The organism is Chryseobacterium sp. CFS15 (genome assembly GCF_031118795.1).
GTDB classification, from domain to species: domain Bacteria; phylum Bacteroidota; class Bacteroidia; order Flavobacteriales; family Weeksellaceae; genus Chryseobacterium; species Chryseobacterium indoltheticum.
Window position 1 is genome coordinate 230,686 of sequence record NZ_JAVHYL010000004.1, and the last position, 115,343, is coordinate 346,028.

The 115,343-nt window shown below is 34.3% G+C and carries 112 protein-coding genes and 1 riboswitch (2 of these 113 only partly in view); of the genes, 45 read left to right on the top strand and 67 right to left on the bottom strand.

What is annotated here, in order from left to right:
* Positions 1-365: the final stretch of an AAA family ATPase gene (locus OH814_RS08100; protein ID WP_308827827.1), read on the top strand. 2,674 nt of this gene lie to the left of the window's left edge; the window shows 365 of its 3,039 coding nt (coding positions 2,675-3,039); the start codon falls outside the window, past its left edge; it ends in the stop codon at positions 363-365.
* A 44-nt stretch (positions 366-409) separates the two neighbouring features.
* Complete coding sequence (locus tag OH814_RS08105) at positions 410-856, top strand: PH domain-containing protein (RefSeq protein WP_308827828.1); 447 nt, start codon at positions 410-412, stop codon at positions 854-856.
* 43 nt (positions 857-899) lie between these two features.
* Here OH814_RS08105 and OH814_RS08110 read toward each other — a convergent pair whose 3' ends face one another.
* A complete protein-coding gene (locus OH814_RS08110) occupies positions 900-1,919 on the bottom strand; it encodes an LLM class flavin-dependent oxidoreductase (protein ID WP_308827829.1) in 1,020 nt (339 codons plus the stop codon).
* A 101-nt stretch (positions 1,920-2,020) separates the two neighbouring features.
* Positions 2,021-2,596: a TetR/AcrR family transcriptional regulator gene (locus tag OH814_RS08115; RefSeq protein ID WP_308827830.1), complete on the bottom strand. Its 576-nt coding sequence runs from the start codon at positions 2,594-2,596 to the stop codon at positions 2,021-2,023.
* 396 nt (positions 2,597-2,992) lie between these two features.
* Here OH814_RS08115 and clpB point away from each other — a divergent pair, with 396 nt between their 5' ends.
* The 5 genes from clpB to OH814_RS08140 all read left to right on the top strand — a co-directional run bounded on the left by clpB (position 2,993) and on the right by OH814_RS08140 (position 8,304).
* Complete coding sequence (gene clpB / locus OH814_RS08120) at positions 2,993-5,584, top strand: ATP-dependent chaperone ClpB (RefSeq protein ID WP_308827831.1); 2,592 nt, start codon at positions 2,993-2,995, stop codon at positions 5,582-5,584.
* A 208-nt stretch (positions 5,585-5,792) separates the two neighbouring features.
* The gene (locus OH814_RS08125) at positions 5,793-6,242 is read left to right on the top strand and encodes a hypothetical protein (RefSeq protein WP_308827832.1); all 450 of its coding nucleotides are present in this window, start codon (positions 5,793-5,795) and stop codon (positions 6,240-6,242) included.
* 9 nt (positions 6,243-6,251) lie between these two features.
* Positions 6,252-6,902, top strand: a complete 651-nt coding sequence (locus OH814_RS08130) for a hypothetical protein (RefSeq protein WP_308827833.1) — start codon at positions 6,252-6,254, stop codon at positions 6,900-6,902.
* The gene (locus tag OH814_RS08135) at positions 6,878-7,663 is read left to right on the top strand and encodes an ATP-binding protein (RefSeq protein ID WP_308827834.1); all 786 of its coding nucleotides are present in this window, start codon (positions 6,878-6,880) and stop codon (positions 7,661-7,663) included. Before OH814_RS08130 ends, OH814_RS08135 begins: the two co-directional genes overlap by 25 nt.
* Positions 7,660-8,304 carry a response regulator transcription factor gene (locus OH814_RS08140; RefSeq protein ID WP_123886145.1) on the top strand — a complete coding sequence of 215 codons (645 nt, stop codon included), beginning with the start codon at positions 7,660-7,662 and terminating at the stop codon, positions 8,302-8,304. The genes OH814_RS08135 and OH814_RS08140 overlap by 4 nt, the downstream gene beginning before the upstream one ends.
* Before the next feature lie 101 nt (positions 8,305-8,405).
* Here OH814_RS08140 and OH814_RS08145 read toward each other — a convergent pair whose 3' ends face one another.
* Positions 8,406-9,110 carry an FKBP-type peptidyl-prolyl cis-trans isomerase gene (locus tag OH814_RS08145; RefSeq protein WP_076557649.1) on the bottom strand — a complete coding sequence of 235 codons (705 nt, stop codon included), beginning with the start codon at positions 9,108-9,110 and terminating at the stop codon, positions 8,406-8,408.
* A 377-nt stretch (positions 9,111-9,487) separates the two neighbouring features.
* On the opposite strand from OH814_RS08145, the gene OH814_RS08150 reads away from it, so the two are divergent.
* Positions 9,488-9,670, top strand: a complete 183-nt coding sequence (locus OH814_RS08150; RefSeq protein ID WP_115948704.1) for a hypothetical protein — start codon at positions 9,488-9,490, stop codon at positions 9,668-9,670.
* A 116-nt stretch (positions 9,671-9,786) separates the two neighbouring features.
* On the opposite strand, the gene OH814_RS08155 is transcribed toward OH814_RS08150, so the two are convergent.
* The gene (locus tag OH814_RS08155) at positions 9,787-12,159 is read right to left on the bottom strand and encodes an outer membrane beta-barrel family protein (protein WP_308827835.1); all 2,373 of its coding nucleotides are present in this window, start codon (positions 12,157-12,159) and stop codon (positions 9,787-9,789) included.
* A 138-nt stretch (positions 12,160-12,297) separates the two neighbouring features.
* Here OH814_RS08155 and OH814_RS08160 point away from each other — a divergent pair, with 138 nt between their 5' ends.
* Both OH814_RS08160 and OH814_RS08165 read left to right on the top strand, forming a co-directional pair.
* Entirely contained in the window at positions 12,298-13,617 is a 1,320-nt protein-coding gene (locus tag OH814_RS08160) for a HAMP domain-containing sensor histidine kinase (RefSeq protein WP_308827836.1), read from the top strand.
* Positions 13,607-14,293, top strand: coding sequence for a response regulator transcription factor (locus OH814_RS08165; RefSeq protein ID WP_308827837.1), 687 nt, complete (start codon positions 13,607-13,609; stop codon positions 14,291-14,293). Before OH814_RS08160 ends, OH814_RS08165 begins: the two co-directional genes overlap by 11 nt.
* A 4-nt stretch (positions 14,294-14,297) precedes the next feature.
* On the opposite strand, the gene OH814_RS08170 is transcribed toward OH814_RS08165, so the two are convergent.
* From OH814_RS08170 to OH814_RS08180, 3 genes are all read right to left on the bottom strand, one after another.
* Complete coding sequence (locus tag OH814_RS08170) at positions 14,298-15,125, bottom strand: endonuclease/exonuclease/phosphatase family protein (protein ID WP_308827838.1); 828 nt, start codon at positions 15,123-15,125, stop codon at positions 14,298-14,300.
* 146 nt (positions 15,126-15,271) lie between these two features.
* Positions 15,272-16,153, bottom strand: a complete 882-nt coding sequence (locus OH814_RS08175) for an SDR family oxidoreductase (RefSeq protein ID WP_279194492.1) — start codon at positions 16,151-16,153, stop codon at positions 15,272-15,274.
* A gap of 275 nt (positions 16,154-16,428) precedes the next feature.
* The gene (locus tag OH814_RS08180) at positions 16,429-16,839 is read right to left on the bottom strand and encodes a DUF1573 domain-containing protein (protein ID WP_076557635.1); all 411 of its coding nucleotides are present in this window, start codon (positions 16,837-16,839) and stop codon (positions 16,429-16,431) included.
* A gap of 166 nt (positions 16,840-17,005) precedes the next feature.
* On the opposite strand from OH814_RS08180, the gene OH814_RS08185 reads away from it, so the two are divergent.
* The 5 genes from OH814_RS08185 (at position 17,006) to OH814_RS08205 (ending at position 23,847) form a co-directional block, all read left to right on the top strand.
* Complete coding sequence (locus OH814_RS08185; RefSeq protein WP_308827839.1) at positions 17,006-18,253, top strand: HAMP domain-containing sensor histidine kinase; 1,248 nt, start codon at positions 17,006-17,008, stop codon at positions 18,251-18,253.
* A gap of 18 nt (positions 18,254-18,271) precedes the next feature.
* Positions 18,272-18,952, top strand: coding sequence for a response regulator transcription factor (locus OH814_RS08190; protein ID WP_308827840.1), 681 nt, complete (start codon positions 18,272-18,274; stop codon positions 18,950-18,952).
* A gap of 290 nt (positions 18,953-19,242) precedes the next feature.
* Positions 19,243-21,540, top strand: a complete 2,298-nt coding sequence (locus OH814_RS08195; RefSeq protein ID WP_308827841.1) for a GH92 family glycosyl hydrolase — start codon at positions 19,243-19,245, stop codon at positions 21,538-21,540.
* Positions 21,541-21,758: 218 nt separating this feature from the next.
* A complete protein-coding gene (locus tag OH814_RS08200) occupies positions 21,759-22,766 on the top strand; it encodes an aldo/keto reductase (protein WP_308827842.1) in 1,008 nt (335 codons plus the stop codon).
* A gap of 184 nt (positions 22,767-22,950) precedes the next feature.
* On the top strand, positions 22,951-23,847 hold the full coding sequence (locus tag OH814_RS08205) for a helix-turn-helix transcriptional regulator (RefSeq protein ID WP_308827843.1): 897 nt from the start codon (positions 22,951-22,953) through the stop codon (positions 23,845-23,847).
* Here OH814_RS08205 and OH814_RS08210 read toward each other — a convergent pair.
* On the bottom strand, positions 23,844-24,221 hold the full coding sequence (locus OH814_RS08210) for a helix-turn-helix domain-containing protein (RefSeq protein WP_076557619.1): 378 nt from the start codon (positions 24,219-24,221) through the stop codon (positions 23,844-23,846). The genes OH814_RS08205 and OH814_RS08210 overlap by 4 nt on opposite strands.
* Positions 24,222-24,327: 106 nt before the next feature.
* Here OH814_RS08210 and OH814_RS08215 point away from each other — a divergent pair, with 106 nt between their 5' ends.
* Positions 24,328-24,930, top strand: coding sequence for an NAD(P)H-dependent oxidoreductase (locus OH814_RS08215; protein ID WP_308827844.1), 603 nt, complete (start codon positions 24,328-24,330; stop codon positions 24,928-24,930).
* Positions 24,931-25,102: 172 nt separating this feature from the next.
* Here OH814_RS08215 and OH814_RS08220 read toward each other — a convergent pair whose 3' ends face one another.
* Positions 25,103-26,440, bottom strand: coding sequence for a dihydroorotase (locus OH814_RS08220; RefSeq protein WP_308827845.1), 1,338 nt, complete (start codon positions 26,438-26,440; stop codon positions 25,103-25,105).
* Between the two features lie 120 nt (positions 26,441-26,560).
* Between OH814_RS08220 and OH814_RS08225 the strand changes: the two genes are divergently transcribed.
* From OH814_RS08225 to ribA, 8 genes are all read left to right on the top strand, one after another.
* Positions 26,561-28,015, top strand: a complete 1,455-nt coding sequence (locus OH814_RS08225; protein WP_123886160.1) for a lipopolysaccharide biosynthesis protein — start codon at positions 26,561-26,563, stop codon at positions 28,013-28,015.
* A 33-nt stretch (positions 28,016-28,048) separates the two neighbouring features.
* Positions 28,049-29,065, top strand: a complete 1,017-nt coding sequence (locus OH814_RS08230; protein WP_076557611.1) for a sugar phosphate nucleotidyltransferase — start codon at positions 28,049-28,051, stop codon at positions 29,063-29,065.
* Between the two features lie 133 nt (positions 29,066-29,198).
* On the top strand, positions 29,199-30,041 hold the full coding sequence (locus OH814_RS08235) for a DUF4292 domain-containing protein (protein ID WP_308827846.1): 843 nt from the start codon (positions 29,199-29,201) through the stop codon (positions 30,039-30,041).
* On the top strand, positions 30,038-31,597 hold the full coding sequence (locus tag OH814_RS08240) for a peptidoglycan DD-metalloendopeptidase family protein (RefSeq protein WP_308827847.1): 1,560 nt from the start codon (positions 30,038-30,040) through the stop codon (positions 31,595-31,597). The genes OH814_RS08235 and OH814_RS08240 overlap by 4 nt, the downstream gene beginning before the upstream one ends.
* 31 nt (positions 31,598-31,628) lie before the next feature.
* Positions 31,629-31,847, top strand: coding sequence for a twin-arginine translocase TatA/TatE family subunit (locus OH814_RS08245; protein ID WP_076557605.1), 219 nt, complete (start codon positions 31,629-31,631; stop codon positions 31,845-31,847).
* A gap of 12 nt (positions 31,848-31,859) precedes the next feature.
* On the top strand, positions 31,860-32,471 hold the full coding sequence (locus OH814_RS08250; protein ID WP_308827848.1) for a DUF4254 domain-containing protein: 612 nt from the start codon (positions 31,860-31,862) through the stop codon (positions 32,469-32,471).
* Positions 32,468-32,923 (top strand): hypothetical protein, encoded by a 456-nt coding sequence (locus OH814_RS08255; RefSeq protein ID WP_076557601.1) that lies wholly within the window; start codon positions 32,468-32,470, stop codon positions 32,921-32,923. Before OH814_RS08250 ends, OH814_RS08255 begins: the two co-directional genes overlap by 4 nt.
* A 13-nt stretch (positions 32,924-32,936) precedes the next feature.
* Positions 32,937-33,530: a GTP cyclohydrolase II gene (gene ribA, locus OH814_RS08260; protein WP_076557598.1), complete on the top strand. Its 594-nt coding sequence runs from the start codon at positions 32,937-32,939 to the stop codon at positions 33,528-33,530.
* Positions 33,531-33,613: 83 nt separating this feature from the next.
* Here the strand turns inward: ribA and OH814_RS08265 are convergent, their stop codons facing one another.
* Entirely contained in the window at positions 33,614-34,126 is a 513-nt protein-coding gene (locus OH814_RS08265) for a hypothetical protein (RefSeq protein WP_308827849.1), read from the bottom strand.
* Positions 34,127-34,238: 112 nt separating this feature from the next.
* On the opposite strand from OH814_RS08265, the gene OH814_RS08270 reads away from it, so the two are divergent.
* Both OH814_RS08270 and bshA read left to right on the top strand, forming a co-directional pair.
* Complete coding sequence (locus OH814_RS08270; protein WP_308827850.1) at positions 34,239-35,969, top strand: glycoside hydrolase family 3 protein; 1,731 nt, start codon at positions 34,239-34,241, stop codon at positions 35,967-35,969.
* Between the two features lie 10 nt (positions 35,970-35,979).
* On the top strand, positions 35,980-37,128 hold the full coding sequence (gene bshA, locus OH814_RS08275) for an N-acetyl-alpha-D-glucosaminyl L-malate synthase BshA (protein WP_076557589.1): 1,149 nt from the start codon (positions 35,980-35,982) through the stop codon (positions 37,126-37,128).
* Positions 37,129-37,184: 56 nt separating this feature from the next.
* Here bshA and OH814_RS08280 read toward each other — a convergent pair whose 3' ends face one another.
* Positions 37,185-37,382, bottom strand: coding sequence for a hypothetical protein (locus tag OH814_RS08280; RefSeq protein ID WP_308827851.1), 198 nt, complete (start codon positions 37,380-37,382; stop codon positions 37,185-37,187).
* Between the two features lie 252 nt (positions 37,383-37,634).
* Between OH814_RS08280 and OH814_RS08285 the strand changes: the two genes are divergently transcribed.
* Genes OH814_RS08285 through OH814_RS08295 form a run of 3 tightly spaced genes read left to right on the top strand, consistent with a single transcriptional unit; the run spans position 37,635 to position 39,640 of the window.
* Positions 37,635-38,900 (top strand): DUF2851 family protein, encoded by a 1,266-nt coding sequence (locus OH814_RS08285; protein WP_308827852.1) that lies wholly within the window; start codon positions 37,635-37,637, stop codon positions 38,898-38,900.
* Between the two features lie 3 nt (positions 38,901-38,903).
* Entirely contained in the window at positions 38,904-39,125 is a 222-nt protein-coding gene (locus tag OH814_RS08290) for a PspC family transcriptional regulator (protein WP_034678114.1), read from the top strand.
* Positions 39,126-39,127: 2 nt separating this feature from the next.
* A complete protein-coding gene (locus OH814_RS08295; protein WP_308827853.1) occupies positions 39,128-39,640 on the top strand; it encodes a GNAT family N-acetyltransferase in 513 nt (170 codons plus the stop codon).
* 53 nt (positions 39,641-39,693) lie between these two features.
* Here OH814_RS08295 and OH814_RS08300 read toward each other — a convergent pair whose 3' ends face one another.
* From OH814_RS08300 to OH814_RS08315, 4 genes are all read right to left on the bottom strand, one after another.
* The gene (locus OH814_RS08300) at positions 39,694-40,428 is read right to left on the bottom strand and encodes an SIMPL domain-containing protein (RefSeq protein WP_076557582.1); all 735 of its coding nucleotides are present in this window, start codon (positions 40,426-40,428) and stop codon (positions 39,694-39,696) included.
* A 75-nt stretch (positions 40,429-40,503) separates the two neighbouring features.
* On the bottom strand, positions 40,504-41,310 hold the full coding sequence (locus OH814_RS08305) for a hypothetical protein (RefSeq protein WP_308827854.1): 807 nt from the start codon (positions 41,308-41,310) through the stop codon (positions 40,504-40,506).
* On the bottom strand, positions 41,307-42,092 hold the full coding sequence (locus OH814_RS08310) for a carboxypeptidase regulatory-like domain-containing protein (RefSeq protein WP_308827855.1): 786 nt from the start codon (positions 42,090-42,092) through the stop codon (positions 41,307-41,309). Before OH814_RS08310 ends, OH814_RS08305 begins: the two co-directional genes overlap by 4 nt.
* A 14-nt stretch (positions 42,093-42,106) precedes the next feature.
* On the bottom strand, positions 42,107-42,853 hold the full coding sequence (locus OH814_RS08315) for a hypothetical protein (RefSeq protein ID WP_308827856.1): 747 nt from the start codon (positions 42,851-42,853) through the stop codon (positions 42,107-42,109).
* Positions 42,854-43,034: 181 nt separating this feature from the next.
* Between OH814_RS08315 and OH814_RS08320 the strand changes: the two genes are divergently transcribed.
* Positions 43,035-46,187, top strand: coding sequence for a UvrD-helicase domain-containing protein (locus OH814_RS08320; RefSeq protein ID WP_308827857.1), 3,153 nt, complete (start codon positions 43,035-43,037; stop codon positions 46,185-46,187).
* Between the two features lie 3 nt (positions 46,188-46,190).
* On the opposite strand, the gene OH814_RS08325 is transcribed toward OH814_RS08320, so the two are convergent.
* From OH814_RS08325 to OH814_RS08350, 6 genes are all read right to left on the bottom strand, one after another.
* Positions 46,191-46,877 (bottom strand): hypothetical protein, encoded by a 687-nt coding sequence (locus OH814_RS08325; protein WP_308827858.1) that lies wholly within the window; start codon positions 46,875-46,877, stop codon positions 46,191-46,193.
* A gap of 24 nt (positions 46,878-46,901) precedes the next feature.
* Positions 46,902-47,957 (bottom strand): formylglycine-generating enzyme family protein, encoded by a 1,056-nt coding sequence (locus OH814_RS08330; protein ID WP_308827859.1) that lies wholly within the window; start codon positions 47,955-47,957, stop codon positions 46,902-46,904.
* Positions 47,958-47,988: 31 nt separating this feature from the next.
* Positions 47,989-48,438: a hypothetical protein gene (locus OH814_RS08335; protein WP_308827860.1), complete on the bottom strand. Its 450-nt coding sequence runs from the start codon at positions 48,436-48,438 to the stop codon at positions 47,989-47,991.
* Between the two features lie 54 nt (positions 48,439-48,492).
* The gene (locus OH814_RS08340) at positions 48,493-49,515 is read right to left on the bottom strand and encodes an HAD family hydrolase (protein WP_308827861.1); all 1,023 of its coding nucleotides are present in this window, start codon (positions 49,513-49,515) and stop codon (positions 48,493-48,495) included.
* A 52-nt stretch (positions 49,516-49,567) separates the two neighbouring features.
* Entirely contained in the window at positions 49,568-50,356 is a 789-nt protein-coding gene (locus tag OH814_RS08345; protein WP_308827862.1) for a hypothetical protein, read from the bottom strand.
* Positions 50,357-50,424: 68 nt separating this feature from the next.
* Positions 50,425-51,996 carry an arylsulfatase gene (locus OH814_RS08350; RefSeq protein WP_181898863.1) on the bottom strand — a complete coding sequence of 524 codons (1,572 nt, stop codon included), beginning with the start codon at positions 51,994-51,996 and terminating at the stop codon, positions 50,425-50,427.
* A gap of 846 nt (positions 51,997-52,842) precedes the next feature.
* Here OH814_RS08350 and OH814_RS08355 point away from each other — a divergent pair.
* A complete protein-coding gene (locus tag OH814_RS08355) occupies positions 52,843-53,037 on the top strand; it encodes a hypothetical protein (RefSeq protein WP_308827863.1) in 195 nt (64 codons plus the stop codon).
* A gap of 22 nt (positions 53,038-53,059) precedes the next feature.
* Here OH814_RS08355 and OH814_RS08360 read toward each other — a convergent pair whose 3' ends face one another.
* From OH814_RS08360 to folE, 7 genes are all read right to left on the bottom strand, one after another.
* On the bottom strand, positions 53,060-53,569 hold the full coding sequence (locus tag OH814_RS08360; protein ID WP_076557572.1) for a ferritin: 510 nt from the start codon (positions 53,567-53,569) through the stop codon (positions 53,060-53,062).
* A 146-nt stretch (positions 53,570-53,715) separates the two neighbouring features.
* Positions 53,716-54,171: a hypothetical protein gene (locus OH814_RS08365; RefSeq protein ID WP_308827864.1), complete on the bottom strand. Its 456-nt coding sequence runs from the start codon at positions 54,169-54,171 to the stop codon at positions 53,716-53,718.
* Positions 54,172-54,352: 181 nt separating this feature from the next.
* Complete coding sequence (locus OH814_RS08370; RefSeq protein ID WP_308827865.1) at positions 54,353-55,321, bottom strand: hypothetical protein; 969 nt, start codon at positions 55,319-55,321, stop codon at positions 54,353-54,355.
* Positions 55,322-55,462: 141 nt separating this feature from the next.
* Positions 55,463-58,111 carry a 4-alpha-glucanotransferase gene (locus OH814_RS08375; RefSeq protein WP_308827866.1) on the bottom strand — a complete coding sequence of 883 codons (2,649 nt, stop codon included), beginning with the start codon at positions 58,109-58,111 and terminating at the stop codon, positions 55,463-55,465.
* A gap of 128 nt (positions 58,112-58,239) precedes the next feature.
* On the bottom strand, positions 58,240-59,403 hold the full coding sequence (locus tag OH814_RS08380; protein ID WP_308827867.1) for a T9SS type A sorting domain-containing protein: 1,164 nt from the start codon (positions 59,401-59,403) through the stop codon (positions 58,240-58,242).
* 199 nt (positions 59,404-59,602) lie between these two features.
* Complete coding sequence (gene cysS, locus OH814_RS08385; RefSeq protein WP_308827868.1) at positions 59,603-61,069, bottom strand: cysteine--tRNA ligase; 1,467 nt, start codon at positions 61,067-61,069, stop codon at positions 59,603-59,605.
* Positions 61,070-61,225: 156 nt separating this feature from the next.
* Positions 61,226-61,894: a GTP cyclohydrolase I FolE gene (gene folE, locus OH814_RS08390; protein WP_076557562.1), complete on the bottom strand. Its 669-nt coding sequence runs from the start codon at positions 61,892-61,894 to the stop codon at positions 61,226-61,228.
* Positions 61,895-61,992: 98 nt separating this feature from the next.
* Between folE and OH814_RS08395 the strand changes: the two genes are divergently transcribed.
* The 3 genes from OH814_RS08395 to OH814_RS08405 all read left to right on the top strand — a co-directional run bounded on the left by OH814_RS08395 (position 61,993) and on the right by OH814_RS08405 (position 64,478).
* Entirely contained in the window at positions 61,993-63,144 is a 1,152-nt protein-coding gene (locus OH814_RS08395; RefSeq protein WP_308827869.1) for a hypothetical protein, read from the top strand.
* 16 nt (positions 63,145-63,160) lie between these two features.
* On the top strand, positions 63,161-63,646 hold the full coding sequence (locus tag OH814_RS08400) for a hypothetical protein (protein WP_308827870.1): 486 nt from the start codon (positions 63,161-63,163) through the stop codon (positions 63,644-63,646).
* Between the two features lie 145 nt (positions 63,647-63,791).
* Positions 63,792-64,478: a hypothetical protein gene (locus OH814_RS08405; RefSeq protein ID WP_308827871.1), complete on the top strand. Its 687-nt coding sequence runs from the start codon at positions 63,792-63,794 to the stop codon at positions 64,476-64,478.
* Positions 64,479-64,516: 38 nt separating this feature from the next.
* On the opposite strand, the gene metF is transcribed toward OH814_RS08405, so the two are convergent.
* The 7 genes from metF to OH814_RS20645 form a co-directional block, all read right to left on the bottom strand.
* On the bottom strand, positions 64,517-65,476 hold the full coding sequence (gene metF / locus OH814_RS08410) for a methylenetetrahydrofolate reductase [NAD(P)H] (RefSeq protein WP_076557556.1): 960 nt from the start codon (positions 65,474-65,476) through the stop codon (positions 64,517-64,519).
* A gap of 66 nt (positions 65,477-65,542) precedes the next feature.
* On the bottom strand, positions 65,543-68,209 hold the full coding sequence (gene metH / locus OH814_RS08415; RefSeq protein ID WP_308827872.1) for a methionine synthase: 2,667 nt from the start codon (positions 68,207-68,209) through the stop codon (positions 65,543-65,545).
* A gap of 4 nt (positions 68,210-68,213) precedes the next feature.
* A complete protein-coding gene (locus tag OH814_RS08420; RefSeq protein WP_308827873.1) occupies positions 68,214-69,305 on the bottom strand; it encodes a fatty acid desaturase in 1,092 nt (363 codons plus the stop codon).
* A 64-nt stretch (positions 69,306-69,369) separates the two neighbouring features.
* Positions 69,370-70,380, bottom strand: coding sequence for a homocysteine S-methyltransferase family protein (locus OH814_RS08425; RefSeq protein ID WP_308827874.1), 1,011 nt, complete (start codon positions 70,378-70,380; stop codon positions 69,370-69,372).
* Positions 70,381-70,610: 230 nt separating this feature from the next.
* The gene (locus OH814_RS08430; protein WP_308827875.1) at positions 70,611-71,813 is read right to left on the bottom strand and encodes an O-succinylhomoserine sulfhydrylase; all 1,203 of its coding nucleotides are present in this window, start codon (positions 71,811-71,813) and stop codon (positions 70,611-70,613) included.
* Between the two features lie 190 nt (positions 71,814-72,003).
* Complete coding sequence (locus OH814_RS20640) at positions 72,004-73,545, bottom strand: homoserine dehydrogenase (RefSeq protein ID WP_374990563.1); 1,542 nt, start codon at positions 73,543-73,545, stop codon at positions 72,004-72,006.
* Positions 73,546-73,599: 54 nt separating this feature from the next.
* Positions 73,600-74,538: an alpha/beta fold hydrolase gene (locus OH814_RS20645; protein WP_374990564.1), complete on the bottom strand. Its 939-nt coding sequence runs from the start codon at positions 74,536-74,538 to the stop codon at positions 73,600-73,602.
* A 62-nt stretch (positions 74,539-74,600) separates the two neighbouring features.
* Positions 74,601-74,710: riboswitch (SAM riboswitch) on the bottom strand.
* 186 nt (positions 74,711-74,896) lie between these two features.
* Between OH814_RS20645 and OH814_RS08440 the strand changes: the two genes are divergently transcribed.
* Entirely contained in the window at positions 74,897-77,509 is a 2,613-nt protein-coding gene (locus OH814_RS08440; protein WP_308827876.1) for a glucosidase, read from the top strand.
* A 95-nt stretch (positions 77,510-77,604) separates the two neighbouring features.
* Here the strand turns inward: OH814_RS08440 and OH814_RS08445 are convergent, their stop codons facing one another.
* From OH814_RS08445 to OH814_RS08485, 9 genes are all read right to left on the bottom strand, one after another.
* Positions 77,605-78,030, bottom strand: coding sequence for an OsmC family protein (locus OH814_RS08445; RefSeq protein WP_115620419.1), 426 nt, complete (start codon positions 78,028-78,030; stop codon positions 77,605-77,607).
* 116 nt (positions 78,031-78,146) lie between these two features.
* Positions 78,147-78,647 carry a DUF2314 domain-containing protein gene (locus OH814_RS08450; RefSeq protein ID WP_308827877.1) on the bottom strand — a complete coding sequence of 167 codons (501 nt, stop codon included), beginning with the start codon at positions 78,645-78,647 and terminating at the stop codon, positions 78,147-78,149.
* Between the two features lie 123 nt (positions 78,648-78,770).
* The gene (locus OH814_RS08455; protein WP_308827878.1) at positions 78,771-79,124 is read right to left on the bottom strand and encodes a hypothetical protein; all 354 of its coding nucleotides are present in this window, start codon (positions 79,122-79,124) and stop codon (positions 78,771-78,773) included.
* Positions 79,125-79,189: 65 nt separating this feature from the next.
* Complete coding sequence (locus tag OH814_RS08460) at positions 79,190-80,512, bottom strand: DUF58 domain-containing protein (protein ID WP_308827879.1); 1,323 nt, start codon at positions 80,510-80,512, stop codon at positions 79,190-79,192.
* Positions 80,513-80,699: 187 nt separating this feature from the next.
* Complete coding sequence (locus tag OH814_RS08465; RefSeq protein WP_308827880.1) at positions 80,700-81,740, bottom strand: MoxR family ATPase; 1,041 nt, start codon at positions 81,738-81,740, stop codon at positions 80,700-80,702.
* A 49-nt stretch (positions 81,741-81,789) separates the two neighbouring features.
* On the bottom strand, positions 81,790-82,947 hold the full coding sequence (locus OH814_RS08470; RefSeq protein ID WP_308827881.1) for a DUF4350 domain-containing protein: 1,158 nt from the start codon (positions 82,945-82,947) through the stop codon (positions 81,790-81,792).
* 15 nt (positions 82,948-82,962) lie between these two features.
* Positions 82,963-83,760: a DUF4129 domain-containing protein gene (locus OH814_RS08475; RefSeq protein WP_308827882.1), complete on the bottom strand. Its 798-nt coding sequence runs from the start codon at positions 83,758-83,760 to the stop codon at positions 82,963-82,965.
* Complete coding sequence (locus OH814_RS08480) at positions 83,753-84,715, bottom strand: DUF4013 domain-containing protein (RefSeq protein WP_308827883.1); 963 nt, start codon at positions 84,713-84,715, stop codon at positions 83,753-83,755. Before OH814_RS08480 ends, OH814_RS08475 begins: the two co-directional genes overlap by 8 nt.
* Entirely contained in the window at positions 84,699-85,682 is a 984-nt protein-coding gene (locus tag OH814_RS08485; protein WP_308827884.1) for a stage II sporulation protein M, read from the bottom strand. The genes OH814_RS08480 and OH814_RS08485 overlap by 17 nt, the downstream gene beginning before the upstream one ends.
* A gap of 27 nt (positions 85,683-85,709) precedes the next feature.
* Here OH814_RS08485 and OH814_RS08490 point away from each other — a divergent pair, with 27 nt between their 5' ends.
* Positions 85,710-86,459 carry an RDD family protein gene (locus tag OH814_RS08490; protein WP_201132534.1) on the top strand — a complete coding sequence of 250 codons (750 nt, stop codon included), beginning with the start codon at positions 85,710-85,712 and terminating at the stop codon, positions 86,457-86,459.
* 142 nt (positions 86,460-86,601) lie between these two features.
* Here the strand turns inward: OH814_RS08490 and OH814_RS08495 are convergent, their stop codons facing one another.
* Positions 86,602-87,078, bottom strand: a complete 477-nt coding sequence (locus OH814_RS08495) for a hypothetical protein (RefSeq protein WP_308827885.1) — start codon at positions 87,076-87,078, stop codon at positions 86,602-86,604.
* Positions 87,079-87,263: 185 nt separating this feature from the next.
* On the opposite strand from OH814_RS08495, the gene OH814_RS08500 reads away from it, so the two are divergent.
* Positions 87,264-87,554 carry a GNAT family N-acetyltransferase gene (locus OH814_RS08500; RefSeq protein ID WP_308827886.1) on the top strand — a complete coding sequence of 97 codons (291 nt, stop codon included), beginning with the start codon at positions 87,264-87,266 and terminating at the stop codon, positions 87,552-87,554.
* On the opposite strand, the gene OH814_RS08505 is transcribed toward OH814_RS08500, so the two are convergent.
* The 5 genes from OH814_RS08505 to smpB form a co-directional block, all read right to left on the bottom strand.
* The gene (locus OH814_RS08505) at positions 87,543-88,514 is read right to left on the bottom strand and encodes a glycosyltransferase family protein (protein WP_308827887.1); all 972 of its coding nucleotides are present in this window, start codon (positions 88,512-88,514) and stop codon (positions 87,543-87,545) included. The genes OH814_RS08500 and OH814_RS08505 overlap by 12 nt on opposite strands.
* A 1-nt stretch (position 88,515) precedes the next feature.
* On the bottom strand, positions 88,516-89,340 hold the full coding sequence (locus tag OH814_RS08510) for a UDP-2,3-diacylglucosamine diphosphatase (protein WP_076557515.1): 825 nt from the start codon (positions 89,338-89,340) through the stop codon (positions 88,516-88,518).
* 244 nt (positions 89,341-89,584) lie between these two features.
* Positions 89,585-90,325, bottom strand: a complete 741-nt coding sequence (locus OH814_RS08515; protein ID WP_076557513.1) for a YebC/PmpR family DNA-binding transcriptional regulator — start codon at positions 90,323-90,325, stop codon at positions 89,585-89,587.
* A gap of 93 nt (positions 90,326-90,418) precedes the next feature.
* Positions 90,419-91,894, bottom strand: a complete 1,476-nt coding sequence (locus tag OH814_RS08520; RefSeq protein WP_308827888.1) for an OmpA family protein — start codon at positions 91,892-91,894, stop codon at positions 90,419-90,421.
* A 77-nt stretch (positions 91,895-91,971) separates the two neighbouring features.
* Positions 91,972-92,430 carry an SsrA-binding protein SmpB gene (smpB, locus tag OH814_RS08525; RefSeq protein WP_076558031.1) on the bottom strand — a complete coding sequence of 153 codons (459 nt, stop codon included), beginning with the start codon at positions 92,428-92,430 and terminating at the stop codon, positions 91,972-91,974.
* Positions 92,431-92,548: 118 nt separating this feature from the next.
* On the opposite strand from smpB, the gene OH814_RS08530 reads away from it, so the two are divergent.
* Positions 92,549-94,171 (top strand): ABC-F family ATP-binding cassette domain-containing protein, encoded by a 1,623-nt coding sequence (locus OH814_RS08530; RefSeq protein WP_076557508.1) that lies wholly within the window; start codon positions 92,549-92,551, stop codon positions 94,169-94,171.
* Between the two features lie 79 nt (positions 94,172-94,250).
* Here the strand turns inward: OH814_RS08530 and OH814_RS08535 are convergent, their stop codons facing one another.
* The 3 genes from OH814_RS08535 to OH814_RS08545 form a co-directional block, all read right to left on the bottom strand.
* Positions 94,251-95,066 carry a M48 family metalloprotease gene (locus OH814_RS08535; protein WP_076557506.1) on the bottom strand — a complete coding sequence of 272 codons (816 nt, stop codon included), beginning with the start codon at positions 95,064-95,066 and terminating at the stop codon, positions 94,251-94,253.
* A gap of 101 nt (positions 95,067-95,167) precedes the next feature.
* Positions 95,168-95,983: a ferritin-like domain-containing protein gene (locus tag OH814_RS08540; protein WP_123886204.1), complete on the bottom strand. Its 816-nt coding sequence runs from the start codon at positions 95,981-95,983 to the stop codon at positions 95,168-95,170.
* 19 nt (positions 95,984-96,002) lie between these two features.
* Positions 96,003-96,713 (bottom strand): ferritin-like domain-containing protein, encoded by a 711-nt coding sequence (locus tag OH814_RS08545; RefSeq protein WP_123887512.1) that lies wholly within the window; start codon positions 96,711-96,713, stop codon positions 96,003-96,005.
* A gap of 215 nt (positions 96,714-96,928) precedes the next feature.
* Between OH814_RS08545 and recJ the strand changes: the two genes are divergently transcribed.
* From recJ to OH814_RS08575, 6 genes are all read left to right on the top strand, one after another.
* A complete protein-coding gene (gene recJ, locus OH814_RS08550) occupies positions 96,929-98,644 on the top strand; it encodes a single-stranded-DNA-specific exonuclease RecJ (RefSeq protein ID WP_201132543.1) in 1,716 nt (571 codons plus the stop codon).
* Positions 98,645-98,691: 47 nt separating this feature from the next.
* Positions 98,692-99,057: a four helix bundle protein gene (locus OH814_RS08555; protein ID WP_076557501.1), complete on the top strand. Its 366-nt coding sequence runs from the start codon at positions 98,692-98,694 to the stop codon at positions 99,055-99,057.
* Between the two features lie 27 nt (positions 99,058-99,084).
* Positions 99,085-99,669: a nicotinate (nicotinamide) nucleotide adenylyltransferase gene (nadD, locus tag OH814_RS08560; protein ID WP_308827889.1), complete on the top strand. Its 585-nt coding sequence runs from the start codon at positions 99,085-99,087 to the stop codon at positions 99,667-99,669.
* Positions 99,670-99,733: 64 nt separating this feature from the next.
* Complete coding sequence (locus tag OH814_RS08565; protein WP_076557497.1) at positions 99,734-100,072, top strand: DUF3817 domain-containing protein; 339 nt, start codon at positions 99,734-99,736, stop codon at positions 100,070-100,072.
* A 240-nt stretch (positions 100,073-100,312) separates the two neighbouring features.
* Positions 100,313-102,580 carry a TonB-dependent receptor domain-containing protein gene (locus tag OH814_RS08570; RefSeq protein WP_308827890.1) on the top strand — a complete coding sequence of 756 codons (2,268 nt, stop codon included), beginning with the start codon at positions 100,313-100,315 and terminating at the stop codon, positions 102,578-102,580.
* Positions 102,581-102,689: 109 nt separating this feature from the next.
* Positions 102,690-103,496 (top strand): alpha/beta hydrolase fold domain-containing protein, encoded by an 807-nt coding sequence (locus OH814_RS08575; protein WP_374990565.1) that lies wholly within the window; start codon positions 102,690-102,692, stop codon positions 103,494-103,496.
* A gap of 129 nt (positions 103,497-103,625) precedes the next feature.
* On the opposite strand, the gene OH814_RS08580 is transcribed toward OH814_RS08575, so the two are convergent.
* From OH814_RS08580 to eno, 6 genes are all read right to left on the bottom strand, one after another.
* Positions 103,626-105,383, bottom strand: coding sequence for a discoidin domain-containing protein (locus tag OH814_RS08580; protein WP_308827891.1), 1,758 nt, complete (start codon positions 105,381-105,383; stop codon positions 103,626-103,628).
* A gap of 121 nt (positions 105,384-105,504) precedes the next feature.
* Positions 105,505-106,428, bottom strand: coding sequence for a citrulline utilization hydrolase CtlX (gene ctlX / locus OH814_RS08585; protein ID WP_308827892.1), 924 nt, complete (start codon positions 106,426-106,428; stop codon positions 105,505-105,507).
* A 37-nt stretch (positions 106,429-106,465) separates the two neighbouring features.
* Entirely contained in the window at positions 106,466-106,834 is a 369-nt protein-coding gene (locus OH814_RS08590) for a hypothetical protein (protein ID WP_308827893.1), read from the bottom strand.
* 39 nt (positions 106,835-106,873) lie between these two features.
* A complete protein-coding gene (locus OH814_RS08595) occupies positions 106,874-107,788 on the bottom strand; it encodes an arginine deiminase family protein (protein ID WP_308827894.1) in 915 nt (304 codons plus the stop codon).
* A 275-nt stretch (positions 107,789-108,063) separates the two neighbouring features.
* Positions 108,064-109,350 (bottom strand): citrate synthase, encoded by a 1,287-nt coding sequence (locus OH814_RS08600; protein WP_076557482.1) that lies wholly within the window; start codon positions 109,348-109,350, stop codon positions 108,064-108,066.
* Positions 109,351-109,431: 81 nt separating this feature from the next.
* Entirely contained in the window at positions 109,432-110,724 is a 1,293-nt protein-coding gene (gene eno, locus OH814_RS08605; RefSeq protein ID WP_076557481.1) for a phosphopyruvate hydratase, read from the bottom strand.
* 148 nt (positions 110,725-110,872) lie between these two features.
* Between eno and OH814_RS08610 the strand changes: the two genes are divergently transcribed.
* The gene (locus OH814_RS08610; RefSeq protein WP_308827895.1) at positions 110,873-111,301 is read left to right on the top strand and encodes a hypothetical protein; all 429 of its coding nucleotides are present in this window, start codon (positions 110,873-110,875) and stop codon (positions 111,299-111,301) included.
* A 59-nt stretch (positions 111,302-111,360) separates the two neighbouring features.
* Here the strand turns inward: OH814_RS08610 and rplQ are convergent, their stop codons facing one another.
* The 8 genes from rplQ to secY form a co-directional block, all read right to left on the bottom strand.
* Positions 111,361-111,879 carry a 50S ribosomal protein L17 gene (gene rplQ / locus OH814_RS08615; RefSeq protein WP_115620445.1) on the bottom strand — a complete coding sequence of 173 codons (519 nt, stop codon included), beginning with the start codon at positions 111,877-111,879 and terminating at the stop codon, positions 111,361-111,363.
* Between the two features lie 6 nt (positions 111,880-111,885).
* Complete coding sequence (locus OH814_RS08620; protein WP_074230972.1) at positions 111,886-112,881, bottom strand: DNA-directed RNA polymerase subunit alpha; 996 nt, start codon at positions 112,879-112,881, stop codon at positions 111,886-111,888.
* 33 nt (positions 112,882-112,914) lie between these two features.
* Positions 112,915-113,523: a 30S ribosomal protein S4 gene (gene rpsD / locus OH814_RS08625; protein ID WP_074230971.1), complete on the bottom strand. Its 609-nt coding sequence runs from the start codon at positions 113,521-113,523 to the stop codon at positions 112,915-112,917.
* 19 nt (positions 113,524-113,542) lie between these two features.
* Positions 113,543-113,932, bottom strand: coding sequence for a 30S ribosomal protein S11 (gene rpsK / locus OH814_RS08630; RefSeq protein ID WP_066679832.1), 390 nt, complete (start codon positions 113,930-113,932; stop codon positions 113,543-113,545).
* Between the two features lie 12 nt (positions 113,933-113,944).
* Entirely contained in the window at positions 113,945-114,322 is a 378-nt protein-coding gene (gene rpsM / locus OH814_RS08635) for a 30S ribosomal protein S13 (RefSeq protein WP_074230970.1), read from the bottom strand.
* A gap of 3 nt (positions 114,323-114,325) precedes the next feature.
* The gene (gene rpmJ / locus OH814_RS08640; protein WP_007839480.1) at positions 114,326-114,442 is read right to left on the bottom strand and encodes a 50S ribosomal protein L36; all 117 of its coding nucleotides are present in this window, start codon (positions 114,440-114,442) and stop codon (positions 114,326-114,328) included.
* A 110-nt stretch (positions 114,443-114,552) separates the two neighbouring features.
* Positions 114,553-114,768 carry a translation initiation factor IF-1 gene (infA, locus tag OH814_RS08645; RefSeq protein ID WP_029297754.1) on the bottom strand — a complete coding sequence of 72 codons (216 nt, stop codon included), beginning with the start codon at positions 114,766-114,768 and terminating at the stop codon, positions 114,553-114,555.
* A gap of 3 nt (positions 114,769-114,771) precedes the next feature.
* Positions 114,772-115,343, bottom strand: partial view of a preprotein translocase subunit SecY gene (gene secY, locus OH814_RS08650; RefSeq protein ID WP_074230969.1) — the 3' portion only. Its footprint extends 808 nt past the window's final position; only the last 572 of its 1,380 coding nucleotides appear in the window; the start codon falls outside the window, past its right edge; it ends in the stop codon at positions 114,772-114,774.

Consider the following 115,343-nt stretch of genomic DNA (forward strand, 5'->3'; position numbering starts at 1 on the left):
GTTTACAACTAAACGAAAATCATGATTTTGAAATCATCGATTACCTGAATGAAGGCAGAAGCAGAAGCGTAAAAACTTTATCTGGCGGACAATCTTTTCAGGTTTCTCTAAGTCTTGCTTTGGCATTGGCAGAAAGCGTACAAACCCATGCGCAGTCTGAGAAAAACTTCTTTTTCATCGATGAAGGTTTCGGAACCCAAGATCTGGAGTCGGTAAATATCGTTTTTGAAACACTGATGAATCTGCAGAAAGAAAACAGAATCGTGGGGATTATTTCGCACGTTGAAGAACTGAAAGAGAAAATTCCGGTTTCGCTGAATATTACAAAAGATGAGGAACGGGGAAGCTTAATTGAAATTGTTTAGAAAAATTTCACCTTACTTTATTTATATTTTAATCATTAATTATCATGCAAAATTTACCTCTTATCTTAAAGCCTTCAAAAATAAAAAGTATCATCCTGATTCTTATCAGCGTTGGCTTTATAAGTCTGGGAATAACACTTTTAGAAAAAAACATGCTCATTGCAGTTTTAAATATTTTATTTTTCGGGATTTGTCTTATTATTTTCATCATCAATATGATTCCCAATTCGTCTTATCTTACAATCGATGAAAAAGGAATTGAAATGAAAAACCTTTTCAGAACGACATTTATTCCATGGCAGGCCGTGAGTGGTTTTAAAACTAAATTGATATTCGTTAATAAATTGGTCACTTTTACTATCGATGAAAAACTCCTGGAAAACTCCAAAATGAAAGGAAAAACCGGAGCATTTCCTGATACTTACGGAATGTCTGCGAAAAATCTCGCTAATCTTCTGAATGAATATAAAGCCAAGTTTGATAGGATTTAAATTTAAAAGCCTCCGTTGAAATATTTCAAAGGAGGCTTGTATTTTATCTTACCTGTGGCGCTGTTTTTTCACCAAATAGCTCAATAGATTTCATCATCACATCATGCGCAGGGTCACCAACATCCATATGACCTATAAATCTTGTGATCCCAAAAATTTCTTTCATATAATTGATTTTGTCGGAAACTTCATTGGCACTTCCGATAAATAAAGCACCATCTTTGGCTCTTCCACCTTCGTATTGCATTTTTGTATAAGGAGCCCAACCTCGGGACGAGCCGATTCTATCCATTTGAGATTTGTAATTATTAAAATATCCGTCTACAACTTCCTTTTCATCACTTACAAAAGTATGTGAATGAATGGCAATCTGCATTTCAGCTTCATCATGTCCTGCCTTAAGATATTCCTGCTTGTAAAATTCGATTAAATTTTTAAACTGAATTGGCATTCCTCCAATAATAGCAACTACTAAAGGCATTCCCAGTTGTGCAGCACTTAAAACCGATTGCGGAGTTCCGCCAACCGCTCTCCAAATTGGAATTTTTCCGTTATTTTTTGCTCTCGGATAAACAGTTTGATTCTGCATTGGTGCACGAAGTTTTCCAGTCCATGAAACGTTTTCTTCAGAATTAATTTTAAGTAATAATTCTAGTTTTTCATCAAAAAGTTCTTCATAATCGTTCAGTGAATATCCGTAAAGCGGGAAAGATTCAATAAAGCTTCCTCGCCCAACGAAAATTTCGGCTCTTCCATCAGAAATTAAATCTAATGTTGCAAAATCTTCGTAGACTTTTACTGGTTCTGATGAGCTCAAAACAGTTACTCCACTCGCTAATTTTATATTTTTTGTAATACTTGCCGCTGCTGCTAAAACGATTTCAGGAGAAGAAACTGCGTAATCTGCACGGTGATGTTCTCCCATTGCAAAAACATCAATTCCCAGCTCATCCATCAATTTTACCTGCTCAAGAATTTCTCTGATTTTAATTCCTGCATCTCTATATTTTCCGGTAGTCTGGTCAAAAGCCAAGTCGCCAAACATTCCTATTCCTAATTCCATATTTTTGATTTTTAGATAAGACAAAATTAGTGGATCAAAAATTTAAAAACATTGATGAATGATAAGATTGACAATTTTAAAAATTCTTGCTGATTTTTAAATTATTTTTGATGTCCCAAGAGACCAAAAAGCAGTTTATCCCTTATTTCATCGGTAATTTCAGACGTTGATTCTATATTTCTTTTAAACCAGAAATAAGAATTATTAAGAGTATGAAGAATAAATCGTGTGGTAAAAGCAGAAGATTTTAGTTCCCAGTTTTCAGCCTGATAAATTTCAGAAATTAATTGCTCAACTTCTTGCTGATAATTTTTTCTTAATTCAATAAACTCGGGTAATCTTTCTTCCAAATGTTTCCATTCATTGGAATAAATGTGAGTAACATCACGGTTTTTAAGAACCACCGACAAATGTTTATCCAAAAATAAATTCAGCTTTTCTTTTGGAGAAACTTGTGTGTTTTTTACTTCCTGCAGTTCTTCAAAAAACTCATGCGCAACCCCAAAGCAAATCCACTCAAGAATCTCTTCTTTAGAACGGATGTGTGCGTACAATGACGCCGCTTTTATATTTAATTTTGTGGCAAGATCTCTTACCGAGCTGCCCATATACCCTTTCTCTTTGAAAAGTTCTACTGCGACTTCTAGTATTTTGATCTGTTTTTCTTTTAACTCCATAAGTTGAGTGCAAAAGTAATTATTCTGATTTTAATATTCTGATTTTCATATAATCATTTATAAATTCCTGCGAAAGTTTAAAACATTTCATTTTCTATTTGTAATTGACTCGTATTTCTTAATTTTCAATTTAATGATTTGAAATCGGAAATTTTGTCTTCTCAAAACAGATGCAAAAATGAATATTTCGGAAATTTTGTCCGTTATTTTTAAAAATTTAATAATTGAACACTTTTTGAGATATACTTCCCGAATTAAATGATTGAATCAGATTGAAGGACATCAGACTTTAGATTAGATTTAAAAAATAATATTTATTCAAGTCTTTATGGTCTGAAATCTGATGTCTGAAATCTGTAAATACAAGCAAAAATAATTAAACCAAAAATACATAATATGAACTTAAATCAATATACTGTAAAATCACAAGAAGCCATCCAAGCTGCTCAACAAGTTGCAATGGAATTTGGCAATCAAAGCATAGAACCTCAACATTTATTGGAAGGAATTTTTCAGATTGATGAAAATATATCGCCTTTCCTATTAAAAAAATCTGAAGCAGATTCCAATTTGGTAAGAGAGCGCAACCGAGAAAACCTTGAAAAACTTCCAAAAGTACAAGGAGGGAATATTTATCTTTCACAAACAGCAAATAAAGTTTTGCTTGACGCGCCCAACATTGCTAAGAAAATGGGTGATGAGTTTGTGACGATCGAACATTTATGGCTCTCGCTTTTAGAAACCAGTTCAGAAGTTTCGAAGATGTTGAAAGATATGGGCGTGACCAAAAGTCTTTTGGAGGGCGGAATTAAAGAATTAAGAAAAGGAAGCAAGGCGACTTCTGCAAGCTCGGAAGAAACTTATCAATCCTTAAATAAATATGCTAAAAACTTCAATGAATTAGCAGCAGAGGGAAAATTAGATCCGGTTATCGGCCGTGATGAAGAAATCAGGAGAGTTTTACAGATTCTGTCGAGAAGAACGAAAAATAATCCAATCCTGATTGGTGAACCCGGTGTTGGTAAAACAGCCATTGCGGAAGGAATTGCACACAGAATTATCAGTGGAGATATTCCTGAAAATCTGATGGACAAGACCCTGTATTCATTAGATATGGGAGCATTAATCGCAGGTGCAAAATATAAAGGTGAATTTGAAGAGCGTTTGAAATCTGTTGTGAACGAGGTAATCAAATCTGACGGACAAATCATTCTTTTCATTGATGAAATTCACACTTTGGTAGGAGCCGGAGGTGGTGAAGGCGCGATGGATGCTGCAAATATCCTGAAACCTGCTTTGGCAAGAGGAGAATTAAGAGCGATCGGTGCAACCACTTTAAATGAATATCAAAAGTATTTTGAAAAGGATAAAGCATTAGAAAGACGTTTCCAGAAAGTGATGGTGGAAGAACCTGATACGGAATCAGCCATCTCAATTCTTCGTGGAATTAAAGATAAATACGAAGCACATCACAAAGTAAGAATCAAAGACGAGGCGATTATTGCGGCGGTAGAAATGTCTCAAAGATATATTTCGGATCGATTTTTACCCGACAAAGCGATTGATTTGATTGATGAGGCTTCGGCTAAATTGAGAATGGAAATCAATTCAAAACCTGAAGAACTGGATGTTTTAGACAGAAAATTAATGCAGATGGAAATTGAATTGGCAGCCATTTCAAGAGAAGGTAATCAGACAAAAATTGACCATTTAAAGGAAGATATTTCGAAAATTTCTGAAGAAAGAAACGAAATTAACGCTAAATGGTTGAAAGAAAAACAAAAATCTGAAGATTTAACATCCATCAAAAAAGATATAGAATCTCTGAAATTAGAAGCAGAAAGAGCTTCAAGAGCAGGAGATTACGCAAAAGTGGCTGAAATTCAGTACGGGAAAATAAAGGAAAAAGAAGATGCTTTGCAGAAACTTGAACTGGAGATGCAAAACCATCAAAATGAATTAATTAAGGAAGAGGTAACCGCAGACAACATCTCTGAAGTGATCGGAAAATGGACAGGGATTCCTGTTACCAAATTGCTTCAATCTGAAAGAGAAAAATTATTGCATCTTGAAACCGAACTTCATCACAGAGTTGTTGGTCAGGAAGAAGCTATTGAAGCGGTTGCAGATGCGATCAGAAGAAACAGAGCCGGATTAAGCGACGAGAAAAAACCAATCGGAAGTTTCTTGTTTTTAGGAACAACTGGTGTCGGTAAAACCGAGCTTGCAAAAGCCTTAGCTGAGTTTCTATTCGATGACGAAAACAATATGACGAGAATCGATATGAGTGAATATCAAGAGCGTCATTCAGTTTCAAGATTGGTTGGCGCGCCTCCGGGATATGTGGGTTACGATGAAGGCGGACAATTGACGGAAGCGGTGAGAAGAAGACCTTATTCAGTGGTGCTTCTAGATGAAATTGAAAAAGCGCATCCTGACGTTTTCAACACGTTGTTACAGGTTTTGGATGACGGTAGATTGACTGATAATAAAGGTCGTGTCGTTAATTTCAAAAATTCGATTATTATTATGACTTCGAATCTCGGTTCACATATCATTCAGGAGAATTTTGAGAATATTACCGAAGAAAACCAAGACGAAATCGTTGATAAAACCAAAATTGAAGTTTTTGATTTGCTGAAACAAACGCTTCGTCCGGAATTTTTGAACAGAATTGATGAAACGGTGCTGTTCCAGCCTTTACGAAAAAAAGAAATCGGAAAAATCGTTCAGTATCAGTTGAGAGGATTTAATGATATGCTTGCAAAAAGAAATATTATTATGACTGCAACGCAAGATGCTTTGAATTACTTAACCAACAAAGGCTATGATCCTGTGTTTGGTGCGAGACCTTTAAAAAGAGTAATACAACAGGAAGTTTTAAATAAACTTTCGAGAGAAATTCTCGCAGGAACGGTGAATGACGGCGACAGAATAACGCTAGATTATTTTGAGGAAACAGGTTTGGTTTTCAGGCCAGCTGAATAATAAGTAGTTTTTTTTTCATATATATTATTTTTAATAAGTACCACAGATCTCATTCTGTGGTACTTATTTTTTATAAGCGAAAAAATCAACTGAAAAGACAGCATTTACAGTAAAAAACGGGAGGTTTTAAGGAGTTTTTTTTGCAAATTTGTACAAATAACCAATAAAACTTAATAACATGAGCAACCAAAATTATCAAAACACTAGTATGAGTAGCACTAATCTTATTCCTACTTCCCTTATTCAAAATTTAGTAGACAATTACCGTTCAAATCAGCTTTTGGCTATTAATCAGGATCTCAGTATACAAGATTCACATTCTGTATGGTTTGATCTTCCGACATTAAAAACCTTTGTCGCAGAAATTGAAGCGCAAGCGAAATTAATTGATCTGACAGTAAAAGATTCAGATCTTGGAATCCGTTTTTATTACGCAGCATATCCTGCAGTACCACAATCTCCTGTTCCAGCAAATTACGCTAAGAGACATACTTTGGTAATGATCCCGACTAAAAAACTGAATGATCTTAATTATGACTTCAATCCTTTTGATAATAACAGTGTAAGTCTGGCAGTCACAGGAGTATCAATCGATGCATTGGCATTAAATCACGGAACGCTGGTTCCACCAAGCACATCAATAGTACAGTCTTATTAATTAACCATTATGAGTGACTTCCAACTTTTTTTACAGAGCTGTATGATCTTCGCAGAGGGTCTTGGTGCACTTGCATCAATTGTTTTCTTTAAAAAAATAAAAGGAAGTCACTATATATATTTTTCAATATTCCTGATTTTTATCTTCTGTTGCGAAATGTTCGGAAAATTTGCTGAAAACTATATTTCTTATCCGAAAAACTTATTTTTCAACTACTTCGTAATCCCGATAGAATTTATATTTTTCTATTGGCTTTACGCATATCAGTCACTAAAAAATAAAAAATTGTTTTTCTTATTTTCTGCATTATTTCTTTTAGCATTCATTCCAAATGAGCTTTATTTTGTAAAAAACAAGCATATTTTTTCTTTCAACTATACATTTGGAAGTCTGCTGATGATGTTTTTAGTTATTATGGAATATTATAAGCAGGTAAATTCGGAGAATATTCTCAACTTTTTTAAAAACAGAATGTTTTATATTAATCTTGGCGTAACTCTATTTTATATAGGTACACTCCCGTTTTGGGCATTTTATTTCCAGCTTTTGGAGCATATGGATATCTGGAGTCTCTATTATAGCTATTTCCTTTTGTCTGGAATTATGATGTACCTGTTATTTGCAAGTTCATTCATATGGGGAAAACAGAATTATACTTAACCGTTATTTTATTTAATATTTTTTTCGTCTTATTTCTGGTTGCAGTAATGATCTACATCCGGAAATATAAGCAGAGGAAAATAGAGCACATCAATGAGATTCAGCTTAAAAATGAAATTCATCAGAAAGAGCTTTTGGCAACCCAGCTAGAAATTCAGCAGGCTACCATGCAGCAAATCGGCCGTGAACTGCATGATAATATAGGGCAGAAACTCACTTTAGCAAGTCTTTATACCCAACAGTTACTTTATGAAAATAAAGTGACCACGGAATGTGAAAGAATAGAACAGGTTTCGCAAATTATCAATCAGTCTTTGCAGGATCTACGGAGTCTTTCAAAAACATTAACTGATGATAATATTAACCAAAAAGACATTATAACGTTAATTCAGGAAGAAGTACATACTGCAAGTGTAATAAAAAAGTGTAAAATTCATTTTGAGCATAATTTTAAATGTCTTGATCTCGATTTTGTTCATAAAAATGTTTTATTGAGGATTACACAAGAGTTTATTCAAAACAGTATTAAGCATTCTCAGTGTAAGAATATTTTCATTAGACTCAATACTACAGAAGAAAATCTTTGGGAACTAAAAATCAATGATGACGGAATTGGTTTTGAAATCGACAAAATTCTCTCAAACGGAATCGGGCTTACCAATATGAAAAACAGAACAGCCATTATCGGTGCCGAATTTAATCTTGAAAGCAACGAAAACGCTGGCACTTTAATTGAAATAAAACTAAAAAAACGACCATGAAAAAGACCATTGTAATAGTCGATGATCATTTATTGATTGCCAAAGCAATTGAAGGAATCATAAGTAATTTCGAAGATTTTGAAGTAATTGATGTGGCCGAAAACGGAAAAGACATGATCGATAAGTTTGAAAGCGACAAAAAAATTCCGGATATTATTCTTCTAGACATCAGCATGCCGATTATGGACGGTTTTGAAACCGCTTTATGGCTCAAAAAAAATCATCCAAACATCAAAGTTATGGCTCTTAGCATGCAGGGCGATGACAACAGTGTTATCAAAATGATTAAAAACGGAGCCAAAGGATATCTGCTAAAAAACACACATCCCAAAGATCTTGAAACAGCTCTAATAAAACTGAGCAGCGACGGTTTCTTTTATCCCGATTGGGCATCAAAAGTCATTTTTTCTAATATGGCCGATGAGAAAAATAACGAGAAAAAAAAGAAAATTTCCGAAAGAGAAAAAGAGTTTCTTACCTACACCGTAACAGAACTCAGCTATAAAGAAATTGCAGAAAAAATGTGCTGCAGCCCAAGAACGGTAGAAAGCTACCGCGATCAGCTTTGTGAAAAGTTTGATCTTAAAACAAGAGTCGGATTAGCTGTTTTTGCGATCAAAAACGGGTTTGCAAAATCGTAGCTAATGATCTGCTGCTATATATATTGAATATAATTTAATCAGAATTTCGCATAAAAAAAGAAGCTTTTCAGCTTCTTTTTTTTATGTGAAAAATATCATATTTATTTTACATTTACCAATTCCACATCAAAGATGATTGTAGAACCTGCCGGAATTGCAGCTCCTGCTCCACGATCTCCATAAGCCAGATCCGAAGGAATATAAAATCTGTATTTAGATCCTTTGCTCATGAGTTGAATACCTTCCGTCCAACCTTTGATTACGCTACCCAAATTAATATCCATTGGTGCACCACCATTTTTGTCGGTAGAGTCGAAAACAGTTCCATCCAAAAGTTTTCCGGTATATTTTACCTGTACAACATCTGATGCTTTTGGTTTTGTTTTGCCGTCACCTTCCTGCAATACCTCGTACTGCAAACCTGACGCTGTAGTTTTTACCTTGGGATTACTTTTATTTTTCGTAAGAAAATCAATACCTTTTTTCTTATTCTCTCCTGCCTGTACTAACGCTTCAGATTGCTTTTTTTCACTCTGCTTCTGCATAAAGTCCTGCATAAAAGTATTCATTTCTTCTTCAGGCATCAGTTTCTTTTTTCCCTCCATCTCTTCTTTAATAGCCTGAGCCAAAAGATCAGCATCTACTTTGAAGCCTTCCTGTTTCATATTTTTGGCTATATTCAGACCTATATAATATGATGCTTTTTGGTCATCGGTATATTTGCTATCACCTTGTCCGTCGTTTTTCTGAGCGCACGAAATACTAAATATTGCTATGCAAAATAATGCAATAGTCTGTTTTTTCATTTGATAATTTTATTATTACTATTTACGAATTACATAATTGCTGCAAATCTATCATTAATTACAGAAATTTCCCTGTTGTACTTTAATTTTTTATGTTAAAAAAATTTCAGTTGAACAGAATTACAATCATCCTGTTATCTGTTTTTTAAATTTTTAAAATACCCATTTTTGAAGGTATACTTTATTTTAAAGTTGTTGCAGAAAATAGCATGATACTTTAATTTATTTCCAGGAAATTTGGTAGACTCATATCTTCGGAGAAACAAGTAAATATTTCCCTCCACTCTTTTTTTATTTTTTTATATATTATGAATTATGTAAAAAATATTTTTTATCTTTATGATTACCAAATATTTATCAACAAAAATTAAATTATCATGAAAAAATTAAAAAGAAAAGCATTGAAAACCATTATGGGCGGAAAACTAGATTGTTCATGTCGCATGATTACTTATTATGATGGCTCTACAAGCGGTGGACCATGTGCCACATCAGAATGTTCAGAAATAAGTTTTAGTTGCGGACAGCCAGAATGCAGACCTTCTCTTGAGGTTGTTTAATCTTAAATAAAATTCAAAATAACAATAGCGGTGAGTAGTCACCGCTATTGTTGTTATCATTAAAAATACAGAGGCATAAACTTACTTATTTTATACCTCTGTTAATTCTAAATTTATTATAACCTTTCCTGTTCATCAGCTTTTTTGATTGTTTTTGAATTTTTAACCGACTGATTTCCGAAATTATATTTTAGAGAAAAAGTAAAACCTTGTGTATCCTGATAATCTAAAAAGTAATTATCCTGATTACCATATTTGGTACTTATTTTTTGTTTTGTAGATCTAAAGATGTCATTAAAAATAAATGCAGCTTCTAATTTTTTATTAAAAAACTTTCTGTTCATTACAAAATAAGCCGACCATTGGCTCGAAATTCTGAATGTCCCTTGAATTCCTGGTGAATAATATTTGTGTCCGGCTTCCATTTTCCAGTCGGAATTTTTATCTAAAGTAAAACTTGTTGAGATATTTGAAACCCAATTCCAGACCTGATTTTTATTTAAAGCTCCGTCAATTCCTTTGAAGTAATTTTCGTTGTGTTCTAAGTTTTCAGAAACAATTAAACTCCACCAAGGTTTTATTTCAAAGCTTTTGTAAAGATTCACTCCGTAAGCTTCACCTTTTTCAATATTGGTAAAATAATAGATCAAATTGTTGTTTTCATGCTGTTGATAAGAGATTTCCATTGATGGGAAAATTTCTTTTCGGTAATAAAAATCTAAGTTCCAGTTTTTGAATGAATAGGTAAAATTCAGATTATGAATAATAGTCGCTTTTAATTTTGGATCTCCTTGATAATAAGAGAACAAATTGTAGTATGACTTTGCAGGATTTAACCATGAATAAAACGGCCTGCTGATTCTTTTTCCGTAAGAGAAGCCAAATTCATGCTTATTTTCTGTGGTATATTGTGCAAAAAATGTAGGAAATAGGCTCCAGTAATTATTTTTATTCACTTCATAAGGCTCCGAAACCACACCTTCCAGATCGGTCATTTCAGCACGCAGCCCACCTTTGAAATTCCATTTTCCGAGATTATAAGCCATCGATGTATAAATACCAAAGTTGTGCTCTTTATAATCAAAAAGACTGCTTTTTTCTGGTCTGTATTGAAATTCACCATTTTCGTTATCCGAAAAATCAAGCAAGCTATTTGTTTTTACAAAGCTATATTTTGCACCCGATTCCAACTCCAGTTTATCGTTTTTCCACTGGTAATCCAATTGTGTAGAATACAGCTGAACGTCGCTTTTATTATTGGTCATAAAATTGGTTTCGCCTGGATTTTGGTTGGCAAAATTCAGATAGGTAAGAACATTTTGAAATTTGCTTGTATTATTTCCAGTGAAATAACTAATCCACGAAAGGCTGCTTTTTTTATTCAGCTTTCTATCAATTTGGAAACTCAAAGAATTATTAATTGTTCTCGAATGATGATCGTTTATTGTTGTATAATTAGATTCTGCCACATTCTGTGAGTTATAAATCAAAGTCGGCACAATATAAGTTCCAAAAGATTTCGGGGCAAAAAAACCTGAATAATTCAGACTTGCCGTTGTAAGACTATCGATTTCATATTCTACATTAAAGTTTACGGTATTCTGGCTTTTATTCTGATCTTTTCTATTCATCGTGCTGATCCAGGTTGTGCCGTCTTCGGGATAATTTACATAATCTGTTCCTTCTCTGTAGTACGTTCCTCCTCCCCGAAAATAGCTTGCCATTACCGAAAGCTTATCTTTTTTGTAATATTGCGAAATCCCCGCAACGCCTTTAGCATATTGAGTTTGAATGTATTTAGAAGAAAGAATTCCACGATAGCCTTCAATTTTGTTTTTCTTCATCACAATATTCAGAACAGCACCACCTTGTGCTTCATATTTCGCAGGCGGATTGGTAATTACTTCTACAGATTTTACATCATCGCCTTGTGTATTTTCAAGAAAATTTTTGAGCTCTTCGCCCGACATCATTACTTTCTTATCATTAATGGTTATTAAAACCGACGTTCCGCCTTTCACTGCCAAAACATCATTATTAATAGTAACCTGAGGTGTCTTTTTAAGAATTTCCCAAGCATTGAGTGAAGAAATATTGCTGTTTTCTACGTTAAATTCCAAACGATCTACTTTCCTTTTCACCAATGGTTTTTTCTTGGTAATCGTTACAGCTTCAATATCTTTCTGATTGTTTTTTAAGATGATATTTAAAGTTTCATTCTCATTTTTAGCCTCAATATTTTTTTCAAACGAAAGATAATTTTCATCATTAATTTTTAGCTTGAATGACGCTGATGCAAGATCATTAAACGAGAATTTACCTTCAGAATCAGTGAAAAAAGATGTAATCAAGGCATTTTGATTATCAAACAATTCCACTTTCACAGAATCGAGCTTTTCTTTATCAGCATTAAAAACGGTTCCGGAAATTTTCTGCGATTGCGAAAACATAAAAGCCGGAAAGAGAAAAAAGAGAAGATATTTATACATTGAACGTAGTTTTAGAATTAGTAAAAAAATATTTTATTGTTACAAAAGTCTATATTGCCACTGAGACTTTCGGTTAACGGAAGGTTAATGAGAGGTTAATGGTAAAAACGCATTCCCGAAATGTATATATTTGCTTCAATGATTTCTAAAAGCAAATATCTTATCTCTCTTTTTGCAGCTTTGTTCCTGCTTTTATTGGGTATTCAGGTATATTTCATGTACAAAACTTCTCAGGTAAAAAAGAAAGAAATTTACAGCGATGTTCATAATAGAATTGATGGTTACATTGATAATCTGGAAAGCATTGGCGGAGCAAGTAATTTGGGTGATGAGAAGGCAAGAAAAGTATTTGCCGATTACAGCAATAAAAAAATAAGCAAAAAAGAGTTTTTACATTATTTTGAGGAAAACAGAAAGCGCACACGAGACCAAATAAGCGATTATATAGACCGTCGTTTTGCAAAAGAAGGTTACAAAGTGGCCATAAGAACTCAATATTTATCAATTGTTTCTGTTCCCAAAAATCTAAATCTTATTGATCAACCTGTCACTTTATTCGAAACTCGAAATAAGATCACAAAAGCCGGAATTTCCAATACCGGAAAATGGGAAACCTCTTCCACTTCAAAATCTGATAAAAGCGATCAACCTGAAAGAAATGATTCTTTTTTTGTAAAAAGCCAGACAGATTTTGAAATTTTAAATATCAATTCTGCTGTTTTTCAGGATCTCACATTGCTTATTTTATGTTGTATAGCAATTTTACTGAGCGTCTTGATTTTATATATTTTTACCATTAAAAACTTGATCATCCAACAAAAACAGGTTGAAGTTTTGCATACCGTTGTAGACAATATTTCACACGAATTTAAAACGCCGATTGCAACATTAAAGATCGCTTCAAAAACATTGAAAAAAGAATGTACTCCAGAAATTTTACCATTGATTGACCGACAGATTTTAAGGCTTGAAGACTTGATATTACAACTTCATCCTGAAGATTTTGATGAAAAAAACTCAACAATACTACCTGAAAACTGGGATTTTTTCATTCATGATCTGGCTTTTACTTATGAGAATACAGATTTTGTTCTTAATAATTCTGTTTCAAAAGAACTTCCTTTTGACAGAAAACTGATGGAAACTGTGATTAAAAATCTTTGTGAAAACAGTGTAAAATACGGCGCTTCAAAAATTAAAATTAATATTAAAACTATTCCTAATAATCTTGAAATTATTGTTGCAGACAACGGAAACGGAATGGAACAAAATGAATTGAAAAATATATTCGAGAAATTTTACAGAATACAATCCAATAATATTCACAACAGCAAAGGTTTAGGTTTGGGATTATTTTTTGTGAAAAAAATTATTGAAAAATATAACGGGAAAACCGAGATTACAAGCGAAATGAATGTAGGAACAACTTTTAAAATTTCAATTCCGTATGAAGATTAAGATTTTATTGGCAGAAGACGATTCAGATTTTGGAATGATCCTGAAACAATATCTCGAGCTAGAAGATTTTGTAGTTACCTGGTTTCAGAATCCTGAAGATATTTTACCTGTTTTACAATCAGATTTCAATTTCCATATTGGAATTTTAGATATTATGATGCCTAATCTTGATGGGTTTTCTTTGGCAAAAGTAATTTTAAAAGCCAAACCTGATTTTCCAATTTTATTTTTGACAGCGAAAAACCAAAAAATAGATCGCCTTATCGGACTGAAAATCGGAGCCGATGATTACATTTCAAAACCTTGCGATCCTGAAGAATTAATTTTAAGAATTAAGAATATTCTGAAAAGAACTTTATCTTCAGAAACCATTACTCAATACAAAATCGGAAGCTATATTTTAGATACGGAAAAGCTTTTGCTTTCTCATCCAAAAGAAAAAATAAGATTAACAATTCGTGAAAAAGATCTTTTGCTTTATCTTTTAAAATTCAATCATAAGACAATAAAGCGAGACGATATACTCGATAATCTTTGGGAAACCAACGATTATTTTACCGGAAGGAGTCTTGATGTTTTTATCAGCCGATTGCGAAAATATTTTCAGCATGATGCTGAAATAAAAATCCAATCCCTGCGAGGAATTGGATTTGAAATTGATTTTCTAGAGAATTAATATTTTAAAACTGCAACTCTGTCAGAACCGGGAAATGATCCGACGGATACAACAGATTTTCCCTTCTGTCGTTAATGTGTCTGTTAGATTTTATCTTAAAACCTTTTACAAAAATATAATCAATTCTGTCCTGCGGAACTTCAGTTACATTGAATGCTGTAAATGTTCCTTTCGGCCCGTAATGCTTTTTCTCAGAATTATAAAAGCTGTCTTTCAGGTTTTGAGAGATTATTTTTATCGGTTCTGTATCGTCCGTCAAATTAAAATCTCCGCTTAATGTTAAAGGTAAATTTTTCGGGTTGATTTCTTTAATTTTCTTTAAGATCAAATCTGCAGATTTCACTCTTGCCACATTTCCTATATGATCAAAATGAAGATTCATAGCCAAGAATTCCTTTTTCGATTTTTTATCTTTAAAAACTGCATATGTACAAACTCTGTTGTAAGCGGCATCCCATCCTCTTGATGGCTTTTCAGGAGTTTCAGAAAGCCAGAATGTCCCCGATTTTATCACTTGCAGTCTTTCGGTATCATAAAATATTGCAGAGAATTCACCCTTTTCTTTCCCATCGTCTCTACCTACGCCTACATAATCGTAGTTTTTTAAACCATTTTTAATATCTTTCATCTGCTCCGGAAGTGCTTCCTGAACGCCGAAATAATCCGGATGGTAATAGCTTAATAAATCTACCGCATCCTGTTTCCTGTTCGTCCATGAGTTTTCTTTATCAGAATCTACATTGAGTCTGATGTTGAAAGACATTACTTTTAAATTTTGAGAAAAGCTCCATGCAAAAACAAATAGTAATAAAGTTGAAAATCTGAAATTCATTAGGGTTCTAATTTAAATTAAAGAACAAAAATAAAACTTATGATTCATAGAGAAGCATTATTGGTGATGTTTTTTAGTTATTAGTTGTTAGTAAAATTAAATCACCAGAAACTAAAAACTCATCATTCATAATTAATAATTTATAACTAATTGGATTTTTTTGCTTTTATCATTGCTTCCAGCGCATCCCACATTTCCTGCGGAATATCTTCAAGCATATTAAATTCTCCTGCTCCTTGAAGCCATTCTCCACCGTCAATTGTTACGACTTCACCATTTACAAAAGATGAAAAATCAGAAACCAGATACGCGGCCAGATTTGCCAATTCCTGATGTTCACCAACCCTTTTCAGTGGATTTTTCTTTGCTAAATCAAATTGATCTTTCATATCTCCGGGAAGCAATCTATCCCAAGCGCCCTTCGTTGGAAACGGACCCGGAGCAATTGCATTAAACCGGATGTTATATTTTCCCCATTCTACAGCCAGAGATCTCGTCATTGCCAAAACTCCTGCTTTTGCACAAGCTGAGGGAACAACGTAGGCAGAGCCCGTCCAGGCGTAGGTTGTTACAATATTTAAAACCGTTCCCGGAGTTTTTGAGTCAATCCAGTGTTTTCCGATAGAAAGTGTGCAGTTTTTTGTTCCTTTTAAAACGATATCTAAAATAGAATCGAAAGCAGAATGTGTTAATCTTTCTGTTGGCGAAATAAAATTCCCGGCAGCATTGTTCAATAAAATATCAATTTTGCCGAACTCTTTCAAAGTCGCTTCTTTCATTGCTTCAACCTCATCCCAATTTCTCACGTCACAGGCAACACAAAGTACTTTTCCGCCCGTTTCATCTTCCAATTCTTTTGCAGTAACCTGAAGTTTTTCTAAATTTCTGGAAGTAATCACCACTTTTGCGCCTAATTGAAGAAAATATTTAGTCATTGCTTTTCCAAGCCCGCTTCCGCCTCCGGTAACAATGGCCACTTTATCTTTCAGAGCGTCTTCACGCAACATCGGTTGTGTATAAAGATTCATAAGTTTTATTTTTTCTTAAAAATAACAAATATTAAAACGTTATCCTTTAAAATAGTTTGATAAATAATGCTACAAATAGCTATTTTAGAAATAAAAGCATTTTGGATAGGCGCAAATACGTAAAAATTACTCTTCAATTGTTGTAAAGCATAAAGCTTAAATAACTATTTTTAAATTGAGTTTGTATCTTTATATCTAACATTTAGGCTTAAAAACAAAAACAGCCTGACAAATAATTGATAGGCTGTTTTTTATATTGAACAAGATTAAATTAATTACTTCACAACAGTACCTTTAAAAGAAAGTACTTTCGGGTTTTGGTTGTCACTCATCGTAACCGTAATTGACTTTGAAAACGCACCTTCAGCAGCAGCATTGTAACTTGCTTCAACAAAACCTGTCTTTCCAGGTAAAATTTTAGTTTTTGTGTAATCAGCTGTTGTACATCCGCATGATGGCGCAACTTTATCAATCATAATGGGCTGTGACGAAGTGTTTGTAAACTCAAATCTGATCAATTTCGGTTTTCCCTGAGGAATTTTTCCCACATCGATAGTCTCTGATTTCCATTTTGCAGCTTCTGCTACTTTTTTAACAATTGAAGCCGGAGTTACCGGAAATACGTTTGCATAAAACGGAGAGAATGCCAAAACAGCAAGAAGCGCTGTAATTTTTAAATTTTTCATGTGTATAAATTTTTAGTAATTATGAAATCAAATAATAATTATTTTTTGTTTTAACAAATGTAGAGCGGAAAATGATTGTAAGTTGTTAACTGTTATCAAACATTTGTTAACGAGTTGTTAATGATCAAAAAATTATAGATATTTTTGGATAATATTGCTTCTGAAAATGGAAATTAAAAAACTCAATATTATTATAAGCCTTGGCTTGGTTGCTATCATCGGAATTTTGATAGCACAATTGTTGTGGACGAAGCAAGCGTATAATCTTGAAGACAGAAAATTTAATCAGAAAGTAAATATTGCTCTGATGGAGGTTGTTGACAAAATGACTGAAGGAAAAGCCTCCTTTACCGAAAACCCTGTTCAGATCATCGCAAATGATTATTACGTGGTGAATATCAATAACGAATTTCACCCGGCAGTTCTTGAGCATTATCTGAAAACAGAATTTACGAGATTTCAAATCAATACAGATTATGTTTACGCTTTATACAATTGCCACAGCGACCAGATGATCTACGGGAAATACATGACCAGCCATCAGGAAGAGCCCAGTGAAAAGGTGATTCAGTTTCCGAAACATAAAAATCTCACTTATTATTTTTCGATACGTTTTCCAGACAAAACAACTTATCTCATCAGCTCTTTGCGTTTTTGGTATCTTCTGACTTTTGCACTGATTATTATTCTTTTGGTTTATGTATACTCAATTTATACAATCATTCAGCAAAAAAAGTTCTCAGAATTGCAGCGGGATTTTATTAATAATATGACCCATGAGTTTAAAACTCCGTTATCCTCTATTTTATTAGCTTCTGAAGCGCTCAATAAACAAGAATTGATACAGGGAAATTCAAAGTTGCAAACCTATACTTCTATTATCATCAATCAAAGTTATAAACTCAATAACCATATTGAAAAAATATTGAATATTGCTAAAAATGATGCTTCTGGATTGTCTTTAAAGCCTCAAAAAATTATTTTGCTTCCGTTTATTCAGGAGATTGCAGATACCATAAAGCAGAAAAACGAAAACATATCGATCCAGATAGAAATTGAGAATAATATCTCCATTTTGGCCGACGAATTTCACTTTACCAATATCGTTTACAATCTTTTGGACAACTCGATTAAATACTGTGAAACAAAATCAGAGATTCTTATTTCATCAGATAAAGATTCAAAAGGTTTATATTTAAAATTTAAAGACAACGGAATGGGTATTCCAGCTAAGAATCTGGCTCATATTTTTGATAAATTTTACAGAGTAAATACTAATAAAAGTGAAGAAATAAATGGTTTTGGCTTGGGTTTATTTTATGTAAAAAAAATTGTTCAGCAACATAATTGGAAAATTTCAGTTGACAATAACAAAGATCAGGGAATTACCACTACTCTATTTTTTCCGTTTTAAATTTAATACTGTATAACAATGGAAAAATCCAGAATTTTATATGCCGAAGATGACCAAACGATAGCCTTTCTAATTCAGGACAGCTTGGAAAATTATTATGAAATCAACCATTATTCGGATGGTAAATCTGCTCTTCAAGCTTTCAACAGTCAAACTTTCGACATTTGCCTTTTAGATATTATGATGCCTGAGATGAACGGATTTGATCTGGCACAAAGCATTCGTCAAAAAAACTCAGAAATTCCTATTATTTTTATTTCTGCGAAAGCTCTCAAAGAAGACAGAATTAAAGGTTTAAAAATTGGCGCCGACGATTATCTCGTAAAGCCTTTCAGTATTGAAGAACTTATTTTGAAGATTGAAGTTTTCCTGAAACGTTCAAAAAAATCAGAATCTCATCCCCAAAAGTATAAAGTAGGGAAATACAATTTTGATCCTAAAAATTATACTTTACAAGCGTCTGAAAATAAAATTACTCTTACTCAAAGAGAATCTGAATTGCTTCTATACTTCATTCTTCATAAAAACACGGTTTTAAAAAGACAAGATATTTTAAAAGCAGTTTGGGGCGATGATGATTATTTTATGGGTAGAAGTCTTGATGTCTTTATTTCAAGACTCCGAAAAGTTTTTGCAGACGAACAAAACATCATCATTGAAAATCTTCACGGCATTGGATTTCGATTTTCTGAAAAATAATCCATATATCTTTTGTAAATCGCAAAGACGCAAATTTAAATTCAAAACACTGTTTTAAGGCGCAAAGGTTTTATCTGCGATAAAATTAAGTTCACATAATCAATCGACAATCTTTTTGTCACACTGAGCATGTCGAAGTGTTCTTGTGCTTAAAACATCATTAATGATTAAAACTTTGCGCCTTTGCGATTTGACACCAAAATTAATTATCAATTTTAAGCAATTATAAAAGGTCAAATAATTATTATTTGATTTTATCTAAATTTACCCTTCCAAAAAAATATTCCTTCATGAAAAATCCGAGAACTTCTCTTTTTCTATTCCTTTTATTATTGAGTTTAAATTGTAAAGCTCAACAATTCGAAAAACTTTATCAATATATAAACCCATTGATCGGAACTGAAAAAATGGGACACACTTATCCTGGCGCAACAGCACCTTTCGGAGCGGTACAATTAAGCCCTGAAACAGATTCAATTCCCTTTGAAATTAATGGAAAATATAATGGCGAAGTGTATAAATATTGTGCAGGTTATCGGTATGAAGACAAAACCATTACCGGTTTTAGCTCAACCCATTTTAGCGGAACGGGACATTCTGATTTGGGAGATTTTTTGATCATGCCGACTGTAGGAAAATTACAATTAAATCCAGGAACCGCAACAAATCCTGAAAGCGGTTACAGAAGTAGATTTTCTCATCAAAACGAAAAAGCAGAAGCCGGATATTACAAAGTAAAATTAGACGATCATAATATTTTGGCAGAATTGACGGCGACAACAAGAGTTGGAGTTCACCGCTATACTTTTCCGAAATCTGATCAAGCCCATATTATTCTGGATTTAATGGCCGGAATTTACAATTACGATGGTAAAAATGTTTGGACTTACGTTCGTGTAGAAAACGAAAATACGGTTACAGGCTACCGACAGACCAACGGCTGGGCAAGAACAAGAACGGTTTATTTTGCCATGAAGTTTTCAAAGCCATTTAAATCTTACGGTCAGAAAAGTTATGATGAAAAACAGGTTTATAACGGGTTTTGGAGAAAATTTGACCAGACTAAAAACTTTCCGGAAATCGCAGGAAAAAATTTGAAAATGTATTTTGATTTTGACACTAATGAAAATGAAGCGATTGAAATTAAATTAGCTATTTCACCTGTAAGTCAAGCCAATGCTGTAGAAAATCTGGAAAAAGAAGCAGGAAACTTATCTTTCGACCAAGTAAAAATACAAACTCAGGAAAACTGGAATAAAGAATTAAATAAAATTGTCATTAAAGGTTCTGAAACTGAAAAAATCAATTTTTATACAGCGATGTATCATACTTTTATCAATCCGACAACTTACACCGATGTCAACGGAGAATATAAAGGTTTAGACCAAAACATTCACAAAGCAGAAGATTTTACCAATTATACAACCTTCTCAATTTGGGATACATATCGTGCCCTTCATCCGTTTTTTAACATTATTCAACCGAAGCGAAATAATGATATGGTGAAATCGATGATGGCGCATTACAATCAGTATTCAATGAAAATGTTGCCCATCTGGTCGCATTATGCGAATGAAAACTGGTGTATGAGCGGTTATCACAGCGTGAGTGTGGTCGCAGATGCAATTATTAAAGGAAATTATACCGGAAATGCAAAAGAAGCTTTAAGAGCTTGTGTTGAAACTGCTAACAAAAGAAATTATGAAGGCATCGGATATTATATCGATAAAGGATATATTCCTGCCGATAAAAGTGGAACTTCGGTTTCAAATACATTGGAATATGCTTATGACGACTGGGCAATTGCACAATTGGCAAAACATTTGGGTGAAACGGAAATTTACAATCGATTCATCAAACGTTCCGAAAACTGGAAAAATAATTTCGATAAAACTATAGGATTTATGCGTCCACGTTTGGCTGACGGAAGCTTTAAGAAAGATTTTAATGCATTAAGCACGCACGGACAAGGTTTCATTGAAGGGAATTCTTGGAATTATAGTTTCTTCGTTCCTCACAATCCGGATGAGTTAATTAAAATGTTGGGCGGAAAGAAAAAATTCGCTTCAAAATTGGATGAATTGTTCACCATGCATTTGCCTGACGAGTTTTTCGCCGACACAGAAGATATTACACGAGAAGGAATTATTGGCGGTTATGTTCACGGAAATGAGCCTGCTCATCATGTTGCCTATTTCTACAATTGGGCGGGACAACCTTGGAAAACTCAGGCACAAATCAGACGTATTTTGGAGATGCAATACAAAGCAAGTCCGGATGGATTGGGCGGAAACGACGATGCAGGTCAAATGAGTGCGTGGTATATTTTGAGTTCGCTTGGTTTTTATCCTGTTGCTCCGGGCTCGGAAGATTATGCAATTGGAAGTCCGGCAATTGATCATGCTGTTTTGAATTTAGAAAACGGAAAAACATTTGAGATTGAAGCGATTAACCAAAGTCCGAAAAATGTATATGTGGAAAAAATTGTTCTCAATGGAAAGGAAATTAAAAATTTTACATTGAAACATTCTGATATTACGAATGGCGGGAAATTGAGCTTTTATATGAGTGCTAAACCAAGAAAATAAACGTCTATTTTGTCATTCAGGGCACAGACTGAAGGTCTGCTAACGGAGTTCAGAAGTGGAGCGTGGAATCTACTTTATGCGCAGAGATTCTTCCTTCGTCAGAATGACAAATATTGGATTAAAATTCGTTCATCCGTAATTTGCATACGACAATCTCCATTTTGCATACATCCAATCCTTAATTTCTGATCAATTTTGTATCAATAAAATTTAACGATATGAAATTGAATCAAGTAAAATTAGGAAGTCAGGGTTTAATCATTCCGAATATCGGTTTGGGCTGTATGGGAATGACAGGTTTTGGAGACGCAGATATGTATGGTAAAAGCGATGAAAAAGAAGCAATTGCAACCATTCACCGTTCTTTAGAATTGGGTGGTAATTTTCTCGACACAGCAGATTTGTACGGACCTTTCAAAAATGAACAACTGATTGCAAAAGCCATTGAAGGAAACCGTAATCAATATATCATCGCAACAAAATTCGGTTGGGAAATTGATGACAACGAACAAATAACCTGGAAAATTAACGGAACAAAAGATTATGTAAAAAAATCGATTGAACGTTCCCTGAAAAATCTGAAAACTGATTATATCGACCTGTATTACATGCATCGCCTCGATAAAAATGTTCCCGTTGAAGAGACTGTCGGAGCAATGAGCGATTTGGTGAAAGAAGGCAAGATTGGTTATATCGGATTGTCTGAAGTTTCCTCTGAAACGGTGAAAAGAGCACATGCAGTTCATCCTGTTTCTGCAGTTCAGAGTGAATATTCTCTTTTTGAAAGAACAGTTGAAGAAAAAGGTGTTATCAAAACATTAAATGAATTAGGAATTGGTTTTGTCGCTTATTCACCGTTGGGAAGAGGTTTTTTGTCTGGCAACATCAAAACAATTAATGACCTGCCGGAAAATGATTTCCGAAGAGGAATTCCACGCTTCCAGGAGCAACATTTTCATAAAAATATTGAGCTGGTTGAAGCGATTGAGAATTTGGCAGAAGAAAAAGAAATCACTTCGTCACAATTAGCATTAGCCTGGATTATCAGCAAAGGAATTATACCAATTCCGGGGACGAAACGCAGAAAATATGTTGAACAAAATATTGAAGCGAGTAAAATTGTTTTAAGTGAATCTGATCTTCAGAAGCTGGAAAGTATTGTCCCATCGGGAACGGATACAGGCAAGCCTTATGATGAATTTAGTATGGGATTGCTGGATTATTAATTTGTACCTTTAATTGTTAAAAAACAACTCAAACCTCATAGGTTTTTGAAAACCTATGAGGTTTATTTATCTTAACGCAATACTGTTGCGCCCCGGCTTGAACGGAGCTCTTTTTGTGAAGCAAAAAAGCGGGAGTGGAAGACGGAAATAGGCGCCCAAAAATTATTATTAAAGCTTAAAAATCATGAACACCATACAATCTATTTCTGCATTTCACAAACTGCTTTCTCTGCCCGAACCAAAACATCCGATGGTAAGTGTTATCAATCTTCATGAAAGTGTTTTTATAGAAGATGAGGTCTGGAAAGGTTTTGTAAGCAGATATTATTGTGTCGCTCTGAAACGGAATGCAACCGGAAAAATAAAATACGGACAACAACATTACGATTATGATAAAGGTGTTTTGAGTTTTACGGCACCAAACCAAGTTCAGTATCTTGATCTGAAGACAATGGATTGTGAAAATACAGGTTATCTTCTAATTTTTCATGAAGATTTTTTGCTGAAACATTCTTTGGCAAAGACGATTTCTTCGTATGGATTTTTCTCGTATGCCGTGAATGAAGCGTTGCATTTATCTGAAGATGAAGAGAATGATTTGCTCGAAATTTTATATAAAATTGATAAAGAATGTCAACATATCGACCATCATACGCAGGAAATTATTTTATCGCAAATTGAATTGTTGTTGAATTATTCGAAGCGTTTTTATGAGAGACAATTCATTACCCGAAAAAGTGGAAGCCATCAGCTTCTGACAAAATTTGAATCTTATTTAAACGATTATTTTAATTCTGAATCATCTGAAAAAGGTCTTTTGACGGTTCATCAAATTGCAGAAGCGATGAATCTTTCTGCTAATTATTTAAGTGATCTTTTGAGAATTCAAACCGGACAAAACACGCAGCAGCATATTCATGAAAAACTGATCAGTAAAGCGAAAGAAAAGCTTTCAACAACTGAACTTTCGGTAAGTGAAATTGCGTATGAATTGGGATTTGAACATTCGCAGTCTTTCAGTACGCTTTTTAAGAAGAAAACCAATATGTCGCCTTTGGAATTTAGGCAGTCTTTTAATTAAAATAAATCTTGCTTAATATTATTTTTATGTGCTCTTCCCCATTCAGAAAGCGCCATAATCACAGTTTTCAAAGTCTTGCTGTAATCTGTAGAAATATATTCTACAATCACAGGCGTCTGTTCTGAATGTACAATTCTTTTGACAAAACCATTTAATTCTAAATCTTTCAGCTCATTTGAAAGTACCCTTGCAGATATTCCAACAACGATTCTCTGAAGCTCATTGAACCGAATATTTCCGTTTTCCTGTAACGCAATAATAATTTTCAGCTTCCATTTTCCACCGATTACGTAAATGGCATCTTCCACGGAAGAGAGACTTTCGGAGCATCTTTGAGCGGTAATGGGTTCTTCTAATTCAAGACTTTTTTCCATAAACAGATTTTAACTAACCAAAAGGTTACTGCTAACCTTTTGTTCACTACTAACTTTTGATAAGCAAATGTACATAATTTTGTCAAAGAAATTTAAAATTTAAAACATGAAACAAATTTTGCATATCATCTCAAGTCCGAGAACAGAAGTATCTGCAAGCAGAAAATTAGGCAATAGTGTCATAGAAAAGATTCAGGAAAAATATCCTGGCAGCATTGTGAAGGAGCGTGACCTTACAAAAAACCTTATACCGCTTTTGGAAGAAATACACATCAACACTTTTTTTTCTCCAGCAGAAAGTCATTCTCCCGAACAGCAGTTAATAAATACATATTCTGAAAATTTAATTTCAGAATTGCAGGAATCCGATATTATTGTTATCGATTCTCCGATGTATAATTTTTCCGTTCCGGCTACACTGCGAGCGTATTTTGATTTTACTTCAAGAGCAGGATACACTTTTAAATATGATGAAAACGGACCTCAAGGTTTGCTGAATGACAAAAAATTATACATTGCTTTTACATCCGGAAATATTTATTCGGAAGGTCCTTATCAAGTGTATGATTCCAATGTTCCTTATATAAAGAATGTTTTTGGTTTTTATGGCGTTAAAGATGTAAGCGTATTCCGTGCAGAAGGTTTGGCAATTCCTGGAGTTATGGAATCTTCTTTGCAAAAGGCGATTGAAAGTATTTTGATTGATTAGTTTGAATTATTGTTAGATAAATATTCTCTCGCAAATTATGCAGATTTACTTAATCATCTACTAGATTTGCTCAATCTGCGAGAGATTTAAATTAAGCTAAAGCCAATCCCCGTTCTTAAATAAAAAAACGGGCTAAAGCCCGTTCCTATTAATACAATTATTTCGTTATAGTTCATTCCTGAACTTCAAAAAGCAAACGCTCTCCGAATTTTTGTTCATTAATTTTTCCATTGTCATAAACCAGATTTCCGTTAACAAAAGTATGTGTGACTTTAGAATGGAAATTCATTCCTTCCAACGGGCTCCAACCACATTTGTAAAGAATGTTTTCTTTGGCAACCGTCCAGTTTTCATTTAAATCAACCAAAACTAAATCTGCTTTGTATCCTTCTCTTACGAAACCTCTTTTCTCCACTCTGAAAAGAATTGCAGGATTGTGAGACATTTTTTCAACGATCTTTTCTAAAGAAATTTTTCCATTTTTATAGTTTTCAAGCATCACAACCAAAGAATGCTGAACCAAAGGCGCTCCGGAAGGACATTTTGTGTAAACATTTTGTTTTTCTTCCCAAGTGTGAGGCGCATGATCGGTTGCAATCACATCGATTCTGTCATCCAACAGCGCTTCCCAAAGTGCATCTTTGTCTTTTTGAGTTTTTACAGCAGGATTCCATTTGATCAATCCACCTTTTGTATCATAATCTTCATTCGTGAAAGTCAGGTGATGAACACAAACTTCTGCAGTAATTTTTTTATCTCTTAAAGGAATATCATTTCTGAAAAGTTCCATTTCTTTTGCGGTTGAAAGGTGAAAAACGTGAAGTCTCGCTCTTGTTTTTTTCGCTAGCTCAACTGCTTTCGAAGAAGATTTATAACAGGCTTCTTCGCTTCTGATCAAATGATGGAATTTCACTGGAATATCTTCACCATATTCATCCATATATTTTTGAGTATTGGCTTTTATCGTTGCTTCATCTTCACAGTGAACAGCAATCAGCATTTTTGTATTGCTAAAAATATTTTCTAACGTTTCAGGATTATCAACCAACATATTTCCGGTTGACGAACCTAAAAATAGCTTAATTCCGGGAACATTTCGAGGGTTTGTTTTCAACACTTCCTCTAAATTATCATTGGTGCCGCCCATCATAAAACCGTAGTTTGCGTAAGCTTTTTGCGATGCTATTTCGTATTTATCGGCTAATAATTCCTGCGTAACCGCATTCGGAACCGTATTGGGTTGGTCTATGAAACTTGTGGTTCCGCCTGCAATGGCTGCACGAGATTCAGTTTCTATTTCACCTTTATGTGTTAAACCGGGTTCACGGAAATGCACCTGATCATCAATAACTCCGGGTAAAAGGTATTTTCCTTCAGCATCAATAATTTGGTCAGCATCTTCAGAAATTTGAGAATCGATTTTAGAAATCAAATCGTTTTCAATCAGAATATCACTTTTGATAATTTTTCCCTCGTTGACGATTTGAGCATTTTTTATAAGAATTTTCATTTTTACTTTTAGATATAAGATTGATATTGCACAAATTTAATATTTTCCAAAGTGATTTTTAAACATCAATCAGAAAATTGTGAATTCTAATATTTACATTTGCATTTTAAAAACCTAAAATTGTATAAGAAACTATTTGGACAAACCGCTGTTTACGGGCTCAGTTCAGTATTGGTAAGAATTTTCCCATTTCTTATTGCACCCATCGTAACAAAAGCTTTCGGACCTTCTGCTTCGTCACCTTTCGTAGATTGGTATTCTATTGCCGGAGTGATCACCGTTTTTCTGACTCATGGGATGGAAACTTCTTTTTTCCGTTTTGCGCAGGAAGGTGATATTGATAAGAAAACTTTAGTGTCTACCTGTGCTCTAAGTATATTAGGAACAGGCTTTATTTATTTGATTTTAGGATATGTTTTCAGGCAGGATCTTGCAAATGCTTTCGAAACTCCGGATCAGGTTAATTATTTAATTATTTTCCTGTTTATTTTATCCTTCGATGCGTTTTCTACGATTCCTTCGGCAGTTTTAAGGCTTGAAGGAAAACCCATTCAGTATATGCTTTCAAAGGTAATTGGTTCTTTAGCGTATTACTTTTTAGTCGTATTTTTCATTAAATGGCTTCCCACTTATCCTAATGGAATTTTAGGAATTAAATATAATCCTGAAATTGGGGTCGGATATGTTTTCATCGCCAATTTGGTACAGAGCATCATCACTTTAGCGATTGTAGGAAAAGAATTTGTGAATTTCAGCTTTAAAAAATTCGATTTCAAGCTGTGGAAAAGAATTATGAATTATTCCTGGCCGGTAATGATTGCAGGATTGGCAGGAATTATCAATCAGACTTTAGACCGACAGTTTTTAAAATATCTGCTTCCTAAAGAAGAAGCAAAACATCAGATCGGAGTTTATGGTGCAGTTTACAAAATTGCAACTTTCATCACGGTTTTCAGACAGGCTTATCAATTAGGAATTGAACCTTATTTTTTCTCAAGTTTTAAAGACAAAAGCAATCATAAAACTTACGCCGTTTTAATGGATATCTTTGTGATCTGCAATTGTTTAATATACATCGGATTGATGGTAAATCTACAATGGATTTCCGAAAAATATTTAAAGAATCCACTTTATTATGAAGGAATTGAGATTATACCTTTTGTAATGTTAGGCGCTTTATTTCTAGGGATTTATCTCAATCTATCGATCTGGTATAAACTTTCAGATCAGACAAGAGTTGGGTTGTATATTTCTTTAATTGGGGCTGCAATTACCATTTTTATCAACTTCACATTTATTCCAACATACGGATATTGGGCAAGTGCTTTTGCAGCATTAATTACGTATACAAGTATGATGATTATTTCCTACCTTTGGGGGAAATCACAATACCCGATTCATTATAACACATCCAAAATAGCAATTTATCTATCGCTGTCTATTGCAATTTCGATGATATCATTTTATTATTTCCGGCACAATTATTTAATTGGAAACGGATTGTTTCTTTTCTTCATTGCGTTTTTGGCGTATAACGAAAGAACAATGATTAATAAAATTCTAAGAAGATCTTAAATTAAACTTTATAAATAAAACAAACATTCATATATGAAAATTATTGTTCCAATGGCAGGAAAGGGCTCAAGATTGAGACCACATACATTAACTGTTCCTAAGCCGTTGATTCCTATTGCAGGAAAACCAATCGTACAGAGATTAGTGGAAGATATCGCTAAAGTGGCAGGTGAAAAAATTGAAGAGGTAGCATTTATTATTGGAGATTTTGGAGCAGAAGTAGAAGCATCATTACTTAAAATAGCAGAAAAACTAGGCGCAAAAGGAACTATTTACCACCAGCTTGAACCTCTTGGGACAGCCCATTCAATAAAATGTGCCGAAGAATCTATGCAGGGAAATGTTGTAATTGCTTATGCAGATACACTTTTCAGAGCAGATTTCACTTTAGATACCAATTCTGACGGTGTAATTTGGGTGAAAAAAGTAGAAGATCCTTCAGCTTTTGGTGTTGTAAAATTGGATGATTACGGTTTTATCACAGATTTTGTTGAAAAACCTGCGACTTTTGTTTCAGATTTGGCGATTATTGGTATTTACTACTTTAATTCTGCAGAAAAACTGATGTCTGAGATCAACCATATTATGGATAATAATATTAAAGTAAGTGGCGAATACCAATTAACAACTGCTTTAGAAAACCTTCGTCAAGCCGGAGCTAAATTTTCTTTAGGAAAGGTTGATGACTGGATGGATTGCGGAAATAAAAATGCAACCGTAGAGACCAATGGTAAGATTTTAGAATACGAAAAAGATGAGTTTACAGAATTTCCTCAGTCTGCTAATATTCAAAACTCGTTGATCATTCAGCCTTGCTATATTGGCGAAGGAGTTGAAATTTCAAACTCGAAAATCGGACCTTACGTTTCATTAGGAAAAGGAACAAAAGTAATCAATTCAAATATTGACAACTCATTAATTCAGGAGAAAACAGTGATCGATCACGGAAACCTTTCCAACTCAATGATTGGAAGCTCGGCTCAATACTTTGGAGTTGCCAGAGAAATTTCTTTAGGTGATTTTTCAGTTTTGGATTTTTTATCAAAATAAATTTATATAAAATAACGTTGAGAAGCCACACAATATCACATTGTGTGGTTTGGCGTTAATATTGCAAAAAGATTATTAAAAATTGCAGGTAAAATCGAAACGATTACATTTGCTAAAAATAATACAAATTCATATGAAAAAATGGGCACTCTTCCTGATTATTACAATGACTATACTTTCCTGCAAAAGCAGAAAAGCGCTTAATCAAAATACTTCTGAAAATGACAGTATTCAGGTACAGAATTCAAATCAGAATGATCCTAAAGATGCCAAAAACATTCAGGATCGTTTGAATTTTTACGAAAACATATTGATTCATCCTAAATTTGAGCATGTAAAAATCAGCAGTAAAATTACAGCAAGTGATTTGAGAGTAAGCCCGCTTGACGCAATAATTTACATTGAAAGCGACAAAAAAATATGGTCTAATATTACTTTTTTAATCATCCCTGCAGCCAGAGCGATTATTACTCCGGAAGGCATTAAGGCAATGGATAGATACAATAAAAATTATATCGACTCAGATTTTGACTATCTCAACAATCTTTTGAACGTTAATTTTATCGATTATAAAACTTTAGAAAAACTGTTGATGGGGCGTACATTTATGCACATTACCAACAGTAATTCAAAAATTGTAAAAAACTCTGAAGGATATCAACTGACTTCAATTACGAATCAGAAAATTGTTACTAATGAAGTGACAAGAGAATACAAAGTAGAAATGCAATACACTGAAGATTTCAATTTAAATTGGGTAAAATTACAAGATGTAAAATCCAATGATGCCATTGAAATCGTATATGAAAACTGGGAGACCTTCCCGAATGAAGTAAAGCTACCAAAAAATGTTAAAATAATTATAAAAGGTTCCAAAACAAGCCAGATTTTAATGGAAAACACGAAATTTGACTTTTCGAGGATGGAAACACCTTATTCTGTTCCAGCCAATTATAAGAAAATTGATATTAAATGATTAAAAAAATTAGCTTTTTAATAGGCATTTTGCTGTTCGGTTTACAATTTGGCCAACAAAACAAAGAACAGTTGCAGAAGCAAAATGCTGATCTAAAAAAACAGATAGCTCAGATAAATTCAGATTTGGCGAAAACTAGAAAAGAATCTAAATTGTCTATATCATATTTGAATAACGTTAATAAAAAATTAGCGCTTAGAGAAAAGGTCTACAACAATACACAAAAAGAAAAAAGATTTATTGAAGATGAAATTTATCTTCGTCAATTGGAAATCAACAGGCAAAACCGAGAATTGGCAGTTTTAAGAAAAAATTATGCTCATGTCTTAGTAAACGCTTACAAAAATAAAGGAGTACAGAATAAGGTGACTTTCATTCTTTCATCAAAAAGTTTGGGAGAAGCATTACGAAGAGTACAGTATTTAAAGCAATATTCGGATTATCAGGATAAAAAAGCTGCTGAAATAACAAACGCTGCAGTTGCGCTTAAAAAATCTGTTGAACAGAAAAGAAAATCAGCAACTGAGAAAGAAAATCTGTTAGCCAACCAGAAAAAAGATTTAACAACCATTAGCGTTGAACGTAGTCAAAAAGAACAGCTGGTAACAGACTTTAAGAAAAACGAAACGAAACTTACTGCTGATCTTAGACAAAAACAGACTCAGTCTAAAGCTTTAGAAGGACAAATAAGAGCCATAATTGCTGAAGAAATAAGAATTGCAAAAGCTGAGGAAGAAAGCAGAAGAAAAGCTGAAGCCGAAAAAATTCGTTTAGCAAAATTGGCTGCAGACAGAGAGAAAGCAAGAATTGAAGCAGAATCAAAAGCTCGCGCTGAAGCTCTGGAAAAGGAGAGAAAATTAGCTGAAGCTGAAGCTAAAAAAGCATCTGAACTGGCTGCAAAAAGAGCAGATGAAGAAAGAAAAAGGAATGAGGAAGCCGCAAGAAGTGAGGCCAATGCAAAAGATGAAGCAAGAAAACTTGCAGCTAAAAAAGCATCTGAAGAAGCAGCATTGCGATCTCGAGAGGCCACTGCAAAACTAAATGCCGCAAAAGCTGCAGAGGAAGCCTTAGAAAAGAAAAAAGACAGCGATAAAAAAGCCGCAGAAACAAAAGCAATGACCAATTATGGGGTATCTGCTCCTGCAGCGGGAAGTAATTTTGCATCAAGCAAAGGAAGAATTTCTATGCCTGCACAAGGAACGATCACTCATAGATTCGGGAGACAGCAACATCCGGTCTTTAAATCGATTTGGGAAGAGAATAACGGAATAAAAATATCTGTCGCAAAAGGAACTTCTGCAAGAGCAGTTTTCCCGGGATCGGTATCACAGGTAATTCCTTCAGCAGACGGTACAAGGACGGTGATGATAAAACATGGTGATTATTTCACCATTTATTCAAATCTTAGCAGCACCACCGTTTCTAAAAACCAGCAGGTTTCTGCAGGAACAGTAGTTGGGGCAGTGGCTCAGGATTTTGATGGCACCTACACGCTAGATTTCCAGATTTGGAATGGAAATAATGCAGTTGACCCTTTAGGTTGGGTTTCATATTAAAAAAAGATTAACTTTGCAAAAACATTAAGAAATGTATACATTAACAATACTCGCGTTATCTTGGCAGCACATCCTTATCGTTGCTATCATCCTTTTATTGCTTTTCGGAGGTAAAAAAATCCCTGAATTGATGAGAGGTATGGGTTCTGGAATTAAAGAATTTAAAGATGCTATTAAAGAAGAAGATAAACCGGAAGCAAAAACTACGGAAAATCATCCTTCAAGTAACAACCCAAACAGCAACTTATAATTTTTCATTTCAATGAACTTCACCGATACTGCCTGGAAGATCTTCAACCAATCAATTGAAGATTATCATGTATTAGACAGCGTTGATACACCTGTAAAAAATCCTTTTGAAACCGAGACTTTGGAACGGATTTTGTATGCTAAAAACTGGATTGATACCGTTCAATGGCATTTGGAAGATATTATTAGAGATGAAAATATAGATCCAACTGATGCTCTGCAACTAAAGAGGACGATAGATTCTTCAAATCAAAAGAGAACCGATTTGGTAGAATATATAGACAGTTGGTTTTTAGATAAATACAAAAATATTACGCCTAAATCTAATGCAAAAATAAATACTGAAACTCCAGCTTGGGCTGTTGACAGATTATCTATTTTAGCACTAAAGGTTTATCATATGTCGTTAGAAGCCAACAGAGAATCTGCTTCAGAAGAGCACCGTCAAAATTGCCAGGCAAAATTGGATGTGCTGCTTACTCAAAAAGAAGATTTGTCGACTTCAATAACTCAATTACTTACAGATATTGAAAACGGTGATGTTAAGATGAAAGTGTACAAACAAATGAAGATGTACAATGATGAAAGTCTTAACCCAATCCTTTACCAAAAGGATCAAAAATGAGACGACTACTTTTTCTTGGAACACTATTATTAATCACTTCTTCCTGTGCTACTGAAAAGCTGAATCTATCACCTTTATCAAACACTTTTTCAAGTGATTCAAAATCTGTTGATTCTGAAGATTCAAAAAGTATAAGTATTAATATTACCGAAAATGTAAATGCGTCAGAAATCACTAATCTGATTTCCACTTTTCCTAAATTTACCAATTCTGCTGTTAATAATGAAGTAATTACTTTAAAGTACACGCTTCAAAATTACCTTTATGCTATAGCAGCAGGCAATACTTCAGGAAAAAACAAAACCATTAAAAATCTGGAAAAATCTTACAAAAACATTCAAAAGCTTAGAAGATATCTTAAGAAAGATGAAGATGAAGTATTAAACAGATATTTGGTAAGATTAAAAACAAACGTTACCGTGATAGAAGATTCTGTAAACGGAAAAAAATAAACAAAACAATTCAATGATTAAAATTCAGGCGGAAGCTAATGTTCCTACAGAGCACGGTAATTTCCGAATGATCGCTTTTTCGGAAGATGAAAATGACTGGATGCCACACATGGCGATACTTGCAGAAAATACAGATTTTTCTAAGCCCGTCAATGTACGTTTTCATTCTGAATGCATTACCGGAGAAGTATTCCATTCAAAAAAATGTGAATGCGGACAACAGCTTGATGCAGCAATGAAATACATGCATGAAAACGGTGGATTAATCATCTATCTTCGTCAGGAAGGAAGAAATATCGGGATTATCAATAAGCTTAAAGCGTATTCTCTTCAGGAAAAAGGCTTTGATACGGTACAGGCAAATCTAGAACTTGGCTTACCTGCCGATGATAGAAATTTTGGTATTGCGATCGAAATTCTAAACCAGTTGAAAATTGAAAACATTAACCTTTTAACCAACAATCCGGACAAAGTGAAATTTGTAGAAGAAAGCAACATCAACCTCAACTCAAGAGTTCCGTTGCAGATTCCTGCGAATGACATCAGTAAAGGATATTTGCAGACTAAAAAAGATTTCTTCGGTCATTTTTTAGATGACGAAAAATAGTTTTATTCTCACAAACAAATTAAAAGCTCCGAAAAATAATTTTCGGAGCTTTTTTATTATAAAAATTTGAAAAGATTCTACTTTTAATATTTAGTAACTTTTGAGTCGTTGATATTATAATACTTAATCACCGCATTATAGTCACTGTAATCAACTGGAGGCTTAGCTCCTTTATTTAAAAAGCCTGCAGGAACTAAAACAATTCTGAACGTTTGGTTGTTCAAGTAATCAGAGGTTGTTGAAATGTCATAGTTTCCACCCGCTAAAATCTGAACATCTTTTTGAGTAAAATCAAAGTCATAATCGAGCTCTCTTCCACCAGAAAAATATAATGTTCTAGGAATCTGTTCCCAAACATCACCATTATTTGATCCATCTTTCAATCTATATACTAAAGCCATATCCGAAGGCTCCATACTAATTGACTGATTAATAAAATAAACATCTTCTGCAGTATTATATTGGAAATTTCTTGTAATCTCGATAACTCCAGCATAGGTGTCATTATCTACATACTGTACATCATCATCGTTATCACAACTTACAGTAAATACGCTGACAAATGCAAGCATTAAAAATGGAATAATTTTTTTCATTTTAAATTAAGTTTAATATTACTAAAGGCGGAATCAAAACATATACCAAAAATCAAAAAAACTTTAGTATTCATCATTTTTTTAATCGTATTTTTGTTCATATTCAAAAATCATGAAGAAATTAGTTTTTAATTTTCTCTTAATTACCGTTTTATTCAGTTTAAACCTTTCGGCTCAATACCAGCCAAAAGAAATTTCAAAGCATGATCTCAAAAAAGCAAAAGAATGGGTAGACCAAACTTACAACAGTCTTTCTCAAGATGAAAAACTGGGTCAGCTTTTTATTGTGGCTCTTTACACCAACAAAGATGAAAACCACATCAATCAGGTAAGAAATATTGTTACAAATGATAAAATCGGCGGATTGATTTTGATGCAGGATGATGCTGCAAGAGAAATTAATCTGGTGAACGAATTTCAGCAAAAATCAAAAGTGCCTTTGATGATTGGTATGGATGCCGAATGGGGATTATACCAAAGAATCAATACCGCTCACAAATTTCCCTGGGCAATGACTTTGGGAGCTATTCAGGATAAAGATCTTATTTATCAGATGGCTGCCAAAATCGCCGAAGACTGCAAAAGAATGGGTGTCAACTGGGATTTTGCACCTGTCGTTGATGTGAATACCAATCCAAACAACCCAATTATTGGAAACAGAAGCTTTGGTTCAGAAGTTTCTAATGTCACGCAATCTGCATTATCGTATGCAAACGGTTTGCAAGACAACAATATTCTCGCAGCGATCAAACATTTTCCGGGACATGGTGATACCAATACAGATTCTCACCTCGATCTTCCCGTAGTTTCTCACAGCCTGCAAAGATTAAATAAAATAGAATTAGCACCTTTCAAAGATTTAATGAATAAAGGAATTGGCGGTGTAATGGTTGCTCATTTATACGTTCCAAGTCTGGAATCAGGCAAAGGAATTCCTGCTTCTATTTCAAAAAATATCATAACCGGATTATTGAAAGAAAAGCTAGGCTACAAAGGTTTAATTATCACTGATGCTTTGAATATGGGCGCCGTAGCCAATAAATACAAGCCGGGCGAACTGGATGCTTTAGCGTTTAATGCAGGAAATGATATTATGCTCTTTTCACAAGGGGTCTCAGAAGGTAAAAAACTCATTCAGAAAGCTATTGATCAAGGAGAAATTTCTCAATCGAGAGTTGAAGAAAGTGTAAAGAAAATTTTATTAACCAAATATTTTTTAGGCTTAAATCAATACACTCCAAAAAATCCTGAAAATATCAACTACGACATCAATAATGATTCGCATACAAAACTGGTTCAAAACCTTTACTCCAATGCTTTAACATTATTGAAAGACGAGAAGAAATTGCTTCCGTTGAATTCAAATACAACTTATTATTACGTTCCGTTGGAAGAAGCTCCTTATCAGACTTTTGAGAATCGAGTAAAACTAAACTCAAAAGTTATCGTTAAAAAAGCTTCGGAAATCAACACAATTCCTGCCAACTCAACTGTGATTGTAGGTTTCCATAAAGATAATTCTACGGCTTACAAACCTTATAAAATTTCAGCAGAATCTAAAAAGATTTTATCGGACTTAACAAAAAATAAAAATGTAATTCTTAATGTTTTTGGAAGCGCTTATGCTTTGAAGGATATCGATCTATCTAAAGTTTCTACCGTTTTAGTTTCTTATGAAAATAATGATGACTCTATGACGGCAACGGCAGATGCACTCAACGGAAAAACCAAAATTTCAGGAAAACTTCCCGTTTTGGTAAATGATCAATTAAAACCCGGAATGGGAATAAATCTGGAAGCACCAAAATTTTCAAAATCAACAGAATTCACCACTTCAAAATAACAACAGTACAATGAAAATAGGCATACTTTGCTACCCAACATACGGCGGAAGCGGAATCGTGGCAACAGAACTAGGAATGTCTTTGGCAAACAAAGGCTATGAAGTACACTTCATCAGTTCGGCACTTCCCGCAAGATTAGATATCACCAATCCCAATATTTTTTTCCACAAAGTAAATGTCCAGACGTATCCGCTTTTTCAATATCAGCCTTATGATATTGCATTAAGCTCGATGATCTATCGTGTTGTGAATCTATATAAATTAGATTTACTTCACGCTCATTACGCCATTCCTTATGCTTATGCGGCTTTTACGGCAAAGCAAATGTTGAAGGAAGACAATAACGACATTCCTTTGGTAACAACACTTCACGGAACAGATATTACTTTGGTAGGCCAACATCCGAGTTATAAGCATGCGGTAGAATTTTCGATTAATAAATCGGATGCCATTACTTCTGTTTCCGAAAGTCTGAAAAAGGATACGCTACAGTTTTTTAATATTAAAAAAGAGATTCAGGTGATTACCAATTTCATTGATAACTCTGAATTTGATGAACTTAATGAATGTCAGCGAACCCAGTTTGCGAATGAGGATGAAAAAATACTGATTCACGTTTCCAATTTACGTCCTGTAAAACGTGTAGATGAAGTATTGCAAATTTTCAAAAATGTAGAAAAGAAAGTAAAATCTAAACTGATTATCATCGGTGAAGGTCCGGATATGGAGAAAGTCAATCAGTTCTTAGAAGAAAACCCGAATTTGATTTCAAAAATCCGTCTTTTAGGAAAAGTAAATGATTTGTATAGAATTTTACAGCTTTCAGACGTGTTTTTACTTCCGTCTGAGCAGGAAAGCTTTGGTCTGGCTGCTTTAGAAGCGATGGCGGCTTACACTCCGGTAATCAGCTCCAATGCGGGTGGGATTCCGGAAGTAAATATTCAAGGTGAAACCGGATTTTTAGCTGAAATCGGTAACGTAGAAGCGATGAGCAATTATTGTATCAAGCTTTTGAGCAACGAAGAACTTTTAGCACAGATGAAAATTAATGCTAAAGAACAAGCTGTAAAATTTGATTTGAAAAACATTCTTCCAATCTATGAAGAAATGTATAAGACTACGATTGCAAATTTTGTGAAGGAGCCGGCAAAAGCGTAAGGTCTTTTTTCTAAAATAATTTATAAGTCAGGGCGGTTGCTCTGGCTTTTTTTATACTAAATTTTTCCCGGAAGTTTGTTGCAGTACTGCGACAGCCTTTCGGAACTTCCGGAAAGCTTCTTACTATGGTGCAACAAGGTTTCTATATGACCCGAAAGTCTCCTGCAGGCTTGCGCAAACGTTTCGGAAGAACCCGAAAGCTTCCTGCAGAGTGCCGGCACGTTTTCGGAAACAATTACTTCATTGCAACGCAACTCAGTTCAGTTTAAGCAACAGGTACAAACTATTTTACCGTGATTCATTATGTATTTAACGCAAAGATAAATTCCATTTGTTTATATAAAGTCTTAAGTATAGATCTTTGCGTTTAAAAATTTCAGAAACTATTATCAGCATCTCTTATCCCGAACTTAGGTTAAACTCCATTGAAGCAACTTTTCATCAAAAATAGATCATAAATGCATGAATATTTTCGCTACATTAGTTGTAACACAAAACCACAACTGATGAACGAGAAATTGCTTCAATATCTTTGGAATTTCAAAGTATTCACCCATTTCGATTTTACAGATACCGACGGGAATTCTGTTGAAATTTTAAATTTTGGGAAATGGAATACAGATTCAGGACCAGATTTTCTGATGGCACAGATTAAAATCAAAAACATTATTCTTGCCGGAAACATCGAGCTTCATGTAAAATCTTCCGACTGGATTTTTCATCAACATTCAAAAGACCCGGCGTATCAGAATATCATCCTACATGTAGTTTTTCAGAATGATGCTGACATCAAAGAGTTCAAAGATCAGAATATTCCGACACTTGAACTGAGAAACCATATAGACAAAAATATCTTTCAGAAATATGAGAAACTACTGAAGGAAAATCAGTTTATCCCGTGCGAAAAAATATTTAGCATAAAGAAAATCCCAATCAACTTTCATGAAGAAAATGTACTCAAAAAGCTGGAAGCAAAATCTTTAGAAATAGAAGCAGATCTACAGCTTTACAAAAATAATTACGAAGCCGTAATGTTTCATCATCTCGCCTACTCCTTCGGATTAAGAGTAAATGCTTCAATATTTAAGCAAATTGCAGAAAGTATTGATTTTACGATTATTAATAAGATAAGGCAAAACAAAACACAGCTTGAAGCCTTGTTTTTTGGAATTTCAGGCTGGCTGGAAAATCCAAAAGATTCGCAAATGAAAATATGGAAAAGAGAGTTCGATTTCCTTAAAGCCAAATATAATATTCCCGAAATAACGATCCGTCCTAAGTTCCTTCGGTTGCGACCGCCCAACTTCCCGACAATCCGGTTATCACAATTTGCTGATCTTTATTTTCAGCATCAGAATGTATTCTCAAAGATAATTTCGGCAGAAAATACGAATGCTTTACATGAAATTTTTAAAGAAGTAGAAGCTTCACAATATTGGAATAATCATTTTAATTTTACTAAAATTTCTACAATAGACCAGCCAAAAGTATTAACGAAAGATTTCATTGAATTGATTATTTTAAACACAGTTCTTCCCATAAAATATACATATCACAAACATCTCGATGAAAATATCGGTGATAACATCTTGTCTTATTACAATGAGATTCAGTCAGAAAAAAATTCAATTGTTCAGGAATGGAAAAAGTTGGGTCTGAAAGTGAAAAATTCTTTAGAAAGCCAAAGTCTGATTTATCATTTTAAAAACTATTGCGAAGCAAAAAATTGCTTAAATTGCGGTATCGGATTTAAAATTTTAAAAGAATCTTAAAAAATGTTTGATAATCTACGCCACAAAATGGAACGCGAATGGTTTGGTGTACTCACAAGAATGGGTGCCAAGCTGGGAATTCCGGTTTCTAAACTGAGAGTTTTCTTTATTTATTCTACATTTGCAACGGCAGGATTTTTCTTTTTAATTTATCTTGGTCTGGCCTTTACTCTTTGGATTAAAGACATTTTTATCACCAGACGACCAAGCGTTTTTGACCTTTAAGCATGGAATTTCTACAAATCACATCACCCGATGATTATCGTGTGCAGCAGATCTTTAATTCATATTCAACAACTTTTCCGGAAGATGAAAGACGGGAGTGGTCTCAATTTGTAAAGTTGTTTGATCATCCGAATGTAAAAGTAATTTCTGTTTTAAATAATTCTGAAAACATTGGCTACCTTATTATTTGGGACCTAAAAAACCATGTTTTTGTGGAGCATTTTGAAGTGTTCTCACAATTCAGAAATCAAAAACTGGGCTCACATATTACAGATTATTTATTTAAAAATTATCCACGAATTATCTTGGAAATAGAACCTGAACATTTAGACGACAATGCTAAACGACGTTTTTCGTTTTATCAAAGAAACGGGTTCAATCTGATTGACGAAATGTATGTACAGCCAAGCTACGGCGAAGGTAAAAACAGTCTCAAACTTTGGCTTCTGGCTAATTATACCCCCGAAAATCTAGAGGAAGTAAAAGATGAAATTTATGATATTGTTTATCATTAAAATATAAATCCAAAGCAGTTAACTTTGGATTTTTTTAGTGACAGTCTTCAATATCAATCAACTTCATATTCCAGCTTAATCGTAATACTTGCTTCTTTTTCTTTGGAAGAAGTATTGAAAGTTCCGCCATAAGAATAATCTTCATTGGAATTCGGAGCCGTAATCTGAATAACTCCCATTGTTGCTTTTTTAAGATTTCCCAGACTGCTTCCTGAGTTTTCGGCAATTTTTTCAGCACGCTCTTTGGCATCTTTCGTTGCTGAAGCAATCATTTCCTGTTTTACATTCGATAGTTTTGTATAAAAATAAGAAGGCGAAGAAGATGTAAATTCAATTCCGCGGTTGATGATTTCAGTAATATTTCTGGACAGATTTTCAATTTTTGCGACTTCCTTACTTTCTATTGAAACGATTTGTTTCAGATTATATCCCGAAAATTCTCCCTGCACATAATTTCCGTTAGCATCATTATAACTTCTAAACTGTTTCTGAATATCCACAGACGAAAAAACAATTTCGTTCTGCTTAATCCCTTTCGAAAGAAGATAATCATTGATAACTTTTCGGTCTAAAGCAAGTTCGTCATACGCAGATTTCAGATCCGCATTATTCTTAGAAAAACTTCCCGACCAGGTAATCAGATCAGAAGTAAACTGTTTGGTACCCAACCCTGTAACCGAAACCGTATTTTCAGACCGATTGCGATTTTTGATTGCATTTCCTAAAAGCCCGAGCCCGATAATGAAGCCCAAAGCTGCGATTGTAATAGCAATAATTGATTTATTCATTGTAATAAAAGGATGATTTGTGTGAAAACTAATGTACTAACTTTCAACAGTATTCGCAATTTTAAATCATGAAAATCAGTCGCCTAATTTATTCAATTTAGAATACTCTGCAAATGCAGTCTGAAGTTCGCTCAAAATTGTCGCTGCATTGAAATCTTTGCGGTATTTTTTTGAAAGATGATTTACTTTCTCGGCATACGCCAGAAAATGGTCGATTCTTTCTTCACTCATTCCGTATTTTTTAAACATCGATAAATCTACATCCGTTTTTACTTTTGCAAGAAAATCCTGAGTTTCGACGTAATTGGGAGTTGTAATTTTAGTACCAGTTGCTTTTTTTATTAAGCCAATAGCTGCGCCTAAAACTTTTATTACATCAACTTGTCCTTCATAGAAGTTGTGACCCTGAAACGATTTTGGAACTTCACTTTTAGGAAGTGGCTCATTCAGTTCAGATTTCATATAATCGTTGATTGAAGATTTCAGGGAAGCTACTTTTTTAGAATCATCCAGATGTTTGCTGTCTTTAGTTAAATTACCCGAAGGTTTATAGCCTATTTTCACTTCCTGAATCAGGGTTTCAGCTCTTACCAATTGTATATCTGTCTGAGAATTGAATGTTTCTTTTTTAACAATTTTATCGATTCGGTAAAAGCCTTCTTTTATAAATCTTATTTCATCATTCTCTTGTGCTTCAATCGAGTAATATCCTGAAATATTACTGTACGTTTTTATATTTTTAGTACTATTGAAAACTAAAACAGCATTCATACTATTGCGATCGTCATCTACAATTTTACCTGAAATATTTTGCTGCGAAAATGTGAATATCATCTGCAGCAAAGCAATAAGCACTAAATATTTTTTGCAAGCTGCTCTCATTTTTGCTCAATATTATTATCGCTTTTCTTGAGACGGTCTACATAAATAGGAAGGACACTTTCCAGAGTAAACATAACTCTGGATATATTATTTGCTTTTACATATTTTCTAATTTCCGGTTTGATGGTAAAGCTAAATTCTAAAAACTCTGAAATCCTTTCAGCAGGAATACCTTCTTTTATAAAATATTCATCATCAATCCTTTTCCTGATCCAGGTAATATCAAGCTGTACATCTTCATATTTATACCATCTTTTCTGTCTTCTTGCTTTTCCGCTTATTAGATCGTAAGTACCTTGTACATCAAGACTCCCAAAAGCAGCTCCCAACAATACTTTCTTTACTTCTGCCGGAACTTCCCGAGGTTTCTCAGGAGGTTTCGGAAGGCCAATTGCTTTCTGAAGCTGATCTTTTTTATCGATTTTGGACAGCCTTTTAGAATCTTTAGACAGATCTCCGGTTGTAGAAATTATTTCTACTTCTTCTATTTCTTCAGGAATTCTTACTAAAACAACATTCATTGCAGATTTTACGTTCGAGACTTTTCTTGATGTTCTTTCGTATTCTTTTTTAATGAATCTGAGCTCATCATTTTCTGAACCTTCAATAGAAAATTCACCTGAAGAATTACTGTATACCTTCTGATCATTAGAAATATTAACGACCAGAACCCAGGTGACAACCATATCATTTTCACTCAACGTTTTTCCGGTTATTTTCTGTTGACCAAAAAGATGGAGGGTAAGAAGAAAGAAAAATAAATGAAAAATTTTTCTAATCATTTGTGTTTATGTGTTTATTTTTGAGTTTGCGGAGCTCGGTATGAAGAAACCCGCATCAAAACAAATCTTTGAAATCTCATCAAATCTGCATCACTTACAAAACCGTATTTTAAAATCTTTGCTCGTTCATATCCACCGGCAAGAACGTAATCGATAAAATGATTAATAAAAGGTTTTTCAATTTTTAAATCTGCGAAATACTGATCTCCTAAAGCATACGCAAGATAATTGGCGAGATCAAGATCATCCCATTTGTTTTTCACTTTGCCTATAGAAAAACCCTGTCCTCTCGGTTGTACAAATTCACCGGGTCTTGCTGCCAAAATTCTGGGATCAGATTTCTGCTTGAGATAATTATTAATATCTGCTTTTAGTTTTTCGACTTTTCTTGGCGCATTTAAAGTTTTAGAATCTATTTTCAAATCTCCGCTAAGTCCTTTTTTGATTTCAACTTCAGCAATCAATTCTGCAGCTCTCCTCAACTGTACATTCATCGGAGATTCTAGATTTTCTTTAGAAACTTTTCGGTCTATTCTTTCAAACCCGTTTTTAAAAAACCGAAGAATATCACCTTCCCTTCCTGACACCATAAAATGGCCGTCTCTGTTGGTAAGAGCCTGCTCATTCGTACGCATATTGATAACAGTCACATTGGGAACTTCATGTAAATCTTCAGACGAAATCTTCCCAAAAATATAGTTTTGAGCATTCATTTGAATAAAAGAAACGAAGAATAAAATAAAGAGTAGTTTAAATTTCACAGACTATGGTTTTATTAAGCAAAACTAAAGTTATTTTTCATTCCCGAAACAAGTTTAACCAGAGTTAACGGCTTTTAGTATTTTTTTTGATTTTAAACTTCGAAACTGTTAAAATATCAGCTTGAAATTGTTAATTTTTCAATTAAATTTTATTTAAATTGCATAAAATCTTCTTTAAAAAATGTCAAACTCTTATACGGTAATCAATGCATCGGCAGGTTCCGGTAAAACTTACGCTCTTGTACAGAGACTTCTGATGATTTGCCTTAGGTATCCTAATCAGCATCAGGCGATCAGAAATATTTTGGCGTTGACTTTTACAAATAAGGCAGCAAACGAAATGAAAGAAAGGATTCTTTCGTGGCTCGACAAATTTACCGCAGACAATTATACTGATAACAATGACCTTAAAAACATCCAGAAAGCATTTGAAAACGAAGGTCTGAAAATTACAATTGATGAACTTCACCACCGCTCCAAAAAACTTTTAGATTATATTCTACATAACTATTCTACATTGAATATCGGAACGATCGACCGTTTTAATTCTCGATTGGTGCGAAGTTTTTCTTATGAACTGGGTTTGGCTAAAAATTTTAATCTTGAAATTGATGCAGAACCATTTTTGATTGAAGCTGTTGACAAAATGCTTGATCAGATCGGAGAAAATGAGAATATTTCTAACTCGTTTATGGATTATGTGGATTACAGTCTTGAGAATAATGAAAGAATTAATCTCAACAAAAATCTTTACGGTTCTGCCAAAGAATTTGTAAAAGACATTCATTATGAGCATCTGAAAGAAAACAAAGAATTTGATGATGAGAATTATGAAAGCATCAAAAATACATTAAGAAAAGAAATTTCTTCCAATAAAAAGCAATCTCTGGAGCTTGCATTAAGCTCAATAGAATTGTTCAAATCACGCAATATTGAAATTGATGATTTTGCGCAAGGAAAAAACGGAATTGGTGGATTTTTTACCAAAGTTGTCGATTTTTATCAGAAAAAAAGACCCGCATTTCCTTTTCCGACCACAACAGAAGAATCTGTCGTTGAGAAATATCGTAAAGGACCGGCTACAAAATCTAAACATAAAGAATCTGAAATTCTCGAAATTCTGGAACAGCTTCTGGAAAGTCGAATGAAGCTGATACTTTTATTCATCGAAACCCAGAAAAAAGAAAAAATACTTTCGGCATTGCTGCCTTTGAAAGTAAATAAAGATATTCAGGATGAACTGAGAAAAATAGAAGAAGAAAATGATTTGGTTTTGCTTTCAAAATTTAATATTCTGATTAATGAAAATCTTAAAAATGAACCTTCCGCTTTTATTTACGAAAAAGTAGGCTCGCAGTTTCAGCATTATTTTTTTGATGAATTTCAGGATACATCAGAATTGCAATGGCAGAATTTTGTTCCTTTGAGAGATCACAGTATTTCGACAGAAAATACATCTTTCACTTTAGTTGGCGACCCAAAACAGAGTATTTACCGATTTCGTGGCGGTGAAAGCAAACTGATGCTGGATATTATCAATAAAAAAGAATTTTCACCTAAGCAAGCCGAATTATTAGTTCTGAAAGACAACTGGAGAAGTGCTAAAAATATCGTTCGGTTCAATAATGAGCTGTATCATTTTCACTCCCTAAATCTTGAACAAGAGCACCAACATATTTTTGGAGTCGATGGCGAACAAAATCCTAAATCAAGCCTTGAAGGAAGAGTAAAAATAAATCTGATTGAAAACTTAACGAATGAAGATTTCTATAACGATGTTTCCGATAAAATGCAAAGAGACATCCAGAAATGTCTGGATAACGGATTTAGATTTTCAGACATTACCATTCTCTGTCGGGGAAACTTTGATATTTTCTCGTACTCGCAGAAATTAGGGAATCTGAAAGTCAATTATAATGGCGACGAAACCAATATTAAAACGATTTCCGATAAAGGTTTAACTCTGGAATTATCGAATACTTTATTAGCTGTTATTGAATTTCTGAAATGGGAAACGAATCCTAAAAACAAACCTCATCTTATTATGATGATGTTTTATCTCAACAGACTCGGGAGAATCAGTATGCCCGATTTCACTTTAGATATGAAAGAAATCCTTGCCTTGGAACAGCATGAAACCGTTATTCAATTCATCGAAGAAAAATATCATGTAAAACTGAAGCAGGATCATTTCCCGAAATTTAATCTGTATAATTTTATTGAATATTACATCAACGAATTTTCGATCGAACATAAAGAAACCGATTTCCTGCTCAACTTTCTGGAAATGCTTTTCAATTTCACCCAAAATGCAGGAGCAAGTACGAAAGAATTTTTAAAATATTGGGACGAAGAGGCTTCAACCTATACCATTCAGGCTTCCGAAAATATTGATGCGATTCAGATTATGACGATTCACAAAGCAAAAGGACTTGAATTTCCGGTAGTTTTTATTCCGATGATGAATAAAAACCGTGATTCTGAATTTAGTAATTGGTTTGAAACAGAGGAAAAAACGGCTTTAAAATCAGTTAACATCAACCAGTTTAGCAAAAACCTTGAAGCGTATGATGAAGGAATAGAAAAGTTTAATCAGGAAAATTCTTATAAGAATCTTGTCGATCGATTGTGTCTGCAATACGTTGCGACAACGCGACCTGTTGAACAGTTGTTTTTTTATCTTCAGAAACAAAATAAGACTTCAAATAACTTGGAAATTTTAGAATTTGTACAGTCGAAAAATCTACAAGGTCTTGATGAATTTGATTTGTACGAAACTCATCCTGAAATGCTGAAAAAGCAGATCTCTCATAAAAAGTCTGAATTTAAAACTGAAAACATACAGACCTTGAGAAACGAGCACGAAAATACAAGTTCCATAAAAATTGCAACACCTTCAAAAAATTATCAGGTAAGGAATGAGAAAGTGCGAATAGGACTTTTTGTACATGAATTACTTTCGAAAATCAATACCGAAAAAGACATTGATAAAGTATTGGAAACGTATGTTTTGGAAGGCCAGATTACGCTCGAAGAAAAAGCAAATATCAAGAATGATCTCCAAACAATAATCCTCCAATATTCAGAATTTTTTGATGAAAAATGGAAGGTAATCAACGAGAAAGATATTATGATTTCTGAAAGAGGAATGAGTAAAATTTACCGCCCAGACAGAATTTTGAAAAGTGATGAGGGTTATATTATTGTAGATTTTAAAACCGGAATGGAAACCGAAAAGAACGATAGACAAATTGAAACATACAGATCTGTTTTAGAAAATCTGGGAATGAAGGTGCTCAAAACACAGCTGATTTATATACCTGAGAATTTCTAAAATTTAAAAACCATATTCAAGCACCAAAATATGTCCACGTCCCGAATTTTCAGATAAATTTGTTTTTTTAAAGGATTCTATTTTATATCCAAAAGCCAATTCATTTTCATTTTCAAATACTTTAATAATTCTGATACCAAATTCAACAGAATTTACAAACCGTTCGGCATCCACTTGTCTGTCGATAAAATACCATTCAGTAGTTGGGTTGAGCTTCCAGTTTTCTTGATCTTTAAAAAGGTTATATTTTAATGACATCAAATATCTGCTTCTCAATAAATGTTCGTTTCTGTAAGATTCGTCGAAATACAGATTACGACTTTCGATCTTAAATTTTTGCATAAGAAATGTACGCTCGCTTAACTGCAAATCTGATCGTAAGCCCAACCAAGGTCTTACATCTAAATAATTCACAATATCTTTATCAAAAGTATAATTTACCGTAATTCCAGATTCGATGGCTATCGATTTTATTTTTCTTGAAATATAAATATCGCCTCCCCATCTACGCCAACCGATTTCATCATAAATATGTTTCCAGTTGGTGGTAACTGCACCTCTCCATTTATCATTATTTACGAAAGTGTAGGCTACCTCAATCTCATGAAAAAACTCATCTTTTTCCTGAGAGAAAAAAATTCCCGGATTAAAAAACGAAATTAATAAAGGAAATAAGATTTTAGTTTTCATGTATTTAAAGTAAGAATCAAATTGTTAGTTCACATCTTTTACACATCTGAATCCTAAATGTTCCTGCCCGGAATCAAATGCCGTAGCCATTCTCGCACTCGGGCGGTAATTGCTGCAATATTGCTCGCTACACAAAAATGAGCCACCTTTTATAACTCTTTTCGGAACTAAAGGCTCGTTCGGATCATAACTCTGTGAAGGACCTTGCGGGTTTTTGCAGGTAGCCTGATTTGATTTTAATTTATTTCGAGCATGCGTATCATAGCGAAACCAATCGCTTGTCCATTCCCAAACATTTCCGATCATATCGTACAAACCATATTTATTTGCCGGAAAAGTTTTCACAGGAGCAGTTGTTGCAAAGCCGTCCAACTCTGTATTATCTCTCGGGAAAGTTCCCTGAAAAAAATTAGCCAAATATTCTCCGTTGGGTACCAATTGATCACCCCATGCATAGCTTCCATTTGACTCCCCTCCTTTACTTGCATATTCCCATTCCGCTTCGGTAGGCAATCTTTTTCCAGCCCATTTTGCGTAAGCTTCAGCATCTTCATAGGAAACATGCACCACAGGATGATTTCCTTTACCTTCGATAGAACTTTGCAGTCCGTGTGGATGCTTCCAGTCAGCACCTAGGCTCCAGGTCCACCATTGTGTAATATCATAAAGATTTTCGATTTCTTTGGCTGGTTCAAAAATCAAAGAACCAGGCTTCAACATTTCATTATCGGGTTTTGGTGTTCCGGGTGGCAACTGTTTTTTCAGCTCTTCCCAGTTTACGGGTTTTTCGGCAACAGTCATATAGTCGGTTTCTGAAACAAATTGAGCAAACTCATCATTGGTAACTTCAGTCTCATCCATATAAAAACTTTTTACAGATGCTTTATAAGCCGGATACTCTGTTTTGGATGCTTTGGCAGCATTACTTCCCATGTCGAATTCACCACCTTTTATCAGCACCATTCCTTTTGGCGCATTAGAATTTGTGTTTTTAGAATCGTTAGCCGAAAAATTTTTCTCGGTTTTTTTGCAACTAAAAAATAGCACAAGGATTATTAATAATATGGTTTTTACTGTCATTTTTTTAGATCAAAAGTTAATGGTGTATTTCTTAATGCGCTAAGAATTCTAGCTTAGCCATCTCAACCTGATTATCCAAATATTTCTTCAGGAAGAAAAATGTAGTTGCTTTGTCTACTCCGATTGCTTTTACGAATTTTGGATAATATTTTTTATTAAGCTTTGACCTTTGCAGATCATATTTAAATACATTTTTGTTTAAATTATTGATCTGCTCATCAGAATAATTCGAAGCATTATTGGCATACGCATCAAACAACGCTATTTTAGAAAGCATTATTCTGCCTTCTTCTTTCAAATATTGATCAAAAACAGGGTCAAAGGCAATCAGTTCTGCATTATTAAGGTTCAGACCTGTATATACATATTGTTTAGCTTCAACTTTAGCTGTCTTTTTTATAAGGTCGAAATACTCTTTATCTGTTTGCGCATTAAATGTAATTGCTGCAAACATTACGATAATCGTAAAAATATTTTTCATATTATTTAATTTTGTTAATGTGTTATTGTTAATATATTTAAGGCTAAATCACTATTATTTTGGAAATACTTTATTCCAGTCTTTTTTCATATCGACCAAAAGCCAACCGTTTTTAGTGGCCTCATTTAAGCCTTTATCGAGTTTTCCAATGCGTGAATCTCTGTCATATGCCCATTCTCTTTCGGAATCTGTGTGATGAAGAATCAATCCTAATCGCGGATAATCTTTGGCAGTTGTTGTCCATTGCAACATTTGATAATCGCCATCAGAGTTTCCGAACGCTAAAACCGGTCTTTTCCCGATATGCTGATGAATACCTACAGGTTTTCCTTCTTTATCATTATTAAAATTTAATTCCGGTAACTTTATCAATTGGGGAACTCCATTCTCACCAACTTCATATTTCGTCTTGATCGAACTTCCTATAATCTGATAACTTGGAATATTATATATTTTTTCTGCCCAAACTCTCATGAAATCAATTCCACCACCGGAAACAATAAACGTTTTATAATCTTTCAACTGAAGATAATGAAGCAATTCTATCATCGGCTGAAACACCATTTCGTTATAATGTTTACCCGTTTTTGGATGCTTTGCTGTTTTTATCCAGTCTGCTACGTTTTTATCAAATTCTTCCGTTGACATCCCGGCGTGTGATGCCGCTACAAGCTGAAGCAATGCTTGCTCACCGCCATTCATTACTTTTTCCATATCACCTTTCAATAAGGCTTTGAATGGTTCTTTATTATTCCATTCCGGATGATCTTTTGCCATTATCTTGACCTCATCTATAGCAAGAGCCAGCTGGAAATACATCGGCTGCTCACTCCAAAGTGTTCCGTCATTGTCAAAACAGGCAATACGATCTGCAACAGGAATGAAGTCTTCACTTCCTTCAGTTGTGGTTTTTGTGACAAAATCGATGATTGCTTTTTTGTTGACATTATCATTCCAAGAAGGTAATGGATCCGATAATGTTATTTTGGGATTATTATTTTCATTTTTATCGGTCTGTTTACAAGCTATAAGAACAAAAGAAAAAAACAATATCTGTGAAATTGATTTAATGTTCATTTTTAAGTATTAAAATGTTAACACATAAATTTTACTGAAATCTAGATGTTTATTAATTAGGGAACTGCAAATTAATTCCCATAAAAACCTGAAACTGCGGCTGCGTTCCTTTATGCAACATGGTATATTGAGGCTCTACAAATAAATTGAACACTGTTTTCTCCATCTTTAAAACCTGTCCAATACCTAATCCTAGAGGAATACTGTACGAATCATCTTTAAAATTAAATACCCAAGTTGGCGCTCCACGCAAGTAAGTTCCTTTTCCTAATTGCCAGAAATAAAATGGCTGAATAGCTGCAAAATTTGTAGAAGGACGGTTTTTATCACCCGCAAAAGATGCTTGCCAAGTTGCAAGTCCGCCAAACTGAAATACAGGAGATTTAGCTATAAAAGCCACAAAAGCAACCCCGCCTTGCCACTTACCGCTTCCCAAAAGATTTTCTGCTGCCGTTGGAGCAGTAACCATTGGACCGACTCCCATCGTGGCTGTTGGTTTGGATACAAAATTATATGATAAAAATGCATTCATGTCACCCAAACCGTTTTCAGTATTTACAATTCCTGTTGCAACATTTGGAACAGCAACCGTACTGAACGGAACGGAAACCCGCAACAACAATTTTCCTTTTACAAAAGGCTGTGCATAGCGTATCCAGGTGGTATTTAAATACGCTTCATAAGGTGCATTGGTTAATTTGGGAACATAATTATTTTGAAAATTCAATGCGATAGAATTAGCCAATGGATTGTTTGCCTGAGCATCGGATGCTGCCTTGTCTTGAGCATGTAATAGCCCAACGGCAAGTATGGCGCCAACAAAAAGTATTATTTTTTTCATCTTTTGTTTTTATGGAGGTTAAAGAAAGGGAGCGAACTCCCTTTCTAAATATAGAATAACCCAAAATACTAATTGGCTTTTACATTCATTTCATTAACCTGCTTTTGAATCTTAGTTAAGCTCCAATCTCCAGGTGTCTGGCTTGGCGGAAATTCTTTGAAAGTAGATAAAAATTTAATCGCATATTGCTGTATAGGAGTGATGACAAACACTCTACTCAGGTACCAATCGAAATAGGTATTAGACCCTTCTAATGCTTTTTCAAACGGATCTCTTCTTAGGTTAAACAAATAAGGCGCACGTAATGTAATGAAAGGTTCTATCCATATCTGCAATTGCTTTGCACGTTCTTCAAGAAATGTAACTTTCCAATCGCCATAGCGTAATGCTGCTACTTCACCACCATCAGTTACATAAACAAAACCTTCACGACCGGATTTTTTTGATTTTCCGGTTAGATAATCTAGCTGGTTAGCTCCGTCAATATGGTTTTTATAAAGGCGCCCATTCAGCGTTACACCATTTTTTAACTGATCAATTATTTTATCATTTCCTGCAGCCGCTGCAAAAGTAGGCAGCCAATCTTCATGTGAAACGATACCATTAAGAGTAACATCAGCAGGGAAATGACCCGGCCATTTTATAAAAGCAGGTACTCGGTAAGCGCCTTCCCAATTAGAATTTTTCTCTCCATGAAAAGGAGTAGTTCCTGCATCCGGCCAACTGTTGAAATGTGGGCCATTGTCTGTTGAATACATTATAATGGTGTTATCTGCAATTCCTAATTCTTCTACATATTTTAATAATTCTCCAACCATCATATCATGCTCTACCATACCGTCGCTGTATTCATCCTGACCGCTTATACCTCTGTGTTCGGCTTTCACATGTGTGCGGAAGTGCATACGCGTTGCATTCCACCACGTGAAAAATGGCTTACCTGCATCAACTTGCTTTTTGATAAATGCTTTGGCAGCGGCAATCGACTCCTGGTCAATTGTCTCCATCCTTTTCTTTGTTAAAGGACCTGTATCTGTTATACGCTGCCCACCTTTACCATCAGCCCAACTGTGAATGACACCACGTGGACCAAAAGTTTCTTTGAATGTTTTACCATTCTCCATTATCATATTTGTAGGATAATCTTCGTTTTCAGGCTCTTCCTCAGCATTGAGGTGATAAAGATTACCTAAAAATTCATCAAAACCATGCATCGTTGGCAAGTGTTCATCACGGTCGCCTTGATGGTTTTTACCAAACTGTCCGGTTGCATATCCTTGGCTTTTGAGTACCGTTGCAATGGTAACGTCTGTTTTTTGCCATCCTTCTTTTGCGCCGGGCATTCCTACTTTGGTCATTCCTGTTCTTACAGGAACACTGCCACTTATAAATGCCGCTCTTCCCGCAGTGCAGCTTTGTTGACCATAATAATCTGTGAAGGATACACCTTCTTTGGCAATTTTGTCGATATTTGGTGTTTTATACCCCATCATTCCGCGACTGTTGTGGCTGATGTTCCAGGTGCCAATATCGTCTCCCCAAATAATAAGAATATTTGGCTTTTTCTGTGCCCAAAATGTTAAAGGCAGCAACGTGACTAAGAATATAGTCATTCTGAGTTTAAGAAAATTGTTTTTCATATATAGAATATTAAAATGTGTTTAAAAACTGACAACCAAATAACTTAAATAAAACCGTTTACATTTTAAATAATATTGATTTTACATTGTTGATGTTTCTGTTGAAGTAATTTTTATTGATGGATTGAGCTATTACCAACGCCATAATCTCTGCTAAGACTTTTGTTTAAATCCATCAAAGTTTTGGCATAATTTCTTCTAATAATAAATTGGCCGCTTAGATGTGAAAATAAATTTTCAATCTATTTGAATAATTAAATTGGGGGTTATAGTTTTGGTGATCGATTATTTCAGGGGTATTCTAATGAAAATTAGAATAAGTAATAAACCGACCTATATAGCTGATAAGAATCTCTCTTATCTCAAAATACGATCAGATAGCACTTTACTATCTTTTATAAAAGAATGTCACAAATAGATGCAGGATTTAAATCTATTCTTTGAAAAATACTACTTACAGAAAAAACCGCATACGGTTTACATTCGTAAAAAGAAATTTGCTGTGATGCAAAAAAACGTGTATTGAGATAGCAATCTTGCTCTTGCTTAATAATAATCTAAAGAAATATATTATCGCAAATATATCTGTATGCTTTTGCAACTATTATAGTAATTGTTCTAAACATATTTAAAATTACTATAATAGTTATTTTGTGAGAAATTATCCATTTGTGTAACTATTTATAAAATTAAACTAAATATTTAGAAAAATGCCAAAATATGTTAAAAAACATTCATGTAACTTTTAAGTATTTTTTACAATAAATACATTTTAAACGAATACTTATCAATTTAATTCAACTTATAAACTATAATCCATCAATATTCAGAATTTTGTGATAAAAAATGGAAAGTGATGAAGGTTACATTATTGTAGATTTTAAAACCGGTATGGAAACCGAAAAGAACGATAGACAAATTGAAACGTACAAATCTGTTTTAGAAAACATGGGAATGAAAGGTGCTCAAAACGCAGCTGATTTAGCTTTAATTAAAGATAAAAAACAGTTTCGGCGGCACCTTTGGTGCCGCCGAAGCTAACAATTTCAAAAAAATATTTTTTTTAAGCTGTAGGATCTGCTACAAAAACTCTTTTTGCCAATTCCTGATCAAAAAGATAAAGAGCAGACGGGTTATCGCAAACCATTTTTATTTTTGTCACATACTGAGAAGCACTTGCCTCCTCTTCCACTTGTTCATTGATGAACCATTGTAAAAATGAAGTTGTAGCAAAATCACCTTCGTCATTTGCATTTTTCACGATATTAAAAATACTTCTGGTTACTTTCTTTTCGTGTTCCAGAGCTTTTTCAAAAATATCTGTTGCGCTTTCAAACTGGTGCGGTGGTTTGGCGATTTCGCCTAAGATAATTTCGCCTCCTACATCGTTTAAGTAATCAAACATTTTATCGGCATGCATCAATTCTTCTTTGCTTTGAACTCTGAAGTAATTGGCAATTCCATCAAGGTCTTTAGCTGAAAACCAAGCAGACATAGAAAGATAATATTGAGCCGCATATTGCTCGTGAGCGATTTGTTCGTTTATTAGCTGTGCAATTTTTTCACTTACCATAATAAAAATTTATATTCAAAATTACGCATTAAAAGGCGAATTGAAAAGTTTTCACAAAATTTAGATTTAGATTTAATATAAAAAAGGACAGAATTACTTCTGCCCTTCTAACATTAAAAATCAAAATTATAAACTTCTATATCAGCTTAAATTGAGGTTCCAGACTGAGGTTTCACCATCATTTTTCTGTCATGTTTCATCCCTCTTTCTTTCATAGCAGATTTTCTCTGTTCAATTTTAGCTTTTCTTGAAGCCTGCCATTTGTCGTATTGTTCAGGAGACAAAATGTTTTTCATTTCGTTATCCATTTGTTGTCTTTTGGCTTTCATCTGCTCCATTTTCGCTTGTCTTTCACCTTTGTTTTTTTCAAACTCAGCTTTCATATCAGCTTTACGTTTTTCTTGCAGATTTTTAATTTTTGCAACCTGAGAGTCATTAAGGTTTAATTCCTTCTGCATTTCAGCCATTCTCTCCTGCTGTTTCATCTCCATTTTTTTGTGCATTTCCTCTCTGTTGATTTTTTTATCTTGAGGATTTACCTGTTGTGCCATTGCAAAACTTCCAGTTACGATAAAGGCTGCGGCTAGTACTAATTTTTTCATGTTCTTAAATTAATTAATTGTTTTTGTTATATCTTTTTGATACGGAATATTACGGAAAGTTAAAAATCAAATTCATAAAAAATGTTAAATTTAATTATTAACTTTTCAACAATATTTAAAATAAAAAAGAGAGTAGACAAAAAATCTACTCTCAACACCACTCAAATATAATATATGAAAACTAATTTCTAACTAAATTTCCTCTAAAGCCAGAATTTCTTCCTTCATTAGATTTATTCTGCTGCCTTGGAGAACTGTTTTGCTGTCTCGGGCTCGAATTTTCTTTTCTTGGCTGAGCTCTGAATCCTCCATTTCCATTATTTCTTGGAGCGTTATTTTCAGATCTTGGCGCAACCTCTCTTTGTCTTTGTCCGCCCTCATTTCTGGTATTATCTCTAAATCCTCCGTTACTTCTCACTCCGCCATTTCCGTTATTGTTTCTGATCCCGTTATTCCCGTTATTATTTCTTACACCATTATTGGAATCTGAATTTCTAAAACCTCCCGAAGAATTGCCATTTCTTATGCTTCCTGCTCGTGAAGATCTTACAACATTCAAGGTAGGATTATCATTTCTGCGGAAACTGCCTCTGTCAACTTTATAGATATTGATATTTACATTTCTATAGTGAGGCATTACTCTGTATCTTGGAACATAATGCGTTCTTCTGTAATTTTGGAAATATACAATCGGGCTGGAACCGTGGTAATAATTGTTTTGAAAAACTACAAAAACTCTTGGTCCTAAAATTCTTTCCATTGCATAAAATCTATCGTAATACCATCTGTCTGGATTGTAACGGTAGAAATTATTCCATGAAGCAAAACTTGAATATAGATTATTCAGATATAAGATCTGATCAATTTGCCAACGGTTTAATCTATGCTGTGCAAAAAAACCGTTCCAGTTGATATTGATGATACTCTGTCTATAATCATTGTAGTAGCTCTGGTAATAATCTGAAGGGTAATAATCTTGCGGGTAATTGTAGTAATAATCATCCGGGAAATAGCTCCTGTCGTCATCATCACTGTAATATCCGTCATTATTGCCATAAGATCCATCGTTGCCCCAACCGTTATTTGGGTATTGCTGAGCAAATGATAAAGTTGCTAAACTTAGTGCAAATCCTATAAATATATTTTTCATTTTGTTAATCATTAATTGGGTTAATATCAGAACTTTCATTCTTGTCTTTTTGATGTAGATAAAAAAAAGAAGTTAAATCCTGAGATAAAACTTCTTCTTAAAATATTTTCAAAACACTGATTATCAACTCAATAATTTTTATCAACCTCTACCACTTTCATTAATCCAATTTGAAATTTTTTGATTAAATTCTAAATTATTTGTTAAATTTTCAATATTTAAATGCATTCTGTAGCGCCAATAGTGCGGAAACACTGCAGGATTGTTAATTCTCTCTTCTATTATATCCTGATTAACCACTTTTTCGTCTATTGCAAAGAATTCCTGAATGGGAAAAATTGCCAGCATAGCATCATTGTAAAGATGCTGCTTCATGATAATTTCAGCTATGGCAGGCTCCAGATCGTCGAATGCTTTTCCATATTGATTCAGTTGTTGATTAAAATAAACCTGCGTTAATCCAATATCCTCTTTCCACCATTGACGGAGCGTAGAACTGTCGTGAGAAGATGCAGTCACCACGTTCATATACCCTGCATCTTTAGGATTATAAAATGGAATATTCCCGGAAGGCATACGCTGGACTTTCAATGCAATAATCGCCAACTCATCCATCACTTCTGGTACACAATCCGGAACCAAGCCCAGATCTTCACCACATATAAGCATATCTGTAGCGTTCAGAATGACCGGAAGTTTTTCCATTGCTTTCGTCTTCCATAAATAGTCTTGTCTTTTAAAGAAATAATCTTGATAAAGCTCATAAATAGACTCTTTTTCCCAATCGGGAAGATATTGGTAAGATTCAGTTTTGAAAGCATAAAATCTAGGATGGTAAACCGTTTCGCCGTTTCTTTCTTCTTCCAGAAACAACACGTTTGCACAAAGTGAAATCAGTTTTCCCGAAATATCATCCGGACTATCTTTAAAATAATTGGCGATTTTTCTCTGAGTATTAAACTCTTCTTTGAATTGATAAGTTCCGTCAGAATTTTTATTGATAAATTCTAAAGCTTTAAAATTTTCTTCACCAAAATATTTCCACAAAATCTCATCATTGATAAAAGGCTTACAATATCTCTCAACATCGAATGGAATATGTCTCGCTTTAAATTCATCCAAAACAATCGGAACTGCCGGATAAAAATATCCTAAAATTCCCTGAGTCGCAGAAATTGGCATTCTCCAAATTCTGAAAAACCCTAAAATATGATCGATTCTCATTGCATCAAAATACTGTTCCAATGCTTTGAATCTGTTTTTCCACCATCTGTAATTATCTGCTTTCATCGCTTCCCAATTGTATGTTGGAAATTCCCAGTTTTGCCCTATTTCTGTAAATTGATCCGGCGGTGCACCTGCCTGAAAATCCATCCCGAATAAATCGGGCTCCGTCCACGCTTCTACCGAATGTCTGTAAATTCCGATCGGCAAATCTCCTTTTAATGAAATCCCTAAACTGTGAATGTAATCAACAGCATCTTTTAATTGTTTGTGAAGCTGAAACTGCACCCAGGCGTGAAGCATTGAAGCGTCATAATCTTTATTTTTTACCGAGAAAAACGGTAATATTTTTCCTGCAATATATTTTTTATGTGTTTTCCATTCATTGAAATTTGGTGTTTTATATTTATCCCTTAAAACACAAAATGCAGAATAAGGCAACAGCCATTCTTCGTTATCTTTAATGAACTTTTTAAAATTTCTGTCCTTGTAAATTTTATCTTTTTCAGTATTGAAAACAGCTTTTAGATATTTCCATTTTGCAGAAATTACCTTTTCGTAATCAATTAAATCCAATTCATTTAGGTCAATTTTTTCAGTCTGATATTCTTCAACTAATTCCTTAGGTAAATCAAAATCTAAGTTTTCAATTGAAATATATTGAGGGTGCAAAGCGTAGATAGAGACAGCCGCATACGGATATGAATCTGTCCATGAATAATTGGCGGTGGTATCATTAATCGGAAGAATCTGAATAATCCCTAATGCTGCCTCATCAGCCCAATCTGCAAGCTTTTTAAGGTCAAAAAATTCACCAACACCAAAACCGTTTTCGGTTCTCAAAGAAAATACGGGAACTGCAACACCGGCATCGTGGTACATTTGGTAAGATTTAAACCTGAAATAATGGTCCGCCACAATCTGCAAAACATCTTTTTGCGGATTAGGAATTGCCGATCTGTTTCTACCGCTTTCTACATCAATTATCTTTCCTTTTGCTGTATCAAAAATTGCGTATTTATATTCAATAAACTGAATTTCCGGAATCTCGACAGATACTTCCCAAACTCCAAAATCTGTCTGTAATAAATGAATGGGGCTATCATAAGCCCAATTGCCTAATGAAGGCGTATTTCCTATTAAAACAATCTCCCAATCCGGATTATAAATCGGTGCTTCGATTCTGAATAAATGAGTATGCTTTTTTAAAACCGAAAGTTTTCGTGGAGAGAATTGGCTGAGTTTATTTCTAAGAATCTTATTATTAAGATAATTTTCAGGAAAATTCTTATTGTTCCATTCATCAAAGATTAAAAATTCTTTGTAATTGTGGGGAAACCCCAATCGATGCAAAACAAATTCCTCGCGCAAAATATTTCCACTGTCATCTGTAAGCCGATATTTATAAGCAATTGATTTGGAAAAAAAATCTACTTCACATTTCCATAAGCCATTTTGGGTATGAAACATCACGTAACTTCGGGCAGCAGAATCTTTTTCATCAATGATCAATTCTAATTTCTCGCCCGGTTTTGTATGATATTCAATATTAAAATACAATTTCATCGATGTATAATTTTCTTAAAAATACGTTTAAAAATTGAAAAACAAACTGTTGCAATATCAAATTTTTATTAAAAAACCTTCTCTCAATAAAGAGAAAAGGTCTTACAATATTATAAAAAAGTCAGTTTTTACTTAGTAATCAAAATTTTCTTTGATAATAAACTTTTCCCCGATTCTTCTGTGATACTCACCACATACGTTCCGGTTACCAAATTTCTGAGATAAATCTGTTGATTAAGGTTTCCGTCTTTTACCGACAAGTTGGTATTCAATACCGATTTTCCGGAAACATCAAAAATATTCACTTTAATATTTCCTTTTACAGCTTTGTCATTTATATCCACGGTAATCGTCTGTTCATCAACTTTCGTTGGATAAATACCAATATTGGCCAAAGTATTTACAGCAGAAATTCTATCGTTCGCAAAATATTTACTTGCCAAATCATAAATATGCAGATTCTGCTCACCAGGAAGTTGTTTTGCTTCCAGATTATTAAGGTTTAGCTCATACAAAGCTGCTCCTTTTGCACTTGCAATCACTACTTTTCCTTTAGAATTTACGGCGGCTCCATTTACAGAATACGCTTCAGGTAAACCTGTAATTTTCCCGACAAATTTAGCCTTTAGTTCTTTAGTTGAAATCTTAAATACATTTCCCGACACCGAAAAAACGTAAAAATTATTATCGGCATCGGCAATCATATCGCCACCAAAACCAGTTTCCATCGCTGTAAAAGAATTTTTACCGTTCGAAGCATCGTCTTTAATTATTCCAAGATCGTTTACAACATATTGATTATTCTTTTTACTGATTTGAATAAACTGCGTGCCCGCATTATTGATTGCATAAATATTTCCGTCATAGCCGGTTGCCATTCTTGTAATATGCGAATTGATATCGCAAGATGTTACTCTTGCCACTGTATTTTCAACTAAAGTAATTTCTTTTGTTTTTTGGTTTAAAACATAAATATTAGACGAAAACATGGGCATGTACACCAAATTATTACCCGAAGAATCATAGGCTAAAGCTGCCAAAGTCATCGACTGAGCATGATTGTAAGAAGTTTTATCTTCTGTAACTGCAGTTTTTCTGGATTGTGAAACCACTTTTGACTCTGAAGAAACTCCGAAGATACTTTCACCAGAAGTTCCATCTGAATTCATCGCACGGAAATCATTAAACTCAATTCTTGGCGAATCTTTTCCTGCCAATGCAAAAAAATCCTGCTGTGCACTCATTATATTTCCAAGTAATAACAAGATAATAGGGAATAAATGTTTTTTCATGTGTAAAGTTTTATTTTGTAATTGTTTTAGCCTTACTAAGTTAAACAATTTTTAAATTTAATTTTGAAAAAAAATCTTATTCATTAAAATAAAAAAACACCATAAAAAAATCCCGCAGATTTCACGGATAACGCAGATGATTATTGATTGTCAATCTGCATTATCAGTGTAATCTGCGGGAGATTAAAATTTATTTAAATCAATTCAGTACATACGTCGTGCCTTCTCTTCCATCTTTTAGCTCAATTCCTTCAGCCAGAAGTTTATCTCTGATCTGATCTGAAAGGTCAAAGTTTTTAGATTTTCTTGCCTGATTTCTCAATTCAATCAAAACCTGTAAAGTCTGATCTAATTTTTCATTATTATTTTCTTCGATATTCTGCAATCCTAAAACATCAAAAACAAAAGCATTTAATGTTGCTTTTAAATCTTCCAGATCTTTCGCAGAAATCGTTTCTTTTTCATCTTTTAAAGCAAAAATAAATTTCACCGCTTCAAATAAATGAGCAATAAGAACAGGTGAATTGAAGTCATCCGTTATGGCATCATAACATTTTGTTTTCCAATCTTCCAGACTAAAACCAGACTGTTTTTCATCATTCGGAGTAATTGAATTTAATATTTTTAATGCTTCCATTAATCGAGTGAAGCCTTTTTCGCTCGCCAACATTGCATCATTCGAAATATCTAAAACACTTCTGTAATGCGCCTGTAAAAAGCAGAAACGAACAATCGTCGGATGAAAAGATTTTTCAAAAAAATCATTCTCACCAGAAACCAACTGCATTGGTAAAATATAATTTCCTGTCGACTTACTCATACGTTGAGAATTCATTGTCAACATGTTAGCATGCATCCAGTAATTCACCGGGGAAGTTCCGTTACAAGCTTTTCCCTGTGCGATTTCACATTCGTGATGTGGGAATTTCAAATCCATTCCACCACCGTGAATATCGAAAGTTTCACCTAAATATTTAGTGCTCATCGCCGTACATTCAAGATGCCATCCCGGGAAACCTTCGCCCCAAGGAGAATTCCAACGCATGATATGTGCAGGAGAAGCTTTTTTCCACAATGCAAAATCCTGAGGATTTTTCTTTTCACCCTGACCGTCTAAATCTCTTGTGTTAGCAAAAAGTTCTTCGATATTACGTTTTGAAAGCTCGCCGTAATTCAAACCTCTTGCGTTATATTCTAAAACATCAAAATAAACCGAACCATTGCTTTCATAAGCAAAACCTGTATCGATTAATTTCTGAGTTAACTCAATCTGTTCTACAATATGACCCGTTGCTGTGGGTTCAATATTTGGAGGCAATAAATTGAACATATCTAAAACCTTGTGAAAATCTACAGTATATTTCTGTACAATTTCCATAGGTTCTAATTTTTCAAGACGGGTTTGCTTTACAAAACGGTCATTATTGACGTCTCCATCATCGGTGAGGTGACCTGCATCGGTAATGTTTCTTACGTATCTTACCTTGTACCCAAGATGGGTCAAACTTCTGTAAATAAAATCGAAAGAAAGGAAAGTTCGTACATTTCCTAGATGCACATTGCTGTAAACAGTCGGTCCACAAACGTACATTCCTACATTTCCATCTAAAATTGGTTTGAATATTTCTTTTTCCGCAGTAAGCGAATTGTATATTTTTAGTTGCATTTATTGATTTGATTTAATGATTTTAAAATTTATTTTATTGTTCAAACATATCAAAAGAAAGAATCTTTTAACAGCAGCATTCGCAGCAGCAACAAATAATGGTTGTGATGAAAATCTGATTTGAAACTTTTTTAAATTTTATCATTACTTTAAATTTTAATAATCCAGTTTTGCATGGCTTCCTACATAATGTAGAAACTCCTGTCTTGTAATAGGGTTGGTTCTAAAAATCCCGCTTAATTCTGCCGTAATTGTAGAACTTGCCGTATCTTTTATCCCTCTACAATTTACGCAAAGATGTTTAGCATCGATGATACAGGCAACATTTTTTGTTCCCAAAGCATCTTTCAACGCATCAACAATCTGCATGGTCAATCTCTCCTGAACCTGTGGTCTTTTTGCATAATAATCTACAATTCTGTTGATTTTAGACAGGCCAATAACATCTCCGTTTGAAATATAGGCAACATGCGCTCTTCCAATGATCGGTAAAAAGTGATGTTCGCAGAAAGAGTAAACTGTAATATCTTTTTCCACCAACATCTGGCGGTATTTATATTTATTTGAAAAGGTAGAAATCCCGGGTTTATTTTCGGGAAGCAAACCTCCGAAAATTTCGTTAACATACATTTTCGCCACCCTTTTTGGAGAATCTTTTAAAGAATCATCGGTCATATCAAGACCAAGTGTTTCCATAATTTCGCCAAAAAGTTCGGTAATTTTTTCTATTTTTTCCTGTGGCGATTTCTCAAAAGCATCTTCACGGATCGGCGTATGCTCTTTCCCTGTAAAAATATCATCATCGTTATCGGTAAAATCAACCATTTTAAATAATTTTCAACAAAAATACGCATAAAATCTTTTCGTCTATTTCAATTTATACTGAAAAATATTACCTTTCGGTTTTATTCTGCTAAAAACTTATGATTACTGTTGAAGAAGTACAAAATACCCAGCAAAAAAAGGAGTTTCTCAATTTCCCGGCAAGACTTTATCAGCATGACAAAAACTATATCAGACCTTTAGACAAAGATATCAACGATGTTTTTAGTCCTGAAAAAAATAAATTTTATGCAGATGGAGAATGTACTCGGTTTTTGTTTAAAAATAAATCTGAAACTGTAGGAAAAATTGCAGTTTTCATCAATAAATCATACGAGCAACATCAACCGACTGGCGGAATTGGTTTTTTCGACTGTATTAACGATCAGGAAACCGCTAATTTCATTTTTAATCATTGTAAAAACTGGTTTCAGGAAAGAGGGATTGAGGCAATAGATGGACCCATCAACTTCGGGGAACGCGATAAATTTTGGGGACTTTTAACAGAAGGATTTTTGGAACCTTTATATTGCATGAATTATAATTTCCCATATTATAAAGAGCTTTTTGAGAATTACGGTTTTAAAACTTATTATGAACAGCTTTGTTTTTCCAGGCCTATTTTTGCAGAGGTATCCAGAGTTTTTACCGTAATGCATGCTAAATATTCAAAAAACGCTAAAATATCTGCTAAACCTCTGAAAAAGAATAATATCGAAAAGTTTGCGCGAGATTTTACAGAAGTTTACAATTCTGCTTGGGCATCTCACGGAAGTGGAAAACAGATAGAAGAAGCCAAAGTTTTGAAAATGTTTAAGGGCATGAAGCCTATCATCAATGAGCACATTTCATGGTTCGTTTATGAAAATGAAAAACCTATTGCGATGTGGATGAATATTCCTGACCTGAACCAATGGTTCAAATATCTGGACGGTAAATTTGGAATTATTGAAAAATTAAAATTTTTATGGGTTAAAAAGTTTAAAAAGAATGAGAAGATGGTTGGTCTCGTTTTTGGTGTGATACCCGAATGGCAGAAAAAAGGTATTGAAGGGTTTATGATTTGGGAAGGCACTCAACATCTAAGAAAACATACGGATTTTAAAACCACCGAGCTGCAATGGATTGGTGATTTTAATCCTAAAATGATAAAAATTGCCGAAAATCTCGATACAACAGTCACCCGGAAACTTGCAACTTACAGATATTTGTTCGATCAAGAGAAAGATTTTGAGCAACATCCAATTATATAATTTTAAAACATCAATTATGGATTCAATTATTTTATTTTTTATTTTTTTTCTATTTCTTATTTTATTAATTCCCGCAATCATCTTCCTGATTGCATTTTTAGCAGCCAGAAGCAGGAAGAAAAAACAACAAGTGCTTTTAGAACAAACGGGAACTCCTGAATATTATGCATTTGTACGATACAATGTGGGAGACACTCAAAATCAATTCTTTAAAGTAAAAGCTTTTCAGGGAAGCGGAATTATTTATGTTGAAGACCGAAAAATTGTTTTCAAAGACACTTTAAATCAAAATCCATATACATTTATCTTAGATGAATCTTCAATAAAGTGGGAAGATGTGAATATTGTAAATGGTTTACTAAAATGGTTTTCGGTTTCAGATAGCACAAGAAAATATTTTTTTAACATCGACAGTGGAATGTTTATATTCAATACCAACTCTTCAAAACCCACAACAAAAAGTGTTTTTGATAAATTGATTCAATATCAAACCGAAATGTAATTTCAGACATTTACAATTATCGTACACTAATTACGCTATATTTATAAAGATCGTAGCATTTTACCTATAAAATGCAAATTTAATTCCACAGGATATGAATTTTATTTGTAATTTTGTTTCATAACAATATATTATCCTTATCAAAATGAAAAAAATAACTACAGGCATATTATTTTTGCTAATTATTTCGGTGAGTGCTCAGGCAAACTTTTCGTTATCTAATAACGGCTTGGGTCTTCCTCAGGACAATGCTATTTTCAATAAGGTGAATTCTCCTAACGGTGGAAGAACTTTATCTTATAGTGATATACAAGGAAATCCTTACTATGGAAAGGGATATTCTGTAGCCAAATTTTCAGGTACTGATGAAACAGCTCCTGCTAGATACAATATGTATAATGATGAAGTAGAATTTACAAAAGAAGATAAATCATATATTCTTCCTAAAAATGACACTTATTCAAAAATTGAATTTACAAATACAAAAGAAGTTCTGTTAAGACTAGAAACTGGAGATGATTTATCCGGTTATTTTTTTGAATTGGTTAACGGAAAAAACAGCCTTTACAAGAAAACCAAAACAAAATTTATTGATGCTGTGCCTGCTACCAATTCTTACACAAGTGACAGGCCTGCAACGTTCAAAACTCTAGAACCTGTTTATTATATCAACACAGACGGAGGATTTATCAAAGGACCAAAGAATCAAAAAGAGATACTGGAAAGATTTCCTACTAAAAAGGATTCTTTGACGGCTTTTTTTAAACAAAATAAGATAAAATTTGATAAAGAAGAAGACTTAAAAAAATTAGTCACTTTCTTAAATCAATAAAAATAAAAGAGGCTGTTCATTTTGAACAGCCTCTTTTATTAAAACAGCTCGCCAGCCACTTTTTTAATATTATCACTTTTTCCCATCGAGTAAAAATGTAAAACGGGAACGCCAAAATCAAGCAGTTCTTTGCATTGGCTGATTGCCCATTCGATTCCTATTTGCTTTACGGCTTCGTTATTTTTTGCACTTTCAACAGCATTGATTAAATCTTCAGGTAAATCTATTTTGAAAACCTGTGGTAAAAGCTTCAGATGATTTTTGGTCGCAATAGGTTTTATCCCTGGAATAATCGGAACAGTGATGCCCATCTCTCTGGCTTTAGTAACAAATTCGATAAACTTTTTATTGTCAAAAAACATTTGTGTAACGATGTAATCTGCACCTGCATCTACTTTTTGTTTCAGCCATTTCAAATCATAATTCATTGACGGAGCTTCCATGTGTTTTTCTGGATAACCGGCAACTCCGATGCAAAATTTGTTGTGTTCGTCACAAATCTGCTCATCATTATGAAGATATTTCCCGCGTCCTAAATTATTAATCTGATTAACTAAATCCATTGCACTTGCATGACCTCCTAAAGTGGGTTCAAAATATTGATGACCTTTCATCGCATCACCACGAAGTGCCATAATATTATCGATCCCAAGGTACATACAGTCTACCAAAAGATATTCTGTTTCTTCTTTTGTAAAACCACCACAAAGCAAGTGAGGAACGGTATCTACATTATATTTATGCTGAATTGCCGCACAGATTCCTAAAGTTCCGGGACGCATTCTGGTAATTCTACGCTCCATTAAGCCATTTCCTTTGTCGATGTAAATGTATTCTTCACGCGAAGTCGTTACATCAATAAAAGGCGGTTTAAATTCCATCAGAGGATCAATATTTTTATATAAATCTTCAATCCCAATTCCTTTCTGGGGCGGAACAACTTCTAAAGAAAATAAGGCTTTTCCGTTGGCGTTTTTTATGTGGTCTGTGATTTTCATTTAATAATAGTAAGTTTTAATTTTTAAAGGGTATTCAAGTTTCGGTAACAACAAAGCCACTAAAAATTAAATCCCGTCCGCTAAATTTGGAGAAAGCCATTTTCTCGCTTCCTGCAAAGAAATTCCTTTTCTTACAGAATATTCTTTCAATTGATCTTCTGAAATTTTTCCTAAGCCAAAATATTTGGCATGCGGACTACCAAAATAATATCCGGAAACTGCTGCTGTTGGGAACATGGCTAAACTTTCAGTAAGATAAACACCGATGTTTTCTTCCACCTTTAACAAATCCCAAATGGCATGTTTTTCCAAATGATCAGGACATGCGGGATAGCCCGGTGCAGGACGAATTCCTTTGTATTTTTCGGCAATCAAATCTTCGTTGCTCAAATTTTCCTGATTGGCATATCCCCAATATTCTGTACGCACTTTTTTATGCAAAAACTCAGCATAAGCTTCGGCAAAACGGTCCGCGATGGCTTTTACCATGATCGCATTGTAGTCGTCGTTATCTTTTTCATATTGATCAGATAATTCATCGGTTCCAAAACCTGTACACACGCAGAAAGCTCCCATATAATCGGGCTTTCCTGAGCTTTTAGGTGCTATAAAATCACTTAATGCGATATAATCTTTCCCTTTTGATTTCTGAACCTGTTGTCTCAATGTTAAAAACTTAGCTTTTTCCTGATCATTTTCATCGTAAATTAAAATGTCATCAGTTTCGTTTGAATTGGCTTTAAAAATTCCAAAGATTGCTTTGGCAACCAACAATTTTTCATCAACAATTTTCTTTAAAATTTTCTGTCCATCTTTGAACAATTCTTTTGCCTGTTCGCCTACGACTTCATCATCAAAAATATTCGGATATTTTCCGTGAAGATCCCAGCTTCTGAAAAACGGCGACCAGTCTATAAAAGGAACCAATTCTTCCAAATCCTGATTTTCAAAAACGTGAATTCCCAAATTGTTTGGAATGAAAATTTCTTCGTTTTCCCAATCAATTTTAAATTTATCTTTTCGTGCATCTTCCAGAGAAACATAGTTTTTATCGACCTGCCTGTTCAGAAATTTTTCTCTGAAATCTGAATAGTCATTTTTAAGATCGCTCACATATTCTTTATTTCGATCTCCTAAAAGAGAACTTACCACATTTACAGCACGGGAAGCATCATTTACATGAACGACTGCATTTTTATATTTTAAATCTATCTTAACGGCAGTATGCGCTTTAGAAGTTGTTGCACCACCGATTAATAAAGGGAAATTTAAGTTTTGTCTTTCCAGTTCTGATGCGATATACACCATTTCATCCAGACTTGGCGTGATCAATCCACTCAAACCAATTACATCAACCTGATGATCGATCGCTGCCTGAATAATTTTCTCGGCAGGAACCATTACACCCAAGTCGACAATATCGTAATTGTTACAACCTAAAACAACGCTTACAATATTCTTTCCGATATCGTGAACATCGCCTTTTACGGTTGCCATTAAGATTTTTCCGTTGGGTTTCTGAGCGACATCTTTTTCAGCTTCTATGAATGGTTGCAAATAAGCTACTGCCTTTTTCATTACACGAGCAGATTTTACAACTTGTGGAAGAAACATTTTTCCGCTTCCGAAAAGATCACCAACAACACCCATTCCCGTCATCAGATTGATTTCAATAACGTGAAGCGGTCTGGCAGACTGAAGTCTTGCTTCTTCTACATCTTCTTCTATAAAACGGTCGATTCCTTTCACCAAAGAGTGTGTAATTCGCTCTTGTAAAGGATAAGTACGCCATTCGAGTTCTTCTACTTTTTCTTTTTTAACCGATTTATTGCGTTCAGAATAATCTAAAAGCCGCTCTGTAGCGTCTTCTCTTTTGTCTAGAATTACATCTTCTACAAGTTCCAGAAGTTCTTTATTAATTTGATCGTAAACCTCAAGCATTGCCGGATTTACAATTCCTATATTCATTCCGGCCTGTATGGCGTGGTAAAGAAAAACCGAGTGCATTGCTTCTCGCACCGTATCATTTCCACGAAAAGAAAACGAAACATTAGAAACTCCTCCACTTACCGAGGCATACGGAAGATTTTGTCTTACCCAACGCGTAGCTTCAATGAAATCGATTGCGTTTCTGCGATGTTCGTCCATTCCGGTTGCTACGGGAAATATATTTAAATCGAAAATAATATCCTCTGCAGGAAATTTAACCTCATCAACCAAAATATCATAAGATCTTTTAGTGATTTCGAGTCTTCTTTCGTAATTATCGGCTTGCCCTACTTCATCAAAAGCCATTACAATCACTGCAGCGCCATATCTTTTGATCGCTTTGGCGTGTTTTACAAACTCTTCTTTTCCTTCTTTTAAACTGATGGAATTCACCACACATTTCCCCTGCACAACTTGTAAACCAGCTTCCAAAATCTCCCATTTGGAAGAATCTACCATAATTGGAATTTTGGAAATATCCGGTTCTGAACCAATTAAGTTCAGGAATTTGATCATGGAAGCTTTTCCGTCGATCAAGCCATCGTCAAAATTGACATCAAGAATCTGAGCTCCGCCGTCAACCTGATCTCTTGCGATATCTAAAGCTTCAGAGAATTTTTCTTCTTTAATTAATCTTAAAAACTTTTTAGATCCGGCAACATTAGTTCTTTCACCAACGTTGATGAAATTGCTTTCCGGAGTAATAATCAGAGGTTCGAGCCCTGATAATCTTAAATATTTCATTTAATTATTCTTCTAAAATAAAATATGCGTTATTCGCATTTTGCTTCAGCAAATCGACATGTTTGCCCAAAGCGGTAACAATCGGAAATCGTTTGTAGCCCAGATTATTTTCTTTGGCAAACTGTTCAATTTCCTCTGTAATTTCGTTATAATACATATAGCTGTAATTCGGGAAAAGATGATGGGCAACGTGAAAGTTGAAATTTCCCAAAACATTTCTCACAAACCAGTTATTTTCTTTTAAATCATTTGTTACTTCCAGTTGATGACGAATCCAACTGAACGGAAGTCCGTTTTTTTTATCCAATTTTGGGAATGCATTATCCGGAAGCGGATGTAAAGGCAACAAAACAAAAAGCGCAAAAATACTCGCTGCAATTACCTGTAAAAACCAAGCGCCCAAAGCCAAACCTAAAGAAACTTTAAAAAACAAAACCGGCACGGCAATCTGATAGAAAAAGTAAAACAGTTTAAAACTGATCATTTTAATCTTTTCTGAAACCGGAATTTTTCCCTGAGTTTTTAAAATCACCCTTTCATTATCAAAAAAATCCCTAAAATCTCTGATAAACATCCAGTTAAATAAATAAAGCGGATACACCAGGAAGAAAAAGAAATGCTGATATTTTTGTATTCCTTTAGCCTTAATCCATGGAACGATCAGTAAAAGCCCGCTCTGTTCGATGTCGGTATCCCAACCATCAACATTCGGGTAAGCGTGATGCGATGCGATATGTCTTTTTTTCCAGATGTAAGAATTAGCGCCTACAAAATCAAAAATCTGTAAAACGAAACTGTTGAGTCTTTTGTTTTTAAAAATATTGTTGTGAGCTGCCTCGTGAATTAAGTTTAAATAAATTAAAACCAGAGAAATCCCCATCAAAACAAAACTTGAAATGTAAACCCATGATTGATCTGCATTGAAAAGCGCAAATAGATACAAGCCAAAATAGATCAAAGGCAAAATAATCGCTTTGATCTGAATGTAAACATCTCTGTTTTTGGGAAGTGTTTCTACTCGCTGGTTCACTCTTTTTCTTAATTCATTAAACAGTTTGGCGTCTTCTGGATTTTTTAGGTAAATTGGCTTTTCCATAGGATTATTGTTTTGGATTTAAAAAAAGTATTTTCATACTTGCTCTAAATTTCCAAATCAAAAATCATACAAAATCCTTCACTTTTCTGGGCTCATATTTATCAACTAAATCAGCAATTGCTTTGATGTGTTCCGGTGTGGTACCACAGCATCCGCCGATAATATTGATCAATCCTTTTTCTACATATTCTCTGATTTGCTCAGCCATAAACTCTGGAGATTCATCGTATTGCCCGAAAGCATTTGGTAAACCTGCATTCGGATAAGCCGATACATGGAATTCCGAATTGTGAGCCAAAGTTTCTAAATACGGTGTTAGCTGATTTGCTCCTAAAGCGCAGTTGAAACCTACACTTAACAAATTCAGATGCGAAACTGAGATTAAAAAAGCTTCTGCGGTTTGTCCGCTCAATGTTCTTCCTGAAGCATCGGTAATCGTTCCCGAAACCATGATCGGGATTTCAATTCCTCTTTCTTCCTGAATTTCGTCGATCGCAAATAACGCTGCTTTGGCATTCAATGTATCAAAGATCGTTTCTACCAAAAGAATATCTGAACCGCCATCTAACAAAGCTTCTGATTGTTGTTTGTAAGCTAGTCTTAACTCTTCAAAAGTAATTGCACGATAACCAGGATCATTCACATCCGGACTTAAGCTTGCAGTTCTATTGGTTGGTCCGATCGAACCGGCAACAAATCTTGGTTTGTCAGGATTTTTAGCGGTAAACTCATCACATACTTTTCTGGCAATTTTTGCGGATTCGTAATTCAGTTCGTACACCAACTTTTCCATGTGGTAATCTGCCATCGCAATCGTAGTTCCGGAAAATGTATTGGTTTCCAAAATATCGGCTCCGGCTTCAAGGTATTTTCTATGAACTTCTTCAATGGCTTCGGGTTGCGTAAGAGAAAGAAGGTCATTATTTCCTTTTACAGGATGTTCCCAATCTTTAAAACGCTCGCCACGGTAATCTTCTTCTTCGAATTTATATCGTTGAAGCATGGTTCCCATCGCTCCGTCGAGAATTAAAATTCTTTCGGATAATGCTTTGTATAGTTGTTCTGAATTTTTCATTTTATTTATTATGACATATTTTTTAATAGGATTGCATCCTATTCTCTATTAAATAGTCCATTTGGGACTCTTTATTTATTTCAAACTTTTTATTTAAGCCTTGTCAAGGTTTTGAACCTTGACAAGGCTTATTTGCCGAATCTTTACGCTGAATCTCTGCAGCCCGACTTGAACGAGGTCCTTCGACAAGCTCAGGATAAATTCAGGCGGATAAAGCTGCCCAAATTAGTTTAATCTAATGCCTGTTTTAAATCTGCAATAATATCGTCCACATTCTCCAAACCTACCGAACAGCGAACCAAACCTGCGGTAATTCCCACTTCGTTTCTTTCTTCATCTGTCAATTTAGAATGCGTTGTAGAAGCGGGATGCGTAACAATCGTTCTGGTATCGCCTAAGTTTGCAGAAAGTGAACACATTTTTATTTTATCTAAAAATTTTCGCCCACCTTCGATACCGCCTTTGATTTCGAATGCTACAATATTTCCGCCTAATTTCATTTGTTTCTTCGCCACTTCATAACTTGGATGAGATGGAAGAAATGGATATTTCGTCAGTTCTACATTCGGATGACTTTCTAAAAACTCAGCTACTTTTAAGGCGTTTTCACAATGTCTCTCCACACGGATTGCCAAAGTCTCTAAGCTTTTTGATAAAACCCAAGCATTGAAAGGTGACATTGCAGGTCCGGTGTTTCTTGCAAAAAGATAAATTTCACGGATCAAATCTTCTCTACCCACTGCTACTCCACCTAAAACACGGCCTTGACCGTCAATTAATTTTGTGGCAGAATGCACAACGACATCTGCTCCGTATTTTATGGGTTGTTGCAAATAAGGAGTTGCAAAGCAGTTGTCTACAATGAAAATCAGATTATGCTTTTTTGCAATCTTACCAAAAAATTCTAAGTCTAAAATTTCTATCGCAGGATTTGTTGGCGTTTCCAGATACAGAATTTTTGTATTTGGCTTGATGTATTTTTCTACATTTACAGAATCTTCTGCTTTGAAATATGTGGTTTCGATATTCCATTTTGGGAAATATTTTGTGAACAACGTGTGCGTAGAGCCGAAAACAGACTGACAACTTACGATATGATCACCTGCATTAAGCAAAGTGGCAAACGTTGAATAAATTGCCGCCATTCCCGTAGCGAAAGCGTAACCCGCTTCTGCACCTTCCATTTTTGCAATTTTATCGGTAAATTCTGTAACATTCGGATTTGAAAATCGGCTGTACAGGTTTTTAGATTTTTCTTCGGCAAAACTCGCTCTCATATCTTCTGCATCTTCAAAAACGAAGCTTGAAGTAAGATACAACGGTGTAGAATGCTCGTCAAACTGAGATCTTTCAGTTTGGGTTCTTATGGCAAGAGTCTCGAAATTTGTTGACAGTTGCTGGTTGTTAGTTTTTGGTTGATTATTATCGCTCATAAACTTGTTTATCTTTTTAGCAATGCATCAATTTAATTATGATTTTTTCAAATTTTTAAATTGACTTGTTACTATATTGTTATAATTTGATTTGTTATTTTTGATAGGATTTCATCCTACCCTGAGTTAAATCGTCCCTTCGGGACTCTTCAGCGCCGGAAAAACTTCCATCTTCCAGCATCCTACTTGTTTATTTCGATTCACTTAATCTTAAAATATCTCCAAAAACTCCTCTTGCCGTTACTTTTGCTCCGGCTCCAGCTCCCATGATAACGATTGGGTTTTCACCATAACTTTCGGTGTAGATTTCAAAAATTGAATCTGAGCCTTTCAGTTGTCCCAAAGCAGAAGTTGCAGGAACAGAAATTAGCTTAACATCAAGATTGCCTTTCTCTTTCTGTAAATCGCCGTGTAAATCACCAACATATCTTAAAACGTGACCAGGCTCCTGATTTTTCTTAATTTTATCGTATTCTTCATCCAAATCTTCAAGTCTCGAAAGAAATTCCTGCTTTGAGATAGAAAGCAAAGCTTCCGGAACCAGATTTTGGATGTTGATATCATTAAATTCATTAATTAAATCTAATTCTCTCGCCAAGATCAATAGCTTGCGAGCCACATCATTTCCTGATAAATCTTCTCTTGGATCTGGCTCTGTGAAACCTTTTTCTAAAGCTTCATTAACGATTGTTGAAAATTTATCATTTCGCAAAGAGAAGTTATTGAAAACATAACTCAATGTTCCGGAAAAAACACCTTTGATTCTTGTAATATTTTCACCGGAAAGGTGTAAAAGCTTTATGGTATCGATTAACGGCAAACCTGCCCCAACATTGGTTTCATACAAATAACGCTTGTTGTTTTTATTCAACGTATATCTTAGTTTACGGTATTCTTCGATAGGAAGTGTGTTGAAAATTTTATTTGAGGAAACCAAATCAAACCCATTTTCTGCCAATGCATGATAATTTTTAACAAAATCTGTACTTGCTGTGTTATCGACTACGATTAGATTTTCAAGCTGGTTTTCTTTAGAGAAATTAATTAATTCTTCTACATTTGAAGTTTTTTCAGATGCAAAAACCTCATCGCTCCATTGGTTGTCAAAACCTTTTTTGTTGAAAGCTATTTTTCTTGAATTAGCTACCGCAACAACTTTAAGATGTATATTTTTTCTTCTTTTAATTTCTTCCGAAGAATGTAAAACCTGCTCTATTAAAGTCTTTCCTACATTTCCGTGACCGATAATTGCCAAGTGAACTGTTTTTGGTTTTTTGAAAATTTCAGACTCAATGATATTTTTAGTTTTCTCATCCTGAGAAGATGTCACAACAATATTAATTCGTTTTTCGCTTGAATTCTGGTTTAAAAGCAATGGAAAAACATTGTTTCTTGCCAGTTCAGAAAGTATTTTATTTAGATCATCTGCTACAAAACCGATAACAGAAACATTATTGATGCTGTAAATCTGAGAAACTTTACCTGATTTTCTTTCTGCAGCAAACTCTTCAATCAGACAGTTTACCGCTTTTTCAGAATCATCTTCGTGTACGAGAATTGACAATCCGTTTTCTACTGCCTGCTGAGAAATTATTCCCACACTGATACGGGCGAATGTAAGAGCCTTAAAAACTCTTCCGTCGATTCCTATTTCGCCCAAAAAGTCTTGTCCTTCAAATTTGATGATTGATCTGTTCTTTAAAAATTTTATTTCGTTTGCATTACTTTTCATCTGTAACCTTTTTTATTTTTTTATAAGACGGAATTACCTTAAACTCCTTTTTCCCTACAAAATATTATTTATGATATTATTTAATTGACTGTATTCCATTAAGAAGGCGTCGTGCCCATGAACTGATTTGATCTCGTGATAGAAAACATCTTTCTTATTTTCCTTTAGCTTTTCAAAGCCATTCCTAATTTCAGAGGCAGGAAAAAATAAATCTGTATCTACAGAGATCATGTGCATTCGTGCCTGGATCTTCTCCATCCTATTTTCATCAGCATTAATATTCATCAATAAATGATTCATCAATTGATAAGATTTTAAACTAAATCTTTCGGCAAGAGATTTCCCGTGATAATTAAGCCAGTTTTCAGATTCTAGCTCCTGTTTTTCCTGAGTGTATTTGTTTTGAAATCTGTCGTTTAAAGACTGAGGTGTTCTGTAGCATAACATCGCATGAATTCTGGCCTTTTGTAGCGGTTCATCATTTCCATTTAATAAAAATTTCTGAACAAGACATTGTGCATGCAACCAATCATGAGTTTTAGAATCACAGGCAATCGGAATAAAAATTTCGGCCAAATCTGGCTTTTTTGAAAGCATTTCCCAGCCAATTCCGCCTCCTAAAGACCCTCCAATCAGAGCGTATATGTTTTTAATATGTAAAGATCCAAGACCTTTCAGAAATACATTTGCAATATCTGAAGGTGTAAAATCTGAATATTCGTCAATAAAAAAATCGTCATATCCATTTCCGGGAATATTGAAACAGAGCACTGTATATTTAATTGTATCAATCACCTGATTTTCACCGATCAACTGTTTCCACCAACCCTTTTCTCCGGCAACATCCGAGTTTCCGGTTAAGGCATGATTGACCAAAATGATGGGTGCTGAAAATAGCTCTTTCCCAAAAAGCTGATAGCTTAGCGGGATATGATATTCTTTGTGAGAATCGGTTTTGTACAAAAAATTAATATGTTGCAGTTCTGTTTTCAAATTTTATATTATTATAAATAAATTTGAAAATGCCACGAGAAATGGCTGAAAAGAACTTCAGTAAGTTATCTGTCCAAAATAAATTATTTGGTAGAACGTAGCACCTTCTCTGCTTGCGCAAAGGGTTGCTAAGGTTTCACAGGGTCTATCCCTCAACCTTTCTTGATAACATTTTCAATATGTAAATGAACGAATGGTGCAAATATAAAACTTTTTATTTTAAAAATTAAAAAAAATTAACAAATATCATAAAACGTAATATCAGCGAGGTTTGTGGAAGATTGTTAATAATTATTCAGATTAAAAAAATTGGAATTATTTATCAAAAAAATTAACTTAGCCATGAAAATGGCTGAAAATGACTATCGAAAAGCAAAGATTACAAGATAAAGACTGGAAAAACTGGGGACCCTATGTAAGCAACAGGCAATGGGGAAATGTGCGTGAAGACTACAGCCCGAATGGAAATGCATGGCATTTTGCCAACCATGATATTGCAGAAAGCCACACTTATCGTTGGGGTGAAGAAGGTATCGCAGGGATTTCAGATCCTAAACAAATTTTCTGTTTTGCTCTTTCATTTTGGAATAAAAAAGATAAAAGAGTAAAAGAACGCCTCTTCGGATTGAGCAATCCGCAGGGAAATCACGGAGAAGATATTAAAGAAATTTTCTATTACCTGGATAATACACCTACTCACAGCTATATGAAAATGGTGTACAAATATCCGATCAACGAATTTCCTTATGATGATATTGTAGCCGAAAACGCCAGACGCACCAAAAAGGAACCTGAATATGAGCTTTTTGATACAGGAGTTTTTGATAAAGATGAATATTTTGATATTTTCATAGAATACTGTAAGTCTGATGCGCATGATATTCTGGTACGTGTCACGGTCTGCAACAGAAGCGACAAAGCTGCGCCCATTGTTGTATTACCTACAGCTTGGTTTAGAAATAACTGGAAATGGGGTTACAATGAATACAAAGGTCAGACAGTAGGGGGAAAAGAAGGTTGCATCGACATTGTTCACGACAGTATTCCCATCAAAAAGTTTTATTCAAAAAATAAAAATGCAGAACAGGTTTTTTGTGATAATGAAACAAATAATCCAAAACTTCATGGAACTCCGTTTGTAGAAAATACTTACTATAAAGACGGAATCAACGATTATATTATTCATCAGAAAAACACTGTAAATCCCGAAAAAAAAGGAACAAAAGCTGCTTTCATCATTGATGAAACTATCGAAGCTGGACAGTCTGAAGTTTTTGAATTCAGATTATCGCCTTATGATATGGACGATGCTTTTTATCAGTTTGATGATATATTCAATGCAAGAATTAATGAAGCGAATGAATTTTATGATGAAATTCAGCAGGATATATTTAATGACGATGAAAAAAATGTGCAGAGACAGGCTTTTGCCGGGCTTCTTTGGAACAAACAATTCTATCATTACAATGTCGGAAAATGGCTGAATGGCGACCCCAATTATGAGGCGCCGAGAGATTTTAAAAATTATGTAAGAAACACAGAATGGGAACATCTTCACAATAAAGATATCATCTCAATGCCCGATAAATGGGAGTATCCTTGGTATGCAACTTGGGATTTGGCATTCCATTGTGTTCCTTTTGCCATTATTGATGCCGAGTTTGCGAAAAACCAATTGCTTCTGCTTACTAAAGAATGGTACATGCATCCCAACGGGCAAATGCCGGCTTACGAATGGAATTTGAGTGACGTTAATCCGCCTGTGCATGCATGGTCGTGCTTCAGGGTTTTTAAAATTGATGAAAAAACAAACGGAAAACCAGATCTCTTATTTCTTGAAAAAGTTTTTCAAAAGCTTCTTCTCAACTTTACCTGGTGGGTCAACAGAAAAGATAAAAACGGTAAAAATATTTTTGGCGGCGGATTTTTAGGATTAGATAACATTGGTGCTTTTGACCGAAATATGGAACTTAAAGATGGCGAACATCTTGAGCAGGCCGACGGTACAAGCTGGATGGCGATGTATGCACTAAACATGATGCGGATTGCTATGGAATTGGCTCAATACTATCAGGTGTACGAAGATATGGCCATCAAATTTTTTGAGCATTACCTTTATATCGCCGAAGCCATGGAAAATATGGGTGAAGACAAAGAAGGGCTTTGGAACGAAGAAGATGGTTTCTTTTACGATGTTTTACAGTTGGCCAACGGAGAAAGTGTTTCTTTGAGATTGAGAAGTATTGTCGGGCTTATTCCTTTGTTTGCAGTTGAAATTATCGATCATCATCTGCTGAGTAAAATGCCTAATTTCCGTGAAAGAATGGATTGGGTTTTAAAAAACAAACCTGAACTCACCTCTTTAGTTTCTCACTGGGACGAAGAAGGAAGCGGGAGAAAACATCTGATGAGTATTCTTCGCAAAAATAGACTCACCAAGGTTTTGAGAAGAATGCTGGATGAAAAAGAATTTTTGAGCTCTTATGGAATCCGGGCAATGTCTAAGGTATATGAAGAAAATCCGTTTGTGTTTACAGTTCACGGCAACAAAAATGTCGTTTATTATACACCTGCAGAGAGTGACAGCAGAATGTTTGGCGGAAACAGTAACTGGCGTGGTCCGATTTGGTTTCCGATTAATTTCCTGATTGTTGAAAGTTTACAACGTTTCCATTTTTATTACGGAAACAGCTTAAAAGTAGAATTCCCAACCGGAAGTGGCGAAAAGAAAAATTTGGATGAAGTTGCCCAAAATATCAGCGGCAGACTTTGCTCTATTTTCCTGAAAGATGAAAGCGGACAACGCGCTTTTAACGGAGGGAATTATAAATTTAATTATGACCCGAACTTCAAAGATTACATCACATTTTATGAGTATTTCCACGGAGATAATGGTCGCGGAGTCGGAGCTTCACACCAAACAGGTTGGACTGCAACCGTAGCGAAACTGATGAAGCCAAGATTGGCGTAATTGGGTTGGAGGGTTTTAGTGTTTGAGCGTATTAGAGTTTGAGAATTGTAGAAATTCTTTATTTCCTGAAACTCTCAAACCCTAGACTCTCCACTCTATTTCTCAACCTTCTCTCCGTTTACAAAAACTTCGTACCCGATTTCTACATTGGGTTCAAGTGTTTTTGAAACTGAACAATATTTTTCAAAAGATAATTCTGATGCTTTTAAAGCTTTTTTGGGATCGATATTTCCTTCCAATAAAAACTTCACCATAATAGATTTGAATGGTTTTGCATCTTCCACAGGAATTCTTTCTCCTTCCACTTCAGCTTTGAAACCTGTGATTTCCTGCCTTTGCTTTTTCAGAATAGAAACAACATCAATTCCGCTGCAACCCGCAACTGCCATCAAAACACTTTCCATTGGTGAAACACCTTTTGCACCTGGCTGAGATGTATTGTCTAACAAAATTGAATTTCCCTGCGCATTGGTACATTCAAATAAAAAATCGTCGTTGAGTCTGTTTAGTGTAATTTTCATTATTGCTTATTGCTTATTGCTTATTGCTTATTGCTTATTGCTTATTGCTTATTGCTTATTGCTTATTGCTTATTGCTTATTGCTTATTGCAAAATTATAAAATCTTGCTTTACTAATTATTCGTAAATCAATCCTTGAGAATCCATTTGTTTCTTTTCTTCGTCGCTCATTGTTTTACGTAAAACTTTTACGGTGTAAGCACCTTTCACTTTGTTGTTATCGTAATACATCCAGTCCGAAAGATTTTCAACATTTACAACGACCTCATCGCCAAGCTTTACACCAATGGGTTCCATCGGTTCATTTTGTATAATGCCATAATATTTTCCGTTATCAAAAATGATATCGCCAATCCAGATGTGTTCACCGCCGCCACTTGGCGTATCAAACTTTTGTTTAATTGTGAAATTTGAGAAGTTTGGGTTTTTGCTCAAAAGCGCCTGATGAAAATCTGATTTAAAAGTTTTCTTTGCACTTTCAATAGCAGTATTCATTTCGTTATCTTCAGTTTCAACAAGTACCACATCGGGCTCTCCGTCTCTCTGCACTTTCTCTCTTTTATTTTCGCAGCTAATAGCTATCAACAAAAACAAAACTGTAATCAATAATTTTTTCATTTGCTTATTTTTATAAAATTCCTCTTGCTTTTATCTCAAGATATTTATTAACCCGATCAACAATAGGCTTTCAATTTATTATTTTAATCATATTAAAATATATTTAGCCGTGGAGAAGCGTTTTTATTCACATTGGATTTGCATCCAGTTAATTACGTTAAACTCATTTTTCCTAAATTTTGAAAATTTACTTTTGTTAAAAATTAGTTCAACACTTTTATCTTTTTCATTATAATAAATCAACCAAGGCGTCACAATTTTGTTTGAATACGCTAAAACTTCATTTATCAAATTTATATTTTCTGAATAAATTGAAATTTCAAATTCAAGTTTAAATGAATTTTCAAGCTTATGATATTTTTCAATAGAAATTAACTTACAATTTTTTTCATAATTGAAAATTTTTTCACTTAATTTTTTAGCTTTAATTTCAGTATTTTGATTTTCAGTAATTATTGTAAGATAGATTTTATTCATTACATTTTAATTAAAAATTTAGATCTATTTTCCAATACATCCATAGACAATCTGCTATTATCTTATTATAAAATCCCTCTTGCTTTTATCTCAAGATATTTATTAATGACATCAACATTCAGATTCTCAGGAAGCGTGTAGACTGAGTAAATTCCGTATTTTCTTAATTCCTGAATGATGAGTTTTTTTTCAAATTCAAATTTCTCAGCGATGATTTCATCATAAATCCCCTGCATACTTTCGGGATGAGTATTCATGAGTTTCTGTATCTCAGTATTTTTAAAGAATACAACCACCAATAAATGGTTTTTGGCAATACCTCTCAAATATTTCATCTGTCTGTTTAGACCATCCAATGTTTCGAAATTGGTAAATAGCAAAACCAAACTTCTTTGATTAATTGAGTATTTCACATCCTGATACAGCCTATTGAAATCACTTTCAAAAAAATCGGTTCTAATATTATATAACGCTTCAGAAATTTTTCTTAATTGACCTGATTTATTTTCGGCAGCTATTTTATTTTCGGTTTTCTTTGAAAAGGTCATCATTCCGGCGCGGTCACCTTTTTTCAAAATAATATGAGAAAGCGCCATGGTTGCATTGATCGAATAATCAAGAAGACTTAAGCCGTTAAAAGGCATTTTCATCGTTCTTCCTTTATCAATCAACATAAAAATACGTTGCGATTTTTCATCCTGAAACTGGTTGACCATCAAACGATTGGTTTTAGAAGTCGCTTTCCAGTTGATCGTTCTTACATCATCTCCGGGAACATATTCTTTGATTTGCTCAAATTCCATCGTATGTCCCAGTTTTCTGATCTTTTTGATGCCTCCTAACAAAAACTCATTCTGAAGCGCCATCAACTCGAATTTTCTTAAATGAATAAATGACGGATAAGAAGCCAACGAAGTATCTTTCTGAAATATAAATCTTTTTGAAACGAAACCAATAGGCGACGAAGCATAAACATTTAAAGCTCCGAAATTGTATTCTCCACGTTCTTTCGGTTCTAGAAAATATTGAAACAACGTATTTTTACCAGACTGAATTTCTTTTTTAATTAAAAAATCCCGCTTCTGAAACTGAAAAGGAATTTCATCAATCACCTTTACATTGATTTTAAAACTATAATTATTTTTAATATCAACTTTCACTGCATTTTCATCACCGTTCGACAGTTTTTCAGGCAAAATTCTTTGTGCTAAAACAGCATCTTTTTGTCTGAAAACAAGCAAATAATCAACAAAAACTGTAAGGAAAATCAATAATAAAAGTCCATGCCCTAAAATCATAAAAAACGGAAAGAAAAATGCCAAAACATAAAGCATTCCTACACCGATGAGTGCGAAAAAAAAGCGGGTATTGATGTATAGATTTTTCAAGGTTGCAGATTTTAGGTTTTTACGACTGTTGAAGGTTCTTAGCTTTATAATTCATTTAGCCGTTTAGCATTTAAAATTAAACTGAATCTTTGTCATTCCGGAGGAATCTCAATAAATTTTGTAGAGATGCTTTCAGCATAACAAACATAATGTTTATAAATATTTTGAAATTATTATTACTTATAACCTACCTTGGAATCTCTATTCCTTCTAAAATCTGGCGAATAATTTCATCAGCAGTCAAACCTTCCATTTCTCTTTCAGGAGAAACAATTACTCTGTGTCGTAACACTGCGTAGCTCGCTTCTTTGATATCTTCAGGCGTTACAAAATCTCTGCCTCTTAAAGCTGCAAAAGCTTTTGAAGCCGTTAATAATGCAAGACTCGCTCTTGGAGAAGCTCCTAAATACAAAAGCTGATTTTCTCTTGTATTGATGATAATTTTAGCGATGTATTCAATCAGTTGAAATTCAACGATAATCTCTTTTACTAATTTCTGATAATTATTTAACTGTTGTGCTGTAATCACTTTGTTTACCGCTTCAGTCTTGTCTTCAAGTCTGCTGTCATGCTGATTTTTGATAATTGCAACTTCTTGCTCCAGATTAGGATAACCTACATTGATTTTGAATAAAAATCGGTCAAGCTGAGCTTCCGGAAGTCTATATGTTCCTTCATGTTCTATTGGATTCTGAGTCGCAACAACAAGAAAAGGTTCATCCATTTCGTAACGGGTTCCGTCAATTGTAATCTGCTTCTCCTCCATTACTTCAAACAAAGCCGCCTGCGTTTTTGCCGGAGAACGGTTGATTTCATCAATCAGAATGAAGCTTGAGAAAATGGGTCCTTTTTTAAACTCAAATTCAGAATTTTTCATGCTGAAAATTGATGTTCCTAAAATATCTGAAGGCATCAAATCCGGCGTAAACTGTATTCTGCTGAAATCAACATCAATGGTTTTTGCCAGTAATTTTGCCGTAATTGTTTTTGCAACTCCCGGAACGCCTTCAATCAAAACATGACCATTTGAAAGCAAAGCAGCCAAAAGATGTTCGACCATATCTTCCTGGCCGACAATTACTTTTGCAATCTCCGTTTTTACTTTATTTAAGTTTTCACGAAGCTCAATCATATCAATTCTCGACTCAAATTGGCTCTGATCTTTTTGTTCTTTATTTAAATTGATAGAATTTTGATTTTCTAAATTCTGATCATCATAATTTTCCATATTGTTTTGTTTTTATTGTTTTTGAAGATTTGGAATCCTCCTCTTCAAATTATTTTAAAATCTCATCCAAAAGACTATTTATTCTTGCTAAATCTTCTTTCATTACACTTGCATAAGGATCCTGCGCTTTTTTAATTAAAACAATAGCTTCGTTAACTATTTCTGCAGGTTTTCCTGTTTTCAGCTGAAGTCTTTTAGCAAATTCTTCATCTAGATTTTGGGTATCGATTAGAAGATCGAGCCTTACTTTATTTAAAAAATACTGAGCCTTTTTCGCCATCATATCATGAAAGTCACCTTCCTGTAAGTAAAGATTCCCTATACTTTTTACAAAATCTGCCGACGTATTTTTTAACGGTTCAATGATTGGAACGATTCGCTGTTTACGTTTTATATTAAAGAAAATAAATAAGACTAATCCTCCTAAAAACACCCACCAAGCATATTTCAAAGCTGGATTAGAAAGAATAAATCGCAATAAAGAACTCGATTCTTTGGTGTTACTTTCTACAAACCACAACGTTTCTCTGTCGCTTAAATATGAAAAAACACTTTGTGCATATTTTACATTTCCTGATTGTAAAAGATAATAATTCGTTAAAAAAAGTGGTTCGCAATGCACATAAATTGTCCCTTTTCCAAATGTTGCTTTGATGAAATTTGCCTGATCTTCATTGTTTTCTTCAACTGTTTTTCCTAAAATCTGAACATTCGGTTTAATGTAAGAAAAACCTCTTCCCGAAGGAAATTTATCTAATTTAATAAAATCATTCTGATATTTTTTATCGGTCAGTTTCAGAACATTCTCATTTTCATAAGAGATTTTAGAACCATAAAACCCAATCGTATCTGAAATATTTTTCGGAAGTCGGTTGGCAATAATCATCGCATCCGAACCTTTGGAAACCTCATCTAAAATTTTATTCCAAGATTCAGGATCGATTTCGCTTTCTAAGATGAGAATATTGTGTGGCTTTTTGTTTTTATCGGTGTAATAATCGTAAGGTGCAACGTCAATTTTTGTCAGATTATTTTTAAATAAATCTTTTGCTTCTTTATTAAAAACAAAGAGCCCAAAAGGAGATTTCTGATTGACATCAAAGTTTTTTCGCCAGTCTGTAACTTCCTTTTTATTCACTTCAAACAATGCCAAAATCACCATGATAATGATGAAAATAACAGCATATATTTTGAAAGTTTTATTCATTTTAAAGAAGTTTAATTAAGGTTTAAATCCGTGAAACTGATTTTTAAATTTGCCATAGCTTTGCTCATCAATACTGAATTCTCCATACCAGACATAATCGAAAATATAGGAAAGGTTGTAAAATTCATTTTTAAGATGTGCAGCTTTCAGTTCGGCTACATAATCTTTATTTGTTTTTTCGGGATTCCAAATAATGAGTTTTTTATCACTTAATTTTTTAAGAATAAACAAAAACTGATATCGAACTGCAGAACGGTAATCTCCATTATTCTCAAATTTTGCAATACTTTGTGGAAAGTTGATCTCATGAATGTTTTCATGAAGCTCTTCTTCGTTGATTTCTAATTTTTTATTCTTTTTACCAAAAAATAAGCTTCCTTTTGTATTGATTAAAAACTTAATGATGAAATAAAGTAGAAAACCAACCACGAGAATTGCAAAAAGACGGATAACAACACTGGTAATCTGCGAAGAGGTCTCTAAACTGGTGTCACCAAAAATACTTCGAAGAAGTTGAGCTATCTTACGCTGAAGCTTTTCAAAAAAAGATTCTCTGGGTTTTGAGGTGGTGTAATCAAACTCATTTCCTTTGTATCTGGACGGCAGATTTTCTCTAAATTTCTTTGGAAAAACCGTGTTCTCGGTTTGAGGATTGGCTTTTAAAACAGAATCTGCAACATACATATTTTTGTAATGTGAAGTCACCACAGAATCTTCAATATACATTTCAGAATAATCATCATCTTCATATTCCTGAGACTTGAAAGTCACAAGATTTAGAAAAATCAGTAAAAAAAACAGAAATTTATTCATTGATACCAATCGTTTCAATTTCTTCCAACTCTATTTTTTGATGAAAATCTCTTCGGCTGTCGTAATACATCAATCCCGAATTTACATACAGCATATTCGATAAGAAGAATGATACCAAGAGCGAAATTCCATACATTACAAACATCATTATTCCTAAACTTCCTGCGAAAGGATTTTGTTCGAAATTAGCATCAGGCGCAGTCGTCGTTATTTTAAGCATGAAAAAAATCATTGGTATTGCCGTAAAAATGGTCGTAATTACATAAAGAATAATTGAGATAACAACGGTAGAACCCCAATATTTCCAGAAAGGAGATTTTTCTCTTCCATTCGTGTAAGAAAACTGTGATCGTATAGAATAGCTTAAACTTTCGAAGAAGCCTCTTTTACTATTAAAATAATCATACATTAAAAATGTAATCACATTAAATAATGCCGGATAAACCAATACTATAAGAAAAATCCCGACAACAATTACTATCATCACATAAGAAATACCCATCAAAATGAGCGATAATGGTGTTACAATGAAGATCACTCCCAAACAAAGTTTTCCTATTTTGCCTGCATTTCTCTTAAAATCGCCGAGAATATCATCAGTTCTTATCTTTGTTTCACCTTCCGCAAGTCTTTTAAGATAAAACACAGGGAAAAGGTAATTGACAATCATCATAAGTAAAAAGAGCAGGAAAGTTATCAGTCCTATCACGACAAACATTCCGATATTATCCTCAAAATATGATTCAAAATAATAGCTTTCTCCACTCATATTTGAGCCGAATATCTGCATAATAAGTTCTCGATATCCGAAAATAAATATCGCAACCATCAGAATAAGCAAGAGCCCATTCAGCAGAATATAGTTTTTAAAGTAGTTTTTACCGTATAATTTGAAAAAGGTAAAACTGTCGGTGATAAATGCTCCGAAATCTCTTTTTTTATAAAACTGCATCATTGATAGTGTTTTTTATTCGGCGGTTAACAATATGTGGATAGATAAAATAATAAAAACCAATAATACCCAGACAGCCAAAAATTATCAAAAGATTGAGAAATAAAGGCATATTTAGAGCATGTCTTGTAACATAACCTTCAATAATACCGGCACATATTGTGAAGGGAACTGTACTTAAAAATATTTTGAATGAATTTTTGAATCCGTTTTTAAAAGAATTAAATCTTGAAAGCGTTTTTGGAAAAAGAATAGATGTTCCGAGAATTAAACCGCACATTCCTTCAACCACCATGCTGAAAATCTCAAACGCACCGTGAAGCCAGATTCCCCTAGCGCTGTCGCCTAAAGCTCCGTGTTCGTAGAAAAAATACTGAAAAGTACCAACCATGACAGAGTTTCGCATCAAAAGATATAAAGTACCAAGTCCACCAAAAATTCCGTAGATGTAAAGTTTTGCACCAACGATAATATTATTGAAAGTAATTCCTATTGTACTTCCCCAAGTAGAACCATCCTGATAAACGCCCACCGCGTTTCCGTTTTTGATGTTTTCGATAGTCATATTCACATAACCTTCACTCAGGATAAGATTTGCAAAATCTTTATCATAAACTGCCGAAAGAACGCCAATCAGCATAAAAAAAATAAAGAACAAAAATGAGTAGATTAAATATCTACTGTTTTCATACACAATTAAAGGAACTTCTGTTTTAAAGAAATAAATAAGTCTATTTTCTTCGACTCTTTTGGTTTTATAAATTTTCTGAAAAATTTGAGAAGAAAGATGGTTTAGATAAACTGTTGTATTACTTTTGGGGTAATAAGTCTGTGCAAAAGAAAGATCGTTGACGAGGTTGATGTACAACGATGACAGGTCATCAGGATTTTTTTTAATTTTCCCTTGAACAACCTGCTCAATTCCCAACCATTTTTCTTTATTTTGTCTAATGAAATAAACCTCTCTCATAATTGTAAGGCTAAAATAATAAAAATTATGTCTCAAATTGCGATTAATACCTCCCAAAATGTAAATATTAATTTTATCACGGCAAGTATCGGAGAACGAATGGTAGCTTACATTATCGATCTTCTCATTAAGGTGGCTTATCTTGTGGCTACGTTCTATTTATTTTTTAGTGTTTTCAATTTAGGATATATTTTAGATGGTTTAGATTCCTGGTCTCAAAACGCAATCTATATTGTTCTTACATTACCTGTTGCTATTTATCCGCTTGTTTTGGAAAGCTTGATGGAAGGGCAGACTCCCGGAAAAAAAGTAATGAAAATACGAGTGGTAAAAATCGATGGTTACCAGGCAAGTTTCGGAGATTATTTGATCAGATGGGTTTTCAGACTGATCGATACAACCTTTGCAGGAATTGTAGGTTTGATTTCTATGATCGTTTCTAAAAACAACCAGCGTTTAGGAGATATTGCTTCCGGAACAGCGGTAATTTCACTCAAAAACAATATCAATATTTCCCATACTATTCTTGAAAATATCAACCACGATTATATCCCCACTTTTTCACAAGTGATCGGATTAAGCGATAACGATATGAGAATTATAAAAGATAATTACTTAAAAGCCCTTAGAATTGACGACAGACAGGTGATTACGAAGCTTTCAGACAAAATAAAAAGTATTCTCAAGCTAGAAGTCGATCCCACAAAAATGACCGAAAGACAGTTTATCGCAATTATTATTAAAGATTACAATTATTATACTGGGAAAGACAATTAATCAATGGTGAATTTTACTTCGCAAGTGAATAGTGAATTTTTAAATATGCTTAATCAAAAATCAATTTATTGATTTCTAAAATTCATTTGCAGCAGATTTCTTAACTGCTTAATAGTAAGAAAGAATATTTGTAAATTAAAAACTACTGCAAAAGAGACCAAATTCCGAAACCAATACCCGCATAAGCTACAACGGTGATAATATCTGCAATGGGTTGAGAAAAGCGTTTTTCAGCAATTTTTTCGGAATTAATCTGATTCTTATGAAATTTCAGAACTTTTTCACGGTCACGAACCGGATGAGCAACCAGACTGTCATTTTCCCAACGGTCAACGATTACTTTATAAGTTCTACCATCAACATCAATTTTAACATTTTTATTGGGTACAAGTTTCTCCTGAATATTAACTGGCGTAAGTGTTTGTTGTGCATTCAGGTTTTGACTTTGAGATTTAGCATTTATACTTTCTCCTTGTACTGAAGTCGTATTTGCAAGAGCTATATTGTTTTTAGATTCCTGCTTATTGTCGGTTGCCGTATCTACAGTTTTTTTAACCTGATAAGTGTAACAACTCACAAGAGAAAGTGATAAAATGATAAGATAAAGATATTTTCGCATTAGCCAAATTTAAGAATTAAACGGAATATTTAATATTTTCTTTTAAAAGATTATGTTTTTAAAAAAAAATCAGTTTTTTTTTGAGGGATATAAAAGTGACAAGCAAAACGAATTTACCATTCACAGTTTGCATTCAAATTTCTGCGGTGTAATTTTTGCAGTTTTATTTTAATTAAATTTAAACTATGAAATTAGAAAACAATAAATCCGGAAATGGCGGAGTGATTACACTTAGCAACGAACTTAAAGAAGTAGGAAGATTAACGTACACTATTTTCCCTGAAGACAATAAATTGATTATTTCTTTCGTATTGGTTCATCCCGAATTTGAAGGTCGTGGAATGGGAAAATTTCTTGTTGAAGAAGCTATTAAATTTTCAAGAGAAAACAAGTGGAAAGTCTATCCGCATTGTTCGTACGCAAGAGCCGTAATGAGAAGAATGAATGATGTGGAAGATATTTTTTTACAGAACTAAAACTTCATTGAGCAGAATATCTTCAATATCATCAGGGTAATTGACCTGAAAATGAAGATCCGAAGCAACCCATCTTTTAATTTCTTCTACATCTAAAATTTTAGAATTCGGAATTCCCATTTTGTCTAAAGCGCAGGCATTGCATTCCTGTTCGTATTGATTATGAATGGGAATTACAAACAATTTTTTATCCATAAAAAGTGCTTCTGCCGGAGTTTCAAATCCTGCGTTGCATAAAATTCCGTCGCAGTTTTCGAAATATTTTAAATATTGAATTTCATCAATTGGGAAAATCTCAACATTTCTCTCCTTTCTCTGAAGTTTGCTGTGTTTGGAAAAAACTTTCCATTCTACAGAAATTTCACTTAAAACTTTAATGATATTTTCATCAGAAAAACTCGGAAGATACACCACATAAAATCCTTTTTTATCAGGATTCAGATTTCTGATTTTTCTTCTGATGACCGGTTTTTTGATTTGTGAATGATAATTTTCAAAATGAAAACCTATTTTTTTCTCACTCGGAACGTAATATTTTAAAATCAACTCTCCGAAAAAGTCTTTTTTCACTGGTTTTGGGGTTTCTTTAAAACTCATAGAAGCCTGATGACTCAGCTCAATCATATTTAAATTTTTAGTTTTACACGCCCAACCTGTTAATGGCTCGTAATCATTGATGATTAAATCGTATTTACTTAAATCGATTTGTTTAATGGTTTTAAAAGCTTCGAGAAAGTTATTTTCAAAAAGGATTTTTTTATAGGAAATCCCTCCTGTTTTGTTGTAAAGCAGCGAAACACCTTTATGTTGAAAGTTAATGGGAAAATCGGCTTTTAACTGAGATTGATGACCACTGATTAAAGTATCAACAGAAGCATACTTTTTAAGAATAGGAATAATTTCCTGTGCGCGTGCAACATGACCGTTTCCTGTTCCCTGAAATGCATACAAAATCTCCATTCTACGTAAATTGAGTTACAATTTTCAAAAGATCTGAATTATTGATGTCCTGAATCTCTTCCGATTCATCGTCTTTCAGCAAATGTTTATGATCTTCGTAATGAAAGATTTTCCATTCGTTCTGATTAAATTCGAGAGCAGATAGATTTTCAATCCAGTCGCCGGAATTAAAATAAGTACAAGATCCTTTTTTAGTGACAACTTCACGCATTTGCGGCTGATGAATGTGCCCGCAAACTACATAATCGTAACCATTGTCAATGGCCAATTCAGAAGCAGTCAATTCAAAATCACCAATATATTTTACCGCTTTTTTTACATTGTTTTTAATTTTTTTCGAAAACGAGTATTTTTCTCTACCCATTTTTTCTAAAAACCAATTGACAACATTGTTGATGACGATTAAAAGATCATAGCCTTTGCCGCCAAGTTTGGCAATCCATTTTGAATGTTGTACCGATGCATCAAAAACATCTCCATGAAAGATCCATGTTTTTTTATCATTGACTTCAAGACAAAGTTTGTTGCAGACTTTGAGCTTACCCAATTCAAAATCTGTAAACTTTCTGAACATTTCATCATGATTTCCTGTAATATAATAGACATCTGTGTTTTTCGTAGCAAATGAAATGATCTTTTTGATCACTTTAAGATGAGGCTTAGGGAAGTAAGACTTTTTAAACTGCCAGATATCAATGATATCACCATTTAAAACTAGCGTTTTCGGTTGAATAGAATTTAGATACCGTAGAAGTTCTTTGGCCTTACATCCGTAAGTTCCCAAATGTACATCCGAAATGATAACAAGTTCAACGTTTCTTTTCAAATTGCAGAATTTATCTTACTAATGATCAAAAGTGATCGCCATACGTGTCAGTATTTTAATTTACCAAAGATGGCGATTGCACAATTGATTCTTATGCAAAGAAACTAATTGAAAATGAATTGTATATGAATGCTATATTATTTTTACTGTAAAACTACATTAAAAAATGCCACGAAAACACAAATCTTGGATTCGTGTTTTCGTGGCAAGAAATAAAACTTTGCTACAAACAGCAATTTTATTTTTATAAAGACTCTAAAAGTTCGTCAGTAATCTCCATGTTATGATAAACGTTTTGTACGTCATCATCTTCTTCGAAACGATCAAGCATTTTCATATTTGCTTTAAACTGATCTAAAGTAACTTCTTTTATATTATTCGGAATTCTTTGTAATTCTGCACTTTTAGCTTCTATTTTTAGCTCATCCAATTTGTGAGATAATGAACCAAAATCTTCAAAAGCAGTTGTAATCATTACTTCTTCTTCATCTTTTTCTACATCTTCCGCTCCACCGTCGATCATTTCCATTTCAAAATCATCCCAATCCATTGTAACTTTAGCTAAATCAATAGTGAAAATCCCCTTTCTGTCGAAGATAAAAGCTAATTCACCATTTTTTCCAAGGTTACCGTCAAACTTATTGAAAATAGCTCTTACATTGGCAACAGTTCTTGTAGGATTATTTGTAGTACATTCTACAAAAAATGCAACGCCACCTTGTCCGTAACCTTCATAAGTGATCTCTTCATAGTTTTCTGCATCGGCTCCACCTGCTTTTTTAATGGCTCTTTCAACATTATCTTTCGGCATATTGGCACCCTTTGCATTTTGGATACATCTTCTCAATGCAGGGTTAGCTTCAGGATCTGTACCTCCGGCTTTTACTGCTAAAGCAATGTCTTTACCTATCTTAGAGAAAGTCTTGGCCATTTTGTCCCAACGAGCCATTTTTGAGGCTTTTCTATATTCAAATGCTCTTCCCATGTTATAATTTAAATTTTGACAAAATTACTTAAAATCAACAACAAAAAAAATACCCCCAGAAATCTGGAGGTATTTATTATTTAGAAAATTAAATTATTTTCTTCTTTTCTTAGCCGGAGCTTTCTTCTTAGGAGTAGCTGGTAAGTCAGATTTTTTGTAAGTATCCCACTCTGCACCAGAGATTCCTCTTACAACAACTCTTCTATCAGCTTGTCTTTCAGCATCAGAAGCAGTTTCATCAACAGTAGCTTCTTGCTCACCGATACCGATTGATTTCAATACTGATGGGTTAACACCTCTAGCCTCTAAAGCAGCAACTACAGCAGCAGCTCTTTGTCTAGATAAGTTCAAGTTATAAGTATCGCTACCTTTTTTATCAGTCATACCAACGATCACAAAGTTTTCAGCTGGTGCTTCTTTAATAATTCTAGCCGCTTGATCTAATTTACCATTAGATTGAGCTCTGATAGTAGCTTTGTTAAAGTCAAATAATAGATCTCTAAACTCTTCTGTTACTTTTTCAGCAACTGGCTTAGCTGGTGGAGGAGGACATCCGTTGAATTCTGGAACACCAGGAACTGTAGGACATGCATCATCTTTATCTAAGATACCATCACCGTCTGTATCTGGCCAAGGACAACCGTTGTTTTCTGCAGGACCTGCAACAGTAGGACAAGCATCATCTTTGTCGATAATACCATCACCATCTGTATCTGGCCAAGGGCAACCATTGTTTTCAACCGGACCAGCAACATCTGGACACTGATCGTCTTTATCTGGAACTCCATCACCGTCGGTATCAGGACATCCTTGGAATTCTGGTAAACCTGGTGTATCTGGACATAAATCGTCTTTATCTAAGATACCATCCTTATCTCTGTCTCTGTTCCCGAATCTAAAGTTCAAAGAAGCAGAAGCTTGCCAGAAATTAGCATAGGTAGCTTTATCACCTGGAGTAGAAACATAATCACCTTGTACACCTAAACCGAAGTTCTTTGTTAACCAGAAGTTAACACCTGCACCTGTAGACACAGTAAAGTGGTTTGCTTTACCCATTTCAGCACCTCCGTCTCCGTTAGAAGTCATTTCTGCAGGATTTCCGTTGATGAAAGTTTGTCTTGGGAAAGAAAGAGCTGTGTAATCATGTCTTAAATAGTTTGCACCTACTCTCAAGTAAGGATCAAACCAAGACTCTTCGTCCCAAATTAAACCAGCAGCTTTAGCTTGAAAACCAAGACCAGTCATTAACATAAACTCTTTACCCATGTTAAGTCTTTTGTTCTCAACATTTCCAACAGAAGTTTGCCAGTCAATAACTAAACCTTTGCCAATGTTTCTAGCAACTGTTAATTTAGAAAGTGGTGGTGTAATAGAAAAATTGTTCATATTGAACATATTCTTCGTCAAATTAGTAGCAGAAAACGTATTACTGAAGTTATTACGCTGTGCTGTATGGTTTTCCGCATGAGCACCAACCCCGATCATCCACGGATTGTTGGTAGTCTGAGCGAAAACAGTAGAGGCAACTGTAAGCGCCAATGCTGAAATTCCTAATTTTAGATTTTTCATAGAATTAAATGATTAAATAATTGATATTGCAAAATAAATATAATTTTTCTTTATAAACAAAGTTTTCAGGATGATTTTTAACTTTTCTTTAATATTCTGTCCAGGTTTCTTTTATTTTCTCTATCTTTTATCGCCTCTCGTTTATCAAAGAGTTTTTTACCTCTTCCCAGTGCGATTAGAATTTTAGCCTTTCCTCCATCATTTATATAAAGTTTTAACGGGATTATTGTATTCCCTGCATCCTTAAGTTTTTTTTCAAATTTTAACAATTCTCTTTTGTGCAAGAGCAACTTTCGTTCCCTTTTTGTCTTATGATTATAAAAAGTACCCAATTTATATTCGTCGATCATCATATTGATGATATACAATTCACCATCAATGAACTGGCAAAAAGACTCTGTAATAGAGGCTTTAGAAGAGCGTAGAGATTTAATTTCGGTACCTGTTAATACCATTCCTGCCTCTATTTCTTCTAGAATCTCATATTCAAATCTTGCTCTTTTATTGAGTATCCTGACTGTTTTTTCAATCTTCATATTCTTAAATTTTGTTATGAAATATACAAAATTTGCTTTCATATAAAAACTTGAGTATTACATTATTATAATTTACCCAAATTCTTTTCGTAATTTTGCGCCAAATTTACAAAACTATATGTTAACAGTATCTAATTTATCTTTACAATTCGGGAAAAGAGTTCTTTTTGACGAGGTAAACATTATGTTTACGAAGGGAAACTGCTACGGAATCATCGGAGCTAATGGTGCAGGAAAGTCTACATTCCTTAAAATATTAACTGGAAAACAAGACCCAACAACAGGACACGTATCTTTGGAACCTGGAAAAAGAATGTCTGTTCTTGAGCAGGATCACTTTGCGTACGATCAATTTACTGTACTGGAAGCGGTTTTAAGAGGTAACAAAAAATTATTTGAAATAAAAGAAGAGATGGATGCCCTTTATGCAAAGGAAGACTTCTCTGACGAAGACGGAATTAAAGCGGGTGAACTAGGCGTTGTTTACGATGAAATGGGCGGCTGGAACTCAGAATCTGACGCACAAACCATGCTTTCAAATGTCGGTATCAAAGATGACATGCATTGGCAAATGATGAGTGAGCTGGAAAATAAGGACAAAGTAAAAGTTCTTTTGGCTCAGGCGCTTTTCGGAAATCCTGATGTATTGATTCTGGATGAACCTACGAATGACCTTGATATTGATACAATTTCTTGGTTGGAAGATTTCCTTGCTGATTATGAGAATACGGTAATCGTAGTTTCTCACGACCGTCACTTCTTAGATACGGTTTGTACGCACATCGGAGATTTAGATTACGCTAAATTAAACCTTTACACAGGTAACTACTCTTTCTGGTACCAAGCTTCTCAATTGGCTACAAGACAAAGAGCTCAGGCGAACAAAAAAGCGGAAGAAAAGAAGAAAGAACTTCAGGATTTTATCGCGAGATTTAGTTCAAATGTTGCAAAAGCTAAACAGGCTACTGCAAGAAAGAAAATGATCGATAAATTAAACATCGATGATATTAAGCCATCTTCAAGAAGATATCCTGCAATCATTTTTGAAATGGAGAGAGAAGTAGGTGATCAGATTTTAGATGTAAAAGGTCTTGAAAAAACAAAAGATGGAGAATTATTGTTCTCTAATATTGATCTTAACCTTAAAAAAGGAGATAAAGTTGCTGTTTTGTCTAAAAACTCTTTGGCAATTACAGAATTTTTCGAAATTTTAGCAGGAAACGTTCAACCGGACAAAGGAGCTGTTGCTTGGGGAGTTACAACTAATCAATCTCACATGCCTTTAGATAACACAGAATTCTTTAAAGAAGACATCAACTTAGTGGACTGGTTAAGACAATTCACCAAAAATGATGAAGAGCGTCACGAAGAATTCATGAGAGGATTCTTAGGAAGAATGCTTTTCTCAGGTGATGAAGCCTTGAAATCTTGTAAAGTACTTTCAGGAGGTGAAAAAATGAGATGTATGTTCAGTAGAATGATGCTTCAGAAAGCAAACGTTCTTTTATTAGACGAGCCTACGAACCACTTAGACCTTGAAAGTATCACGACTTTGAACAACTCATTGTCTAACTTCAAAGGAAATCTTTTGTTGGCTTCTCATGACCACGAAATGCTTTCAACTGTCTGTAACAGAATCATCGAATTGACTCCAAACGGAATCATCGACAGAGAAATGACTTACGACGAATATCTTGCTGATAAAAAGATAAAAGAATTAAGAGAAAAAATGTATTCTTAATTTTAGAACAACATTAAAATTCATAAAAAACTCCTCAAAGTTAACTTTGGGGAGTTCTATTTTAAATATTTAGTTAAGATTATTTAGTCAGTTTTGTTTTGGGCAAAGTCACTGTTCCCGGATCTTTCCATAAACCGTCTTTTTCAGCACGTTTTTTCACAGCTTCTGCTCTTTTATTGCTGTCCGGATGTGAATTAAACATTTTCTGGAACCCAGACTGAGCTGTTCCACCTTCAGACAATAACGCCAACTTTTTAAATGCAGTGTAAGCTCCAACAACATTATAGTTATTTGCTTTCATAAAATCGTAAGAATAAGTATCTGCCTGAGATTCTTGTTTTTTACTGTGAGAAGCATCCAAAAATTCATTTGCCATTTTCCCGACCTGGCTTTCATTTAAAGTGGCTACTGTAGAAGAAGCCGATGAAGCAGCGTCTAAAGCAGCAGCTTTAAGATAAGCAGACTTGATCGCATCTTTTGTATCTTCATTTTTAACGTGACCAATTTCATGGCCAATTACAGCCAATAATTCATCATCAGTCATAATATCCATTAACGAAGAAAAAACACGAACACTTCCGTCTGCACAGGCAAATGCATTGATATCTTTTACTTTATAAACCTTATAATTCAGGTTTAAACCGTCCTGAGATTTGTGTTTTCCAAAAAGTTTATTCAGTCTTACCGTGTAAGGATCTTTAGGGCCAGCAACCGGATTATTCTTATCCATATAATCGACCGATTCTTTAGATAATTTTACAGCATCTGCATTAGAGAAAGACAAAGCTGAAGCTCCTTTAGAAACAACGCCTGCAGCCTTTCCAAGATTAATTTTCTGAGCTTGTACGCCCACAGCAGCACTTAGCAAAAGTGCAGAAACTAAGATTTTTTTCATGTTTAATAATTTGTGCTGTGAAGATAATACTTTTCCTCAAAATAAAATCCTTTTCCGGCAATACCGAAAAAGGATTTTTAATATTAAAAAAAGAAATTATTTTAAACAATAAAAAGACCTGCAATTGCTGCGGCATCCGTTCCGCTAAGAACCTCATCGTAAGCTGCAGATCCTGCGGCTGCTCCAAAGGCAGTAGCTGTATTAAATCCGGCCTGTAATGTCACATCCTCACCTGCATATACTGCATTGGTTGCAGCAGGCATATTACCGCCATTTGCCAATTCGATCCAGCCTTTATTCGCACGCATTCTTCTTACCTGAGAGGCATGCCTCGCTTCCACAGAGTGAATCTGTAAAGCTGCCTGAAGAACTGTTTTATTAGACATCACATTTCCAGCCTGTCCTTTATAAGCTCTTACCCCGGTATCTTCAAAAGCCTGCGCTAAGATCAAGAACTGCTGATAGTTGGTAAATGGTGTGAAATTTCCTCCAGCTGTAAAATCGAAAGTTGGTTTTGCTGCTGGCGCTGTTCCTAATGAAGTCAGTGTACTTTTTAGAAAAGCAACATGTGCTGCTTCATGTTTAGAAATCTGCATAAAAACAGTACGGTCTGCTGTAGGAATCAAAGTTCCTGCATTAAGACCCAATCTGTAATATTCATCTTCTAAATATTCCAGAGTAAGTGCTAGCTGCAGCGCATCGGTTAGTGCACTTTTCATTGCAGTTCCGGGAACTGTATCTGTAAGCGTTTCCGCTTTCGCTGTTGTGGTCATTAAACCTGCCAAGCCTAATGGAAGAGCCGCAACTGCCGCCTTTTTTCCAAATGCTGAAATATCTGAAAGCGAACCTGATCTAGACGTTTGTCTTGTAAAAAAAGAGTCGTCTGAAAGTTTATCTAGTAATTTAAGAATATTCATAATAAAAGATTTAATTTGATTAGTTTATACCTTGCTCTTTCCAAGTGAACGGAGTTTTTATAAATCCACCTGCTGCCATTATAATCTCTTTAGGCTCTTTAGCCACATCGAGTCCGTTGGCATTGATTACATCATCTCCTGAAAACGCTGCCGTACCAGGACTAATTAAATCTCTAATTGCTGCGGCATGTCTGGCTTCTACGGAAACAATTTTTCCGGCAAGTACCAGATATGCAGGATTGGAAATATATTTGCCCGCTGCGTTATACGCTGCAACACCAGTATCTTCCAGAGCTTTTGCTGTAGCTAATACTGAGTTTCTGTCATTAAAATTTACACTTGGATATTGAAATTCTAAAGTAGGTAAAACATTATTCGTTGCACCGGAAATGGCTGCCTTGAAAAAGTCGCGGTGTATAACTTCATGGTGATAAAGATCTGTAAGAATTTCTTTTTCGGCACTTGAGATGCCGGTGTAGAAATTATTAACGACTTTAGTGTAAAAATCTGCCTCGAGCTGCTCAAGAGCGTATGCATAGTTTAAAACACCAACATCACCAGTTCCCAAATCAAATATTCCGTTATTTTGTGTGTAGTCAAAATTATCGTCATCGCAGCCTATCAATGTGAGGCCGGCAACGGCAATACCAATGCCGCTCAGTTTTAGAAAGTTTCTTCTGCCGGTATCCAGAGTTGCTCCCTGGTTAGAAACTTGAATTGTTTTTTTCATAATATAATTTTTAAATGGGTTTATATTTAAAATCATGTACGAGAGTCACAACAGTTTGGTTTTAATAAATTGTAAAAAAAATTAAAATTTATTAATGATTTAATCAAAAACCACCATAAACATTCACAATAATTTAAAATATACAATCAGGAAGAATTTGAATTTGGATGGACTTTTCAATAGATTTTAAAATAAATTTTACCTATTTTTGTGAAATGAGTCAAAAATGGATTTATAAACCTGAACCTGATGAAGAAATTGTTGATGGATTGAGTTCGTCGCTTGGTTTTGGAACTTTTGAATCTAAACTATTAGTTCTCAGAGGAATTGACAATTATCAAAAGGCAAGAGAATTTTTTAAACCTAATGTAACCGATATTCACAGTCCTTTTTTGATGGCAGATATGCAAAAAGCCGTAGAGCGTATTGCAACAGCTATCGAAAACGGTGAAAAAATCATGGTTTACGGAGATTATGATGTAGACGGAACGACTGCGGTTGCTCTGATGTATCTTTATCTGAGTAAAATTGTTCAAAAAAAATATTTAGACTATTATATCCCGGATCGTAATTCTGAAGGCTACGGAATCTCTACCGAAGGAATTGACTTTGCAAAGGACAATGGTTTTTCGCTGATTATCGCATTAGATTGCGGAATCAAAGCTTCCGACATGATCAATTATGCCAAAAGCAAAGACATCGATTTTATTATCTGTGACCATCACTTGCCAGGAGATGAAATTCCTGACGCAGTTGCTGTTTTAGATCCAAAAAGAAACGACTGCAGGTATCCTTTTAAGGAACTTTCCGGCTGTGGTGTAGGTTTTAAATTATGCCAAGGACTAAACACTATTTACAAAATACCGGAATCTGAATTATTTGAACTGACAGATCTTTTGGCAATTTCTATTGCTGCAGATATTGTTTCGATGACCGGAGAAAACAGGGTTTTAGCGAAAATGGGTCTTAAAATGCTCAGAAAAACCCGAAATATGGGACTCAGACTTTTGATTCCTGAAGATAAACTTTCTCATTTTGAAATTTCAAATATTGTTTTTGAAATTGCACCAAAAATCAACGCTGCGGGAAGAATTTCACAAGGAAAAGCTGCTGTTGAACTGATGGTTTCTGACAACCTAAAACACGCTCACCAAATTGTAAGCGATATTATGAATCTTAATGATGAAAGACGTGAACTCGACATGAATTCTACTCTTTCAGCGCTGAATCAAATTATAGAATCTCAACAGGAAACCAAATTCTCAACCATTGTTTACCATCCCGAATGGAACAAAGGCGTTATAGGAATTGTGGCGTCAAGGCTTACCGAAACGTACTACAAACCTACATTGGTTTTTACAGACGGAAACAATGGCGAAATGGTAGCTTCTGCCCGATCGGTTTCAGATTTTGATGTACATGAAGCGTTAGATTTATGCTCAGAATACTTCCTGAAGTTTGGAGGTCACCATGCTGCTGCAGGACTTTCTATGGAAAAATCGAAGTTTGAGGATTTCAAGATTAAATTTGAAAGAATCGTAGGAGAAAAGATAAAAGATCATCAAAAAGAACCTTCAATCACGATAGATTCTGACGTACACATCGATGAGATCAATAGAGATTTCATTAATTTCCACAGAAAACTGGCTCCTTTCGGACCTCAAAATATGAAGCCTAATTTGGTTTTAAGGAATCAAAAAATTTCCGGTTATTTAAAAACGATGGGTAAAGATAACAATCACCTGAAGTTTTACATCAAACAAGAATCTACCGGAAGAAATATAGAATGTATAGGTTTTAAACTGGGTCAATTTGCTGACGATTTCAGAACTAAAAATTTCGATATCGCTTTTACATTAGAAGAAAATCACTGGAAAGGAAATGTAACACATTGCCTGAATATTAAAGATGTGAAGTTTTTGGAGAATTGAGGCTAAGTCTAAGGTTTAGGTATATTGTAACGCTAAAAACCACACAAATGATAAATGATTTTACTGAAATGCCAGTTTGGCGAAAGGCAATGGACATTGCTGAAAAATGTTTTAACATTAGTGAAACCTTACCTCGGAAAGAAGATTATGCTCTTACCTCTCAGTTAAGAAGATCTGCAGAAAGTATTTCAGCTAATATAGCTGAAGGTTTTGGAAGGCGTACCAGTAAAGACAAAAGTCGATTTTATGATATTTCAAGAGGGTCGGCATTTGAAGCCAAAAGTCATTTGATTTATGGAGTTAGGGTTAAATATTTTAAGGAAACAGATTACTTAGAAATTAAAAATATAATCGATGAAGTAATTCATGAAATTAATAAAATAGCTTCTTATCTTAACAGGCAACAACCTTAGTATTAACCTTAACCTAATATATAAGTTTTGAAAAAAATAGGTTTATTTTTCGGATCATTTAACCCAATTCATATCGGGCATTTGATATTGGCGAATTATATTCTTGAAAATTCGGATATGAATGAATTGTGGTTTGTAGTAAGTCCGCAAAATCCTTTCAAAGAAAAAAAATCGCTTCTGAATGATCACAACAGGCTCGATATGGTAGAACTTGCCATCAAAAATTATCCGGATATGCGGGCTTCGAATGTTGAGTTTTCACTTCCTACGCCTAGTTATACCATTGACACTTTGACATATCTGAAAGAAAAACATCCAGACTATTCTTTTAGTTTAATAATGGGTGAAGATAATCTTGGAAGTTTACACAAATGGAAAAATGTCGATTTATTGATAAAGAATCATCATATTATTGTTTACCCCAGAGTTTTTGAAGGTGAAAAAAAAGATTCTAAATATATAAACCACGAAAATATTTCGCTTGTGAAAGCACCTGTTATTGAGTTATCTGCGACTGAAATCCGCAATATGATTAAGCAGGGCAAAAACATTAGACCGATGCTTCCACCGGAAGTTTTTGAATATTTGGATGGGAGTAGTTTTTATAAGTAGAAGTTAGAAGTTAGAAGTTAGAAGTTAGAAGTTAGGAGTTAGGCAAAATTATTTTTTAAGTATCATGGAATTCATCGAAAATTTTTTCTCAAAATATCCTCAGGAAAAGGTCATCAAATGGTTTAAGCAAATTTGTTTAGCTGAAGCAATTTCATGGTTTTTTCTATTCACAGCCATGATCTGGATCCGAGTTGATCCTGAAGGTATCTTACCGATTGTTTACATCAGCACAATCGGCAGCATCCACGGATTGTTTTTTACACTTTATCTGCTGTTTATTCCTTCTACAAGAAAAATATATGCGTGGGATGATGAAGATTCTGTTTTCGCTTTAATAGCCGCTTTTTTTCCGTTCGCCACTATTTGGATTGATAAAAAGCTGGCACGTTTCGATAGAGAATAATTATTTTTTAAAAAAATATCACTTCAACTGTAACATATCTTCTGTTACAGTTGTCTTATTATGTAGAAACTCAAAATTCTATAAAATTCCATTAATAAATTTTAGTCACTAACAGTCAACCACTTAACAAAAGTATAAAAACATTTACACTACTTTGTATTGCATGATACTAAATTTATTATATATCTTTGCAATGTAAAATAATAACATATACAAGCTTCTAAACTAAAAAATATAATTATGAAAACTCAAATATTCATCGCAGCACTTTTCTTAAGCGGATTTGCTTTTGCTCAGGAAAAAAAATCAGATTCAGTAAAAACCCAGAAAATTGAAGAAGTGGTTTTGAAAAAACAGGTTTTCAAAAAACAAAGCGACCGTTTCGTTTATGACGTAGCTGCTTCACCGGTAACAAAGGGAAATACTACCTTCGATCTATTAAGACAAACGCCTCTACTTTCTACAACAGATGATAAAACATTAAAAATCGTAGGAAAAAACAATGCTCTAATCTACATCAACGGTAGAAAAACCAATATGGATGCAGAATCTGTTACTCAGTTTCTAAAAAATACTCCCGCAGAAAACATTCAGAAAATTGAAGTAATTACAGTACCAGGAAGTGAATTTCAGGTAGAATCTTCAGACGGAATCATCAATATAATTCTTAAAAAGAAAATGAGTGACGGCCTGAACGGAAACATGAGAATGTCTAATACTCAAAATAAATATAATGGAAGTTCTGCAAGTTTTTCTGCCAATTACAGAAAAGATAAGTTGGGAGTTAGTGCCAATTTGTATGGCGGAGAAAACATTCAGGCGCAGCATTATGTTTTGCGAAACGGAAATAATCTATCATCTAATGAATCTACAGGGAACATTGATGACCCTAACCAATACCTTGGCGGTTATCTGAATTTTGATTATCAATTGACAGATAAAAGTAACTTAGCTTTATCGTGGAACTCAAGTGCTAATAAAAGTTATAATTCTACAGTAAATTTATTCAATACCATTCGTTCTTTTAATGAAAAGACTAATGCTCTTGATACCAATTACACCAATTCTAGAAATAAGGAAGATGCTCGTTCTTACAATAATTCGGTCAACTTAAATTATGAGTTAAAAACAGATTCACTCGGAAGCAAATTAAATGTAAATGCTGCTTATCTTAATTACAAAAGATTTCAGTTTACTGACAACAAAACATTTTCAGCAGATCCTTTAGGAAATGACACCGGAGTAATCCCAACCCAGACCATTACTCAAAATCTGCCACAAATCATCAATAACTTTTCTAGTACTGTAGATTATATTCAGAAATTTAAAAATGATTTTACAATAGCTGTTGGGGGAAATTTTAATAAAACAAAAACTGATAACGATACAAAAAACAATACATTTAAAGCGGGTGAACCAACCGAATTTACACCCAATCATTTCATTTATGATGAAAATATCTATGGGGCTTATTTAACTTTGGAAAAGAAATTCTCTGATAAATTTTCCGGAAAAATCGGTACCCGTTACGAAATCACCAACAGTATAGGAACTTCAGACAATGCAGCTCCGGAATACAGAAAGATTGAAAGAGATTATAATAATTTACTTCCCTATTTAAGCATCAATTATGCTATTAACGATAAAAATAATATCTCTTATGCGTTTTCAAGCAGAATGAGAAGACCAAGTTTCTGGGAGCTGAATCCTGTAAGAAATATTCTTACCGAAAACAATTACACTCAAAACAACCCTTTTGTAAAAGCTTCGTCAACGTATAATCAGGAACTGACGTACATGTACAAAAGTTCTTATTTCCTGATTTTAAATCATTCTTATTTTAAAGATCAAATCACTCAGGTTCCACTGCAAGGGTATGCTAAATCTATGGATGGTAAAATCACTGAGCAAAACGTGCTTCGCTACATCAGAACAAATTTTGGTGACAAACAGGAAATGTCTGCAATGTTGGGAATGAACAAAACATTTTTCAATCAATATCTAACGATGAATTTCAATATTGGAGTACAGCACAACGTTAACAATGGTTCTTTGTCTGTAGACCCTACGAATGGTGATATTTTTCTTGATAAAAAGGGAAACCAAATTGTATATAGTAATAATATAAGATCTACAAGTATTTTGATTCAAACCAATAACACTATTCGTTTAGATAAAAAGAAAACCTGGTTTTTGGGCGTAAATTATTTCTTCGTAGACAAACAGCAAATCGAACTGGGAATGCTTAAGAATCTTTCAAGCCTTGATGTAAGTTTAAAGAAAAACTGGAACGACTGGACTTTTGCATTAAATCTTACCGACGTGCTTAGAACCAACATCGTAGAAATTGAAGATTACCAAGACAACGGAAATTATAATTACGTAAGAAACGACCAATTCAGAAGAGGTGGAACATTCAGCATCACTTATAATTTCGGAAACCAGAAAGTGAAAAAAGTAAGAGACATCGAAGGCGCATCAGACGCTATTAAAAGCAGAACACGTTAATATTCAATCTTCATATATTTTATTTTGTACAGAAACCTGCCAAGAAATTGGTGGGTTTCGTTTATATTTAAGTATAAATAAATTTTTAGCACTTTTATTTTTCATTTTACTGTTAAACTGCAAAGAAAAAACAATCAATATCAGTAAAGACATTACTTTCGATAAACAGATGGATATCTCTTATGGAAATGATTCTGAACAAAAATTAGATTTATATATCCCCAAAAACACTCAACAAAATAAAGACTTATTCATCATCATTCATGGCGGAGGTTGGAAGGGAGGAAACAAATCTCAGCTTACTTATTTCACATTGTCGATGATGAAGAAATTCCCCAAAAGTGTTTTTGCAAACATTAATTACAGATTGGCTTCAGAAAATCGTTTCGGAATCCCAAACCAGACCGATGATATTGATAAAGTAATTTTATTTTTAGAGAAAACATTAAAATATAAACCCAATATTATTCTTCTGGGAAACAGTGCAGGTGGTCATTTATCAATGCTTTATTCATACAAGTTTGAAGCTAATAAAAGAGTAAAAGCCGTGGTGAATATTGTAGGACCAGCAGATTTATCAGATCCAAATTTTAAAAATTATTATGATTATTCATTTGTGGAAAATCATTTGGTTGATCCAGCTATACTTTCTAAGGGAATTTCTATAGAAGATTATGCAAGTCCGGTTTATTGGATAACTAAAAACGCTTCACCAACAATTTCTTTTTACGGAAATAATGACACTGTAATTCCGTTATCACAAAAAAAGATTTTAGATTCTGCTTTAAATAAAAACGGTATTTTTAATCAATCTTTCGAATTTCCCGGTGGGCATCTCGATTGGGCGAATGAGAAAAATGCACCTTTTGTCATTCATTCTATCAGTGAATTCCTAATGCATACTGACAAAAAATAAAAAGCTGGCGTCCGTTTTAAAAAAGCAAGCCTGCATTTTAAAAAAGCTGGCGTGCTTTTAGATAAATGCACGCCAACTTTTTGTAAAGTCCTCGAAAGGAATTTATACAGTAATCTTTTTAATTTAACCTTATTCAGACTTTACCACTTCCGTTCTTTCAGAAACTCCATTAGCATTAAAGGCTTCTATCTGGAAATAATAAGAATCTACTCTGTCGGCTCCGGTGAAGAAATATTCATTTTTACCGTACACCATAATGCTCCCGTATAATTTATCAGGAGATTTTCCCCAATAAATAACATAACCATCTGCTTCTGAGTTCTGTTGCCATTTCATCCAGATGCTTCTTCTTTCACCATATTTTTTCGGGTCGGCTCTTAACGGAACAAAGTTCTGAACTTTCGCTGGTTTTGCACCCGCTCCTTTTCCAAAAACTCTGAAACCGCTTAATGCAAATTTACCAGTTGGCATTTTAAGATTTTCCATCTTTAAAAATCTTGCTTCAGCTGGTTTTTCTAGTTCAACATAATCATGAGGAACGTCTTTTGTGTTTTTACTTTTATCAACAATTACTTTCCATTTTTTACCATCATTAGAACCAAGAATTTTATATTGGTGCATTTTGCCTTCCGTTTTTCCCATAAACTCGACATCCTGGTCTGCATAGTTTATCTGAATCGCATTAATGGTAGAAACTTCACCTAAATCTGTCTGAAACCATTCTCCTGCATTACCTGTTTTGGCACTCCAATAGGTTTTAATATCTTCATCTACCGCATTATTCGAATGATAACCTCCTAAAGTTGACGAAACCTGAACGGGCTTGTTATAATTTAACAACATCCAGCCGGTGAAAAGTCCTTTCGAAAAATCTTTTCCCTGCGCAAACTGCGGAAGCAAAGTCGGATAATCACCATAAGCGGTATTGGTGTACATGACATCATCCTTATCAAAACCTGCAGGCCAGATTCCTAAACGTCTCTCAAAATTATTTTTTGTAGAAATAAAAATCGTGGAAACATGCCACCAGTTTTTATAATTATCTTCGAAAGTAGCACCATGCCCCGCTCCTCTTGCAAAACCTCCCGGCTTATAAGAAAACGGATTGTGCTGTTGGTATTCATACCCTTCCAAAGGATTTTTAGAGACATAAACTCCGTCAGAATATCCGCTGAACTCTGTTGCCGGAGCGCCATACTGCATATAATATTTGTCTTTATATTTGGTTACCCAAGCTCCTTCAACAAAAGGCTGCAGGAAAACATTGTCATTATATTCTCCAAATCTTTCCCAACCGTGATCTTCGGGTTTCAATCTTAAAATAGGCTTTACAAAACCTTCAGACTGTAGATTTTTAACTTTCACTTCAGTTCCTAAAAGAGGCCATTCGTTGCTTGATCCCCAATATAAATAGAGCTTATTTTTATCTTCATCATAATGAAAAGCAGGATCCCAAGCTCCGACTTTCAAGGTATCTACTGCAATTTTCCACTCGTCTTTTGTAGGATTGGTAGATTTCCAGATTGGGAAATCCTGTTCCCAGGTAGAGCCGTAAACGTATAAAGTGTCTTTCATTGCCCAAACTGCAGGAGCGTTCAGATCGTGCGTATATTTATTGTCTCTCAGGAATTTTCTTTTCACAAATTTCCAATCGAGCATATTGTCGCTGTACCAATATCCTTCCTGATTGGTCGAAAAAAGAAAAAGCTTCTTCTGAAAATTTACAATCACAGGATCTGCGGTTGCACGATGCTTTCCTTGTTTTGAAAAAACTTCAAAAGGCGTATAGCCATAGTCGATATTAATAGGATTGCAATACGTTTTTTGCTGCGCATTCGAAAAGAAGCACAGAAGTATTACCATGCTGAAATATAATCTCTTACTCATAATCAAACTTTATATTTCTACAAATTTAAAGTTTTTTTTAACGGTTTGCTTCGTATCTAAGCATAAAAAACTTCTGACCTTTAGAAAGCCAGAAGTTGTAATTTATTTAATTTAAAATACTTTATTTTTTAGGTAAGAAAACTTCTGCCAACATGCAACGTGCACTTCCGCCTCCGTTTACTTCAATCGTATTAAGATCTGAATAGATGATTTCGCAGTATTTTTCGATGTTTGCAATTTGCTCAGAATGTAAAGATTGATAAGCAGTCTGGCTCATTACTAAATATTTCTGACCCTCTTTATTCTGAACCTGAAGCATATTTCCTGCAAATTGCTGCATTTGCTCTTCAGAAATTTCTATGATTTCTTTTCCTGAATTTTTAATGGTTTCTATTACTTTACTTCTTTCCAGTTCACTATCAATACAATCTAAGCAAATCACTACAAATTGATCGGCAACACACATCATTACATTGGTATGATAAATTGGAAGCCTCTCGTCACCAACCGTTTGAAACGAGTGGAAAACAACCGGGGTAAATCTATATTTGGTACAGAATTCTCTGAATAAATTTTCATCAAGTCTCAAAGAAACCGAGCCATAAGCAATTTTATTATCATGATCAAAGATCATACTTCCCGTTCCTTCCAAAAAGTGTCCTTGCATTTCAGGCAAAGACCAGTCATCAATTTCTGATACTTCAAAACCTTGATTTTTGATACTCTCGATAATATCTTCTCTTCGCTCTACTCTTCTGTTTGAAGCAAACATCGGATACAAAACCACTTTTCCATCTTTGTGGAAACTTACCCAATTGTTTGGGAAAATAGAATCCGGAGTATGTGGATCGATCGTGTCTTTAACGGTAATCACGTTAATACCTTTACTTCTCAGTTTTTCAACAAAAATCTTGAATTCCGCCAAAGCTTTTGACTGAATATCCGCCCCTTTCTGCTCTACTTGAAAATAATTATTCTCTGCCGTTTCTGCATTGTAACCGAATGCAATCGGCTCTATCATTAATACTGTATCTGTTGTCTGCATAGTTTCCAATAGTTGTTGATGTAACGATTTAATAAAATTAGTCAAATGGAGATAAAGTTTCAATCAAAAATGATTCAATATTTTGAAACTCATGTACATATTTAATTCTATTACTAACAATATTATTCTTGCTATCTGAAATATAAATTCCAGACTCATAAATGTTTGTTTTGATTTGAATTTGTTCTTTCAGAATGAAAATCTTTGCATTATTATGAATTGTATTATCATCTGAGTAACCATACTCCTTTAGAATTTCCGGTGTAAACTCTATAGGTTGCAAATCATCAAAACTTACTGTAAGATTATTGTCAATTATGATTTCTTTTGATGAAATAATTGCTGTTATATAACCTTGTTTGAAACTGTTACCAATACAAATTCTTGTCAAATTTTGCTCAATCATATTATTAGGTCTCTGTGATTTTATAATTTAGAAGTAATATTAATCTCTCACCAAAGGCATCGTAGAACATCTCAACAAGCCTCCCATTTTAGAGATCTCTCTATAAGGAATTTCTTCGACAGTCATTCCCCATTCGTTTCTAAGGTGGTTGTTCATTCTTGTAAATGTTTGGTCTGAAACCACAACGTCCGGTGAAATTGAAAAAATATTCGGAAACATTTCAAACATTTCTTCATCGTTTACATGGAAGCAATTTTCTTCACCGAAGATATCAATGATCAAATTGTAATCACTTTCATCTACGAAACCGTTCTTATAAATAATACATTTATCTTCGCCAATTGGATTGAATGTGCAGTCTAAATGCAAAATACCTTTATAAGGTTCTTTATCATTTTTCTTTAATTCAAGATCGATAATTCTCTTTTTAGGAAAATATTCTTTAAGAATTTCAATCGCATATTCGTTCGTTCTTGCTGTTTTATAACTTCTGTAATCTTCGCTGAAACACGTTCCTATGAAAAGAAAGTCATTCCAAACAATAACATCTCCGCCTTCAATATGAGCTGTTTCCGGAAGATTGATAATTTTTCTCCAGGCTACTTCTTCAAAAACTTTTTTGTAAGCTTCCTGTTCATCTGCTCGGTCTGCGATCACATTAGAAATAATCATTTTATCATCGATCACAAAAGCCACATCTCTTGCAAAAACCTGATTATAATCTTTAATAATATCGGGACGGAAAACCTGAACGTCATATTTTTTCAGAACCGCTTCAAAAGCATTCATTTCGCTGATGATGTCTGCTTCCTTCGGATACATATTGTGTTCTATCGTGTAATATGATTTGGCATCATAGCTTTCTTCCAAAGTCGGAACGCCGCCCATAGAGTTGGGTTGCCCTAAAACTACCGACCTCAGTCTACCAGTTTCGTTTTTTATATTTAATTTCATAAATAATGAGAATTAAGCAAATATAATCAAACCGATGTGATGCTGAAAGTTTTTACAATCGAGAATAAATAAAGCTTTTCCCGGAACTTTTGTTCATTTGTGAATCTCCAATCATTTCATCTGATGAAGTGAAAACTTACAGATAGAATTAATGATTATCAACTTAATTTTAAGCACAATATCTTTGTTAAATTTTTAAATAATCTTTTATTATGTAAAACAAAAAATCCCAAAGCAAAAAACTTTGGGATCTATATTTATTTGAGAAAACAATATTATCTGTTTGTGATATCGATATAATCTCTTTTTTGAGCGCCTTGGTAAACCTGTCTTGGTCTTCCGATCGGATCTCCTTTTAGTCTCATTTCTTTCCACTGAGCAATCCATCCAGGAAGTCTTCCCAATGCGAACATTACGGTAAACATTTCTGTAGGAATTCCTAATGCTCTGTAGATGATTCCAGAATAGAAATCTACATTTGGATATAACTTTCTCTCGATGAAGTACTCGTCTTCAAGAGCTACTTTTTCTAGCTGCATTGCAATATCAAGTGCTTTGTCTTCAATTCCTAAAGCAGCTAATAAATCGTCAGCAGCTTTTTTGATGATTTTTGCTCTTGGATCGAAGTTTTTGTAAACTCTGTGTCCGAATCCCATCAAACGGAAGCTATCGTTTTTATCTTTCGCTTTAGCTACCCATTTATTAACATCACCACCGTCTTTTTCGATCAATTCAAGCATTTCGATAACTGCCTGGTTTGCACCGCCGTGAAGTGGACCCCAAAGTGCAGAAATACCTGCAGAAACTGAAGCGAAAAGGCCTGTGTGAGCAGAACCTACCATTCTTACAGTAGATGTAGAACAGTTTTGCTCGTGATCTGCGTGAAGAATTAATAATTTATCTAGAGCCTGAACTACCACCGGATTGATTTCGAAATCAGCATTTGGCTGTCTGAAAGACATTTTGTAGAAATTTTCTACATAGTTTAGGTTATTATCTCCGTGGTTTAAAGGTAGTCCTAAAGTTTTTCTGTACGTCCAAGCAGCAAGGTGAGCAAATTTAGCGATCAACAATTCTGCAGCAAGATCCATCTCTTCTTTAGAATTTACATCAACTGCTTTAGGATTAAATGCTGTTAATGCAGAAGTAAGAGTAGATAAAACTCCCATTGGGTGAGCAGAACGAGGGAAAGCATCGATGATTTTTTTCATCTCCTCTGCTACGAAGTTATATTTTTTGATATTACCGTTGAAGGTATTAAATTGTTCTGTTGTAGGCAATTCACCGTGCAGCAAAAGATACATTACTTCAGTAAAGTTTGATTTCTCAGCAATTTGCTCAATAGGATAACCTCTGTAGAACAATTCTCCCTGATCACCATCAAGATAAGTGATATCGCTTAATGTAGCACCTGTGTTTTTGTACCCTAAATCTAAGGTAATAAGACCCGTTTGGTCTCTTAATTTTGAAATATCTATTCCTCTGTCTCCGATTGTACTATCTACGATAGGATATTCATACGAATTACCGTCATAATTCAATATAACTTTGTTGTCTGACATTATATAATATTTTATTTAAATTTCTTAAAAATACACAAAAAACAGCAATACTAAAAAAGTTTGCTGTTTTTTTTATTTAATTTATCTTTTAATTTTGAAAGCATCCAAACCAGGGAAATAAGCAGTATCTCCTAAAGCTTCTTCAATTCTTAGTAACTGGTTGTATTTCGCCATTCTGTCTGATCTTGAAGCAGATCCTGTTTTAATCTGACCGCAATTCATAGCAACCGCCAGATCAGCAATTGTAGAATCTTCAGTTTCACCAGATCTGTGAGACATTACCGATGTAAACTTGTTGTGCTGAGCCATTTGTACCGCTGCCATCGTTTCAGAAAGAGAACCAATTTGGTTTACTTTTACCAAGATTGAATTAGCAATTCCTTCTTTTACTCCTCTTGATAATCTTTCAACGTTTGTTACGAATAAATCGTCACCAACCAACTGTACTCTGTCACCGATTTTGTCAGTTAACATTTTCCAACCTTCCCAGTCATTTTCCTGCATTCCGTCTTCAATAGAGATAATTGGATATTTATTTGCCAATTCTGCTAAGTACGAAACCTGCTCGCTGCTTGTAAACTGAGCTGCATCCGGAGTCTGGAATTTTCTGTAATCATAAACTCCGTCTTTGTAGAATTCTGAAGCTGCGCAATCTAATGCAATCATCACATCGTCACCCGGCTTGTAACCCGCTTTTTCGATAGCCTGAAGTAAAGTATCTAAAGCATCTTCAGTTCCTTTGAAAGTTGGTGCAAAACCACCTTCGTCACCTACCGCAGTAGAAAGACCTCTTGAATGAAGTATAGATTTCAGATTGTGGAAAATCTCAGTTCCTTTTCTCAATGCGTGAGAGAAAGAATCTGCTTTTACCGGCATTACCATAAATTCCTGGAAAGCAATAGGTGCATCTGAGTGCGAACCACCATTGATTACATTCATCATCGGAACAGGCAGTGTATTTGCATTGACACCACCAATATATTTGTATAAAGGTAATTTTAATTCGTTTGCAGCAGCTTTTGCAGCTGCCAGAGAAACACCAAGAATTGCGTTTGCTCCCAAGTTTCCTTTATTGTTTGTACCATCCAGCTCGATCATAATCTGATCAATAAGGTTCTGATCAAAAACAGGAAGACCCACCAATTCAGGCGATATTACTTCTCTTACATTTTCTACAGCCTTGGAAACCCCTTTCCCCATCCATTCAGAACCACCATCACGTAATTCTACTGCTTCATGCTCTCCCGTAGATGCACCAGAAGGAACTGCAGCACGACCCATCGCACCACTTTCTGTAAATACATCAACTTCAACTGTAGGATTTCCTCTTGAATCCAAAATTTGTCTCGCTTCTATGTAAGAAATGTAACTCATTTTTTATCTATTTTATAGTTTAGACAAATTTAATCAAAATTTAACTTTTTTCGCTTAATTGGGCGGTTCATTTATTTAAATATGAGTTAAATTTTAGTTAATTTTACATGGATAAGAACTTGATTAAAACAAATAAATTTAAAATAATATGATTAAAAAAATTATTGCAGTCTGTATCATTTCATCTTTTATTATAGCATGCAAAAAAGAAGGGAATAAGGGAATTTTAAAATCTGATTCTACAAATACTACAAATACAGAAGTGCTTGCAGATAATGGAGCTATTGACTCTACAATCGCTTACAATACTGATATTAATGGTAACAAGACGATAAAAACAGATTACGTATATAAAGCGACCGATAAATCTTTGGTAAAAGTAGTTTTTAACTATGATCCTAAAAACAGAACCGTTTCTATTACCAACAATAAGAAAACATTCGTGCTGGAAAAATCTGAAGCTAACGTGAATGAAACTATTTATAAAAAAGATGATATGACTGCTACCGTAAAAGGAGACAGCCTAATCATAAATCAGGGTAATAATATTATAGAACTGGTAAAAACTAAAATTTAAAAACATAAAAAAACCGTTCAGAAATCTGAACGGTTTTTTATTTATATCCGGATGAATTATTATTCTCCAGCTTTTTCTTCAGTAGAATCAGTTGATTCAGCCTTAGGCTCTTCAACTTTTTCTTCTACTACAGGAGCTTCAGCAGCTACCTTTGCAGTAGAAGTAGATCTTCTACTTCTTCTTGTCGTCTTTTTCTCCTCAGCATTAGGATTGTAAAGTTCGTTGAAATCAACAAGCTCGATAAGAGCCATGTCAGCAGCATCACCTTTTCTGAAACCAGTCTTGATGATTCTTGTATACCCGCCGTTTCTTTCTGCGATTTTAGGAGCTACTGATCTGAAAAGTTCAGTAACAGCCTCTTTACTTTGAAGATATGAAAAAACAATTCTTCTATTGTGTGTAGTATCTTCTTTTGCCTTTGTTAATAGAGGCTCAACATATACTCTTAAAGCTTTAGCTTTAGCTACAGTAGTGTTGATTCTCTTATGCTCAATTAGAGAACAAGCCATATTAGAAAGTAACGCGCTTCTGTGAGAAGAAGTTCTTCCTAAGTGATTGAATTTTTTACCGTGTCTCATTATTATTTAATTATCAGCGTCTAATTTATATTTTGCAACGTCGAAACCGAAGTTAAGACCTTTTGAATGCACCAATTCTTCTAGTTCTGTCAAAGATTTTTTACCAAAATTTCTGAATTTCATCAAATCAGACTTACTATAAGAAACAAGCTCACCCAGAGTTTCTACTTCAGCTGCTTTCAGACAGTTTAGGGCTCTTACAGAAAGATCCATATCTGCTAATTTAGACTTAAGTAGTTGTCTAGTGTGAAGTGTCTCTTCATCGTATTGGATAGATGCTTTCACAGCTTCAGTCTCCAAAGTGATTCTCTCATCAGAGAACAACATGAAGTGATAAATTAATATCTTAGAAGCTTCAGTTAAAGCATTCTGAGGGCTTATTGAGCCATCAGTTTCTATATCCAAAACCAATTTTTCGTAGTCTGTTTTTTGCTCTACACGGTAATTTTCAATACTATACTGTACTTTTTTGATCGGCGTAAAGATAGAGTCAATAGCAATAGTACCTACAGGTGCATTGTTTGACTTGTTTTGTTCAGAAGGAACATATCCTCTTCCCTTTTCTATGTTGAACGTAATTTCAAAAGTAACATCCGAGTTTAGGTTACAGATCATCAAGTCTGGATTCAAGATTTCAAATCCGTTGATAGACTGTCCCAAATCTCCAGCAGTAATAACAGTTTGACCAGAAACTTTAGCAACTACCTGCTCTGAAGCTTGGTTTTCTGCTGTAGCTTTAAGTCTTACCTGCTTAAGGTTAAGAATAATTTCGGTAACGTCTTCAATTACTCCTGGGATAGTTGAAAATTCGTGCTCTACACCTTCTATTTTGATAGATGAAATAGCGTATCCTTCCAGAGAAGAAAGCAACACTCTTCTCAAAGCATTACCGATTGTAAGCCCGAAACCTGGTTCTAGAGGTCGAAATTCGAATTGACCTTTAAATTCATCAGAGTTAAGTAGAATTACTTTATCGGGTTTTATGAATTGTAAAATTGCCATATTGTTGGGTTGAGCAAAAATTTGATTAAAAAATTATTTAGAGTAAAGTTCGACGATAAGCTGTTCCTTGATGTCTTCCGGAATTTGGATTCTTTCAGGAGCAGAAATGAAGGTACCTTCTTTTTTCTCGTCGTTGAATTGCAACCACTCATAGTTTGCTTTTGATGCCAAAGCATCAGCAACAACCTCTAGAGACTTAGATTTTTCTCTTACAGCGATTACATCACCAGCTTTTACTAAATAAGATGGAATGTTAAGGATTTCTCCATTCACAGTGATGTGTCTGTGAGAAGTTAACTGTCTTGCTCCAGATCTGGTTTTAGCAAAACCTAATCTGTACACAACGTTATCCAATCTTGATTCGCAAAGCTGTAATAGAACTTCACCTGTTACACCTTTACTTCTGTGCGCTTTTTCAAAAAGGTTAGCAAATTGTCTTTCTAAAATACCGTAAGTATATTTAGCTTTTTGCTTTTCCATTAACTGAACAGCATATTCAGATTTCTTTGCTCCTCTTCTTTTGTTAGGACCATGTTGTCCTGGCGGTTGGTTTTTTCTTTTCTCGAAGTTTTTATCATCTCCGTAGATTGCAGCACCAAACTTTCTAGCAATCTTAGTTTTAGGTCCAATATATCTTGCCATAATGGGTAAATTCTAAAAATTAAACTCTTCTTCTTTTCGGTGGTCTACATCCATTGTGTGGCATAGGAGTAACGTCAATAATTTCGCTAACTTCGATACCTGAATTGTGAATTGTTCTGATCGCAGATTCTCTACCTGCACCAGGACCTTTCACATACACCTTTACTCTTCTAAGACCCGCTTCGTGAGCTACAGTAGAGCAATTTTCTGCTGCCATTTGAGCAGCAAAAGGAGTGTTCTTTTTAGAACCTCTGAACCCCATTTTACCGGCAGATGCCCAAGAGATAACCTCTCCGCTTTTATTTGTTAAAGAAATGATGATGTTATTGAAAGAAGCTTGAATATGCGCTTCTCCTATAGCCTCAACTTTTACTTTTCTTTTTTTAACTACTTTAGTTTGTTTTGCCATAATTCCTAACGATTATTTACTTGCTTTTTTCTTGTTAGCAACAGTTTTTCTCTTTCCTTTACGGGTTCTCGAGTTGTTTTTCGTTCTCTGGCCTCTTAAAGGTAGTCCTAGTCTGTGACGTATTCCTCGTTGGCATCCTATGTCCATTAATCGCTTAATGTTCAATTGCACTTCAGATCTAAGCTCTCCCTCCACTTTAATGTTTTCTGAGATATAGTTTCTGATTGCAGCCAATTCATCGTCATTCCATTCGTTGACTTTCTTGTCTTCGCTGATACCGGCAGCCTTAAGGATTTCAGAAGAAGTACTTCTCCCAACTCCATAAATATAAGTTAAACCGATAACACCTCTTTTGTTTTTTGGTAAATCAATACCTGAAATTCTCGCCATAATTTAGCCTTGTCTTTGTTTAAATTTTGGGTTTTTCTTGTTGATTACGAAGAGTACACCTTTTCTGCGTACAATCTTGCAATCAGCACTTCTTTTTTTAATTGATGCTCTAACTTTCATTTGAAATATTTATATTTTTTCAATACTAAACAAAATCCTTGATTTCGTTTGAAAATATTTATTTTTAACAAGAGCCAAATGGAGATCATAAGATTCCACTTGGCGTTTGTTTAATATCTAAATGTAATTCTCCCCTTCGAAAGATCGTAAGGAGACATTTCTAATTTTACCTTATCACCAGGTAATAGTTTAATATAATGCATACGCATTTTACCAGAGATATGAGCAATAAGCACATGCCCATTTTCTAGCTCTACACGGAACTGAGCGTTCGAAAGTGCTTCCGTTATAACGCCATCTTGTTCGATATGTTTTTGTTTTGCCATAAATTAATATCCAGTCGATCTTGATAATTTAGACTGCATTAAGCCATCATAATGATGATTCAGCAGATAAGTGTTAATCTGTTGAACAGTATCTAATACTACCCCAACCATAATTAGCAACGAAGTTCCCCCGAAAAATAGGGCGAACGCATCTGTCTGAACAAGACTTCCATGCACTATTGCTGGAAGGACTGCAAAGATAGATAAAAATATTGCACCTGGCAAGGTAATTTTTGATAAAATATCATCTAGATAGTCAGCAGTCTCTTTACCGGGTCTTACTTTTGGTACCAAACCGCCATTTCTCTTAAGATCATCGGCCATCTGGTTTACCGGAATTGTAATTGCGGTATAGAAAAATGAAAAGATAATAATCAATAGTGCAAACAATACATTGTACTGCCAGCTAAAAACATTTTTGAAACCTGCAAGAAAAGTATTAGACTCATCTACTTTGGTTAACAAACCAGGTACGAACATCAATGCCTGAGCAAAGATAATCGGCATTACACCTGCTGCGTTTACTTTTAGCGGAATCCACTGTCTTGCTCCTTGCATTAGATTTCTATTTACAC

Excerpts from the sequence above, each read along its gene's own strand:
- OH814_RS08375 (WP_308827866.1), bottom strand. The coding sequence starts at position 58,111 with ATGAAATTGTATTTTAATATTGAATATCATACAAAACCGGGCGAGAAA.
- OH814_RS08500 (WP_308827886.1), top strand. The coding sequence starts at position 87,264 with ATGAAATTAGAAAACAATAAATCCGGAAATGGCGGAGTGATTACACTT.
- OH814_RS08520 (WP_308827888.1), bottom strand. The coding sequence starts at position 91,894 with ATGAAAAATCTAAAATTAGGAATTTCAGCATTGGCGCTTACAGTTGCC.
- OH814_RS08555 (WP_076557501.1), top strand. The coding sequence starts at position 98,692 with ATGATAAATGATTTTACTGAAATGCCAGTTTGGCGAAAGGCAATGGAC.
- OH814_RS08595 (WP_308827894.1), bottom strand. The coding sequence starts at position 107,788 with ATGAAATTAAATATAAAAAACGAAACTGGTAGACTGAGGTCGGTAGTT.
- OH814_RS08270 (WP_308827850.1), top strand. The coding sequence starts at position 34,239 with ATGAAGAAATTAGTTTTTAATTTTCTCTTAATTACCGTTTTATTCAGT.
- OH814_RS08330 (WP_308827859.1), bottom strand. The coding sequence starts at position 47,957 with ATGACAGTAAAAACCATATTATTAATAATCCTTGTGCTATTTTTTAGT.
- cysS (WP_308827868.1), bottom strand. The coding sequence starts at position 61,069 with ATGCAACTAAAAATATACAATTCGCTTACTGCGGAAAAAGAAATATTC.
- OH814_RS08490 (WP_201132534.1), top strand. The coding sequence starts at position 85,710 with ATGTCTCAAATTGCGATTAATACCTCCCAAAATGTAAATATTAATTTT.
- rpsD (WP_074230971.1), bottom strand. The coding sequence starts at position 113,523 with ATGGCAAGATATATTGGACCTAAAACTAAGATTGCTAGAAAGTTTGGT.
- OH814_RS08355 (WP_308827863.1), top strand. The coding sequence starts at position 52,843 with ATGGAAAGTGATGAAGGTTACATTATTGTAGATTTTAAAACCGGTATG.
- OH814_RS08170 (WP_308827838.1), bottom strand. The coding sequence starts at position 15,125 with ATGAATTTCAGATTTTCAACTTTATTACTATTTGTTTTTGCATGGAGC.
- OH814_RS08150 (WP_115948704.1), top strand. The coding sequence starts at position 9,488 with ATGAAAAAATTAAAAAGAAAAGCATTGAAAACCATTATGGGCGGAAAA.
- ribA (WP_076557598.1), top strand. The coding sequence starts at position 32,937 with ATGATTAAAATTCAGGCGGAAGCTAATGTTCCTACAGAGCACGGTAAT.
- OH814_RS08160 (WP_308827836.1), top strand. The coding sequence starts at position 12,298 with ATGATTTCTAAAAGCAAATATCTTATCTCTCTTTTTGCAGCTTTGTTC.
- OH814_RS08515 (WP_076557513.1), bottom strand. The coding sequence starts at position 90,325 with ATGGGAAGAGCATTTGAATATAGAAAAGCCTCAAAAATGGCTCGTTGG.
- OH814_RS08295 (WP_308827853.1), top strand. The coding sequence starts at position 39,128 with ATGGAATTTCTACAAATCACATCACCCGATGATTATCGTGTGCAGCAG.
- OH814_RS08340 (WP_308827861.1), bottom strand. The coding sequence starts at position 49,515 with ATGAACATTAAATCAATTTCACAGATATTGTTTTTTTCTTTTGTTCTT.
- OH814_RS08540 (WP_123886204.1), bottom strand. The coding sequence starts at position 95,983 with ATGAATATTCTTAAATTACTAGATAAACTTTCAGACGACTCTTTTTTT.
- smpB (WP_076558031.1), bottom strand. The coding sequence starts at position 92,430 with ATGAAGATTGAAAAAACAGTCAGGATACTCAATAAAAGAGCAAGATTT.
- OH814_RS20640 (WP_374990563.1), bottom strand. The coding sequence starts at position 73,545 with ATGAAAAGTAATGCAAACGAAATAAAATTTTTAAAGAACAGATCAATC.
- clpB (WP_308827831.1), top strand. The coding sequence starts at position 2,993 with ATGAACTTAAATCAATATACTGTAAAATCACAAGAAGCCATCCAAGCT.
- OH814_RS08255 (WP_076557601.1), top strand. The coding sequence starts at position 32,468 with ATGAGACGACTACTTTTTCTTGGAACACTATTATTAATCACTTCTTCC.
- OH814_RS08245 (WP_076557605.1), top strand. The coding sequence starts at position 31,629 with ATGTATACATTAACAATACTCGCGTTATCTTGGCAGCACATCCTTATC.
- OH814_RS08325 (WP_308827858.1), bottom strand. The coding sequence starts at position 46,877 with ATGAAAACTAAAATCTTATTTCCTTTATTAATTTCGTTTTTTAATCCG.
- OH814_RS08450 (WP_308827877.1), bottom strand. The coding sequence starts at position 78,647 with ATGAAAAAATTATTGATTACAGTTTTGTTTTTGTTGATAGCTATTAGC.
- OH814_RS08455 (WP_308827878.1), bottom strand. The coding sequence starts at position 79,124 with ATGAATAAAATCTATCTTACAATAATTACTGAAAATCAAAATACTGAA.
- metH (WP_308827872.1), bottom strand. The coding sequence starts at position 68,209 with ATGAAATATTTAAGATTATCAGGGCTCGAACCTCTGATTATTACTCCG.
- OH814_RS08285 (WP_308827852.1), top strand. The coding sequence starts at position 37,635 with ATGAACGAGAAATTGCTTCAATATCTTTGGAATTTCAAAGTATTCACC.
- ctlX (WP_308827892.1), bottom strand. The coding sequence starts at position 106,428 with ATGCAGACAACAGATACAGTATTAATGATAGAGCCGATTGCATTCGGT.
- OH814_RS08380 (WP_308827867.1), bottom strand. The coding sequence starts at position 59,403 with ATGAAAAAACATTTATTCCCTATTATCTTGTTATTACTTGGAAATATA.
- OH814_RS08195 (WP_308827841.1), top strand. The coding sequence starts at position 19,243 with ATGAAAAATCCGAGAACTTCTCTTTTTCTATTCCTTTTATTATTGAGT.
- OH814_RS08140 (WP_123886145.1), top strand. The coding sequence starts at position 7,660 with ATGAAAAAGACCATTGTAATAGTCGATGATCATTTATTGATTGCCAAA.
- OH814_RS08535 (WP_076557506.1), bottom strand. The coding sequence starts at position 95,066 with ATGAAAAAAATCTTAGTTTCTGCACTTTTGCTAAGTGCTGCTGTGGGC.
- OH814_RS08115 (WP_308827830.1), bottom strand. The coding sequence starts at position 2,596 with ATGGAGTTAAAAGAAAAACAGATCAAAATACTAGAAGTCGCAGTAGAA.
- OH814_RS08430 (WP_308827875.1), bottom strand. The coding sequence starts at position 71,813 with ATGAGCGATAATAATCAACCAAAAACTAACAACCAGCAACTGTCAACA.
- OH814_RS08155 (WP_308827835.1), bottom strand. The coding sequence starts at position 12,159 with ATGTATAAATATCTTCTCTTTTTTCTCTTTCCGGCTTTTATGTTTTCG.
- OH814_RS08620 (WP_074230972.1), bottom strand. The coding sequence starts at position 112,881 with ATGGCAATTTTACAATTCATAAAACCCGATAAAGTAATTCTACTTAAC.
- OH814_RS08230 (WP_076557611.1), top strand. The coding sequence starts at position 28,049 with ATGAAAATTATTGTTCCAATGGCAGGAAAGGGCTCAAGATTGAGACCA.
- OH814_RS08110 (WP_308827829.1), bottom strand. The coding sequence starts at position 1,919 with ATGGAATTAGGAATAGGAATGTTTGGCGACTTGGCTTTTGACCAGACT.
- folE (WP_076557562.1), bottom strand. The coding sequence starts at position 61,894 with ATGGTTGATTTTACCGATAACGATGATGATATTTTTACAGGGAAAGAG.
- OH814_RS08200 (WP_308827842.1), top strand. The coding sequence starts at position 21,759 with ATGAAATTGAATCAAGTAAAATTAGGAAGTCAGGGTTTAATCATTCCG.
- OH814_RS08265 (WP_308827849.1), bottom strand. The coding sequence starts at position 34,126 with ATGAAAAAAATTATTCCATTTTTAATGCTTGCATTTGTCAGCGTATTT.
- OH814_RS08220 (WP_308827845.1), bottom strand. The coding sequence starts at position 26,440 with ATGAAAATTCTTATAAAAAATGCTCAAATCGTCAACGAGGGAAAAATT.
- OH814_RS08370 (WP_308827865.1), bottom strand. The coding sequence starts at position 55,321 with ATGAAAAATATATTTATAGGATTTGCACTAAGTTTAGCAACTTTATCA.
- eno (WP_076557481.1), bottom strand. The coding sequence starts at position 110,724 with ATGAGTTACATTTCTTACATAGAAGCGAGACAAATTTTGGATTCAAGA.
- OH814_RS08445 (WP_115620419.1), bottom strand. The coding sequence starts at position 78,030 with ATGAAAATTACACTAAACAGACTCAACGACGATTTTTTATTTGAATGT.
- OH814_RS08565 (WP_076557497.1), top strand. The coding sequence starts at position 99,734 with ATGGAATTCATCGAAAATTTTTTCTCAAAATATCCTCAGGAAAAGGTC.
- metF (WP_076557556.1), bottom strand. The coding sequence starts at position 65,476 with ATGAAAATCACAGACCACATAAAAAACGCCAACGGAAAAGCCTTATTT.
- OH814_RS08320 (WP_308827857.1), top strand. The coding sequence starts at position 43,035 with ATGTCAAACTCTTATACGGTAATCAATGCATCGGCAGGTTCCGGTAAA.
- rplQ (WP_115620445.1), bottom strand. The coding sequence starts at position 111,879 with ATGAGACACGGTAAAAAATTCAATCACTTAGGAAGAACTTCTTCTCAC.
- OH814_RS08210 (WP_076557619.1), bottom strand. The coding sequence starts at position 24,221 with ATGGAAAAAAGTCTTGAATTAGAAGAACCCATTACCGCTCAAAGATGC.
- OH814_RS08345 (WP_308827862.1), bottom strand. The coding sequence starts at position 50,356 with ATGAAAAAAATAATACTTTTTGTTGGCGCCATACTTGCCGTTGGGCTA.
- OH814_RS08465 (WP_308827880.1), bottom strand. The coding sequence starts at position 81,740 with ATGGAAAATTATGATGATCAGAATTTAGAAAATCAAAATTCTATCAAT.
- OH814_RS08190 (WP_308827840.1), top strand. The coding sequence starts at position 18,272 with ATGGAAAAATCCAGAATTTTATATGCCGAAGATGACCAAACGATAGCC.
- OH814_RS08475 (WP_308827882.1), bottom strand. The coding sequence starts at position 83,760 with ATGAATAAATTTCTGTTTTTTTTACTGATTTTTCTAAATCTTGTGACT.
- OH814_RS08250 (WP_308827848.1), top strand. The coding sequence starts at position 31,860 with ATGAACTTCACCGATACTGCCTGGAAGATCTTCAACCAATCAATTGAA.
- rpsM (WP_074230970.1), bottom strand. The coding sequence starts at position 114,322 with ATGGCGAGAATTTCAGGTATTGATTTACCAAAAAACAAAAGAGGTGTT.
- OH814_RS08305 (WP_308827854.1), bottom strand. The coding sequence starts at position 41,310 with ATGAGAGCAGCTTGCAAAAAATATTTAGTGCTTATTGCTTTGCTGCAG.
- OH814_RS08310 (WP_308827855.1), bottom strand. The coding sequence starts at position 42,092 with ATGATTAGAAAAATTTTTCATTTATTTTTCTTTCTTCTTACCCTCCAT.
- OH814_RS08185 (WP_308827839.1), top strand. The coding sequence starts at position 17,006 with ATGGAAATTAAAAAACTCAATATTATTATAAGCCTTGGCTTGGTTGCT.
- OH814_RS08420 (WP_308827873.1), bottom strand. The coding sequence starts at position 69,305 with ATGGAAAAGCCAATTTACCTAAAAAATCCAGAAGACGCCAAACTGTTT.
- OH814_RS08580 (WP_308827891.1), bottom strand. The coding sequence starts at position 105,383 with ATGAGTAAGAGATTATATTTCAGCATGGTAATACTTCTGTGCTTCTTT.
- OH814_RS08590 (WP_308827893.1), bottom strand. The coding sequence starts at position 106,834 with ATGATTGAGCAAAATTTGACAAGAATTTGTATTGGTAACAGTTTCAAA.
- OH814_RS08175 (WP_279194492.1), bottom strand. The coding sequence starts at position 16,153 with ATGAATCTTTATACACAACCGATGTTGCGTGAAGACGCTCTGAAAGAT.
- OH814_RS08205 (WP_308827843.1), top strand. The coding sequence starts at position 22,951 with ATGAACACCATACAATCTATTTCTGCATTTCACAAACTGCTTTCTCTG.
- OH814_RS08125 (WP_308827832.1), top strand. The coding sequence starts at position 5,793 with ATGAGTAGCACTAATCTTATTCCTACTTCCCTTATTCAAAATTTAGTA.
- OH814_RS08530 (WP_076557508.1), top strand. The coding sequence starts at position 92,549 with ATGTTAACAGTATCTAATTTATCTTTACAATTCGGGAAAAGAGTTCTT.
- OH814_RS08290 (WP_034678114.1), top strand. The coding sequence starts at position 38,904 with ATGTTTGATAATCTACGCCACAAAATGGAACGCGAATGGTTTGGTGTA.
- OH814_RS08335 (WP_308827860.1), bottom strand. The coding sequence starts at position 48,438 with ATGAAAAATATTTTTACGATTATCGTAATGTTTGCAGCAATTACATTT.
- OH814_RS08240 (WP_308827847.1), top strand. The coding sequence starts at position 30,038 with ATGATTAAAAAAATTAGCTTTTTAATAGGCATTTTGCTGTTCGGTTTA.
- OH814_RS08400 (WP_308827870.1), top strand. The coding sequence starts at position 63,161 with ATGGATTCAATTATTTTATTTTTTATTTTTTTTCTATTTCTTATTTTA.
- OH814_RS08235 (WP_308827846.1), top strand. The coding sequence starts at position 29,199 with ATGAAAAAATGGGCACTCTTCCTGATTATTACAATGACTATACTTTCC.
- bshA (WP_076557589.1), top strand. The coding sequence starts at position 35,980 with ATGAAAATAGGCATACTTTGCTACCCAACATACGGCGGAAGCGGAATC.
- OH814_RS08395 (WP_308827869.1), top strand. The coding sequence starts at position 61,993 with ATGATTACTGTTGAAGAAGTACAAAATACCCAGCAAAAAAAGGAGTTT.
- OH814_RS08145 (WP_076557649.1), bottom strand. The coding sequence starts at position 9,110 with ATGAAAAAACAGACTATTGCATTATTTTGCATAGCAATATTTAGTATT.
- OH814_RS08105 (WP_308827828.1), top strand. The coding sequence starts at position 410 with ATGCAAAATTTACCTCTTATCTTAAAGCCTTCAAAAATAAAAAGTATC.
- rpmJ (WP_007839480.1), bottom strand. The coding sequence starts at position 114,442 with ATGAAAGTTAGAGCATCAATTAAAAAAAGAAGTGCTGATTGCAAGATT.
- OH814_RS08215 (WP_308827844.1), top strand. The coding sequence starts at position 24,328 with ATGAAACAAATTTTGCATATCATCTCAAGTCCGAGAACAGAAGTATCT.
- OH814_RS08570 (WP_308827890.1), top strand. The coding sequence starts at position 100,313 with ATGAAAACTCAAATATTCATCGCAGCACTTTTCTTAAGCGGATTTGCT.
- OH814_RS08165 (WP_308827837.1), top strand. The coding sequence starts at position 13,607 with ATGAAGATTAAGATTTTATTGGCAGAAGACGATTCAGATTTTGGAATG.
- OH814_RS08470 (WP_308827881.1), bottom strand. The coding sequence starts at position 82,947 with ATGAATAAAACTTTCAAAATATATGCTGTTATTTTCATCATTATCATG.
- OH814_RS08135 (WP_308827834.1), top strand. The coding sequence starts at position 6,878 with ATGGGGAAAACAGAATTATACTTAACCGTTATTTTATTTAATATTTTT.
- OH814_RS08180 (WP_076557635.1), bottom strand. The coding sequence starts at position 16,839 with ATGAAAAATTTAAAAATTACAGCGCTTCTTGCTGTTTTGGCATTCTCT.
- OH814_RS08485 (WP_308827884.1), bottom strand. The coding sequence starts at position 85,682 with ATGAGAGAGGTTTATTTCATTAGACAAAATAAAGAAAAATGGTTGGGA.
- OH814_RS08350 (WP_181898863.1), bottom strand. The coding sequence starts at position 51,996 with ATGAAAAACAATTTTCTTAAACTCAGAATGACTATATTCTTAGTCACG.
- infA (WP_029297754.1), bottom strand. The coding sequence starts at position 114,768 with ATGGCAAAACAAAAACATATCGAACAAGATGGCGTTATAACGGAAGCA.
- rpsK (WP_066679832.1), bottom strand. The coding sequence starts at position 113,932 with ATGGCAAAACAAACTAAAGTAGTTAAAAAAAGAAAAGTAAAAGTTGAG.
- OH814_RS08505 (WP_308827887.1), bottom strand. The coding sequence starts at position 88,514 with ATGGAGATTTTGTATGCATTTCAGGGAACAGGAAACGGTCATGTTGCA.
- OH814_RS08495 (WP_308827885.1), bottom strand. The coding sequence starts at position 87,078 with ATGCGAAAATATCTTTATCTTATCATTTTATCACTTTCTCTTGTGAGT.
- OH814_RS08610 (WP_308827895.1), top strand. The coding sequence starts at position 110,873 with ATGATTAAAAAAATTATTGCAGTCTGTATCATTTCATCTTTTATTATA.
- OH814_RS08365 (WP_308827864.1), bottom strand. The coding sequence starts at position 54,171 with ATGAAAAAATTAGTACTAGCCGCAGCCTTTATCGTAACTGGAAGTTTT.
- OH814_RS08300 (WP_076557582.1), bottom strand. The coding sequence starts at position 40,428 with ATGAATAAATCAATTATTGCTATTACAATCGCAGCTTTGGGCTTCATT.
- OH814_RS08480 (WP_308827883.1), bottom strand. The coding sequence starts at position 84,715 with ATGATGCAGTTTTATAAAAAAAGAGATTTCGGAGCATTTATCACCGAC.
- OH814_RS08360 (WP_076557572.1), bottom strand. The coding sequence starts at position 53,569 with ATGGTAAGTGAAAAAATTGCACAGCTAATAAACGAACAAATCGCTCAC.
- OH814_RS08405 (WP_308827871.1), top strand. The coding sequence starts at position 63,792 with ATGAAAAAAATAACTACAGGCATATTATTTTTGCTAATTATTTCGGTG.
- OH814_RS08600 (WP_076557482.1), bottom strand. The coding sequence starts at position 109,350 with ATGTCAGACAACAAAGTTATATTGAATTATGACGGTAATTCGTATGAA.
- OH814_RS08545 (WP_123887512.1), bottom strand. The coding sequence starts at position 96,713 with ATGAAAAAAACAATTCAAGTTTCTAACCAGGGAGCAACTCTGGATACC.
- recJ (WP_201132543.1), top strand. The coding sequence starts at position 96,929 with ATGAGTCAAAAATGGATTTATAAACCTGAACCTGATGAAGAAATTGTT.
- OH814_RS08130 (WP_308827833.1), top strand. The coding sequence starts at position 6,252 with ATGAGTGACTTCCAACTTTTTTTACAGAGCTGTATGATCTTCGCAGAG.
- OH814_RS08440 (WP_308827876.1), top strand. The coding sequence starts at position 74,897 with ATGACTATCGAAAAGCAAAGATTACAAGATAAAGACTGGAAAAACTGG.
- OH814_RS08425 (WP_308827874.1), bottom strand. The coding sequence starts at position 70,380 with ATGAAAAATTCAGAACAACTATACAAAGCATTATCCGAAAGAATTTTA.